Below are 114,963 nucleotides of genomic sequence, written 5' to 3'. Positions count from 1 at the left end.
CGGCACCGGCCTGCATTTCCGCGCGGCGCATACGCAAAAATATTACCGCGAGCGCTTCCCGACGCTGTCATTGCCGAACACGGAATGGAACAGCGCGCGCATTTGTTCACTCCCGCTGTTCCCGGATATGACCGATGACGACGTCACCCGCGTTATCTCCGCTCTGCACCAGCTGTCAGGACGTTAATATGTTTACTTATCCTCCCGTGAAGAAGGTCTCGGTGGTTATCCCTGTTTATAACGAGCAGGAGAGCCTGCCAGAGCTCATTCGCCGCACGGATAGCGCCTGCGCCACCCTTGGGCGTGAATATGAAATCCTGCTGGTCGACGACGGCAGCAGCGATGACTCCGCCCGCATGCTGACGGCGGCGGCCGAAGCTGAAGGCAGCCACGTCGTGGCGGTGCTGCTGAACCGCAACTACGGCCAGCACTCGGCGATTATGGCGGGCTTTAGCCACGTCACCGGCGATCTGATCATTACCCTCGATGCCGACCTGCAAAACCCGCCGGAGGAGATCCCGCGGCTGGTGGAGAAAGCGGACGAGGGCTATGACGTGGTCGGAACCGTGCGTCAGAACCGCCAGGATACCTTCTTCCGTAAAACCGCGTCGAAGATGATCAACCGCCTGATCCAGCGCACCACCGGCAAAGCGATGGGCGATTACGGCTGCATGCTGCGGGCCTATCGCCGCCATATCATCGACGCGATGCTCAACTGCCACGAGCGCAGCACCTTTATCCCGATCCTCGCGAATACCTTTGCCCGCCGGGCGGTGGAGATCCCGGTGATGCACGCCGAGCGTGAGTTCGGTGATTCCAAATACAGCTTTATGCGCCTGATTAACCTGATGTACGACCTGGTGACCTGCCTGACCACCACGCCGCTGCGCCTGCTCAGCGTTTTCGGCAGCGTGATCGCCCTGCTGGGCTTTGCCTTCTCGATCCTGCTGATTGTGCTGCGCCTGGTACTGGGTCCGCAGTGGGCGGCCGAAGGGGTGTTCGTGCTCTTTGCCGTGCTGTTTATGTTTATCGGCGCCCAGTTTGTCGGCATGGGCCTGCTCGGGGAGTATATCGGCCGCATCTATAACGATGTTCGCGCCCGTCCCCGCTACTTTATTCAACGTGTTGTTCGTCAGCCGGAAACGGCATCTCAAGAGGAAGATCGTTCATGAAAGCCGTAGTCTTCGCTTATCACGATATGGGTTGCGCAGGTATTCAGTCCCTGCTGGACGCCGGGTATGACATCGCCGCTATTTTCACCCATCCGGATAACCCCGGCGAAAACCATTTCTTTGGTTCGGTGGCGCGTCTCGCTGCGGAACAGGGTATCCCGGTGTGGGCGCCAGAAGATGTGAATCACCCGCTGTGGATTGAACGTATCCGTGAAATAAAGCCGGACGTGCTGTTCTCCTTCTACTACCGGAACCTGCTGAGCGATGAGCTCCTCAATCTTGCGCCGCGCGGTGCCTTTAACCTGCACGGCTCCCTGCTGCCGAAGTATCGCGGCCGCGCGCCGCTGAACTGGGTGCTGGTCAACGGAGAGAGCGAAACGGGCGTTACCCTGCACCGCATGGTCAGCCGCGCCGATGCCGGCGATATCGTCGCCCAGCAGTCGGTGGCCATTGGGGCCGATGACGTGGCGCTGACCCTGCACCGCAGGCTGTGCACGGCGGCGTCCGAGCTGCTGGGCCAGGCGCTGCCGGCGATCCGTGAAGGCAAAATTGACGCGCGCGCGCAGGATGAGAGCCAGGCGACCTACGTCGGCCGCCGTACGCCGGAAGATGGCCGTCTTGACTGGGAGCAGCCCGCGCAGGCCCTGCATAACCTGGTCCGCGCCGTCTCCGATCCGTGGCCGGGCGCGTTTGGCTATACCGGCGCCAGCAAATTTATCGTCTGGAAATCGCGCGTCCGTCACGACCTGCCGGCAGCGAAGGCAGGGACGGTGATCTCCACCGCGCCGCTGGTGGTCGCCTGCCAGGACGGAGCGCTGGAAATCGTCACCGGTCAGACCGATCGCGGCGTCTATATTCAGGGCACGCAGCTGGCGCAGGCCCTGGGCCTGGTCTCTGGCGCCGTGCTGAGCAGCAAGCCGGTGGTGGCGATTAAGCGTCGCACCCGCGTGCTGATCCTCGGCGTTAACGGGTTTATCGGCAACCATCTGACCGAGCGCCTGCTGCAGGACGATAATTACGAAATCTACGGTCTGGATATCGGCTCCGATGCCATCAGCCGCTTCCTTGAGAATCCGCGCTTCCACTTCGTCGAAGGGGATATCAGCATTCACTCCGAATGGATTGAGTATCACATTAAGAAATGCGACGTGGTTCTGCCGCTGGTGGCGATCGCCACGCCGATTGAGTACACCCGTAACCCGCTGCGCGTGTTCGAGCTGGACTTCGAAGAGAACCTGAAGATTATCCGCGACTGCGTGAAGTACGATAAGCGCATTATCTTCCCGTCGACCTCTGAAGTGTACGGTATGTGCACCGATAAAAACTTCGATGAAGACAGCTCGAACCTGGTGGTGGGGCCGATCAACAAGCAGCGCTGGATTTATTCGGTATCGAAGCAGCTGCTCGACCGCGTGATCTGGGCCTATGGCGATAAAGCCGCGCTGCGCTTCACCCTGTTCCGTCCGTTTAACTGGATGGGGCCGCGTCTGGATAACCTCAACGCCGCGCGTATCGGCAGCTCCCGCGCCATTACCCAGCTGATCCTCAACCTGGTTGAGGGCTCGCCGATTAAGCTTATCGAAGGCGGTAAGCAGAAGCGCTGCTTCACCGATATCAGCGACGGTATTGAAGCGCTGTTCCGCATTATCGAGAACAAAGACGGCCGCTGCGACGGGCAGATTATCAACATCGGTAACCCGGGCAACGAAGCCAGTATTAAAGAGCTGGCGGAGATGCTGCTGGAGTGCTTCGAGCGCCATCCGCTGCGCGGCAACTTCCCGCCGTTCGCCGGCTTCCGCGATGTCGAAAGCAGCGATTACTACGGTAAAGGTTATCAGGACGTCGAGCACCGTAAGCCGAGCATCCGCAACGCGAAGCGCTGCCTGAGCTGGACGCCGACGGTACCGATGGAAGAGACCGTCGAGCATACCCTCGACTTCTTCCTGCGCACCGTTGAACTGGCGGATGATAAGAGATCATGAAACAGGTCGGCTTACGCATAGATGTTGATACCTTTCGCGGCACGCGGGACGGGGTTCCGCGGCTGCTGAGCCTTCTGGCCCAGAACGGGATTCAGGCAAGCTTCTTTTTTAGCGTTGGGCCGGACAATATGGGGCGCCATTTATGGCGCCTGATAAAACCGAAGTTTTTGTGGAAGATGCTGCGCTCAAAGGCGGCCTCGCTGTACGGCTGGGATATCCTGCTGGCCGGTACCGCCTGGCCCGGACGGCGCATCGGCGCGGGCAATGAAGAGGTGCTGCGCGCGACGGCGCAGGCCCATGAGGTGGGCCTGCACGCCTGGGATCACTACAGCTGGCAGGCGTGGAGCGGCGTCTGGCCGCAGGAGCGCCTGACCCTGGAGGTTGAGCGCGGGCTGCTGGAGCTGGAGCGGATTATTGGCCAGCCGGTGACCTGCTCCGCCGTCGCCGGCTGGCGCGCCGACCAGCGGGTTATCAAAGCCAAAGAGTCCTTCGATTTTCTCTACAACAGCGACTGCCGCGGCAGCCGCCCCTTCCGGCCGCAGCTCGGCAACGAGACGCTGGGCACCGTGCAGATCCCGGTCACGCTTCCCACCTGGGATGAGGTGGTCGGCAGCGCGGTGGATACCGGCGGCTTTAACCGCTATCTGCTGGACTGTATTCATCGCGACCCGGGCGTCCCGGTCTATACCATTCATGCCGAAGTGGAAGGGATTGCGTTTGCGCAGCAGTTTGATGAGCTGCTGACCATGGCGGCGCAGGAAGAGATTCAGTTTTGCCCGCTGAGCCAGCTGCTGCCCGCTGATTTTAGCGAGCTGCCGGTGGGCAAGGTGGTCCGCGGTGAACTGGCCGGCCGGGAAGGCTGGCTTGGGCGTGAACAATTATTGAGTCAGGACGTATGAAAAGCATTCGTTATGGTATCTCCCTGCTGGCGCTGTTTGCCCTGTATTACGTACTGCCGCTGAATTTCCGCCTGCTCTGGCAGCCTGACGAGACGCGCTACGCGGAGATTAGCCGCGAAATGCTGGCCTCCGGCGACTGGGTGGTGCCGCATTTCCTCGGGCTGCGCTACTTTGAAAAACCGATTGCCGGCTACTGGATTAACAGCATCGGGCAGTGGCTGTTTGGCCACAACAATTTCGGCGTGCGCTTTGGCTCGGTCTTCTCCATCAGCGTGACCGCGCTGCTGGTTGCCTGGCTGGCGTGGCGGATCTGGCGGGATAAACGGCTGGCGATCCTCTCCGGCGTGATGTTCCTCACCGCGCTGCTGGTCTACGGTATCGGTACCTATGCGGTGCTGGACCCGATGATCGCCATGTGGATGGCCCTCGCCATGTGCAGCTTCTGGGGCGCCGCTCAGGCGCAGACCCGGAAGGGCAAAATGGCCGGCTATCTCCTGCTGGGCGTGGCCTGCGGGATGGGGGTGATGACCAAAGGCTTCCTCGCGCTGGCGGTGCCGGTGGTGGGCGTACTGCCGTGGGTGATTGCGCGCAAGCGCTGGCGCGAAGTGCTGACCTGGGGCTGGCTGTCGGTGGTTGTCTGCGCGCTGGTGGTGCTGCCGTGGGGGCTGGCTATTGCCCAGCGCGAGCCGGACTTCTGGCGCTACTTCTTCTGGGTGGAGCATATTCAGCGCTTTGCCGAGAAAGACGCCCAGCATAAGGCGCCGTTCTGGTACTACATTCCGTTCCTGATTGCCGGAAGCCTGCCGTGGCTGGCGCTGCTGCCCGGGGCGCTGAAGCGCGGCTGGACCGAACGCGACGACGCCCGCGGCGCGCTGTATCTGCTGGGCTGGGTGGTGATGCCGCTGCTGTTCTTTAGCATCGCCAAGGGCAAGCTGCCGACCTACATCCTGCCGTGCTTTGGGCCGCTGGCGATCCTGATGGCCCGCTATGCGCTGAATGCGGCGAAAGCGGGGGCGAAGGCGCTGCGCATCAACGCGATGATCAACATCGGCTTCGGCCTGGCTGGCCTGCTGGCGGTGCTGGCGGTCTCGCCGTGGAGCTTTATGCACAAGCCGGTGTGGTCGCAGATTGAGCTGTATAAGTGCCTGCTGGCGGCCCTGATATTTGCGGCCTGGGCGCTGGTGGGCTGGCTGACGATGAAGGACAGCGCCCGGCGCTGGCCGCTTGCCGCCTGCTGTCCGCTGGGACTGGCGCTGCTGGTGGGTTTCGCCATTCCTGACCGGGTGATTGATAGCAAGCAGCCGCAGTTTATGATTGATATCGTCGGCGAGTCGCTGGCGCCAAGCCGCTACGTGCTGACCAATAACGTCGGTATTGCCGGCGGCCTGTCGTGGGAGCTCAGGCGCAGCGATATCATTCTGTTCGATAAGCAGGGTGAGCTAAAATACGGTCTCGACTGGCCGGATGCGCGGGGCCGCTTCGTCAGCGAGGGCGACTTTGCCAGCTGGCTGGCAACGCATCGTCAGCAGGGGCCGGTATCGCTGGTTCTGCTGATGGACAAAGGGGAGAGCATGAACGATCTGCCGCTACCAAAACCCGATAGCTCCTATGAGTTAGGGCGGGTTGTGTTTATCCAGTATCTGCCGCAATGAGTATCTGGATCTGCCTGGCGCTCGCCAGCCTGCTGAGCTGCGTCGGACAGCTGTGCCAGAAACAGGCCACCCGCCCGTCCAAATCCGGACGGCGCGGACGGCATATTCTCGGCTGGCTGGGCCTGGCGCTGCTGGCGCTCGGCGGCGGTATGCTGCTGTGGCTGAGCGTGCTGCAGGCGATCCCGGTGAGCATTGCCTACCCGATGCTGAGCCTCAACTTCGTCTGGGTCACCCTCGCGGCGTGGGGCGTCTGGCACGAGCCGGTGGCGCGCCGCCACTGGGTGGGGGTCGGCTTGATTGTCGTGGGTATCGTCATTCTCGGGAGTAGCGTCTGATGGGCTTAATCTGGGCGCTGCTTAGCGTCGGGCTGGTCAGCGCCGCGCAGCTGCTGCTGCGCGGGGCGATGGTCGAGCTGCCGCCGCTGACCGACCTGGTCACGTTTATCGGCCATCTTGTCCATCTCCGGGCCGGCACCTTCGGCCTGGCGCTGGGGCTGGGCGGCTATCTGCTGTCAATGGTGTGCTGGTACTTTGCGCTGCACCGTCTGCCGCTCGCCAAAGCCTATGCCCTGCTGAGCCTGAGCTACATTGTGGTGTGGGCCGCCGCTATCTGGCTGCCCGGATGGCACGAGGCTTTCCGCTGGTGCTCGCTGCTGGGCGTGCTGATTATCGTCGCCGGCGTGCTGACCATCTTCTGGCCGCTGAAGCGTAAAGGATAGCTTAGCCCAGCCGTTCGACCTTGAGCTCGAACGGCGTCGGCGTGCACACCGCCAGGCTGAGGGCGCCAAGCTGGAGCTGGCTGACCGACAGCCGGGAGCGGAAGCAGCTGTCGACGCTGGCAATCTGCCAGGCGCTGCCGCCACGCTGCTTAACGATTGCCTCTTTACGCGTCCAGATGCGCCAGAACGCCGCCAGCTGTTGCTCCGGCCGTTCGGCCTCCACCTGCGCATGCTCGCCAGAGCTAAATACCGCATTGGCGATCCGACGCCAGTTTTCTCGCGGGCGAATGACCTCAATATCGCAACCGACTTCCCCCTCGTCGCTGAGCAGCAGCGCGATATCGTCGCCGCTGTGGCTGAGGTTAAACCACAGCGGCGTCCCGTCAGCAAACCCCGGCTTGCCCTGTTCGGCGTAGATAATCTCGGGCAGCGGCGTCACCGCCTGGGAGAGCAGCGCGCGGCCCGCCAGCCAGCCGGCGCGGCGCGCGCCCTGCGGCGCGAGGGCGGAGATCGCCGGCGGCAGCGCCCGCGTGCTTAAGGTCGAAATTTTCCCCAGCAAAAGCCGATACATATCAAGACCAACGTTTAATGATGATGGAGGTGTTGATGCCGCCAAAGGCGAAGTTATTGCTCTGCAGATACTCGCAGTCGATCCTGCGCGCTTCCCCCATGATGTAGTCGAGCTCGCCGCACTGGGGGTCCGGCTGACGCAGGTTGAGCGTCGGGGCGAACCAGCCTTCACGCATCATCTGCAGGCTCATCCAGGCTTCCAGCGCCCCGCAGGCGCCCAGCGTATGGCCAAAGTAGCTTTTCAACGAAGAGATCGGCACGCGACTGCCGAAGAGGGCGGCGCTGGCCCGGCTTTCGGCAATATCGCCGCGATCGGTCGCCGTACCGTGGGCCGAGATATAGCCGATATCTTCGGCGCGTAAACCGGCCATGCTGAGCGCCTGCGCCATGCAAATTTGCATCGTTTCCTGCTGCGGCTGGGTGATATGCGCGGCGTCGCAGTTGGTGGCAAAGCCGACGATTTCGCCGTAGATCGTCGCGCCGCGCGCTTTGGCGTGCTCCAGCTCTTCGAGGATCAGCGTACCGGCGCCTTCGCCTATCACCAGGCCATCGCGACGTGCGTCGAACGGCGACGGGGTGGTTTTCGGCTCATCGTTGCGCTGGCTGGTGGCGAAGAGGGTATCAAAGATCGCCGCTTCGGACGGGCAGAGCTCTTCGGCACCGCCGGCCACCATCACCGTTTGATAGCCATGGCGAATGGCTTCCCAGGCGTAGCCGATAGCCTGGCTGCCGGAGGTGCAGGCGCTGGAGGTGGGAATAACCCGCCCGCGCAGGCCGAAGAAGAGGCCGGTGTTGACCGCGGTGGTGTGCGGCATCATCTGTACGTAGGTGGTGCCGGTAATGTTGTTGGTATGCTTTTCCGTCAGCATGGTGGCAAACTCGCTCACCGGGCCGGTGCTGCCGGTCGAAGAGCCGTAGGCAATACCGGTTTCGCCGTTCGTCAGCACCGCTTCGCCAATCAGGCCGGCCTGCTCCAGCGCCAGCTCGCTGGCGCGGGTGGACATCAGCGATACCCGGCCCATGGCGCGGATACGCTTGCGGGTATAGTGCTCCGGCAGGGTGAAATCGTCGATCGGCGCGCCGAGCAGGGTATGCAGGCCGTCGTAGATTTGCCACTCCGGCATCTTGCGCACGGCGTTCTCGTAAGCGAGCAGCCTGGCGGAAACGTCCTGCCAGTTTTCCCCAAAGGCGGTGACGCCGCCCATCCCTGTAATCACGACACGGCGTGTCATAACATACCTCCATTGATGGAAATAACCTGGCGGGTGACGTAACCCGCAATGTCGGACATTAAATAGCTGGCCAGCCCGGCCACTTCATCCGCCTGGCCCATACGTTTCATCGGGATCATTGACATCGCCTCTTTCTGCGCGGCCTCTTCCATCTCGATCATCCCGGTATCAATCAGCCCCGGCGCAATGCAGTTGACGGTGATTTTGCGTTTCGCCAGCTCGATAGCCAGCGCCTTGGTGGCGCCGATAATGCCCGCCTTCGCCGCGCTGTAGTTGACCTGACCCCGGTTGCCCATCACCCCGGAAACGGATGACAGGGTAATAATCCGCCCGCCCTGACGGGCGCCGATCATCGGCATAATGCACGGCTGAATAACGTTGTAAAAGCTGTCGAGGTTGGTGTGGATAACGCAATCCCAGTCGTCGTCGCTGAGCGCCGGAAAGGCGCCGTCGCGGGCGATCCCGGCGTTGCTTACCACGCCGTACCACGGGCCGTGGGCGGCGATCTCCTGCTCCAGCACCTCGCGGCACTGCTCACGGTTGGCGACGTCAAAGCTCAGCACCCGTCCGGCGCCGCCGGCGGCCTGCAGGGTCTCGAGGGTTTCCCGCGCGCCCTCGGCGTCGCGATGGTAATGAACGCCGACGGTAAAACCGTCCGCCGCCAGCTGGCAGGCGATGGCGCGGCCGATGCCCTTGCTGGCACCGGTAACTAATACTGAACGACTCATGGTTTCTCTCCCTGATTAAAAAGCGTCGTTAACTCTTCGGCGGTAGGCTGGAAGGTATTCACCCTGCCGGTTGCCAGCGCCTCATCCCCGGCGCTGATGGCGCACTCGAAGCTGCCAAAACGCGCGTCCTGCATTAACAGATTAACGCTGATGGTCAGCGTCCGGCCGGCGGGCAGCACCCCCGCGGCGCAGATCAGCTCCCTGGCGCCGAGCACCATGCCGAGCGCAATAGTGCTTTGCCCCTGCCGGCGGCGATGCCAGCCTGACCAGACGCCGACGGTCTGCGCCATCAGCTCCAGCGCAAACCAGCCGGGCAGGTTGCCGTCGGCGTCAAGAAACGGCGCCAGCACGCCGCGGCCGGTGACGGCAATGCGGCAAACGGCGGTTTCGTCAGTGACCTCCAGCACCTCTTCCAGCAGCAGCATCGGCGCGTCGTGCGGCAGGTAGTCGCCGGGCGATAAATAGTGGTTCATAAAACTCTCCCGAGCAGAATGCTGGCGTTATTGCCGCCAAAGGCGAACGAGTTGGACAGGATCGTCGGCCGGGCGAGCGGCTGCGCTTTCTCGATAATGCCGCAGGCGGGCAGCGCCGGGTCGCGCGGCGAAAGGCTGAAATCCTGGGCGGGCAGCGGCAGGCTGCGCTGGAGGATCAGCATGGCGATTGCCGCCTCGGTGATCCCCGCCGCGCCCAGCGTATGGCCGGTCAGATGCTTGGTGGAGCTGCACGGCACCTGCTCGCCAAACAGCGCGCTCACCACCTGCGATTCCACCTGGTCGTTAAGCGGCGTGGCGGTACCGTGGAGGTTGATGTAGCCCACCGCGTCGGCGGCGATACCGGCATCGTCGAGCGCCTGGCGAATGGCGCGGATGGCCCCTTCGCCCTGCGGATGGGGAGCCGAAATATGGTGCGCATCGCTGGACTCGCCCACCCCGAGCAGGGCGATGGGCTGCGGCTCCCGGGTCAGCAGCATCAGCGCCGCGCCTTCGCCGATGGTAATTCCGCTCCGGTCGCGGCCGAAGGGCTGGCACAGCGTCGGGGAGAGGGACTCCAGGCTGTGGAAGCCGTTCACCGGCATCCGGCTGAGGGAGTCGGCGCCGCCGACAATCGCCACGTCCGCGAGGCCGGCCTCGATCAGCCGCCGCCCGCTGATTATCGCGCGGGCGCTGGAGGAGCAGGCGGTGGAGAGGGTAAAGGCCGGACCGTCGAGCTCCAGCCAGCGGCTGAGAAAGCGCGACGGATCGCCCAGCTCCTGCTGCGGGTAGTGCCAGGCCGCGCTCGCCTTCGCGTTGAGGGTTAAGTCCACGTGCCTGTCGCCCTCATCGAGCCCGGAGGTGCTGGTGCCGAGCACCACCGCCACCCGATCGCGGCCGTAGCGGGCGATAGCGTCGTCCACCTGCGGCTGAATCTGCGCCAGCGCCGCCAGCAGCAGCTGATTGTTGCGCGAGCGGTGGGCGGCAAACGCGTCGCCGATGGCGGGCAGCTCGCCGTCAACGCCGCCGAGTATCGCCTGCGGTTGTCCCTGCAGCCAGCCGGCGCGCGGGCGCATACCGGGGGCGATACCGCGCGTCAGGTTGCAGGCGATCTCGTCGAGGCTGTTGCCCAGCGCGTTGATCATGCCGACAGCGGAAATGTAGATCATCTCAGTCACCCAGGTATTGAATGGTGATGTGGTAGCCGAAGGCGTGCTGCTGAATGCTGATGGGCTCACGGCGGCCTTTGCGGTTCAGGTAGGTGATTTCCGTCACCAGCCTGCCGCGGGCGTTGCGCAGCTCGCGCCTGTCGCCGGCGTCGGTCAGCGTCCAGCCTTTCGGCAGCTGCGGCTGCCAGGCCGCGATCGGCCAGTGGCTGAGCATCACATCGGCCAGCACCTGGCTGGCGGGCGGCATCTGCGGCACCACGATCGACTGTTCGGTATGCACGCCTTTTTCGTCATAGGTGACGAGAAACAGACGGATGCCCACCGACGAGAGCCCGGCCAGCGTCACCCTGTGCGCGTCGGCGTTGAGCATAACCAGCAGCGACTGGGTCTGGCCGTTAAAGCTGCCGGTCAGCAGCTGCTGTGAGCTGAGCGTCGGCGAGATCCCCGGCGCCGGGAGCGTCACGCGGGCGCCCGGCTCCAGCCACGCCTGCGGGCGGCCCTGCTGCGCCTTCTGCGAATGGCCGCAGCCGGCAAGGGCTAAGGTGGCAATCAGCGCGAGGGCGCGGCCAAATCTGAACGTCATCATCGTCTTTGTTTCCCTTTTTTGCCGGGCATCGCCAGGGGCGATAGCAGGAAGGCGGTGAAAATCCCGCTGACCAGCACGATGCCAAAGCTGGCGATCGCCTGGGTTGAGCTAAATACCAGCATGCCGAGGGTCAGCAGCGTGGTCATCATGGCCAGGGTGACGGCCAGCAGCGAGGTCAGCGGCGTGCCGCGCGGATTGCTGAAAAACAGCGTGTAGTTGATGCCAATCCCCAGCACCAGCACCAGCGCCAGCAGCGAAAACAGATTGAGCGTATGGCCGCTGAGGGAGAGCGCCGCGAGGCCGCAGCCTAAGGAGAGTACCGAAGGCACGAGGCTGATAAGCCCTTTACGCCAGCCGAGGCGCAGAACCGCCCCGCAGGCGATGGTGGCCAGGGCGATACCCAGCAGTCCGGTGAGCAAATGGCGATAGAGGGCGAAGAGCTCGTCGAAGGCGCTTTTCCTGTCGACCCACGCCACGCCGCTGTATTTTGCGCCGAGGGCCTTCAGCGCCGGGCTTTCATTCACGCCGTCAACCGGCACCAGCACGCCGCTCTCGCCGTTCTGCAGGGTTATCCATAGCAGACGCCAGCCTTCGCTGGCCGGGCTGGCAAGCCAGGCCTCCACGGTGACCGGCATGGGACTGAGATCCGCATTGATCGCCTGCAGCCCGGCGCTTTGCAGCACGCGGCTGACCGCCGGGGAGGCCGCTTTCAGCAGCGTCAGATCCTGGCGCTGACGGGCCAGCGAGTTCAGCGGGATCGTTCGGTAGCCGTTAAGCTGACCCTGATTTTTCGCCTGTTCCAGCGCCGGCACAAAGGCTTCCAGCCGCTCCAGCGTTTGCTGCGGCGTCCGCCCGTAGACCACGAACCACTTCTGATCGACGCCCTGGCCGGTTAAGGCCGCGATCGTCTTTTCCTGCGCCAGCAGGGGCTGCGGCAGCGCCTGCAGCTGTGAAATATCGTCATCGACGCGCAGGGTGGCTATCCCCGCCAGCGAGAACAGCGCCAGGGCGACCGGCAGGCCGATGGTGAGCTTTTTATTGCGTCGCCATGCCGCCAGCCAGCGCAGCATCAGGACCATCGCCGGCACCGGACGCACCGGCAGGCCGCGGGAGAGCAGCGGATGCCAGAATATGACCGTCAGGCAGGAGGCGCTGAGCCCGGCGGCGGCGAATACCGACATCTGGCGAATGCCGGGGAAAGGCGCGAGCATCATGATCAGATAGGCTACGACCACCGTCAGCAGCGCCAGCAGCAGCGCGTTGCGTACCTTGGCGAGGCTTTGCCACGGCGTGACCTCGTTGCCGTGCACCATCCGCTCGGTCAGATAGTAGAGCGTGTAGTCGGCGGAAATACCGATAATGCTCATGCTCATCACCAGCGTCATCAGGTGCAGCTCGCCGAACAGCAGCAGCGTGGCGACGGTGCCCGCCAGCGCGCCGATGCCGATGGAGATCAGGCTCAGGAGCAGCGGACGCAGCGAGCGAAAGACCGCGACGATGAGCAGAATAACGCCCAGGATGGTGGCCACGCCGAGGGTTGAGATATCCCGCTTTGCCTGCTGGCTGGCGTAGTCGCTGTAAAATACCGTGCCGCGCGAGAGCAGCTGAGCCTGCGGATAGCGGGCCTTGAGCTCCGTTTGCAGGGCGGAGAGGGTGGTCACCAGACGATGCGTTTGCTGCATATCAAACGAGGAGCCCGCCAGCTCGCCGTGCAGCAGATACCACTGGTTGCCCTGCCGATCCTCGGTCACCAGCCAGCCATCCTTCAGCTGCATACGCTGGCCGTTTTTCGCCATCGCCAGCTGCGAGCCGCGCATCAGCATCAGCGGGTCGTTTTGCAGCTCTTTGCCGCTGACGCCGGAAAAAGCGGAGTAGAGCTGGGAGAGGACCCACTGCGCCTGGGCTTCGCCGCCGTTTTGCAGGCGGGCGCGGGTGGCATCGTCAATCAGCCCGTTGCGGTGCTGCCAGAAAAACGTGCCCCAGGCTTGCTGGCTGGCGGCATCCATCGGGCCCTTCACCGTCGCCAGCGCGTGGGAGTTCTGCAGCAGCCTGAGCCACTCGCGGGCCACCTGCGGGTCGGCCTGCTTGCCGGGGCTGACCAGCCACACCAGCTGCCGGTCAAGGCGCTGCATAAAGCCCTCATTGAGGCTCGGAGGAAAGGCGCCAAGGGCCTGTTTCGGCAGCATCGCCAGCACGCTGCTGTTCATCCGCGACTGCGGCAGCAGCGTCAGCAGCACGCCCAGCATTACCAGGCAGGCGAGTCCCCACAGCAGCGCGAAGCTCCTGCGGTTACCGTGCAGCAAATCGTTGGCGTTCGTCATCGGTCAGTTGCGCTGGCGTAAGTTGATGTTGAGAAAGGGTGATATCGGTGCGGTCGCCCTGCTTATCGTTTAGCTGAATACGTTCCAGGTAGGCCTGCCCGCCGAGATCGATGGTGGCGAAGATTTTATCCAGCGGCGTGGCTATCGGCGTCAGGCGCAGCGTCCAGCGGCCTGCGCCCGCATCGGTGAATTCAACGCGGAAGTTCTGCTCCAGCACCCGGCGATCGGCCTGGAACAGCGCCCGCAGCAGATGGTTGAACTGGAACATCTGCGGGTTGCTGTCGGCGGTGATGGTCTGCGGCGGCTGGCCGTTAATCGCCTGCACCATTCGCCTGTCGTCGAGCAGCAGCTGCATCGGGAACGGCCGGGTTTGATCCCACAGCAGGCCCTTATCGCGGGCGATCAGCATCGTCCCCTGGGATCGCAGCGGCTGCGGCAGATCCTTGATGGTGCGGGTTTGATCGAAGTGGGCGCGGATAACCGGCTGCTCGGTGAAGCGCTGCTGCAGATCGTCGAGCGTCAGCGCGCTGACCAGCGGGCTGATGAGCAGCGCCAGCAGGGGCCAGAGTTTCATGGCGTGACCCCCATGCGTTCAAACAGAATATCCGGGCTGACGAAGCTCATTTCCCGGCTTTTCTCCTCTACCGCGACCTGAATGGTGTAGCCGGTGGTGGTCCGTTTTCCGCTGGCCGCGTCAACGATCTCATAGCCAATGCGCAGCCGGTTCTCATACTCTTCGAGGCGGGCGCGCACGCGAAAGCGCTGTTCAAAGGTCAGCACGTCGCGGTACTTAACGCGGGTGTCGACGACCGGCCACAGGTAGCCGGACTCCTTCATCTGCCGGTAGCCGTAGTTGAACTGATTGAGCAGCGCCTCGCGGGCGATCTCGAAGTAGCGGAAGTAGTTGCCGTGCCACACCACGCCCATCATATCGACGTCGTGAAACGGGACGGTCAGCTCTACTTCGGCAGTAAAACGGGGATCGTTAAGCACCCTTTACTCCTTCTCTTTGGCGTCTGGCAGCTGCCAGAAATCGAAAAAATTAAACCAGTCCAGCGGCGAGCGCAGGGCGTAGTGCTCGAGGCGGCTGGCGTAGCGATCGACCGCGTTTTGGATTGCCTCCTCGCGCCCGGCGCGCGGCAGGATCAGCGGGTCGGCGAAGGGTTCACAGTGAATGTGCAGCTTGTCCTGCTGGCGGAGGGCGAAAATGAGCTGCACCGGGCAGCGCAGAACCGATGCCAGAATAAACGGCCCCTGCGGGAACGGTGCGGGCTGGCCCATAAACTCGCTCCAGCAGACGCGCCACGTACCGCCGCGCTGGGGCGTCACCGCAATGCGGTCGCCGACGATCGCAATCCATTCACCGCGCTCCAGCTTCTCTTTCAGCAGGATGGCGGTATCCGGGCCGATATCGGTTACCGGTATCAGGTTCAGCCCGGCCTGCGGCGCCATCTCCTGCATGATTTGCTTAAAGCGGCGGGCGTTGTCGCTAAACACCAGCGCATTGATGGTTTTGGTGCCCTGGAGCTGCGCCAGCGCCCGGCAGGCTTCGACGTCGCCAAGATGCGAGGCCAGCAGCAGCTTGCCGCCGGGGGCGCTGCGGTGCAGCGTTTCCTCGGCGCCGGGCGCGAAAACCACATCGCGATCGAAGCGCAGCTCGCCGCGCCAGCCGGCGATTTTATCGAGCATCGCATGGCCAAAGCGCAGAAAGTGGCGATAGCTGTTCAGCGCAGGCAGCGGCTGCCGCCGGGCGCTAAGCTGCGCCCGCACGCGGGAGAGCCACTCCCGGGAGGCCCGGCGGGCGCGGTGCGCGCTGAGCCAGTAGACCGCAACCACCGGATAGAGCAGCAGCGAAAACGCCTTGCGCCCCAGCAGACGCCACACCAGCAGCATCAGGCGCATGCCCCACAGCCCTTTGACCTCCTCCTGCTGCGCCCAGTGTACGGGGGAGCGGCGCAGCAGCAGGGAGGGGATGCGCGGCAGCATGCCGAGGAACAGCCGCGTGTGCATCCACGAGATGCGGCAGTTGTCCTTAAAGGCGTCAAAGTGAGAAAGCCCGTCCGGCGGATAGGTGACGCGCGTCGGCACAAAATAGCTGGGGTTGCCCTGCCAGTAGAGGCGGACCATCACTTCGGTATCAAAATCCATGCGCTGGCCGAGGGCGATGCGCTGCGTCAGGCGCAGCGTTGGCGCTATCGGGTAGACGCGGAACCCGCACATGCTGTCTTTCAGCTGCAGCGACAGGGTTTCGATCCACACCCAAACGTGGGTTATCCAGCGTCCGTACAGGCGCGAACGGGGAATGGAGTCGTCGTAAATCGGTTGGCCGGAAATCAGCGCCGCCGGATGGCTGCGGGCCAGCTCGAGCAGCTGCGGAATATCTTCGATGGCGTGCTGGCCGTCGGCGTCGACCTGCACGGCGTGGCTATAGCCGGCTTCGGCGGCGGCCTGCAGCCCGCGGATCACCGCCACCCCCTTGCCGGCGTTCTCGGCCAGCCGAATCAGCGTCAGGTTTGGCTCCCGCGCCGCCAGCTCGCTCAGCTGGAGACGCGTCTCCTCGCTGCTGCCGTCGTCCACCACGATGCAGGGCAGGTCGAACGGCTGCAGCCGGGCCAGCACGCGCGCCATCATTGCCCCGTGGTTGTAGCAGGGGATCACCACGCAGGGGCGGAAGGTTAGCGACACAGGCGAATCTTCCCGCTGCTGGCGGTATGGCGCGCATCGCCGTCGTGGCGCTGATAGCTAAAGGTCAGTATCTGACGCGCTTCCTGCCAGCTCAGGGCCAGCGTGACGGTGGTCTCCGGCAGCAGCGGCGCCTGGAATTTGACGTTCTGAATGCTGTGAAAGCGCCAGCCCGGCGCCAGCAGCGTGGTGGCGTAGTGCATCACCCAGTCGAGCTGCGCGACGCCGGGCAGCAGCGGCTGTACGGCAAAATGGCCGCCGAACCAGAAGAGGTTAGGGTCGAGGTGCAGGACGATTTCAACCTGCTGCGGCTGTGCCTGATGGCGCTCTATTTCATGGGGTATCATGAAAAAATTCCTGTAGTTGCGCATAGACACGCTTGTTCATACTGTTGACCGGGATGTCATCAACCACGCGCCAGTAGCGGGGGATCGCCACCGGTTCCAGCGTCGGGCGCAGCGCCTGGCGCCACTGGCGCTCAAGGGTTTTGCCCTCGCGCTGCCAGCGCTGACGGGTCTGCGCATCCAGCACCAGCAGCGCGCCAATCCCCTGGCGATCGCCGCGGGTGACCGGCAGAGCCACCGCGTCGCGGATCCCCGGCAGGTTCTGGAGCCTGAGCTCTATTTCGCTGAGCGAAACCCGCTTCTCTTCGATTTTGACCACCCGCCCACGCCGTCCGGTCAGGCGAAACTGGCCGTTGGCGGTAAATTCCAGGGTATCGTCGATTAACAGCCCGTCTTCATCGGCGATAAGCGGTGAAAACAGGCGGAAAGTCTCCCCCTGCTGCAGCAGCCTGATGCCGGCAAAGGGCTGCCAGGCCGCCTCTTCCTGACGCCGCGAGCGCCAGGCGATCACGCCGGTTTCGGTGCTGCCGTAAATTTCGTCCGTCCAGACCTTCAGCCAGGCCGCCGCCCGGGCGACATCTTCCGAGGGAAGCTGGCCGCCGGCGGAGAGGATGAGCTCTACCGGCGGCGGCGTCAGATGGGGATCGAGGCGTTTCAAAAACGCCGGGCTGCTGATAAACGCATAGCGGTGCTGCTGGCCCAGGGCGCTGAGCTGCTCGGCGTAAAAGAGCATCGCCGCGTGGAGCGGCAGGCCGAGGGCCATCGGCAGAAAGATGCGAAAGGTGAGCCCGTAGAGGTGCTGAGGCACCACCGAGGCGACGATGCGGCAGCCCTCAAGGCGGGTGGCGAAGCGCGCGGCCAGCAGCTCGGCCTCGCGGTCAAGATGGGCGATCGGTTTGATAACCCGCTTCGGCTTCCCGGTTGAGCCTGAGGTAAACAGCTCTACGCAGGCGTCGCCGGCGATGCGGCAAAACGCGCCGGGCTCCGCCATCGCGCGCCGCGCGCTGCCGATGACCAGCGAGGGTCCGTGCCAGCCGAGGGGCCCGTCGCTGAGGACGCCGTCAAACAGCGCCCGCTGTTCATTCAGCAGCGAGCCGCGGCTATGTCCAGGGATCACCGGGATTTTATGCGCGTGCAGCGTCGCCAGCAGCGCGACGAGAAACAGGTAGCTGTCCTCAAAGCACAGCGCCCAGCGTTCGGCATCGTGCCGTTGCAGCCGTTCGACCCACTGCGCCACGTCGTAGCGCAAATGGCCGAGGGTCCAGGTTTGCTCATCCAGCCAGGCGATCGGCGTGTCCGACGGGCGCGAAACGTCCAGCCAGCGCGCCAGGGAGAGAGGCGCAATCATGACGATTCTCGCTTTATCATCCGCCGGCGCACCAGCCACTCTGCGGCCATCAGCGTGCCGATCAGCAGATAGGCGATCATGCCGTTCCACGCCGTCCATAGCGCCATATCGCCATACAGCGCGGTAAAGAGCGCCATGCCGCCGTTAAGAATAAAAAGGCCGCACCAGATTTGCGTCACCCGACGGGTGTAGCGTACGCCGGCCGCGGAAAGCTGCGGGTCGCGCAGGCGCGCCAGCCGTTCAACAACCGGCATCGCGGACCACAGCGAGCCGCCGAAAACGGCGAGCATGACGGCGTTGACCACCAGCGGATAAAACAGCAGCAGCTGATGCGTTTTGAGCAGGTAGCTGGCGGTACAGAGTGCAATACCCGCCAGCGCCACCAGCCGGGTAACGGCGTGCAGCGGTCCCGCCTGTCGCCGGGTCTGGCGAAGGCGTAATAGCAGAATCAGCGCCATCAAGGGGAGCAGCCAGTGCAGGCTGTTGTGCGCGAGGCCCAGCCAGATTAAAAATGGCCAGGCCAGCAGGAGCAGGCTCGTTAGCAGCTGTATACCCTTAGATGAAGGGGCTTTCGACATGCGGGTCAGGCTTCGCGGGACAAGCGTTCAACCGCATCAACCACGTCCTGTACGGTACGCACGGCCTTAAACTCTTCCGGCTTAATTTTCTTGCTGGTCTTCTTTTGCAGATGGACGATCATATCGACGGCGTCAATGCTGTCCAGCTCGAGGTCTTCGTACAGACGCGCTTCCGGGCGGATCTCCTGCGGGTCGATTTCAAACAGCTTAACCAGAAGCGCCGAGACTTCGGCATAAATATCATGTGATTCAGTCATGGGTGGTGCCTCAGGTACGTTGAGCGTGGATGAACGCGGCCAGGGTCGCGACGGAGTAGAAGTGCTGGCGCATCTCGTCGCTTTCGGCGGAAAGCACCACGCCGTAGCGGTTTTTCACCGCCAGCCCCAGTTCCAGGGCGTCAATGGAGTCGAGGCCGAGACCGTCGCCAAAGAGCGCCGCGTCGGCGTCGATGTCGTCAGCCGACAGCTCTTCCAGATTCAGCGTGTTGATGATGAGATTTTTCAGTTCAAGATAGAGCGCTTGCATCATTAATTCCTGAAGGAGGCGTAGTACCTGATTGTAATTGAAGCAAAATATGCCGATTTAGCTGTCTTGCTGCCAGCGACGGTTCTTGTGAGTTTTCGTCGTAAAACTGGGCGATCTGCACCCGCTCGCCTACCTCGATGGTAAACAGGGGCCGGGTCGCCGGCGCATCGTACCATTTACTGTTTTTGCCCAGCATATGTTCGCTGCAGCGAATGACCACTACGCGTAAATCGCTGGCGCAGCGCACGGCAATATTGGCCGCGCCGCGCTGAAGGACCATGGGTTCGCCAGGCAGGGTGCGGGTTCCCTCCGGGAAAATTAAGATGGTATCGCCCTGCTGCAGGCGCTGCCGGCTGGCGGGCAGTAGCGCATCGGCCTGATCGTTAATTAAGTAGTCCGCCGCGCGGATCACGCCGCTGACGAACGGGTTTTTCAGCAGGGCGCTTTTTACCAGGCAGTCGGTCTCGGGCATGATCGAAGCCAGCATCACGTAGTCGATAAGGCTGGGATGGTTAGCCACCACCAGGCATCCGCGCTCCTGGCGCAGGAGCTCGGCGCCCACGATCCGGTAATCCAGCACCCCGACGGCTTTGACCACCGTTAAGAAGAGGCGAAAGCTGGCCGAGATGCTGCGTCGCGCCAGGCGACGGCGGCGAGATTTATCTCTGACCGCCACCAGCAGCAGGTTAAACCAGACTAAGGACAGCAGCAGCCCGCCAAGGCCGAACAGCGCGAAGCAGACGCCGGTCATCAGCCCGCGCCAGGCGCGATTTATGCGTGACGGAAGGCCGTTCATGAGCGGCTCCACTGCCACTGCAGGCGCTCGCCGGCGATAGTAAAGGCCGGGCTCTCCTGCAGGTAGTGGCGTAAAAACTGCAGGCTCTGCGGCAGCTCCGCCTCTTCGCCCGGCGCGGCGCGCTGCGTCGTGCAGCGCCACTCTTCGCCCGCTTCGATAACCAACGCGAGCGCGTAGGGCCAGGTCGGCATCGCGGGGGGAAGATAGGGGTGATAAAACTCCGGGAGATGGCCGTCGAAATCGACCATCAGCACGCGCTGATAGCCCGCCTGCAGCAGGCATATCGCTTCGCACAGCCCCTGCTGGAAGGTATCTTGCCCGGCGGAGAGGGAAGAGGAGACGATCGGCCTTTGGGCGGCAATGGTCAGGTTACCGACCGCTGAATTATGCACGGAGAGCGCGAAGTCGGTCGGGGAGAGCGCCTGTTCCGTCGCCAGCGCGTGCAGGATGCGGTAGTTGCGTTCAAGCTCGCCGTGGCGGCTGGTGTACAGTACGGCATCGATACGATGGCGGCGCAGCATCGCCAGCCCGCACTCAACGGCCAGCCGGCTGCCGGAGCTGAGTCGTCTGGCGGTCATCATCGGTAATTCGCTCAGCTTTGCCTGAGGCGCCGCCGGATCGATGGCGTGCGAAAGCCGTGACCACTGCTGCCACTGCGTCGTTTCGCTTAGTCCTGGGGCTCTGCCCTGCCAGTCAATTATGTTTAGTGCAAATTTCATCAACGCGAGTCCGCGGTAAATCGGTGATTCTGGTAGCGTTTTTTAACGCCACCTTGTTATTTTTCTGCTGGCCTGCCAATACGGTATGACCGACGCCAGGTTATCGGGCGCGCCGCAGCCCGCATTATTTGCCGATCGGTTTCGCGTATTTTCGATATTTTTGCGCATCAGTGCAATTTATTGTGGCAAATCTAAGAGCACGAGCCGAATATTTTCATCGTTCCGGCTGCGGCCGGACGCGCATTTTCTGCAGCGACCACCACATATCATACAGGGCGGCCTGCGAATACATAGGATAATGCCGAATCAAATCGCGGTTCGGCATATCCCGCGGGCCTTCAGGCGATTGCCGGCCGGCGTTAGCGGGATGATGCCGATATAGCGCCGGGCGCTATATTCCTCTTTAGGGGTAAGAAAACGTCCTGCCCCTAATCACTTCGCACCGGAGCGCGGAGAGCGAACGCTTACAGCGCGCTTCCCGCAGCCAAATTAACCTGGATGTCTTTATCCAAATTATGTACCCAGCGGTTATAGTTTTTATGGATTTCACCGCCGGAGGCCATCAGATTGAGGCTGCTGACGTAACGAATAGAATAACCGGCCGCGGAATAGTTAATTTGCACTTCAGCAACGTGATCGCGCGCCTGCTGGCGGGCTTTGATAATACCCGGCGCCGTTTCTGACATTATCCACTGGCGCTGTACGCCGGCTCGGAAAATAGCGTTTTTTACCTGAGCATCGGTATGGCCAGCGCTGACCGTTGTCTGAATTTGTTCGATGGGCGCCGTACGGGCGCAGCCTGCCAATGTCCCGATAACGGCAATAGCCGCCAGCCACTTAACAACCTTTTTCATGAACGCTTCCTGTCGAATTATGGGTATATGATGAGATGCCCAATGCTAAGAATAATTAATATCAGTCTCACCGGGCCGGAATTATGTCTCAGGTAAATATCTCGCACGTTTTCCGTTTTGACGTCAGGCGAGAAGGGTTTTCATCATAAAGCATAGATCGCGAGGTCACCAGCGGCAATGCGTAATGATGATGGATTTCAGACGGTTAAAATTTACGTTGATAGCCTAAAATTCACAAAAATTATACAATCCTCGCTATTCTTCACCATCAAATTAATCAGTCGGCTTATTCAGTCATATCATTCTCATCATTTAATAATAAGCAAATTATTACCCGGCTACATAATGGGGATATTATATCCCCGGCCGCCGGGTGCCGCGGGAATTCTGTTTTATTTCGCCGATTTAAGCCGCAAATGACGTAAATCAATATTCAGTTCTGGTAGCTGTTTTTCAGCGGACGACGTGGTAATGGGGAAAAACCGAGGAGGCAGACTCGCTGAACCTGAATAGCGCAGCCGGCGGGCCGGCGGCAAAAAAAATGGCCCCCGGTGGCGACACCGGAGGCCATAACCTCTGACCGTGAGTTACTGAATGGTCAGGGTATTGATAATGTTTTCCGCCGCAGTTTGCGCCTGCTGCTGGTTGTCCGCCGGCAGCGTGATCTGCAGGGTCAGCAATTTATCATCCACCTTGCCGAGCAGAACCGAAGACCAGGCGGTCTGTCCTTTGGCGGAGATGATGCTGTCCAGCTGCTGCAGCGTGTGGCCTTTGATCTCAACGGATTTATTGGTCACGACCTGCAGCTGCGGATCGCGGCTGCGCTGCTGCTCTTCCAGACGCTGGGCCAGTACGGACAGCTCTTCAGTGGTGCTGTCGCCCACAATCACGATCACCGCTTTCTGACCTGTGACATCAGAATAGACGTGCATGTTGTTGGCCTGAGTGCCCAGCTTCCCGCTCTGGTCGGTCATCCCTGCGGGCAGGGAGAAGCTCAGCTTGCCGTCCAGCAGGCTCACGGTTTGTCCGCTGGCGTTACTTTCAGCCGCAGCCCCTTCGGTTGGCGCTTTTGAATCGCTGTTATCACAGGCCGCAAGGCCCACAACCAGCAGGCCAATACCGACATATTTAACCAAATTGCGCATTGACATCTTCCTTTCGATAAACGGCCATTAACGGCTCATTCGCTTATCTTATCACATCAGTCTGCGAGTACTCTTAACCTGGCTGCAATGCTGACAAATCAGATTTATCCGCCATTTTTTTCAGCAGCATATTCAACAACATGCCGTACATCGGCAGGAAGAATACGATGCTAATCAGCACCTTGAAGCAGTAGTCAACGATGGCGATTTCTCCCCAGTGGGCCGCCATAAACGGGTCCGGGCTGCGCCAGAAGGCGATAAAGAAAAAGGCCAGCGTGTCGCTGACGTTGCCAAACAGCGTCGAGGCGGTGGGCGCCAGCCACCAGCGGCGATTTTGCCGCAGGCGGTTAAAGACGTGGACGTCGAGGATCTGCCCCAGCGCATAGGCCATAAAGCTGGCGGCCGCGATACGCGCCACGAACAGGTTGAAGTGCGTCAGTGCGGCAAAGCCCTGCCATTCGCCCATATAAAACAGCGCGGAGACGCCGTAGGAGATCAGCAGCGCCGGGACCATCACCGCGAGGATGATGCGTCGCGCCAGCGGTGCGCCAAAAATGCGTACCGTCAGATCGGTGGCGAGGAAGATAAACGGAAAGCTGAACGCGCCCCAGGTGGTATGGAAACCAAAAATGGAGATCGGTAGCTGCACCAGATAGTTGCTGGAGGTGATCACCAGCAAATGGAATAGCGATAGCCAGACCAGCGCTTTTTTACGCTGTACGGTAGTAAAGGGATTCATATTGTGACCTTTTTATGCCCGTTATCCTTCAGGCTGCAGAGGCGTTGCCGCTTTTCTACAACATGAATGAGTGAGGGACTGAAATTTGGGGTGAGGGAACCCAATTAAAAACGGCTGCATGATACTGCGTTGAGAGCGTAATGCAACGGTTGTTTTTCGCGCAAACGTTAACCTGGCTTGCGTCGCGTGCGGGTGGGGGTAAACTAGGGCCGTTTTGTAGACGTGAGATGAAAATGAGCGAACTTTTTTCCAGTCCTGACCACACTTTGGATGCACAGGGGCTGCGCTGCCCCGAGCCGGTAATGATGGTGCGCAAGGCCGTGCGTACGATGCCGGTGGGCGAGACGCTGCTGATTATCGCCGACGATCCGGCGACAACCCGCGATATTCCCGGCTTTTGTCGCTTTATGGAGCACGAGCTGGTGGCCCAGGAGATTAGCGCCCTGCCGTACCGCTATTTGATTCGTAAAAACCACTAGGCTCCCCGCTGAGCGCAGCGCCAGCGGGGAGCGCGCCCGCTACTTCTGGCGCAGCAGCCGCAGGGCGTTGACGGTGACCAGCACCGTGGCGCCGGTATCCGCCAGCACCGCCAGCCAAAGTCCGGTCAGGCCGAGCAGCGTGGTTATCAGGAACATCCCCTTCAGCCCCAGCGCAATCGCAATGTTCTGCCGGATGTTGGCATGGGTGGCGCGAGCCAGCGAAATCATCTGCGCCAGGCCGGTTAAGCGGTTATGGGTTAACGCCGCGTCGGCGGTCTCCAGCGCCACGTCGGTGCCGCTGCCCATCGCAATGCCGATGGTGGCCGCCTTCATGGCCGGCGCGTCGTTGATGCCGTCGCCGACCATCGCCAGCGGCGCTTCTGCGTTGAGCGCCATCACCGCCGTGACCTTATCGGCAGGCAGCAGCCCGGCGCGGAACGCCAGCCCCAGCTCGTCGGCGATGGCCGCCGCCGCGCGCGGGTTATCGCCGGTCAGGATCACCCCCTGCACGCCGAGCTGACGCAGATCTTCAACCGCCTGGCGGGCATCGTCGCGCAGGGTATCGCGCAGCGCCAGAATTCCGAGCAGGATATCCTCACGCAGCACCAGTACCACCGTTTGGCCGGCGCTCTCCAGCCGCTGGATCTGCTCTTCGTACGCCGCCGCCGCCCCTTTACCTGCCGCGCAAATCAGCACCCGGCGGCCGGCAACGTCGGCTTCGATGCCGGAACCGGCCAGCGCGCGCTGGGCGCTGGCGGCGGGGATATTCAGCCCCCGCTGCTGCGCTTCGCGGACGATGGCCTGGGCCAGCGGATGGCTGGAGCCTTGCTCCACCGCGGCGGCCAGCGCCAGCAGGTCGTTCTCATCGATGTCGGCGGTGACGATCGCTGCGCTCACGCGCGGCTGGCCGACGGTCAGGGTGCCGGTTTTATCAAAGGCGACCTGGCGAACCTGGCCCAGCTGTTCAAGCGCGGCGCCGCCTTTAATCAGCGCCCCGCGACGGGCCGCGACCGCCAGCCCGGAGGTGATCGCCGCCGGGGTGGAGATCACCAGCGCGCACGGGCAGCCGATCAGCAGCAGCGTCAGCCCCTTGTAGATCCACGGCAGCCAGGCGCCGGCAAAAAGCAGCGGTGGTACGACGGCCACCAGCAGGGCGACGAGCATAATGGCCGGGGTATAAATACGGCTAAAGCGATCGATAAAGCGCTCGATGGGCGCCCGGCGCTCTTCGGCCTCCTCAATCAGCTTCAGAATACGGTCGATAGCGCTGTCGCCGGGTTCGGAGATAACCTTCAGCTGCACCAGACGGTCGACGCTGGTTGCGCCTGCCGCCACGCGCTGGCCGGCGCTGCGTTCCACCGGGACGGATTCGCCGGTTAACGCGCTCTCATCGAAGCTGGCAAACGGCGTCATCAGCTGACCATCGGCGGGGAGGCGTCCGCCGGCGGCGACCTCAATCAGATCCCCGGGGCGCAGGTCGCGCTGGGCGACGGTTTCCCGCACGCCGTCGCGGATCCGCGTGGCGGTGTCGGGCTTGAGGGCCATGAGCGCGCTGACGCCCTGGCGGGCGCGGCTGGCGGCCCAGCCCTCAAGGCGTTCGCCGATCAGAAACAGCAGCAGCACCATCGCGGCTTCGGCGGTGGCGCCGATAAACAGCGCTCCGATGGCGGCGACGCTCATTAGCGTTTCAATGGCAAACCAGCTGCCGCTTCTCATCAAACGCACGGCCTGGCGCGCGACCGGCCACAGGCCTACGAGGGTGGTGGCAACGAAGGCCAGCTCGCCGAAAGGATGGTTAAACTGCTCCAGCCCCCAGCTCAGCGCCATCATTAGCACCAGGGTTATCAGCGGCAGATTCTCCCGCAGCCGGGAGGTTTCCTGCTGCGGAGTATCTTCATCGCGCAGGGTATAGCCCGCCGAGCGCACCGCGCTTTCCACCTGCGGGCGGATATCGCTCCCGGCGTTCACCAGCAGTTTTTCCGTGGCAAACAGCACCTGTACCTGGCTGACGCCCGGCACCTGGCGCACGGCATTTTCAACCTTGCGGGCACAGGCGGCGCAGTCCATGCCGTCGACCAGCCAGCTGTAGCGCGCGGTTTCCAGGGGTTCTTCGCGGGCCTGCGCCGCGCAGGAGGAGTCCGTACAGCAGCTGTCAGGCTGTGCGGCAGCGGGCTTTAATTTGAATGACGAGAACTGTGGGACTTTTTTATCCTGAGCTTCTGGAGTCGACATGGGACCCTCCGGGTAATGATAATTTTCTCATTGCCCAGAGGATACACTCTGGAGTCGACTCCAGAGTCAAGCGCTAAATTAGAGGTACAGTGCGCGCACGATCAGGAAGTGCCCGGCGAAGTAGAAGGCGGCGGCAATCGCGTTATCGGCGCGGAAGCGACGGCGATAGTGGCTGACCAGCCAGACAATATTACCCAGCAGCAGGAAGGCGGCGCCGGTAAAGCCGGAGAGGGCGGTATCGGTCGGGCGCACGAACCACAGCTCGCCCGCCAGCCAGACCATCACCAGCGTCATGCCGATAAAGGTGAATACCGGCAGGCGCATCTCTTCCAGCCGGGTCCAGATAACCGCCAGCAGCAGCGCGCCAACGACCAGCAGCACCAGCGGCAGCGGCCAGAAAAATGACAGCGTCATCTGGCTGGCAAACCAGATGGTATAGAGCAGATGCGAAAGGAAAAAGGCGCCGACGGCGTACATCACCCGCTGGCGCGGCAGCAGCGTCAGCGCGTCGCCGACCAGCGAGGCGCACAGGCCGGCCAGCACCAGATAGCTGATGGCGTTGAACATCGGCGCCTGCCAGGCAAGCAGCAGCAGCAGAATGAGCGTGACGGGTTTAAACAACCAACGTTGCCACGTTGGCCCACGATAGGACGCATCGACGTAAAGCCATGCGGAAAAACAGACAGCAATAAACGACCAAAGCATAGTGAGTCCCTGTATCTGTTATCGCTATACCCGCCGCCTTACAGGCCGCAACCCGAGATGCATAGGGTATAAGTAGTTGTACTGACGGTACTAATGTTCAGTGTAGTGGCTCGGGAGGGCAGATGACAACGTTAATCAAGGCGCGGTATGCTGATTCCTGAGAATTCCTGGGGGTAAGATGAATGAGTAAGATCCCGCTGTTTTTTATTATCGTCGTGGCCATCATTGTGGTGGCGGCATCGGTTCGCTATGCGCAGCAGCGGCGGGAAAGCAGGGACAACGACGCCGCGCCGCTGCTGCAAAGACAGGTGGTGGTGAGCAACAAGCGGGAAAGAGTGATTAACGATCGCCGCTCGCGCCAGCAAACCGTCGCTCCGGCCGGCAGCGAGATGCGCTATGACGTCAGCTTCAGGCCGCAAACCGGCGGGCTCGAAGTCAGCTTTCGTCTCGAAGAGGCGCAGTATCATGCGCTTAGCGTGGGTGACAGGGGAATGCTGAGCTACAGAGGCTCAAGGTTCGTCGCGTTTACGCCAGATCCTTGAGCCTGCTGCGTCCGGCTATGCTACGCGCCGGGCGCCATCACTTCTTACGCAGCGTGGCCTTGAGCTTTTTCTGCCAGGCAACCAGCTCGAATACGCCGAAGACAAAAATACGCACCTGCTCGAAGCGGCCCAGCGGCGGCGCATCTTTCGGCTGAGTGGCCTTCAGCAGCGTCAGCTGCAGGCCGTGCATCAGGATCATAAAGATAAGCGCAACGTTGACGAAGATGTTCAGCGGCTTAGGGAAAGGCTGAAACAGGTTTAAGAGCAAAAAGGCCCATACGCACAGCATCAGTACCCGGCCCAGATTAATCAGCATTCTTTTCTCCTTGTGCCTCTCGTTGATAGAGGCGGTAGGCGACCTGTCCGGCCACTTTCTCACGATACAGGTGCCAGCCGGCCGGTACCGGCGGTAGCCCATTTTCGACTTCACTTTCGACGTAGATCAGCGCCTCGTCGGCAAGCCAGCCGTTACTCTCCAGCAGCCGCAGCGTCTCTTCCAGCAGCCCTTTACGGAACGGCGGGTCGACGAACGCTATCTGGTGCGGCGTGCCGGGCTGATTAAGCCAGGTCAGGGTATTGGTGTTGACCACCGTGCCGTTGCTGGCTTTGAGGGTCGCCAGGTTTTTCTGCAGCTTCTGGGCAACGCCGCGCTCCATCTCCAGCAGCGTGGTGCTGCCCGCGTAGCGGGAGAGCGCCTCCAGGCCCAGCGCGCCGCTGCCGGCAAAGCAGTCCAGGCAGCGCGCGTCGACCATAGACGGTGCCAGCCAGTTAAAAAGGGTTTCACGGACCCGGTCGGTGGTCGGGCGCAGGCCCGGGCTCTCCGGCACCGGTAATTTTCGGCCCCGCCACTGTCCGCCGATAATGCGGATCTGGCCGCTGCCTGCGTGGTTTGGTTTCTTCATCTCTCTGCTCAAGTCTCAACTTCCAGCCTGCTATTCTAGCGATCGAAGGCGGATGACGAAACCTTAATCCGGGGGCGGTGATGCGCGTTAAGTTAAGTGATAGACTATCCGACTAATTTCATTATTTTTCAGCTTCCGCGACAGATATGCCGAAGCTGTGCCATGAATAATCAGCGAGGAGTGTAGTCGCAAATGGCGAAAGAGAAAAAACGTGGCTTCTTTTCCTGGCTGGGCTTTGGACAAAAAGAGCAGGCGCAGGAAACAGAAGTTGAACAAAAAGTAGAAGGGCTGCAGGACGCGGCGGAGCAGGCTCCTGCCGAACAAGCGCCGGCTGAGACCGCCGTGGCGCCTGAAGCCGAAGCGGAGCGCGCCCCGGAGCCGGAGAAAGCGGACCCGGAGGCCTTTGCCGCAGACGTCGTTGAGGTCACCGAACAGGTTGTCGAAAGCGAGCAGCCGCATCCGGTCGCAGAAACCATCGTGGAAGAGGCGGTTCAGCCGGCGGCCGCGATAGACGCTGCGCCGACCGTTGACGAAGTGGCAGACGAACCTGTCGTCGAGCCGCAAGCGCTACCGGCCGTCGTCGAAGAAGAGCCGGTGGAAGAGCCGCTGGTTGAAGAGGTGATTGCCGAGCCGGCGGTCGCCGAAGCGCTTGCTGAACAAGAGCCGGAAGAGACTATCGCCCAGCCGCAGGCTGCCGTCGCGGAAGATGCGCTGATTGAGGACGAGCCCGCGCTGTCCGACGATGAGCTGGAAGCCCAGGCGCTGGCGGCGGAAGCTGAGGACGAGGTCGAGCCGCAGGAAGCCGCTCAGATCGAGCAGGAGAAGCCGACGAAAGAGGGCTTCTTCGCCCGACTCAAGCGCAGCCTGGTTAAAACCAAACAGAACCTCGGTTCCGGATTTATCAGTCTGTTCCGCGGCAAAAAAATAGATGATGATCTCTTCGACGAGCTGGAAGAACAGCTGCTGATCGCCGACGTCGGCGTGGAAACGACGCGTAAGATTATTACCCATCTTACCGACGTCGCCAGCCGCAAGCAGCTCCGCGATGCCGAAGCGCTGTATGGCCTGCTGAAAGAGGAGATGGGCGATATTCTGGCTAAGGTTGACCAGCCGCTGAACGTTGAAGGGAAAACGCCGTTTGTTATTCTGATGGTTGGCGTCAACGGCGTGGGTAAAACCACGACCATCGGCAAGCTGGCGCGTCAGTTTGAGCAGCAGGGCAAGTCGGTCATGCTGGCCGCGGGGGATACCTTCCGCGCCGCCGCGGTAGAGCAGCTGCAGGTTTGGGGTCAGCGGAATAATATCCCGGTGATTGCGCAGCATACCGGCGCGGATTCGGCTTCGGTTATTTTCGACGCCATTCAGGCCGCTAAGGCGCGCAACGTTGACGTCCTGATTGCCGATACCGCGGGTCGTCTGCAGAATAAATCGCACCTGATGGAAGAGCTGAAGAAAATTGTCCGCGTGATGAAGAAGCTCGACGAAGATGCCCCGCATGAAGTGATGCTGACAATTGATGCCAGCACCGGGCAGAACGCGATTAGCCAGGCCAAACTGTTCCATGAGGCCGTTGGCCTGACCGGCATCACGCTGACTAAGCTGGACGGTACCGCGAAAGGTGGGGTTATCTTCTCGGTTGCTGACCAGTTCAGTATTCCGATTCGCTATATTGGCGTTGGTGAACGTATTGAGGATCTGCGTCCGTTTAACGCGGGCGACTTTATTGAGGCACTTTTTGCCCGAGAGGATTAATCATGATTCGCTTTGAACAAGTCAGCAAAGCCTATCTCGGTGGGAGACAAGCGCTGCAGGGGGTGAACTTCCACCTGCAGTCGGGCGAGATGGCGTTCCTGACCGGCCACTCCGGCGCGGGGAAAAGTACCCTGCTCAAGCTTATCTGCGGCATCGAGCGGCCGAGCGCCGGCAAAATTTTGTTCGGCGGCCACGATATTAGCCGCCTGAAGAGCCGTGAGGTGCCGTTTTTGCGCCGCCAGATCGGCATGATTTTCCAGGACCACCATCTGCTGATGGATCGCACCGTGTTTGATAACGTGGCGATCCCGCTGATTATTGCCGGCGCCAGCGGGGATGATATCCGCCGCCGGGTGTCGGCGGCGCTGGATAAAGTCGGGCTGCTGGACAAAGCGAAAAATCTTCCGATCCAACTCTCCGGCGGTGAGCAGCAGCGCGTGGGCATCGCCCGCGCGGTGGTGAACAAGCCGGCGGTGCTGCTGGCGGATGAACCGACCGGTAACCTCGATGAGGCGCTCTCGGAGGGGATTTTACGACTGTTTGAAGAGTTTAACCGCGTAGGGGTTACGGTTCTGATGGCGACGCACGACCTGGGGCTGATCTCCAGTCGTTCGTATCGCATGCTGACCCTGAGCGACGGGCATATGCACGGAGGCCACTGGGGTGAATAAGCGCGACGCAATAAACCACATTCGCCAGTTTGGCAGCCGATTTGACCGCATCCGCAATGCCGCAGGGGCCGGCGGCGGGCGCAATGCGCCGAAGCGGTCAAAAGCGGCGCCGAATCCGGCTTCTCGTAAAAGCAACGTTTTCAATGAGCAGGTGCGCTACGCCTGGCACGGCGCGGTTCAGGATCTGAAAAGCACGCCGCTGGCCACTTTCCTGACCATTATGGTCATCGCCATTTCGCTGACGCTGCCGAGCGTGTGCTACATGGTGTACAAAAACGTTAACAGCGCGGCGTCGCAGTACTATCCATCGCCGCAGATCACCGTCTACCTGGAGAAGACGCTGGACGATGACGCCGCGGCGCGGGTGGTTGGGCAGCTGCAGGCGGAGCAGGGCGTAGAGAAGGTCAACTATCTGTCGCGGGATGAAGCTTTAGGCGAGTTCCGTAACTGGTCCGGCTTTGGCGGCGCGCTGGATATGCTGGAAGAGAACCCGCTGCCGGCGGTGGCGATTGTCGTGCCGAAGCTGGATTTCCAGGGGACCGACTCGCTCAACACCCTGCGCGATCGGATTAAGCATATTCAGGGCATCGATGAAGTCCGCATGGATGACAGCTGGTTTGCGCGCCTCTCTTCGCTGACCGGGCTGGTTGGCCGCGTCTCGGCGCTGATCGGCGTGCTGATGGTGGCCGCCGTGTTCCTGGTGATCGGCAACAGCGTGCGCCTGAGCATCTTTGCCCGCCGCGATACCATCAACGTGCAGAAGCTGATTGGTGCAACGGACGGTTTTATCCTGCGTCCGTTCCTCTACGGCGGCGCGCTGCTGGGCTTCTGCGGTGCGTTTTTATCGCTGATCCTGTCGGAGATTATGGTGATGCGCCTGTCATCGGCGGTAACGGAAGTGGCGAAGGTATTCGGGACTCAGTTTGAGCTCAGCGGTCTGGGCTTCGACGAGTGTCTGCTGATGCTGATCGTCTGCTCGATGATCGGCTGGGTTGCGGCCTGGCTGGCGACGGTGCAACATTTACGTCACTTTACTCCCGATTAAAAATTTTCTGGTATAATCTTTCCCTGCACTGACTGAATGTCTCTCTGCAGGGAAAGAGTCCCTGTTGTCTCTTCCCTACGCTTCATCTCCATGTCACATTTTGTGCGTAATGTATTCACACCGTTGCATGGAACTTGTGGATAAAATCACTGTCTGATACTAATGTGGGTGATATTCTCGTTGCTCATAAACGCTGGCATGATTGTTGCCCGGCTGTCTAAGCGGGAACTGTCGAGCCAGACGATATCGATTGAGAGGATTTGAATGACCAAAGATATGCAAACTTTAGCCTTAGCCCCCGTTGGTAACCTGGAATCCTACATCCGGGCTGCGAACACATGGCCGATGTTATCGGCCGATGAAGAGCGGGAGCTTGCTGAAAAGCTGCATTACCAGGGCGATCTGGAAGCAGCGAAAAGGCTGATCCTGTCTCACCTGCGCTTTGTTGTTCATATTGCTCGTAACTACTCGGGCTATGGCCTGCCGCAGGCGGACCTGATTCAGGAAGGCAACATTGGCCTGATGAAAGCCGTGCGCCGTTTTAATCCGGAAGTCGGCGTGCGTTTGGTCTCCTTTGCCGTGCACTGGATTAAGGCCGAAATTCACGAATACGTTCTGCGTAACTGGCGTATTGTGAAGGTCGCGACCACCAAAGCCCAGCGTAAGCTGTTCTTTAACCTGCGTAAAACCAAGCAGCGTCTGGGCTGGTTTAACCAGGATGAAGTCGAAATGGTTGCCCGCGAGCTGGGCGTATCAAGCAAAGACGTGCGCGAGATGGAATCGCGTATGGCGGCGCAGGATATGACCTTCGACATGTCGTCGGACGACGAGTCCGATAGCCAGCCGATGGCTCCGGTGCTCTATCTGCAGGATAAAACGTCTAACTTTGCCGACGGTATTGAAGATGATAACTGGGAAGAGCAGGCGGCAAACAAGCTGACCGACGCGATGCAGGGCCTCGACGAGCGTAGCCAGGATATCATCCGCGCCCGCTGGCTGGACGAAGACAACAAGTCCACGCTGCAGGAGCTGGCGGATCGCTACGGCGTTTCGGCTGAGCGCGTGCGCCAGCTTGAAAAGAACGCCATGAAGAAACTGCGTACCGCTATCGAAGCGTAAGTCTGTTCCCGGCATTAAAAGAAGCCCCCGCTGTCTCAGCGGGGGCTTTTTGTTTTTTATCCCTCCAGGCTTCAACCATATTAATTTCTTCTTCCGCTGGGCTTGAATGCCGGGCAGGCGCTATTGTTTTTAGACAGGCATGACTTACTAAATTCATATAGGGAGAAGGCGGGTGAAAAATAACGATCTTAATCAGCGTCGACAGCAGGCGACGCCGCGTGGCGTGGGCGTCATGTGCGACTTCTACGCGCAAAAGGCCGAGAACGCGACGCTGTGGGATATTGAAGGCCGGGAGTTTATCGATTTTGCGGCGGGGATTGCGGTGCTCAACACCGGGCATCGACACCCCAAAGTTGTCGCCGCGGTGGCCTCGCAGCTGGAGGCTTTTACCCATACGGCCTATCAGATTGTCCCCTACGCCAGCTACGTCACGCTGGCCGAACGCATTAACGCTTTGGTGCCTGTCTCCGGCGCCGTCAAAACGGCCTTCTTCTCCACCGGCGCGGAAGCGGTAGAGAATGCGGTCAAAATTGCCCGCGCCTGGACCCGTCGTCCGGGAATCATCACCTTTGGCGGCGCTTTCCACGGCCGAACCTACATGACGATGGCGCTGACCGGCAAGGTGGCTCCCTATAAAATCGGCTTCGGCCCGTTCCCGGGCTCCGTTTTCCACGCTCAGTATCCCAATGCGCTGCACGGCGTCAGCAGCGAAGAGGCGATAAAAAGCCTCGAGCGCCTCTTTAAGGCCGATATCGCAGCGGATCAGGTGGCGGCCATCGTCATTGAGCCGGTACAGGGCGAGGGCGGGTTCAACGCAGCGCCTGCCGGATTTATGCAGGCGCTGCGTGCGATCTGTGATACCCACGGCATCCTGCTGATTGCGGATGAGGTGCAGTCTGGCTTTGGGCGAACCGGCAAGCTGTTTGCGATGGAGCACTATAGCGTGCAGCCCGACCTGATAACGATGGCGAAAAGCCTGGCGGGCGGGATGCCGCTTTCGGCGGTGGCCGGGCGGGCGGAGGTGATGGATGCTCCCGCGCCGGGCGGCCTTGGCGGCACCTACGCCGGGAACCCGCTGGCGATTGCCGCCGCGCACGCGGTGCTGGATGTGATTGCCGAAGAGCAGCTTTGCCAGCGGGCAAATGAGCTTGGCCACCATCTGGTTGAGGTCCTCAACCAGGCCAAAGCGTCGTGCCCGCAGATTGCCGAGGTGCGGGCCCAGGGGTCGATGGTGGCGGTCGAGTTTTTTGATCCGCAAACCGGCGAGCCGTCGAGCGCGTTCACCCAGGCCGTCCAGCAGCGCGCGCTGGCCGAAGGGCTGCTGCTGCTGACCTGCGGCGTTTACGGCAACGTCATCCGCTTCCTCTATCCGCTCACCATCCCCGATGCACAATTCCGCCAGGCGCTGGCGATTATTCAGCGCGCGCTGGCCGCATAGCCCCACATCTCGCCACTCTGCGGAGTGGCGTTCTGCTTCAGTCACATAACTGTTACATAACCTAAAAAAATGTTGTTTCAAATTCTGAAAAATGGGATATGTTCTAGCATAGTGTGCTGCAAAGGCGCGAGCGGCAGACCTTAATCTAGCTATCATATGCTTTTCTTATGTGATTGATTAGAATAATGCGCTAAAAAACAACATCACAACAAATGCAAAAAACCATAATAGTGGGGAGCTTCAGGATGAATATGAAGGGTAAAGCGTTACTGGCAGGATGTATCGCCTTGGTAATGAGCAATGCAGCGCTGGCTGAAGATATCAAAATTGCCGTGGTTGGCGCGATGTCTGGCCCGGTGGCGCAGTATGGCGATCAGGAGTTTACCGGCGCTGAGCAGGCGGTTGCCGATATTAACGCGAAGGGCGGTATCAAAGGCAATAAGCTGCAAATCGTAAAATATGATGATGCCTGCGACCCGAAACAGGCGGTAGCGGTGGCTAACAAAGTCGTTAATGACGGCATTAAGTACGTTATCGGCCACTTATGCTCCTCTTCTACTCAGCCGGCGTCCGATATCTATGAAGACGAAGGCATTCTGATGATCACCCCGGCCGCAACGGCGCCGGAGCTGACCGCGCGCGGATATAAAATGATTCTGCGCACCACCGGCCTGGATTCTGACCAGGGCCCGACGGCGGCTAAATACATCATTGATAAGGTGAAACCGAAGCGTATCGCTATCGTTCACGATAAGCAGCAGTACGGTGAAGGTCTGGCGCGCGCGGTGCAGGATGGCCTGAAAAAAGGCGGCGCTAACGTCGTGTTCTTTGACGGCATCACCGCCGGTGAGAAAGATTTCTCCACGCTGGTGGCGCGTCTGAAGAAAGAAAATATCGACTTCGTTTACTACGGCGGCTATCACCCGGAAATGGGGCAGATTCTGCGGCAATCGCGCGCGGCCGGCCTGAAAACGCAGTTTATGGGACCGGAAGGCGTAGCGAACGTTTCCCTGTCTAACATTGCCGGTCAGTCCGCTGAAGGCATGCTGGTCACCAAGCCGAAGAACTATGACCAGGTTCCGGCGAACAAACCGATCGTTGACGCCATCAAGGCGAAAAAACAGGATCCGAGCGGCGCGTTTGTCTGGACTACCTATGCGGCTATCCAGTCGCTGCAGGCGGGCCTGAACCAGTCTGAAGACCCGGCAGCCATTGCGAAATACCTGAAGGCAAACTCTGTTGATACCGTGATGGGGCCGCTGTCATGGGATGCGAAGGGCGACCTGAAAGGCTTCGAGTTCGGCGTGTTTACGTGGCATGCCGATGGCACCGCGACCGACGCCAAATAATTTAACCTTCGCCTTTCACGCTACAGGTGCGTTGGCTGCGCTCTTCAACCCCGGTCACTTACTCATGTAAGCTCCCGGGGATTTCAGAGCTTGCCGCCTGCCTGTAGCGCGAAATTCTCGGTTAAATAAATGGCCTCTTTTAGGCCGGGAAAAGCAGGGGATTATTGGTTAAATGCGGCGTGATTGTGGTCGGAGAAAGCGGTCGTTCTCGGCTAAATAAATGTCATGCTGGACAAACTGAAGTTACCGTCGCCCGGATAAGGCGTGATATGCCGCTATCCGGGATTCTCCCGCTGCGTTTTTAATACTTTTGCCAACCGCCGTCATGGGCGCTGAAGCCCAGAGCCTGCATAAACGCGGACATGACGCGGTGGTCTTCAATACCGGTATCCGCCATCCGCCAGCGACCGATTTCTGGATTTCTTTGCAGCACTTCTTCCACCAGATACTGCCCGACGCCGCGACGGCGGGTGACTTCGCGCACGCACAGCGCGCTCAGCTCGCCCTCTGCGCCGTCTAAGGTCACACAAACGGCGGCCAGCAGGCGCTCGTTAAAGCGGGCGGCGTAAATAGCGTGGCTTTCATCCATTGGGATCCCGGCCAGATCGCGTGACGGCCAGATTTTCCCTAAATCGATGCGATCCTGATCGCTGAAGTGCGTTAAACGAATAATGGTCAGTTTCATGCGCGGCAAGTCCAGTCAAAACGGATGCGTCAGTGTACCTAAAATGACTGCCCGGCGGAGCGCTGTTTTTTGCGCATTCATCAGGCGATTCGTTTTCCTGGCGAATGCAGGGTAGCGCAATGCGTTATGGATCGAAAAATAAGCAGAGTTTTAACCTAAAGTGCAGCGTTTTATTCCGCCATAAGTATCGTTATTTTATGCTGAAAACGGGACTTTTTTTGTTTATCTTCGCGTGAATACAGAATATTATCTTTGCTTAATCGCCTGAAAAATAGAGATTTTAATCTGGTTTCCGGCAAAAAACTGCGCTAAACCATTAAAGATCATGGTAAAAGTAGCGTTGTTTAATAAAAGCACAGAATGCTTTTTAACCATAAAAATACAAAATATTTACACCACATTACGAACGGGGTTCTGAAGCATGAAAAGGAACGCGAAAACAATCATTGCGGGATTAGTCGCACTGACCATGTCGCACGCGGTTATCGCCAAAGAGATAAAAGTCGCCGTCGTGGGGGCGATGTCCGGTCCGGTAGCGCAATGGGGCGATATGGAGTTCAACGGTGCGCGTCAGGCAATTAAAGATATTAACGCGCAGGGCGGGATTAAGGGCGATAAGCTGGTTGGCGTGGAGTATGACGACGCCTGCGACCCTAAACAGGCCGTCGCGGTGGCGAACAAAATCGTTAACGAAGGGATTAAATACGTTATCGGCCACCTCTGCTCCTCCTCAACCCAGCCGGCCTCCGATATCTACGAAGATGAAGGCATTCTGATGATCTCTCCGGGGGCCACTAACCCCGAGCTGACCCAGCGCGGCTATCAGTACATCATGCGTACCGCCGGCCTCGACTCCTCGCAGGGGCCGACCGCCGCAAAATATATTCTGGAAAAGGTTAAACCGCAGCGTATTGCTATCATTCATGACAAGCAGCAGTACGGTGAAGGCCTGGCGCGTTCGGTCCAGGAGAGCCTGAAAAAAGGTAACGCCAACATCGTCTTCTTCGACGGGATCACCGCCGGTGAGAAAGACTTCTCCGCGCTGCTGTCTCGCCTGCAGAAAGAGAATATTGATTTCGTTTACTACGGTGGCTATTACCCGGAAATGGGGCAGATGCTGCGCCAGGCGCGGGCTAACGGCCTGAAAACCGTCTTTATGGGTCCTGAGGGCGTGGGCAATGCTTCGCTGTCCAATATCGCAGGCGCCGCGGCAGAAGGCATGCTGGTGACAATGCCGAAACGCTATGACCAGGATCCGGCAAACAGCGCTATCGTAGACGCGCTGAAAGCGGAGAAAAAAGATCCGAGCGGGCCGTACGTCTGGATTACCTATGCCGCCGTGCAGTCCTTAGCGCAGGCGATGGACAGAAGCAGCAGCCAGGAGCCGCTGGACTTAATCAAAGATCTGAAAGCTCACGGCGCGAAAACCGTGATTGGGCCGCTGAATTGGGACGAAAAAGGCGATTTGAAGGGATTTGAGTTTGGTGTCTTCCAGTGGCACGCGGATGGGTCATCCTCGGCCGCAAAATAAGACAACCCCTCGTCATGGTTCGAGCCGCAGATGCGTCGACGACGTTTCCGCTCCGGGGCTTCCGGGAAGGGAACGGTTTGCCGTCCGTCCGCCGCTCGAATCGTTGAGAGTGGGATTCAACATCCCGCCTTGCCGGGTTTAGAAAGGTTACCTTATGTCCGAGCAGTTTCTCTACTTTCTGCAGCAGATGTTTAACGGCGTCACGCTGGGCAGTACCTATGCGCTGATCGCCATCGGTTACACGATGGTATACGGCATTATTGGCATGATTAACTTCGCCCACGGCGAGGTGTATATGATAGGGAGCTACGTCTCCTTCATGATCATTGCCGCGCTGATGATGATGGGTATCGACACCAGCTGGCTGCTGGTCGCCGCCGGATTCGTTGGGGCGATCATTATTGCCAGCGCCTATGGCTGGAGTATTGAACGCGTGGCCTATCGGCCGGTACGCAGCTCCAAGCGCCTGATTGCGCTGATTTCCGCCATCGGGATGTCAATCTTCCTGCAAAACTACGTCAGCCTGACGGAAGGGTCGCGCGACGTGGCGCTGCCGAGCCTGTTTAACGGCCAGTGGACGGTGGGCAGCAGCGAAAACTTCTCCGCCACGATCACCACCATGCAGCTGGTGATTTGGATTGTCACCTTTGTGGCGATGCTGGCGCTGACGCTGTTTATCCGCTATTCGCGCATGGGGCGCGCCTGCCGCGCCTGTGCGGAAGACCTGAAAATGGCCAGCCTGCTGGGAATTAACACCGATCGCGTTATTGCCCTGACCTTTGTTATCGGCGCCGCTATGGCCGCGGTCGCCGGGGTGCTCCTCGGTCAGTTCTACGGCGTTATCAACCCCTATATCGGCTTTATGGCCGGGATGAAAGCATTTACCGCCGCGGTACTGGGCGGCATCGGCAGTATTCCTGGCGCGATGATCGGTGGTCTGATTTTGGGTATCGCCGAAGCGCTCTCCTCCGCCTATCTCAGCACCGAATATAAAGACGTGGTCTCCTTTGCGCTGCTGATTCTGGTGCTGTTAGTGATGCCTACCGGTATCCTCGGTCGCCCGGAGGTTGAGAAAGTATGAAACCGATGCATATTGCAATGGCGCTGCTCTCCGCGGTGATGTTCTTTATTCTGGCCGGCGTCTTTATGGGCGTGCAGCTGGAGCTGGACGGCACCAAACTGGTGGTGGATACCGCGGCGGATATCCGCTGGCAGTGGATCTTCATCGGCACGGCGGTGGTCTTCCTCTTCCAGCTGATGCGCCCGCTGTTCCAGAAAACCCTGAAAAACGTCTCCGGGCCGAAGTTTATTCTGCCGGCCATCGACGGGTCGACGGTAAAGCAGAAGCTGTTCCTGGTGGCGCTGCTGGTTATCGCCGTCGCGTGGCCGTTTATGGTGTCGCGCGGCACGGTGGATATCGCCACCCTGACCATGATTTACATCATTCTCGGCCTGGGGCTGAACGTGGTGGTGGGGCTGTCCGGCCTGCTGGTACTGGGCTACGGCGGCTTCTACGCTATCGGCGCCTACACCTTCGCGCTGCTGAACCACTATTACGGCCTCGGCTTCTGGACCTGCCTGCCGCTGGCGGGGCTGGTCTCGGCCGCTGCGGGCTTCCTGCTGGGCTTCCCGGTGCTGCGCCTGCGCGGTGACTATCTGGCGATTGTGACCCTCGGCTTCGGCGAAATTGTGCGTATTTTGCTGCTCAATAACACCGAAGTGACCGGCGGCCCGAACGGCATCAGCCAGATCCCTAAGCCGACGCTGTTTGGCCTCGAGTTTAGCCGCAGCGCCCGCGAAGGCGGATGGGATACCTTCAGCAACTTCTTTGGCGTCAAATACGACCCCAGCGATAGGGTGATTTTCCTCTACCTGGTGGCGCTGCTGCTGGTGGTCTTCTCGCTGTTCGTGATTAACCGCCTGCTGCGCATGCCGCTGGGCCGCGCGTGGGAAGCGCTGCGTGAAGATGAGATTGCCTGTCGTTCTCTGGGCCTCAATCCGACGCGCATCAAGCTCACCGCCTTTACCATCAGCGCCGCGTTTGCCGGCTTTGCCGGGACGCTGTTTGCCGCCCGCCAGGGCTTCGTTAGCCCGGAATCCTTTACCTTCGCCGAGTCGGCCTTCGTGCTGGCCATCGTCGTGCTGGGCGGGATGGGCTCGCAGTTTGCGGTGATTCTGGCCGCTATTTTGCTGGTGGTCTCACGCGAGCTGATGCGTGATTTCAACGAATACAGCATGCTGATGCTGGGTGGCCTGATGGTACTGATGATGATCTGGCGTCCGCAGGGTCTGCTGCCGATGACGCGCCCGCAGCTTAAGCTGAAAAAAGGTCAGGCTAAAGGAGAGCAGGCATGAGTCAGCCATTATTATCCGTAAGCGGCCTGATGATGCGCTTTGGCGGCCTGCTGGCGGTCAACAACGTGTCGCTGGAGCTGCGTCCGCAGGAAATTGTTTCGCTGATCGGCCCTAACGGCGCCGGGAAGACCACGGTTTTTAACTGCCTCACCGGTTTCTATAAGCCGACCGGCGGTTCGATTATGCTGCGTGACCAGCACCTGGAAGGGCTGCCGGGTCAGCAGATTGCCCGCATGGGCGTCGTGCGTACCTTCCAGCACGTGCGCCTGTTCCGCGAAATGACGGTGATTGAAAACCTGCTGGTAGCGCAGCATCAGCAGCTGAAAACCGGCGTCTTCTCCGGGCTGCTGAAAACGCCGACCTTCCGCCGTGCGCAGAGCGAAGCGCTGGATCGCGCCGCCGCCTGGCTTGAGCGTATCGGCCTGCTGGAGCAGGCTAACCGCCAGGCCAGCAACCTCGCCTACGGCGACCAGCGGCGTCTGGAGATCGCTCGCTGCATGGTGACGCAGCCGGAAATCCTGATGCTGGACGAACCGGCGGCGGGCCTGAACCCCAAAGAGACCAAGGAGCTCGACGAGCTGATCGCCGAGCTGCGCAGTCATCACAACACCACCATCCTGCTGATTGAACACGATATGAAGCTGGTGATGGGCATTTCCGATCGCATTTACGTGGTAAACCAGGGCACGCCGCTGGCCAACGGAACGCCGGAAGAGATCCGCAACAACCCGGACGTGATCCGCGCATACCTTGGTGAGGCATAAGCATGGAAAAAGTGATGTTATCTTTTGACAACGTAAGCGCCCACTACGGCAAGATTCAGGCGCTGCATAACGTCAGCCTGCATATCAATCAGGGCGAGATTGTGACCCTGATTGGCGCCAACGGCGCGGGTAAAACCACGCTGCTCGGCACCCTGTGCGGCGACCCGCGCGCCAGCAGCGGAAAGGTGGTGTTTGACGGTAAGGATATTACCGACTGGCAGACCGCGAAAATCATGCGCGAAGCGGTGGCGATTGTTCCGGAAGGGCGTCGCGTCTTCTCGCGGATGACGGTCGAAGAGAACCTCGCGATGGGCGGCTTTTTTGCCGACCGTGACCAGTTCCAGACCCGCATTAAGTGGGTATACGAACTGTTCCCGCGTCTGCTTGAGCGCCGCATTCAGCGCGCGGGCACCATGTCCGGCGGCGAACAGCAGATGCTGGCAATTGGCCGTGCGCTGATGAGCCAGCCGCGCCTGCTGCTGCTGGATGAACCTTCTCTGGGCCTGGCGCCGATTATCATCCAGCAGATTTTCAACACCATCGAACAGCTGCGCGAGCAGGGGATGACCATTTTCCTTGTGGAGCAGAACGCCAACCAGGCGCTGAAGCTTGCCGATCGCGGCTACGTGCTCGAGAACGGCCACGTGGTGCTTGAGGATACCGGCGACGCGCTGCTGGCTAACGAAGCGGTGCGTAGCGCCTACCTGGGAGGCTAATCTCCTCGCTCTTATTCCCGGCCGCCCGGCCGGGATATTCCTCAACCAGAGTGCCGCCGGCCGGCAATCATCCCCTTGACGTGTCGCAGCTCCCACTTTCCTGTCTCCGATCTTTCATCGTCTTGCCATCTCCCTGACGTCTTACTATCTTTTTTTTGTAATAAAAGAGTTATTTTTCTGTAATTCGAGCATGTCATGTTACCCCCGCGAACATCAAACGCGTGAAATCGCGCATCTGGAACAACAAGAGAGATAACCGATGATATCGTTACGACATACGGCTTTAGGACTGGCGCTTAGCCTGGCATTTGCCGGCCAGGCCCTCGCAGTAACTACCATCCCGTTCTGGCACTCAATGGAAGGGGAGCTGGGTAAAGAAGTTGATTCTCTGGCGCAGCGTTTCAACGCGGCCAATCCGGATTACAAAATTACGCCGGTCTACAAAGGTAACTATGAGCAGAGCCTGAGCGCCGGTATCGCCGCGTTTCGTACCGGCAACGCCCCGGCGCTGCTGCAGGTTTATGAAGTCGGCACCGCGACGATGATGGCGTCAAAAGCCATCAAGCCGGTGTATCAGGTCTTCACCGATGCGGGCATTAAGTTTGATGAATCGCAGTTCGTGCCGACCGTTTCCGGCTACTACACCGACTCTAAAACTGGCCACCTCCTCTCCCAGCCTTTTAACAGCTCCACCCCGGTGCTGTACTACAACAAAGACGCCTTCAAAAAAGCCGGCTTAGATCCGGAGCAGCCGCCGAAAACCTGGCAGGACCTGGCCGCCTATACCGCGAAGCTGAAGGCCGCCGGAATGAAGTGCGGCTACGCCAGCGGCTGGCAGGGCTGGATTCAGATTGAGAACTTCAGCGCCTGGCACGGCCTGCCGGTCGCCACCAAAAACAACGGCTTCGACGGCACCGATGCGGTTCTGGAGTTCAACAAGCCGGAGCAGGTGAAGCATATCGCCATGCTGGAAGCGATGAACAAGAAGGGCGACTTCAGCTACTTCGGGCGTAAAGATGAGTCCACCGAGAAGTTCTACAACGGTGACTGCGCGATTACCACCGCCTCCTCCGGCTCGCTTGCCGATATCCGCCAGTACGCCAAATTCAACTATGGCGTCGGGATGATGCCGTACGATGCCGACGTTAAGGGCGCGCCGCAGAACGCCATTATCGGCGGGGCGAGCCTGTGGGTGATGCAGGGTAAAGATAAAGAGACCTACACCGGAGTGGCGAAATTCCTCGAGTTCCTGACAAAACCGGAAATCGCTGCGGAATGGCACCAGAAAACCGGCTATCTGCCGATCACTACCGCCGCCTACGATCTGACCCGTCAGCAGGGCTTCTATGACAAGAATCCCGGCGCCGATATCGCCACTCGTCAGATGCTGAACAAGCCGCCGCTGCCGTTCACCAAAGGCCTGCGCCTGGGCAATATGCCGCAGATCCGTACCGTAGTGGACGAAGAGCTGGAAAGCGTTTGGACCGGCAAGAAAACCCCGCAGCAGGCGCTGGATTCAGCGGTTGAGCGCGGTAACCAGCTGCTGCGTCGTTTCGAGCAGTCGACTAAGTCGTAACGTATTGATGCCGATAGATTCAGGGCAGTAGGTCGAACGGAGGTTCCCTGGTAGCGCCGCGCTTACCGGGGGACATCCGCCTTTGGCGATCGCCGGTAGCAGTGAATCGGTAGGCATCATCGAGCAAAAGAGTAACCTCATGTCATCAACCCGTCCGGTATTCCGCTCGCGCTGGCTGCCCTATCTGCTGGTTGCGCCGCAGCTGATTATCACCATTATTTTCTTTATCTGGCCCGCGGGCGAGGCGCTGTGGTATTCGCTGCAGAGCGTCGACCCGTTTGGCCTCTCCAGCCAGTTCGTCGGCATGGATAACTTCGTTACCCTGTTCCACGACCCGTACTATCTGGACTCATTCTGGACCACCATCAAGTTCAGCTCGATGGTGACGTTCAGCGGCCTGATCGTCTCGCTGTTTTTCGCCGCGCTGGTCGACTACGTGGTGCGCGGCAGCCGCTTCTATCAAACGCTGATGCTGCTGCCCTACGCCGTCGCGCCCGCGGTCGCCGCAGTGCTGTGGATTTTCCTCTTTAACCCAGGACGCGGGCTGATTACCCATTTTCTCGCCGAGATGGGCTACGACTGGAACCACGCGCAGAACAGCGGCCAGGCGATGTTCCTCGTGGTGTTTGCTTCGGTATGGAAGCAGATTAGCTACAACTTCCTGTTCTTCTTCGCCGCGCTGCAGTCGATCCCGCGCTCGCTGGTGGAGGCCGCGGCGATTGACGGGGCCGGCCCTGTCCGCCGCTTTTTCAAGCTGGCGCTGCCGCTGATTGCGCCGGTGAGCTTCTTCCTGCTGGTCGTCAACCTGGTTTACGCCTTCTTCGATACCTTCCCGGTTATCGATGCTGCCACCGCCGGCGGCCCGGTCCAGGCGACGACGACGCTGATTTATAAGATCTATCGTGAAGGCTTTGCCGGGCTCGATCTCTCCGCTTCCGCCGCGCAGTCGGTGGTGCTGATGATGCTGGTGATTGTGCTGACGGTGGTTCAGTTCCGCTATGTTGAACGTAAGGTGCGCTACCAATGATTGAGAACCGTCCCGGGCTGACGATTTTCAGCCACACCATGCTGATTGCGGGAATTGCCGTCATTCTGTTTCCGCTGTACGTCGCCTTCGTCGCGGCCACGCTGGACAACAAGGCGGTCTTTGAGACGCCGATGACGCTGATCCCCGGCGGCCACCTTTTGGAAAATATGGCTACCATCTGGCAGCAGGGCGTGGGGGCCAACAGCGCGCCGTTCTGGCTGATGATGCTCAACAGCTTCATCATGGCGTTCAGCATTACGGTGGGCAAAATCGTGGTGTCGATGCTGTCGGCGTTTGCCATCGTCTGGTTCCGCTTCCCGCTGCGTAACCTGTTCTTCTGGATGATTTTTATCACCCTGATGCTGCCGGTTGAGGTGCGAATTTTCCCGACGGTAGAGGTGATTGCCAACCTGAAGATGCTCGATAGCTACGCCGGCCTGACGCTGCCGCTGATGGCCTCGGCAACCGCCACCTTCCTGTTCCGCCAGTTCTTTATGACCCTGCCGGATGAGCTGATTGAAGCGGCGCGCATCGACGGCGCCTCGCCGATGCGCTTTTTCCGCGACATCGTGCTGCCGCTGTCGAAAACCAATCTCGCGGCGCTGTTCGTTATCACCTTTATCTACGGCTGGAACCAGTACCTGTGGCCGCTGCTGATTATTCAGGATATCAATCTCGGCACCGCGGTGGCGGGTATCAAAGGCATGATCGCCACCGGCGAGGGTACCACGCAGTGGAATCAGGTGATGGCGGCGATGCTGCTGACGCTGATTCCCCCGGTTGTTATCGTTTTAGCCATGCAGCGCGCGTTTGTGCGCGGTTTAGTGGACAGTGAGAAATAAAATGTCAGGTTTGAAACTACAGGCAGTAACCAAAAGCTGGGATGGCAAAACCCAGGTGATTCAGCCGCTGACGCTCGACGTGGCGGACGGGGAGTTTATCGTAATGGTCGGGCCTTCCGGCTGCGGCAAATCGACGCTGCTGCGGATGGTGGCCGGGCTTGAGCGGGTGACCAGCGGCGATATCTGGATTAATCGCCAGCGCGTCACCGAGATGGAGCCGAAGGATCGCGGCATCGCGATGGTGTTCCAGAACTACGCCCTCTACCCGCATATGAGCGTGGAAGAGAACATGGCCTGGGGGCTGAAAATTCGCGGGATGGGCAAAAGCCTGATTGACGAGCGGGTGCAGGAAGCGGCGCGCATTCTGGAGCTTGATGGCCTGCTCAAGCGCCGCCCGCGCGAGCTCTCCGGTGGCCAGCGCCAGCGCGTGGCGATGGGCCGCGCCATCGTTCGCGATCCGGCGGTATTCCTGTTTGATGAACCCCTGTCGAACCTTGACGCCAAGCTGCGCGTGCAGATGCGTCTGGAGCTCCAGCAGCTGCACCGTCGGCTGAAAACCACCTCGCTGTACGTTACCCACGACCAGGTTGAGGCGATGACCCTCGCCCAGCGGGTGATGGTGATGAATAAAGGCGTCGCCGAGCAGATTGGCACGCCGGTAGAGGTTTACGAAAAGCCGGCCAGCCGCTTTGTGGCGAGCTTTATCGGCAGCCCGGCGATGAACCTGCTGGACGGGCGCATCAGCGACGACGGCAGCCGTTTTGAACTGGAAGGCGGCCTGCGTCTGCCGATCAATAGCGAGCATCGTCGCCACGCCGGGCGTAAGATGACCCTCGGCATCCGTCCGGAACATTTTGCCGCAGGCCCCGAGACGGAAGGCGGCGTACCGCTGGTGATGGATACGCTGGAAATTTTAGGTGCCGATAACCTCGCCCACGGGCGCTGGGGCGCGCAGAAGCTGGTCGTCAGGCTGCCGCATCAGCAGCGTCCGGCGGCGGGCAGCACGCTGTGGCTGCATCTGCCGCAGGATCATCTGCACCTCTTTGATGGTGAAACAGGACAACGCGCATGAGTTACTGGCCTTACCCCCATATCGTCGCCCATCGCGGCGGCGGAAAGCTGGCGCCGGAGAATACCCTCGCCGCTATTGATACCGGCGCTCGCTTTGGTCATACCATGATCGAGTTTGACGCCAAGCTGTCGAAGGATGGACAGATCTTTTTGCTGCATGACGATAATCTCGAGCGCACCAGCAACGGCTGGGGCGTGGCGGGCGAGCTGGCGTGGCATGAGCTGCTGAACGTTGATGCGGGAAGCTGGTACGGCCGCGAATTTAAAGGCGAGCCGCTGCCGCTGCTCTCCGCCGTGGCGGAGCGCTGCCGGCAGCTGAACATGATGGCCAATATCGAAATTAAGCCAACCACCGGCACCGGCCCGTTGACCGGCAAGGTGGTGGCCTTAGCGGCCCGCGAGCTGTGGCACGGCATGACCGCGCCGCTGCTGTCATCGTTTGAAATTGACGCCCTGGAAGCGGCGCAGCAGGCGGCGCCCGAGCTGCCCCGCGGGCTGCTACTGGACGAGTGGCGTGAGGACTGGCGCGAGCTGACCGCCCGGCTGGGCTGCGTGTCGATTCACCTGAACCATAAGCTGCTTGATGAGGCGCGGGTGGCGAGCCTGAAGGCCGCAGGTCTGCATATTCTGGTGTATACCGTCAATAAACCCCAGCGTGCCGCCGAGCTGCTGCGCTGGGGCGTCGACAGCATCTGTACCGATGCGATAGACGTCATCGGCCCCAACTTCCAGCCCTAATCTGCCGACGGGCGGCCTTTACGGGGTCGTCTGTCGCGGCAACATGCCACCGTTACTATTCGGCAGCACCTGCTGCTGCGAATTCACATTCCCGCTCTGCAATACGCGCTGCTGGTTGTTGTTCAGCTGCGTTTGAAGATGCTGCTGCTGAGCGCGCGTCTGGTTCTGCATATCCTGCTTCAGCATGTTCTGGTGCTGCTGCTGCTGGACCTGCATCTGGTTTTGCATCCGCTGCTGGCTGGGGACGACGTACCCCGGCTGGTTGGGATTATTGGTGGTATTAAGCGGCTGTGCGAGGGTGGTCAACGGCATCAGCGCTGCCAGAAATAGTATTGCCTTCATTGTTCTCTCCTCCCGTGCGTGGGATCGCTTAAGTGTACCTCCTTTTCGGCATAACAATGATTTTTTAGGACTTATAAACCAGGCTTATGCAGGGACAAAAACAGATTCAGGAGTATGGCAATGATAACAACACTATTCTGGCGTCAGGCGGTCATCGCTTTGCTGCTGGCGGGCGGGAGCTTTACCGTCGCCGCCAGCCCCGCCCCGCCTCCCGTATCCTACGGGGTTGAAGAGGATGTCTTTCACCCGGTTCGCGCCCAGCAGGGGATGGTGGCGTCGGTTGATGCCCTGGCCACCCGCGTCGGCGTGGATATTTTGCGCCAGGGTGGAAACGCCATCGATGCGGCGGTGGCCGTGGGCTATGCGCTGGCGGTCACGCACCCGCAGGCGGGCAATATTGGCGGCGGCGGCTTTATGATGCTGCGCACCAAAGACGGTAAAACGACGGCCATTGATTTTCGCGAAATGGCGCCGGAGCAGGCAACCCGGGATATGTTCCTCGATGACCAGGGCAACCCGGACAGTAAAAAGTCTCTGACCTCGCATCTCGCCTCCGGCACGCCGGGCAGCGTGGCCGGCTTCTCGCTGGCGCTGGAAAAATATGGCACCATGCCGCTGAACAAGGTGATTCGTCCGGCCATCAAGCTGGCTGAAGAGGGCTTCACGGTCAACGATGCGCTGGCGGACGACCTGAAAACCTACGGCAGCGAGGTGATCCCGAATCACGCCAACAGCCGGGCTATCTTCTGGAAAAACGGTGAGCCGCTGAAAAAGGGCGACAAGCTGGTGCAAAAGCAGCTGGGAAAAAGCCTGGAGCTGATCGCCGAGCACGGCCCGGACGCGTTTTATAAAGGGGCGATTGCCGACCAGATCGCCGATGAGATGCAAAAAAACGGCGGGCTGATCACCAAAGCGGACCTGGCGAACTACCGGGCGGTGGAGCGCACGCCGATAAGCGGCGACTATCGCGGCTACCAGGTGTTCTCAATGCCGCCGCCTTCCTCCGGGGGGATCCACATCGTGCAGATCCTCAATATCCTCGAAAACTTCGATATGCATAAGTTCGGCTTCGGCAGCGCGGACGCCATGCAGGTGATGGCGGAAGCGGAGAAGCACGCCTATGCCGATCGTTCTGAGTACCTTGGCGATCCGGATTTCGTTAAGGTTCCGTGGCAGGCGCTCACCAGCAAGGCCTACGCCAAATCGATAGCCGAGCAGATCGATATCAACAAGGCGAAACCCTCCAGCCAGATCCGCCCGGGCAAGCTGGCGCCTTACGAGAGCAACCAGACTACCCACTTCTCGGTGGTGGATAAGGACGGCAACGCGGTGGCGGTGACCTACACGCTGAACACCACTTTTGGTACCGGCATTGTGGCGGGGAACTCCGGTATCTTAATGAACAATCAGATGGATGATTTCTCGGCGAAGCCCGGCGTGCCCAACGTTTACGGGCTGGTAGGCGGTGACGCCAACGCCGTCGGACCGAAAAAACGCCCGCTGTCGTCAATGTCGCCGACGATTGTGGTCAAGGACGGTAAAACCTGGCTGGTTACCGGCAGCCCGGGCGGCAGCCGGATTATCACGACCGTGCTGCAAATGGTGGTGAACTCCATCGATTTTGGGATGAACGTAGCGGAAGCCACCAACGCGCCGCGCTTCCATCATCAGTGGCTGCCCGATGAGCTGCGGGTGGAGAAGGGCTTTAGCCCGGATACCCTGAAGCTGCTGACGGAAAGAGGGCAGAAGGTAGCGGTGAAAGAGGCGATGGGCAGCACGCAAAGTATTATGGTCGGCCCGGACGGCACGCTGTACGGCGCGTCTGACCCGCGTTCACCGGGGGATTTAACCGCCGGATACTAGGCTATTTCCAACCCTCTCCCCGAGCGGGAGAGGGTTGCGAAGGGCTACTCTTTCAGGCGGGCCATAAAGAGGGCATCGACGTATTCACCGTTGCGCAGCGCAAACTTACGCCCGGTTCCCTCAACGCTAAAGCCGTATTTGCGATAGACGGCAACGGCGGAGGCGTTATCAGCGAAGACCGTTAATTCAATGCGTTCGACGCGCAGCCAGTTATCACACAGGTTTATCATCTCGCGCATCAGGGCGCTGCCGACGCCGCGTCCGTGAAAGGGCGCCGCCACGCTCATCCCGAAGGTCGCGACGTGGCTGCGGCGCGGGCGGGATTCAACGCTCAGCATCAGGTGGCCGACGACCTGCTCATCAATGCTGGCGACCAGATGGTGGCCGTTGGGCCGGGGCTGTAGCCGCTCCTGCCACATTTCCATTGCCGGATGGGGAAGCTGTAGCGTGTCGTGATAGACCTCCGGGTGTGCAGTCAGCTGACGTAACGGTTCTGCATCGCGCGGTTCGGCGTGGCGTATCACTATCTCACTCATTCCTCTTCTCCTTAGCGCCTGCATATCAGGCTTAATCTGCTCGTTGAGTCCCTTTCAACATCCCTGACTTTAAAAAAGGCGTCAACGGCTAATTTTTGCAAAAAGAAGTAGACAAGTGCGAATGAGAATGATTATTATTGTCCTGCATTCAGGGAGACCCTTGCGGAAAGCCTGAAAGCACGACATTGCTCACATTGCTTCCAGTATTACTTTAGCCAGCCAGGTGCTGGCTTTTTTTTTGCTTTTTTTTGCCGGTCATTTTCCGCCATCGTCAGTGGGTTAAGGGTTAAGTTCGTCGCCGGGGGGCGCTATGGTTAGCAGCAGAAACCTCAACTAAGGACTGCGTTATGACTCTGCACTGCGCGTTTATTGGATTCGGCAAAAGCACCACCCGCTACCATCTTCCTTACGTCCTGCACCGCAAAGACCGCTGGCACGTGGCGCATATCTACCGCCGCAGCGCGAAGCCGGAAGAGCAGGCCCCGCAGTACTCGCATATCCACTTCACCAGCGATCTCGATGAAGTACTTAACGATCCTCAGGTCAGGCTGGTGATTGTCTGCACCCACGCCGACAGCCACTTTGACTACGCGAAGCGCGCGCTGGAAGCGGGCAAGAACGTGCTGGTGGAAAAACCCTTCACCCCGACGCTGGCGGAAGCGAAAGCGCTGTTTGCGCTGGCAAAAAGCAAGGGGCTGACGGTAACGCCGTACCAGAACCGCCGCTTTGACTCCTGCTTCCTGACCGCTAAGAAGGCGATTGAAAGCGGTAAGCTGGGCGAGATCGTTGAAATTGAAAGCCACTTCGACCTCTATCGCCCGACGGCGGAAACGCAGCCCGGACTGGCGCAGGATGGCGCTTTTTACGGCCTCGGCGTGCATACGCTGGATCAGATAATCTCCCTGTTCGGCCGCCCGGATCGCGTGGCGTACGACATCCGCAGCCTGCGTAATAAGGCCAACCCGGATGATACCTTTGAAGCCCAGCTGTTCTACGGCGACCTGAAGGCGATTGTTAAAACCAGCTATCTGGTGAAGCTGGCGTATCCGAAATTTATCGTTCACGGTCATAAAGGGTCGTTTATCAAATACGGCATCGACCAGCAGGAAACCAGCCTGAAGGCGAATATCATGCCGGGCGAGCCGGGCTTTGCGGCAGATGAGAGCATCGGCCTGCTGGAGTACGTGGATGATAGCGGCGCGAGCGTGCGGGAAGAGCTGCGGGTGGAGCCCGGCGACTACGGGCGGGTGTATGATTCGCTCTACGAGACCCTGGTGAACGGGGCGGAGAATTACGTCAAGGAATCTGACGTTCTCACCAATATGGAGATCCTCGAACGCGGCTTCAGACAGCCATCTCCAGCCACGATAACCTTCGATAAATAAGCTTCCTGAGCTCCTCTGCTCTTATTCATATTTTTTGAACAGAGGAGTCAATTTTCACCCTCTATGATCGTTAGCGGAATGGGTCCACACTTATTCCATCGAAAACATACGGGGGTGCAACATGATCTACTTACGCAAAGCTAACGAACGCGGTCACGCTAATCATGGCTGGCTCGATTCCTGGCATACTTTCTCTTTCGCCAACTATTACGACGCCAATTTTATGGGCTTTTCCGCTCTGCGCGTGATTAACGATGACGTGATTGACGCCGGCCAGGGCTTCGGGACCCACCCGCATAAAGATATGGAAATTCTGACCTACGTGCTGGAAGGGGTGGTTGAACACCAGGACAGCATGGGTAACAAAGAGCAGGTTCCTGCGGGGGAATTCCAGATCATGAGCGCCGGTACCGGGGTGCGCCACTCTGAATACAACCCGAGCAGCACCGAACGTCTGCACCTGTATCAAATCTGGATTATGCCGGAAGAGAACGGCATCGCTCCGCGCTATGAGCAGCGCCGGTTTGATGCGCTGCAGGGCAAACAGCTGGTGCTGTCGCCGGACGCTCGCGAAGGCTCGCTGAAAGTGCATCAGGATATGGAGCTGTACCGCTGGGCGCTGCTGAAAGACGAGCAGTCGGTCCATCAGATTGCCGCGGAACGTCGCGTGTGGATTCAGGTCGTCAAAGGTGAAGTGACCATCAACGGCACCAAAGCGACCACCAGCGATGGCCTGGCGATTTGGGATGAGCAGGCTATCTCGGTTCATGCCGATAGCGACAGCGAAATCCTGCTGTTCGATCTGCCGCCGGTCTAATACTCAGTCCTGCTTTTGTCGCTCACCCGGTCGCCAGCGCGGCCGGGGATTTTTGGCGCAGCGGCCGCAGCGCCGCTCGCATGATTGCGGCCATTAACGCTAAATAAAGTCGTTAGCGCGCGTTTCTCCGGGAAGGTTGCGCTTTGTCCGTGATAAACTGAGAGAATCTCTCCCATTTATTACAGTCAGGACGATGAAAAAGAAAAGACCCGTACTTCAGGATGTAGCCGATCTTGTCGGCGTGACCAAAATGACGGTCAGTCGCTTTTTACGTAACCCGGAACAGGTTTCCGAGGCTCTGCGTGGCAAGATTGCCGTTGCTCTCGATGAACTGGGTTATATCCCCAATCGTGCCCCTGATATTCTCTCCAACGCGACCAGCCGCGCCATCGGCGTGCTCCTGCCCTCGTTAACCAACCAGGTCTTTTCTGAAGTGCTGCGCGGTATTGAAAGCGTCACCGATGCTTTTGGCTATCAGACCATGCTGGCGCACTACGGCTATAAGCCTGAAATGGAAGAAAAACGCCTGGAATCGATGCTCTCGTGGAACATCGACGGCCTGATCCTCACCGAACGTACCCACACGCCGCGGACGCTGAAAATGATCGAAGTCGCCGGGATCCCGGTGGTCGAGCTGATGGACAGCCGATCGCCGTGCCTCGATATCGCCGTCGGTTTTGATAACTTCGACGCCGCACGCCAGATGACCGCCGCCATTATTGCCCGCGGCCATCGCCACGTGGCCTATCTTGGCGCACGTCTTGATGAACGTACTATCATCAAGCAGAAGGGGTACGAGCAGGCGATGCACGACGCGGGCATGACGCCGTACAGCGTGATGGTTGAACAATCTTCTTCCTACTCGTCAGGGATTGAGCTGATGCGCCAGGCGCGTCGCGAATATCCGCAGCTTGACGGGATCTTCTGCACCAACGATGACCTCGCGGTCGGCGCGGCCTTTGAGTGCCAGCGTCTGGGATTACGCATTCCGGATGATATGGCGATTGCCGGCTTCCACGGCCACGATATTGGCCAGGTTATGGAGCCGCGTCTTGCCAGCGTGCTGACGCCGCGTGAGCGGATGGGGCGCATCGGCGCCGAGCGCCTGCTGGCGCGTATTCGTGGTGAGACGGTTACCCCTAAGATGTTAGATTTAGGTTTCACATTGTCACCGGGTGGATCAATTTAAACTGACAAGTTTGAAGTAGATCACACATATTCACTTCTGGCACGAATGGTGATTGCTTCTCCCTAAATCCGGCATGACAATGTTACCGATAACAGTTACCCGTAACAATTAACCTGTGCGCGCGCCCGTTCACCCCCGAATCCAAACGGCCTGAAGGACGACGCGTATGTGTCCAGTGGGAGGAAGCTTTGAGCACGACTAACCATGATCACCACGTCTATGTCCTGATGGGCGTTTCCGGCAGTGGAAAATCCGCCGTCGCCAGCGAAGTGGCGCATCAGATGCATGCCGCGTTTCTCGACGGCGACTTTCTGCATCCGCGTAGCAATATCAACAAGATGGCTTCCGGCGAGCCGCTGAATGATGACGACCGCACGCCGTGGCTTCAGGCGCTGAACGACGCCGCCTTCGCCATGCAGCGGACCAATAAAGTGTCGCTTATCGTCTGCTCGGCGCTGAAAAAAAGCTATCGCGACATTCTGCGCAAAGGCAACCCGAACCTCTCCTTCGTCTACCTGAAAGGTGATTTCGACCTGATCGAAAGCCGCCTGAAGGCGCGCAAGGGCCACTTCTTCAAAACCCAGATGCTGGTAACGCAGTTTGAAACTCTGCAGGAGCCCGGCGCGGACGAAGGCGATGTGTTAATCGTCGATATTGATCAATCGCTGGAAGGCGTGGTCGCGAGCACCATTGAGGTGATCAACAAAGGCAGTAACTAGTGAGTACATTAACGCTTGTTTTAACAGCAGTCGGCTCCGTTTTGCTGCTGCTGTTTTTAGTCATGAAGGCGCGTATGCATGCCTTCGTGGCCTTGATGGTGGTTTCTATTGGTGCAGGTCTCTTTTCCGGGATGCCGCTGGATAAAATTGCGGCAACCATGGAAAAAGGGATGGGGGGGACGCTCGGCTTTCTGGCGATCGTCGTGGCGCTGGGGGCGATGTTCGGTAAGATCCTTCATGAAACCGGCGCCGTCGACCAGATAGCCGTTAAGATGCTGAAATCTTTCGGCCACAGTCGGGCGCATTACGCCATTGGCCTGGCCGGCCTTATCTGCGCGCTGCCGCTGTTTTTCGAAGTGGCCATCGTGCTGCTGATTAGCGTCGCCTTCTCGATGGCGCGCCATACCGGCACCAACCTGGTGAAGCTGGTCATTCCGCTGTTTGCCGGCGTAGCCGCCGCTGCGGCATTTCTGCTGCCGGGGCCCGCGCCTATGCTGCTGGCGTCGCAAATGCACGCCGATTTTGGCTGGATGATCCTGATTGGCCTCTGCGCCGCGATCCCGGGGATGCTTATCGCCGGGCCGCTGTGGGGCAACTTTATCAGCCGCTATGTCGAACTGCATATTCCTGACGACATCAGCGAGCCGAGCCTCGGTGAAGGCAAGATGCCGTCGTTCGCCTTTAGCCTGTCGCTGATCCTGCTGCCGCTGGTGCTGGTGGGGCTGAAAACGGTCGCCGCGCGCTTTGTCCCGGTTGGCTCGGGCACCTATGAATGGTTCGAATTTATCGGCCATCCGTTCACCGCGATTCTGGTGGCGTGCCTGGTGGCGATTTATGGCCTGGCGGTACGTCAGGGGATGGCGAAAGATCGGGTGATGGAGATCTGCGGCCACGCGCTGCAGCCGGCGGGGATTATCCTGCTGGTCATCGGTGCCGGCGGCGTCTTTAAGCAGGTGCTGGTGGATTCCGGCGTCGGCCCGGCGCTCGGTGAAGCGCTGACCGGTATGGGTCTGCCGATTGCGATTACCTGCTTCGTGCTGGCGGCCGCGGTGCGCATTATCCAGGGCTCTGCGACGGTCGCCTGCTTAACGGCGGTTGGTCTGGTGATGCCGGTTATCGAGCAGCTGAACTACAGCGGTGCGCAAATGGCGGCCCTGTCGATTTGTATCGCCGGCGGTTCAATCGTCGTGAGCCACGTCAACGACGCGGGCTTCTGGCTGTTCGGTAAGTTTACCGGCGCAACGGAAGCCCAGACGCTGAAGACCTGGACCATGATGGAAACCATTCTCGGCACCACCGGCGCCATCGTCGGTATGATTGCGTTTTCGCTGCTCAGCTAAACGTTAAATAAGAGAGCCCGGCGCAGCGCTGCCGGGCTCTTTTCGCCTGACGGCAGACGCCGTTTTTATCCTCGCTTCCTGCCCGCATCCATGCCCCCTTTTTCGCCTGACTCCGCGCCATAATGAGCGCTACGACAAAAGCCTGACGCCTCAGCAGCCCAGGCACCGCAAGGGTTTGTCGGGTTTCGCCGCGCTGCCGCTAGCGACCCATTTTCCGCGTAAATCCATAATCCAGATCAATAAAAACGCGGCGGAAATTATTCCCTTTTCGCCACGCTTTCCCCGATAATCTTTAAGGTTTTCCTGAATGCCGATGGCTGCGGATGCTGCATAAGATAAGTTGCTTTACTGATTGCCGGGCAATCATTGATTAATTTCACTTGCGACTTTAGCTGCATTTTGTAATGTGAGGGATGATCCAGTAGGAAACTGGCTTGGCACAAACAGCACACATCTTCCCGGGAAATACGTTATGAAAAATGTTGGTTTTATCGGCTGGCGCGGAATGGTCGGCTCTGTACTCATGCAACGCATGGTTGAAGAGCGCGATTTCGACGCCATTCGCCCTGTTTTTTTCTCCACCTCCCAGCTGGGGCAACCAGCTCCATCATTCGGTGGCAGCACCGGCGGTACGCTTCAGGATGCATTTGACCTGGAAGCACTGAAGGCGCTGGATATTATCGTGACATGCCAGGGCGGCGATTATACCAACGACGTATATCCGAAGCTGCGTGAAAGCGGCTGGCAGGGTTACTGGATTGACGCGGCGTCTTCGCTGCGCATGAAGGACGACGCCATCATTATTCTTGACCCGGTTAACCAGGACGTGATTACCGCCGGTCTGAATAATGGCGTCAAGACCTTCGTTGGCGGCAACTGTACCGTCAGCCTGATGCTGATGTCCCTCGGCGGCCTGTTTGCACAGGATTTAGTCGAGTGGGTCAGCGTCGCGACTTACCAGGCGGCCTCCGGCGGCGGCGCGCGCCACATGCGTGAACTGCTGACCCAGATGGGCCAGCTGCACGGCCACGTTGCGACGGAGCTGGCCAATCCGGCTTCCGCTATTCTGGAGATTGAGCGCAAGGTCACTTCGCTCACCCGCAGCGGCGATCTGGCGGTAGATAACTTTGGCGTACCGCTGGCCGGTAGCCTGATCCCGTGGATCGACAAGCAGCTGGATAACGGCCAGAGCCGCGAAGAGTGGAAGGGCCAGGCGGAGACCAATAAAATCCTCGCCACCTCAGCGGCCATTCCGGTTGACGGCCTGTGCGTGCGCGTTGGCGCGCTGCGCTGCCACAGCCAGGCGTTCACCATCAAGCTGAAAAAAGACGTTTCTATCCCGACCGTTGAGGAGCTGCTGGCGGCGCACAACTCGTGGGCGAAAGTGGTACCTAACGATCGTGATATTACCATGCGCGAGCTGACTCCGGCTGCCGTCACCGGCACCCTGACGACGCCGGTTGGTCGCCTGCGTAAGCTGAATATGGGGCCGGAGTATCTCTCGGCCTTCACCGTCGGCGACCAGCTGCTATGGGGCGCAGCCGAGCCGCTGCGCCGGATGCTGCGGCAGCTGGCGTAATCACAGGATGAATAAAAAGGGGGTGTCTGACACCCCCTTTTTTTGCGTAATACAAGGAGTAAACGCGGATGTTTGATTTTTCTCAACGGGGGTAAGAAAGCCTTGGCTATGCTTTAGTAAGGAACGACGTTTCCTTACCTGAAGGTGGGACGGAGCAGAAGGATGCACAGTGTGCTGCACCGTTCAGGTCAAAAAAAGTCGCCAGATACAGGAAAGGGCGGCACTTACAACAGGATGAAACCATGTCTAATCATATTGATAGAGACGTGATTAACGCGCTAATTGCCGGTCATTTTGCGGACCCTTTTTCCGTGCTGGGCATGCACGCCACCGATGCCGGGCTGGAAGTACGCGCGTTGTTACCCGATGCCACCGACGTGTGGGTCATTGAACCGAAAACCGGACGCAAAGTCGGCAGGCTCGAATGCCTCGACTCGCGCGGTTTCTTTAGCGGCGTTCTGCCGCGTCGAAAAAATGCTTTTCGCTATCAGCTGGCCGTTACCTGGCACGGTCAGCTCAATCTGATTGATGACCCTTACCGCTTTGGCCCGCTGCTGCAGGATCTGGACGTCTGGCTGCTCTCCGAAGGCACCCACCTGCGGCCGTACGAAACCCTCGGCGCCCACGCCGATACGATGGACGGCATTACCGGCACGCGCTTCTCGGTGTGGGCGCCGAACGCCCGCCGGGTTTCCGTGGTCGGCCAGTTCAACTACTGGGACGGCCGCCGCCACCCGATGCGCCTGCGCAAAGAGTCGGGGATTTGGGAGCTGTTTGTCCCCGGGGCGCAGAACGGCCAGCTGTATAAATTTGAGATGATCGACGCGCACGGCCACCTGCGGGTGAAGTCCGACCCTTACGCCTTTGAGGCGCAGATGCGCCCGGACACCGCCTCGCTGATCTGCGGCCTGCCGGAAAAAATTACCCAGCCGCCGGCGCGCAGGCAGGCGAACCAGTTCGATGCGCCGATTTCGATTTATGAGGTTCACCTGGGCTCCTGGCGTCGCCACACCGATAACAACTTCTGGCTGAGCTATCGCGAGCTGGCGGACCAGCTGGTGCCCTATGCCAAATGGATGGGCTTTACCCATCTGGAGCTGCTGCCGGTGAACGAGCACCCGTTTGACGGCAGCTGGGGCTATCAGCCCACCGGGCTGTACGCGCCGACCCGACGCTTTGGCACCCGCGAAGACTTCCGCTACTTCATTCACGCCGCGCACGCCGCGGGCCTCAACGTGATCCTCGACTGGGTGCCGGGGCATTTTCCCTCGGATGATTTTGCTCTCGCGGCGTTTGACGGGACCTCGCTGTACGAACACAGCGACCCGCGCGAAGGCTATCACCAGGACTGGAATACCCTGATCTACAACTACGGCCGCCGGGAGGTCAGCAACTTCCTCGTGGGCAACGCGCTGTACTGGATTGAGCGCTTCGGCATTGACGCCCTGCGCGTCGATGCGGTGGCCTCGATGATCTACCGCGACTACAGCCGTAAAGAGGGCGAGTGGGTGCCGAATGAGTACGGCGGGCGGGAAAACCTGGAAGCGATTGAGTTCCTGCGTAATACCAACCGCGTGCTCGGCGAGCAGACCCCCGGCGCGGTCACCATGGCGGAAGAGTCCACCGACTTTGCCGGCGTGTCGCGTCCCGCCTCGACGGGCGGGCTCGGCTTCTGGTTCAAATGGAACCTCGGCTGGATGCACGACACCCTCGACTACATGAAGCTCGATCCGGTTCACCGCCGTCATCACCACGACAAGATGACCTTCGGCATGCTCTACAACTACACCGAGAACTTCGTTCTGCCGCTCTCCCACGACGAAGTGGTCCACGGCAAAAAGTCGATCCTCGACCGCATGCCCGGCGATGCGTGGCAGAAGTTTGCCAACCTGCGCGCCTACTACGGCTGGCTGTTTGCCTTCCCCGGTAAAAAGCTGCTGTTTATGGGCAACGAGTTTGCCCAGGGGCGGGAGTGGAACCACGACGCCAGCCTCGACTGGCATCTGCTGGAAGGCGGCGACAACTGGCACCACGGCGTCCAGCGTCTGGTTCGCGACCTGAACCATACCTATCGTCGTCACAGGGCGCTGCACGAGCTTGATTTTGACCGCTACGGCTTCGAATGGCTGGTCGTGGACGACCACGAGCGCTCGGTGTTTGTCTTCGTCCGTCGCGATAAGGCGGGGAATGAGATCATCGTTGCCAGCAACTTCACGCCGGTGCCGCGCCACGGCTATCGCTTCGGGATTAACCAGCCTGGGCGCTGGCGGGAGGAGCTGAATACCGACTCGATGCACTACCACGGCAGCAATACCGGCAACGGCGGGGTAGTGGCAAGCGAGGCGATCGCCAGCCACGGCCGCGAGCATTCGCTGTCGATTACCCTGCCGCCGCTGGCAACCGTCTGGCTGGTACGGGAGGCGGAATGACGACGCTCTCGCCAGGAAAGCCCGCTCCGCTGGGCGCCAGCTATGACGGAAAGGGGGTGAACTTCACCCTCTTTTCCGCCCATGCCGAGCGGGTAGAGCTATGCCTGTTCGATGAGCAGGGGAACGAACGACGTGTTGATCTTCCCGCGCGCAGCGGCGACGTCTGGCACGGCTGGCTGGCCGGCGTTGGCCCTGGTTTGCGCTACGGCTATCGCGTCCACGGCCCGTGGGAACCCGAGCAGGGGCATCGCTTTAACCCGGCGAAGCTGCTGCTCGATCCCTGCTGCCACCGGGTGGATGGCGCGCTGCCTGACGATGAGCGTCTTCACGGCGGCGACCGGCAGCCCGATAACCGCGATAGCGCGGCAATCGCGCCGAAGTCGCGGGTCGTTGACCTGCATTACGACTGGCTGGGCGACAAGCCGCCGCGCACGCCCTGGGGTCAGACGGTCATTTATGAAGCCCACGTCAAAGGGCTGACGTACCTGCATCCCGGGCTGCCTGAGGAGATTCGCGGCACCTACCGGGCGCTGGGTCATCCGGTGATGATCGACTATTTCAACACGCTGGGTATTACCGCGCTGGAGCTGATGCCGGTAGCGCAGTTTGCCAGCGAACCGCGCCTGCAGCGGATGGGGTTGAGCAACTACTGGGGCTACAACCCGCTGGCGATTTTCGCCCTCGACCCGCGCTATGCCAGCGAGCCCGAGCGCGCGCTCGACGAATTTCGCGACGCGGTGAAGGCGCTTCACGCCGCGGGCATCGAGGTGATCCTCGACGTGGTGCTGAACCACAGCGCTGAAATCGATCTTGAAGGGCCGACCTTCTCCCTGCGCGGAATCGATAACCGTAGCTATTATTGGATAAGAGAAGACGGCGACTATCACAACTGGACCGGCTGCGGGAACACCATCAACCTCAGCCATCCTGGGGTCGTGGAGTACGCCCGCCGGTGCCTGCGTTTCTGGGTGGATGAGTGTCACGTTGACGGCTTCCGCTTCGATCTGGCCTCGGTTATGGGACGGACGCCGGAATTTCGTCAGGATGCGCCGCTGTTCGAGGCGATCCGCCGCGATCCGCAGCTGGCAGAGGTGAAGCTGATTGCTGAGCCCTGGGATATCGGCGCTGGCGGCTATCAGGTGGGCAATTTCCCGCCGCTGTTTGCCGAGTGGAACGATCATTTCCGCGATGTTTCGCGCCGTTTCTGGCTGCAGCAAAACGCCTCGTTGGGGGAGTTCGCCCAGCGCTTTGCCGCATCCAGCGATCTCTTCCAGCGCAGCGGGCGGCAGCCTGCGGCGGCGGTGAATCTGATTACCGCCCATGATGGCTTCACCCTGCGTGACTGCGTCTGTTTCAATCAGAAACATAATGAGGCGAACGGTGAAGAGAATCGCGATGGGACTAACAATAACTACAGCAGCAATCATGGTATAGAGGGCTTAGAGGCTACGCTCGACGTGATTGAAAGGCGGCGGGACAGCGTTCACGCCCTGCTGGTGACGCTCCTGCTGTCGCAGGGAACGCCGATGCTGCTGGCGGGTGATGAACACGGCCATAGCCAGCATGGCAACAATAACGCGTACTGTCAGGATAACGCGCTGACCTGGCTCGACTGGGACAAGGCGAACCGCGGGCTGACCGCGTTCACCGCGGCGCTTATTCATCTACGCCGCCGTATCCCCGCCTTAACCGGCAACCGCTGGTGGCAGGAGGGAGACGGCAGCGTTCGCTGGCTAAATCAACACGCTCAGCCGCTGAGCGCTGATGAGTGGCAGCACGGCGTGATGCGTTTGCAGATCCAGCTATCCGAACGCTGGCTGATAACGCTGAACGCCACCCCAGAAGTCACAAATATGGAATTACCAGCGGGGGAATGGCACGCCGTTCTTCCGTTCGCCGGAGAGAACAATCCGGTCATCATGGATGTCTGGCATGGGCCCGCGCACGGAGTGTGCGTATTTCAAAGGTCGTAAGCCCTGAGGCTTCCGGTAAGTTTCGCGGCGGCAACGCGGCGGGAAGGGCAGGAAGGCTGGGATGTAAAAAGGAGTTAATCATGGTTAGGCTAGAAAAGAACGATCCGTTGATGCTGGCGCGTCAGCTGCCCATCAAAACCGTTGCGTTGATTCTCGCGGGTGGTCGCGGTACCCGACTGAAAGATTTAACGATTAAGCGCGCAAAACCGGCCGTCCATTTTGGCGGTAAGTTTCGCATTATCGATTTCGCATTATCTAACTGCATTAACTCAGGTATTCGCCGCATTGGCGTTATCACCCAGTATCAATCGCACACGCTGGTACAGCATATCCAGCGCGGCTGGTCGTTCTTTAGCGAAGAGATGAACGAGTTCGTCGATTTGCTTCCGGCACAGCAGCGCGTGCATGGTGAAAACTGGTATCGCGGCACCGCGGATGCGGTAACCCAGAACCTCGATATTATTCGCCGCTACAAGGCGGAGTACGTGGTGATCCTCGCCGGGGATCATATCTATAAGCAAGACTACTCGCGCATGCTTATCGATCACGTCGAAAAAGGGGCACGCTGCACCGTGGCCTGTATGCCGGTGCCCATCGAAGAGGCATCCGCTTTCGGCGTGATGGCGGTTGATGAGAGCGACAAGATCATTGAGTTTGTCGAAAAGCCTGCCGTGCCGCCCGCCATGCCGAGCGATGCCAGCAAATCGCTGGCCAGCATGGGTATCTATGTCTTTGATGCCGATTATCTTTATGAGCTGCTGGCGGAAGATGATAACGATGAAAACTCCAGCCACGACTTCGGCAAAGATATCATTCCGAAGATAACCGAAGCTGGCATGGCTTATGCACATCCTTTCCCACTCTCCTGCGTACAGTCGGATCCCGAGGCGGAACCCTACTGGCGCGACGTGGGGACGCTCGAGGCCTACTGGAAAGCCAACCTCGACCTGGCATCGGTGACGCCGGAGCTGGATATGTACGATCAGAACTGGCCGATTCGCACCCACATGGAATCGCTGCCGCCGGCTAAATTCGTTCAGGATCGCTCCGGTAGCCACGGTATGACGCTGAACTCGCTGGTCTCCGGCGGCTGCATTATCTCCGGTTCGGTGGTGGTGCAGTCGGTGCTGTTCCCGCGCGTGCGGGTGAACTCATTCTGTAACATTGATTCGGCAGTCTTATTGCCAGAAGTTTGGGTCGGACGCTCGTGCCGCCTGCGCCGCTGCGTGATCGACCGCGCCTGCGTGATTCCGGAAGGCATGGTGATTGGTGAACACGCGGAAGAAGATGCGCGTCGGTTCTACCGCTCAGAGGAAGGTATTGTGCTGGTCACCCGGGATATGCTGCGGAAGTTGGGGCACTCACAGGAGCGATAATGCAGGTCTTACACGTATGTTCAGAGATGTTCCCGCTGTTAAAAACCGGCGGTCTGGCGGATGTCATCGGCGCGCTGCCTGCGGCACAAATTGCAGAAGGTATCGATACGCGCGTGCTGCTGCCCGCGTTTCCTGATATTCGTCGCGGGATAACCGATGCGCAGGTGGTGACGCGCAGAGACACCTTTGCCGGCCGCATCACGCTGCTATTTGGCCATTTTAACGGCGTGGGCATCTATCTTATTGATGCACCACATCTTTACGATCGCCCGGGGAGCCCTTACCACGACACCAACCAGCATGCCTACACCGATAACGTGCTGCGCTTTGCGCTGCTTGGCTGGGTAGGCAGCGAAATGGCCTGTGGGCTGGATCCCTTCTGGCGCCCTGACGTTGTGCACGCCCACGACTGGCATGCGGGCCTGACGCCGGCCTATCTCGCGGCGCGGGGCCACCCGGCGAAATCGGTTTTCACGGTGCACAACCTGGCCTATCAGGGGATGTTCTACTCCTGGCATATGAATGAGATCGAGCTGCCCTGGTCGTTCTATAACATGCACGGCCTCGAGTTCAACGGCCAGCTCTCGTTCCTGAAAGCGGGCCTCTATTATGCCGACCATATTACGGCGGTCAGCCCAACCTACGCCCGTGAGATAACCGAACCGCAGTTCGCTTACGGCATGGAGGGGCTGCTGCGCCAGCGGCAGCACGAGGGGCGCCTGTCGGGCATCCTTAACGGCGTAGATTCAAACATCTGGAATCCACAAAACGATCTGCTGCTGGCCGCGCGATACGACCGCGATAGTCTCGAAGATAAAGCGGAGAACAAGCGCCAGCTGCAAATTGCGATGGGGCTGAAGGTGGACGACAAGGCGCCGCTGTTTGCCGTGGTCAGCCGCCTGACCAGCCAGAAGGGGCTGGACCTGGTGCTTGAAGCGCTGCCGGGCCTGCTGGAGCAGGGCGGGCAGCTGGCGCTGCTGGGCGCCGGCGATCCGGTGCTGCAGGAGGGCTTCCTGGCCGCGGCGGCCGAGCATCCGGGCAAAGTGGGCGTGCAGATTGGCTACCATGAGGCCTTCTCGCACCGCATTATGGGCGGCGCCGACGTCATCCTGGTTCCCAGCCGCTTTGAACCTTGCGGCCTGACGCAGCTGTATGGCCTCAAGTACGGCACGCTGCCGCTGGTACGGCGTACCGGCGGCCTGGCGGATACCGTCACCGACAGTTCCCTGGAAAACCTGGCCGATGGCCTGGCCAGCGGGTTTGTCTTTGAAGACAGCAATGCCTTGTCGCTACTGCGAGCAATTCGGCGCGCATTCGTTCTGTGGTCGCGCCCTTCGCTCTGGCGTTACGTGCAGCGTCAGGCGATGAATATGGATTTTAGCTGGCAGGTCGCAGCGAACTCTTATCGCGAACTTTATCAACGCTTGATGTAACCACAGGAGTCATTGCGATGAATGTACCCTTTAGCTACGCATCACCCACGCTGAGCGTTGAGGCACTGAAGCACTCTATCGCCTATAAGCTGATGTTCATCATCGGCAAGGATCCGGCGATCGCCAACAAGCATGAATGGCTTAACGCCACGCTGTTCGCCGTGCGTGACCGAATGGTGGAGCGCTGGCTGCGCTCTAACCGCGCCCAGCTTTCGCAGGAAGTTCGTCAGGTCTACTATCTGTCGATGGAGTTTTTGATTGGTCGCACTCTCTCTAACGCGCTGCTGTCGCTGGGCATCTATGAAGATGTGAACAACGCGCTGGAAGAGATGGGGCTCAACCTTGAAGAGCTGATCGACGAGGAGAATGACCCGGGGCTGGGCAACGGCGGGCTCGGGCGCCTGGCGGCCTGCTTCCTCGACTCTCTGGCGGCTCTCGGCCTGCCGGGTCGCGGCTACGGCATTCGCTATGACTACGGGATGTTTAAGCAGAATATCGTCGACGGTCGGCAAAAGGAGTCGCCGGACTACTGGCTGGAATACGGCAACCCGTGGGAGTTTGAGCGCCATAACACGCGCTACAAAGTGCGCTTTGGCGGCCGAATTCAGCAGGAGGGGAAAAACTCCCGCTGGGTGGAAACCGAAGAGATCCTCGCGGAAGCCTACGATCAGATTATCCCGGGCTTCGATACCGATGCCACCAATACCCTGCGGCTGTGGAGCGCTCAGGCCAGCAGCGAAATCAATCTCGGTAAATTCAACCAGGGCGACTACTTCGCGGCGGTAGAAGATAAAAACCACTCCGAAAACGTATCCCGCGTGCTCTATCCGGATGACTCCACCTATTCCGGGCGCGAGCTGCGCCTGCGCCAGGAATATTTCCTCGTCTCCGCGACGGTGCAGGATATCCTTAGCCGCCACTATCAGCTGCATAAAACCTACGCCAACCTGGCCGACAAAATTGCTATCCACCTCAACGACACCCATCCGGTGCTGTCGATCCCGGAGCTGATGCGTCTGCTGATTGACGAGCATAAGTTTAGCTGGGATGAGGCGTTCGAGGTGACCTGCCAGGTCTTCTCCTACACCAACCATACCCTGATGAGCGAAGCGCTGGAGACCTGGCCCGTTGATATGCTGGGTAAAATTCTGCCGCGCCATCTGCAGATTATCTTTGAGATTAACGACTACTTCCTCAAGACGCTGCAGGAGCAGTATCCCAACGATACCGCGCTGCTGAGCCGGACCTCGATTATCGATGAGTCCAACGGCCGCCGGGTGCGGATGGCCTGGCTGGCGGTGGTCATTAGCCATAAGGTGAACGGCGTTTCCGAGCTGCACTCGAGGCTGATGGTGGAGTCGCTGTTCGCCGAGTTTGCGCGGATTTTCCCGATGCGCTTCACCAACGTGACCAACGGCGTGACCCCGCGCCGCTGGCTGGCGCTGGCGAACCCGCCGCTGTCGAAGGTGTTGGATGACAATATCGGCCGCACCTGGCGCACCGATCTCAGCCAGCTCAAGGAGCTGGAGCAGCATATTGATTATCCGACGGTGAACCAGGCGGTGCGCCAGGCGAAGCTGGAGAACAAGCAGCGGCTGGCAAACTATATCGGCCAGCAGCTTAACGTGGTGGTGAACCCGAAGGCGCTGTTTGATGTGCAGATCAAGCGCATCCACGAGTACAAGCGGCAGCTGATGAACGTGCTGCACGTGATTGCGCGCTATAACCGCATCAAGGCCGATCCCGACGCCGAGTGGGTGCCGCGGGTCAATATCTTCGCCGGAAAAGCCGCTTCGGCCTACTACATGGCCAAGCACATTATTCATCTCATTAACGACGTGGCGGCGGTGGTCAACAACGATCCGCAGATCGGCGATAAGCTGAAGATCGTGTTTATCCCTAACTACAGCGTCAGCCTGGCCCAGCTGATTATTCCGGCGGCGGATCTCTCCGAGCAGATCTCGCTGGCGGGAACGGAAGCCTCCGGGACCAGTAACATGAAGTTTGCGCTCAACGGCGCGCTGACCATTGGTACCCTCGACGGGGCTAACGTTGAAATGCTGGAGCACGTGGGCGAGGAGAATATCTTCATCTTCGGCAATACCGCGGAGGAGGTTGAGGCGCTGCGGGCCAGCGGCTACAAACCGCGCGACTACTACGAGCAGGACCCGGAGCTGCACCAGACGCTGACCCAGATCGGTACCGGCCTGTTCAGCCCGTCGGAGCCGGGCCGCTATCGCGACCTGCTGGATTCGCTGATTAACTTTGGCGACCACTATCAGGTGCTGGCGGATTACCGCAGCTACGTCGATTGTCAGGATAAGGTGGACGAGCTCTACCGTCACCCGGAAGAGTGGGCCAACAAAGCGATGCTCAACATCGCCAATATGGGCTACTTCTCTTCTGACCGTACGATTCAGGAGTACGCCGACCATATCTGGCATATCGATCCGGTGCGGCTGTAACCACCGCGATACCACAAAAAACGGGGCCGTCAGGCCCCGTTTTTTTATCCTTCTTATCCTCTCAGGCCGCGCTTTTCGGCCAGCGAGAAACCCCGCCGGGGCGCCTACGAGGCCAGAGAGAGCTCAGACTTTCCCACGTGCTGCGCCAGCCATTCGCTAATGCGCGCCTGCTGCACGGGGCTGAGCCACATGCCCTGTTTGGTTCGACGCCAGATGGCGTCATCGAGGCTGCGAACCCACTCATGCTCCACGAGGTATTTCAGCTCGGCTTCATAGAACTCGTGGCCAAAATCTTCGCCCAGATCGGCAAGCGATGTTGCCTCGCCGAGCACCCACTCGCTGTTGCTGCCGTAGGTGCGGGCGTAGTGACGCGCCATTGATTCGCTGATAAACGCGAAGCGGCGGCGCAGTTTGGCGGCGTAATCGTCGCGATCGCCGTCGATCTCGCCCCCGGGCAGAACGGCGGTTTTGGTCCACGCCGGGCCGATACCTTTATAGTACGGGGTCAGCTTTTCCAGCGCGTGCTCTGCCAGCTTGCGATAGGTTGTAAGCTTGCCGCCAAAGACCGACAACAGCGGCGCCTGGCCGTTTTCGTCATGAATATCGAGCGTATAGTCGCGGGTAATCGCCTGCGGTGAATCAGATTCATCGTCGCACAGCGGGCGGACGCCGGAATAGGTCCAGACGATATCGTCGCGGGACAGCGTCTTTTTAAAGTGCGCGTTGTAGGCGTTGAGCAGGTAGCTAATCTCTTTCTCATCGATCGCCACCTTCTGCGGATCGCCGTTGTACTCCACGTCGGTGGTGCCGATTATCGAGAACTCGTCCATCCACGGGATCACGAACACAATTCGCTTGTCTTCGTTTTGCAGAATGTAGGCCTGCTTCTGGGTATGCACGCGCGGCACCACGATGTGGCTGCCCTTAATCAGGCGGATGCCGTAAGGGGAGCGCAGGTGCATCCCTTCATCAAAGAAGTGTTTGACCCACGGGCCGGTGGCGTTCACCAGGCCCCGCGCCTGCCAGGTAAACTTCTCGCCGCTGTCGATATCTTCCGCCTCAACAATCCACAGCCCGTTTTCACGCCGGGCGGAGACGGCACGGGTGCGGGTACGAACCTCGCCGCCCTTGCGCACCACCATCTGCGCGTTCGCCAGCACCAGCCGCGCATCGTCTACCCAGCAGTCGGAATATTCGAAACCGCGCACGATTTCAGGTTTAAGTACCGATTCTGCGCCAAATCGCAAGCCGGTTGAGCTGGGTAAGCTGGTGCGTTTTCCCAGGTGATCGTACATAAACAGACCAATACGGATCATCCACGCCGGGCGCAGATGCGGGCGGTGCGGCAGGCGGAAACGCATCGGGAACGCGAGGTGCGGCGCCATTTTTAGCAGCACTTCACGCTCGGCCAGCGCTTCGCTGACCAGGCGGAATTCGTAGTGTTCAAGGTAGCGCAGCCCGCCGTGAATTAGCTTTGAGCTGGCGCTGGAGGTGGCGCAGGCGAGATCGCGCGCTTCCAGCATCAGTACGGATAAACCACGCCCGGCGGCGTCTGCCGCGATACCGGCACCGTTGATGCCTCCGCCTATCACAATCAGATCTTTGGTTTCCACGTTCGCTACCTCTTGCACTTTCGTTTAAGCTCACAAATGTTCGATATCGCTCAATATAGCAAACAAACGCGCTATTGGTAACATCAAAAAAACATTTCAGAGTGATGCATGTAACATATTGGCGTTTATTTCCCGTCTGACGGTAAACTAGGCAGTAGAATCATGGCCGGCAATCAGCCCGCTATATCACCCCGCAATAAAGAGACAAGAGCACATGGATCACTTTGAATGTATCAACGTAGAAGAGGCGCATCAGAAGCTGCAGCAGGCCATGGCGGTACTGGTGGACATCCGCGACCCGCAAAGCTATGCGATGGGCCACACTCCGGGTGCGTTTCATCTGACCAACGATACGCTGGGCGCGTTTATGCGTGATAACGACTTTGAGACGGCGGTGATGGTGATGTGCTACCACGGCAATAGCAGTAAGGGCGCCGCGCAGTATCTGCTGCAGCAGGGCTATGACAAGGTCTACAGCGTGGACGGCGGATTTGATGCCTGGCATCGCCACTTCCCGGCGGAAGTGGCTCACGGGACGCTCTGACCCGTTATCGTATACGTTTTAGGGTTCAAACGGCCTCCGTGCCGGGCAGCGAGGCTCGTTCGCGGCTGCCGTCGCCACGCACCTTGAATGATTTTGCGTATATACTGTCCCCCTTTGTGTGGAATAAGCGATCCGCTGCATGTTAATGATTACCTCTTTTGCCAACCCGCGCGTGGCCCAGGCGTTTGTCGACTATATGGCGACCCAGGGCGTTATCCTGACTATTCAGCAGCACAGCCAGAGCGACGTCTGGCTGGCGGACGAGAGCCAGGCCGCGCGGGTTCAGGCCGAACTGACTCGCTTTCTCGAAAACCCCGCCGACCCGCGCTACCTCGCGGCAAGCTGGCAATCGGGGCAAACTAACAGCGGGCTGCACTACCAGCGCTTCCCCTTCTTCGCGACCCTGCGCCACAACGCCGGGCCCGTTACGTGGTCGATTCTGACGCTCTGCGTGCTGGTCTTTGTGCTGCAAAATGTCCTTGGCGACCAGCCGGTTATGCTGCTGCTGGCCTGGCCGTACGACCCCTCGCTGAAGTTTGAGGTCTGGCGCTACTTTAGCCATGCGCTGATGCACTTCTCGCTGATGCACATTCTGTTTAACCTGCTATGGTGGTGGTACCTCGGCGGTGCGGTTGAGAAACGGATTGGCAGCGGCAAGCTGGTGGTGATCGCCGTCATTAGCGCGTTGCTGAGCGGGTTTGTTCAACATCAGTTTAGCGGCCCCTGGTTTGGTGGCTTATCCGGCGTGGTGTATGCGCTGATGGGCTACGTCTGGCTGCGGGGAGAGCGCGATCCGCAGAGCGGCGTTTATTTACAGCGCGGCTTGATACTCTTCTCCTTAGTATGGTTAATTGCTGGATGGTTTGATGTTTTTGGCATGTCGATTGCGAACGGCGCGCACGTAGCCGGCCTGGTGACCGGACTGGCGATGGCGTTTGTAGATACTCAGCATGTGCGAAAACGAACATAGAGACTCCCCCGTCATCCATGATAAGCGAGTCAAATTTTCCCAGGGATATTGCATGAAACAAACACAACGTCATGACGCTATTATCGAGCTGGTAAAAAAACAGGGATATGTCAGTACGGAGGAGCTGGTTGAGCAGTTTGCCGTCAGCCCGCAGACCATTCGTCGTGACCTGAACGATCTCGCCGAACAAAAAATGATCCTGCGCCATCACGGCGGCGCCGCGCTACCGTCCAGCTCGGTTAACACCTCCTGGCACGACAGGAAGGCGACCCAGACCCAGGAAAAAGAGCGTATTGCCCGCAAGGTTGCCAGCCAGATCCCCGACGGGGCGACGCTGTTTATTGATATCGGCACGACGCCAGAAGCGGTGGCGCACGCGCTGCTGGAGCACAACGATCTGCGCATCGTCACCAACAACCTCAACGTTGCGAATACGCTAATGGTGAAGGACGACTTCCGCATTATTCTGGCGGGCGGCGAGCTGCGCAGCCGCGACGGCGGGATTATCGGCGAAGCGACGCTGGATTTTATCTCCCAGTTCCGCCTTGATTTTGGCATTCTCGGCATCAGCGGCGTCGATAGCGACGGCTCGCTGCTGGAGTTTGACTATCATGAGGTCCGCACCAAGCGCGCGATTATTGAAAACTCGCGCCACGTGATGCTGGTGGTGGACCATTCGAAATTCGGCCGTAACGCGATGGTGAATATGGGCAGCATCAGCATGGTTGATGCGGTTTATACTGACGTGATGCCGCCGGCGGGCGTACTGAAGGTTATTAAGGACAATAACCTGCAGCTGGAGCTGTGCTAAACGGCGTCAGACGCCGTATCCCATCATTTTAAGCAACCGCTGGGCGTGCTGAACGGCATCCTGGCGGTGCGCGACCCCGAGCTTCTGATACAGATTGCGAATGTGCGTTTTAATGGTCGTTGCCGCGACGTCAAGCTCGCCGGCGATCTGCTCGTTGCTGTAGCCGGAATAGATCAGGCCGAGCACCTGCCATTCGCGCTGGGTCAGCGGGCTGGTGCGGATAAGCTCCGGGACTTCCGGGTGGTTGAGCAGCCGTTCGACAAAGCCCTCATCGAAGTGGGCAAACTTGTGGCGATGGTGCTGGTTGATATCGCGCAGAATGCGCTGAGCGCGATGCTGCTCCAGCTCCGGCAGCGTATTAAGCTGAATAAGCTGGCGCAGCTGCTGGGCCATGGCCTCGCCTTCGATAACAAAGTGATTGATAAATCCGGTGCGGTTGGCGAGCGTGAGCGCTTCCAGCAGGACTTTTTGCGCCTCGCTCTTACGTCCCGCCTGCCAGTAGAGCTGGTTGAGCAGCAGCAGGTTGCGGTTAATATCGCTCATCAGGCGCAGCGAACGCGCGTTTTCATTGAGCTCTTCCAGCACCATTTCGGCGGAATCGAAATCACCGAGCAGGATTTGCGCCCTGGCGATGTTGCGCCACTGGCTCTGCAGGAAGTGGTTATTGGCAAACTCGGGCTTCGGCGTCTGGCGCAGCCAGTTGGCCGCCGCGGCTTTATCGCCGATCATCTGCCAGTAGATCACCCGCACCTTGTCGGCATTTGACACCCAGTCGCTGTGATAGTGGCCGTTGCCGAGCAGGTTTTCCAGCCGGTTCAGGTGGCTGCGGGCATTATCTAAATCCCCGCGCGCCAGCGAGCACTGCACCATTAGCGCCAGGCACTGCAGCTGCTGCTGCGGTTGATAGGTTGAAAGGACGTCCATCCCGCCGCGCGCAGAGGCCTCGGCTTCATCCAGCCGCGCCCAGGCCCACAGCAGCTGCGCGCGAATGCGCAGCAGGAATTCGTGCATCGGCAGCTGCTCGAGATGCTGGTCGCGGATGAGCTGGAAGGCCTTCTCCTGAATTTCCCACGCCGCCTGCAGGAAGCCCTGGGCAAAGAGAATCTCGCTCTGCTGGATCATGCTCCACAGGGCGTAGTGCCAGATATCGTGGCGACGCGCCATCTGCTCGGTCTGCTGCATCACCGCCAGCGATTTGCTCAGCTGGCCCTTGCAGTGCAGCACTTCGCCGTGCACCGAGGTGGCGACGATGCGGCTGTAGTAGCTTGCCAGCGGCAGCTCTTCTAAGGCTACCATCGCCAGGCGTTCGGCTTCTTCCTGATCGCCGGCGTTAATGGCGACCTGCGCGCGCAGGGCGTTAAAGTCGCCGTGCATGGCGATATCCATCTCCGCGTCCATCTCCTGCTCGGCGCGGGCCAGCAGGGTGTTCACTTCGCTGTAGCGGTGCTGGCTCTGCATCAGCCAGGCCTGCAGCAGGATCAGCCGCGGGTTTTCCAGCAGGTTTGACCACGGCAGCGCCGCCAGCGACTGCTCGAGCAGCCCCAGCTCGCTGTGGTTGAACATGCCCCAGGCGTGATTCAGTAAAATGTCGCGCAGCATTTTGGCATCGCCGGCCGCCAGCGCGTGGTGGATCGCTTCGCTGGGGAAGCCCTGCGCCATCCAGCCTTCCGCCGCACAGCGGTGAATTTCGGGCAGCTCGGTCGCCAGCTCCCACTGACAGCGCTGGCGCAGGAAGTTGCCGAACAGCGGATGGTAGCGGAACCACTCGCCGGAATCGTCCATGCGCTGCATGAACAGCCCCTGGCGTTCGATCTCTTCCAGCTGCATCTGGCCGTTCTCTTCGCCGGTAACGCGAACGATGAGCGCATCGTTCATCGAGCGCAGCAGCGAGCTTTTTAGCAGCACGTTACGGGTGCGCGCGTCGACGTTGTCCAGCACCTCATCGACGAGGTAGTCGGAAAGGTGGCTGGCGTTAATGCCGGCGAGGCGGCGGGCGGAGTGCTGGGCGGAGGAGTTATTCTGGCGCGCGGAGAGGGCGATGAGCTGGAGGGCCGTTGCCCAGCCGGCGACGTCGTCACACAGCCTGCTGCTATCTTCGGCCTCAATCGGTGAGGCCAGGCGACAGTCGAAAAATTGTTTTGCTTCCTGGTGGGTAAAGGCCAGCTGCTGGCTGCCAATCTCCAGCAGCTGATCGCGCACGCGCAGGTTGGCAATGCCCAGCTGCGGCAGGTTACGCGACAGGACGACCAGCGTCAGGTTTTCCGGCTGGTGGCGCAGGAAGAAGCGCATGGCGTCGTGGATCACCGGGTTATTGATCAGATGATAATCGTCGATGACCAGGAATAGCGGACGCTGCCACTCGGCAAGCTCGATGAACAGCTGGGCAAACAGCGAGGGCAGGCTGGCATACTGGCGCTTTTGCACCATCGTTTCGCTGGCCACGCAGTGGCCCCCGGTCGCCTGTTGAATAGAGGCGATCAGATAGCTGGCAAAACGCTCCTGCTGGTTATCGCCTTCATCCAGCGAGAACCACCCGAGCTCATTTTTTCCTGCCGCCCACTGAGAAATGAGCGTGGTCTTGCCGTACCCGGCGGGGCTGGTGACCAGCGCGAGACGATAATTGTTCGCGCCGGAAAGTTTCGCCAGCAATCGTTCGCGAACCACGGTGTGTTCAAGGCGGACTGGGCGACTTAATTTAGACGGAATCAACATAGTTCAACATTTCGCTGTGCAAGAGAGGGGTGCGATTTTTTTTGCGCTTCGTAATTAATACCTAATAAGGTCGGCGATAATGAAAGTTATTGCAAGTTATGTCCGAATTTTATGCTCTTGAATTTGCACCGTGTCACAAATTCTCAATAAGATCGTCAGCATCCTAAAACCGGTACCAGTGTGCATGCCGTCTGGGTTTGCCTCACTTCCGCCTACCAGGAAATCACTTTTATTCCCATTTTTTGTAGTTGTTTGTTTTTATTAAGTTAATGTCAGTTAATTCTGATAAGTAATCTCTTTGACGTATTTACATCATCAAACATGTTTATTTTGCTGCAGGCCTAATTGTTATTTACAGATAATTAGCAGGGCCTTTTTTATTCATCCGTGCGGTATTGGCCTGTAACAAATCTGTTAGCACGGTAATTGAACGGTATATTGTTTCGAAGCGGTGAATTTTGCAGCATCTTTTTAGCGGGAGGCTAACGTTATAGTGGCCGCGATCACACTTTTCGCTCATCCCTGCTACTCCTCCCTGCCTAATCCCTGCCGGGATGAGGACGTTACCCCGGGAGGTCGGCACACTAACGCTAACGTTTTAGTAAAGGACCCGGATTTCTTATGTCACAGACTTCTTTTAACAAAGATCGGTTTCAGGCTGCACTGACGCGTCAGTGGCAGCATTTTGGCCTACAGTCCGCTTCTGAGATGACCCAGCGTCAGTGGTGGCGTGCCGTGAGCGGCGCGTTAGCCGAGCTGCTGGCGGCTCAGCCGGCGGCCATGCCTGCCGAAGGCCAGCGCCACGTTAACTACATTTCGATGGAGTTTTTAATCGGGCGTCTGACCGGCAACAACCTGCTTAACCTTGGCTGGTATCAAGGGGTGAGCGACGAGCTGAAGGCGCACGACGTTCACCTGACTGACCTGCTGGAAGAGGAGATCGATCCGGGCCTGGGTAACGGCGGTCTGGGTCGCCTGGCGGCGTGCTTCCTGGATTCGATGGCCACCGTCGGCCAGTCGGCAACCGGCTATGGCCTGAACTATCAGTACGGCCTGTTCCGTCAGTCTTTCGACGACGGCCAGCAGGCGGAAGCGCCGGATGACTGGGGACGCAGCAGCTATCCGTGGTTCCGCCACAACGAGCAGCTCGACGTGCAGGTAGGGTTAGGCGGCAAGGTCTCGAAAAACGGGCTTTGGCAGCCGGCGTTCGTGATTACCGGTGAAGCCTGGGATCTGCCGGTGCTGGGCTATCGCAACAACGTCGCGCAGCCGCTGCGCCTGTGGCAGGCTAAGCACGCGCATCCGTTCAACCTGACCAAATTTAACGACGGCGATTTCCTGCGCGCCGAGCAGCAGGGCATCGACGCGGAAAAGCTGACCAAGGTGCTCTATCCGAACGACAACCACCAGGCCGGGAAAAAGCTGCGCCTGATGCAGCAGTACTTCCAGTGCGCCTGCTCGGTTGCCGATATTCTGCGTCGCCATCACCTGGCGGGCCGTAAGCTGGCCGAGCTGGCGGATTATGAAGTTATTCAGCTGAACGATACCCACCCGACGATTGCGATCCCTGAACTGCTGCGGGTGCTGATCGACGAGCACCAGCTGAGCTGGGACGACGCGTGGGCAATCACCAGTAAAACCTTCGCCTACACCAACCACACGCTGATGCCTGAAGCGCTGGAGTGCTGGGACGAGAAGCTGGTCAAAGCGCTGCTGCCGCGCCATATGCAGATTATCAAAGAGATTAACGCCCGCTTTAAGACGCTGGTGGAGAAAACCTGGCCCGGCGACGAGCAGGTATGGGCTAAGCTGGCGGTGGTGCATGACAAGCAGGTTCGCATGGCGAACATGTGCGTGGTCAGCGGTTTTGCGGTAAACGGCGTGGCCGCGCTGCACTCCGAGCTGGTGGTGAAGGATCTGTTCCCGGAATATCACCAGCTGTGGCCGAACAAGTTCCACAACGTGACCAACGGCATCACGCCGCGCCGCTGGATCAAACAGTGCAACCCGGCCCTGGCCGCGCTGCTCGATAAATCGCTGAAAAAAGAGTGGGCGAACGATCTCGACCAGCTGATTAACCTGGAAAAGTACGCGGATGATGCGGCGTTCCGCCAGAGCTATCGCGAGATTAAGCAGGCCAACAAGGTTCGCCTCGCCGAGTTTGTGAAGGCGCGTACCGGGATCGACATTAACCCGCAGGCGATTTTTGATATCCAGATTAAGCGCCTGCATGAGTACAAACGTCAGCACCTCAACCTGCTGAATATCCTGGCGCAGTATAAAGAGATTCGCGAAAACCCGCAGGCCGACCGCGTACCGCGCGTGTTCCTGTTCGGCGCGAAGGCGGCACCGGGCTACTACCTGGCGAAGAATATCATTTTCGCTATCAACAAGGTGGCGCAGGCCGTCAACAGCGATCCGCTGGTTGGCGATAAGCTGAAGGTGGTCTTCCTGCCGGACTACTGCGTGTCGGCCGCGGAAATGCTGATCCCGGCGGCGGACATCTCTGAACAGATCTCGACGGCGGGGAAAGAAGCCTCCGGTACCGGCAACATGAAGCTGGCGCTGAACGGCGCGCTGACCGTCGGCACGCTGGACGGCGCGAACGTTGAAATCGCCGAGCAGGTGGGCGAGGAGAACATCTTTATCTTCGGTAATACCGTGGAAGAAGTTAAGGCGCTGAAGGCCAAAGGCTACGATCCGCTGAAATGGCGTAAGAAAGACAAGCTTCTGGACGCGGTGCTGAAAGAACTGGAAAGCGGTAAGTACAGCGGCGGCGATAAGCACGCGTTTGACCAGATGCTGCATAGCCTGCTCAAAGGCGGCGACCCGTACCTGGTGCTGGCTGACTTCGCGACCTATGTGGCCGCGCAGAAGCAGGTGGATGAGCTCTACCGTGACCAGGAAGCCTGGACCCGGGCAACGATCCTGAATACCGCCCGCTGCGGCATGTTCAGCTCCGATCGCTCAATTCGCGATTATCAGCAACGTATCTGGCAGGCAAAACGCTAAGGACAGGCCTATGGAGACGAAACGCCTTGATAACGCCGCGCTAGCGGCGGGGATCAGCCCGAGCTACATCAACGCGCACGGCAAGCCGCAGTCGATTGCCGCGGTGACCAAGCAGCGTCTGCTTGATGCGATGCATCGTACGACCACCGTCGCGAAGGCGGCGGTTAATCCGCTGCCGAACGTACAGGTTTTCACCCACGGCAAAAAAATGTCGCTGCCGGTGGCCGGACACGGTGAGTTTCACTGGATCCTGACCACCGAAGAAGGGAAGCAGTATCAGGGGCAGGTAAAAGGTGGCGACACGCTGTCGCTGCCGACCAAACTGCCGGAAGGCTACCATACCCTGACGCTCACCCGGAACGGTGATCGCTGGCACTGTCGGGCGATTGTCGCCCCGGTGCGCTGCTACGAGCCGCAGGCCCTGAAAGAGGGGCAGAAGCTGTGGGGCGCCTGCGTGCAGCTGTATACGCTGCGTTCGGAAAAAAACTGGGGGATTGGCGACTTCGGCGACCTGCGCGCGATGCTGCCGGAAATCGCTCAGCGAGGCGGGGCGTTTATTGGCCTCAACCCGATTCATGCGCTCTATCCGGCCAACCCGGAAAGCGCCAGCCCGTACAGCCCCTCCTCGCGCCGCTGGCTGAACGTTATCTATATCGACGTTAACGCGGTCGAAGATTTCCGCCTGAGCAAAGAGGCGCAGGCGTGGTGGCAGCTGCCGGCGACCCAGCAGGCTTTACGGGCGGCGCGGCAGACGGATGATGTTGACTACACCGCCGTCACGGCGTTGAAAATGACCGCGCTGCGCATGGCCTGGAAAGGCTTCTCTGCCCGCAGCGATGAGGCGATGACGGAGTTCCGTCAGTTCGTTCAGCGCGAAGGGGAAAGCCTCTACTGGCAGGCGGCGTTCGATGCGCTGCACGCGCGGCAGGTCCAGCAGGATCCGCTGCGCTGGGGCTGGCCGGCCTGGCCAAAGGCGTACCAGGATATCTCCAGCCCGGAGGTGAAAGCGTTCTGTTCTGAACACGCTGATGAGGTGGATTTTTACCTCTGGCTGCAGTGGCTGGCCTGTTCGCAGTTTGCCACCTGCTGGCACACCAGCCAGCGCGATGCGATGCCGATTGGCCTCTATCGCGATCTGGCGGTTGGCGTAGCGGAAGGCGGGTCTGAGACCTGGTGCGATCGCGAGCTTTACTGCCTGAAAGCCTCGGTAGGAGCTCCGCCGGATATTCTGGGCCCGCTCGGGCAAAACTGGGGCCTGCCGCCGATGGATCCGCACATCATCGTCGCCCGCGCCTACGAGCCGTTTATCGAGCTGCTGCGCGCCAACATGCAAAACTGCGGCGCTCTGCGTATCGACCACGTGATGTCGGTGCTGCGCCTGTGGTGGATCCCGTACGGCGAAACCGCCGATCACGGGGCCTACGTTCAGTATCCGGTAGACGATCTGCTGTCTATTCTGGCGCTGGAGAGTAAGCGCCATAGCTGCATGGTGATCGGTGAAGATCTGGGTACCGTGCCGGTGGAAATTGTCAGCAAGCTGCGTAAGAGCGGCGTCTACTCCTACAAAGTGCTCTATTTTGAAAATGACAATGAGAAAACGTTCCGTGCGCCGCAGACGTATCCGGAACAATCAATGGCTGTGGCAACAACGCATGACCTGCCAACGCTGCGCGGCTACTGGGAAAGCGGAGACCTGACGCTCGGCAAATCTCTGGGACTCTATCCGGATGAAGTGGTGCTGCGCGGGCTATATCAGGACCGGGAGCTGGCGAAGCAGGGGCTGCTGGATGCGCTGCATAAGTACGGCTGTCTGCCTAAGCGCGCCGGGCATAACGCGTCGCTGATGACGATGACCTCAACCCTCAACCGCGGGATGCAGCGCTACATCGCCGACAGCAACAGCGCGCTGCTGGGCCTGCAGCCGGAGGACTGGCTGGAGATGGCTGCGCCGGTTAACATTCCGGGTACCAGCACCGAGTATCCGAACTGGCGGCGCAAGCTGTCGACTTCGCTCGAGCAGATGTTTGCCGATGCGCAGGTCAATAAGCTGCTCAAGGATTTAGACAAGCGCCGCAGGGCGGCAGCAAAGAAGAAACCGTAATGAGCTAGCGCTTCCCCGGCGGCGGGGAAGCGGCCAAAACGATAAATAAAAAGGCCGGGTAGCATCACGCATACCCGGCCTTTTTTATGCTTAATTGATCCTTACACGACCATTCCCAGCAGCAGACAGCCGATCAGGCCGCAGACCGAGATAATCGTTTCCAGCATCGACCACGATCTAATGGTCTCGCCGATGGTCAGGTTGAAGTACTCCTTGAACAGCCAGAATCCCGGGTCGTTGACGTGAGAGAAAATCACGCTGCCGGAGCCCACGGCGATAACCATCAGCTCCGGGCTGACGCCGGTGGTAGCGATCAGCGGAGCCGCAATACCGCCCGCGGTAATTGCCGCAACGGTCGCCGAACCCAGCGCAATACGCAGAACCGCCGCAATTGACCACGCCATAAACAGCGGAGACATGCTGGAACCATGCATCATCGAGGCGATGTACTTATCCATGCCGCTATCAACCAGAACCTGCTTAAAGGCGCCGCCGCCGCCGATAATCAGCAGCATCATGGCGATGATTTTAATGGACGAGGTCAGCGTTTCGTTGATCTGTTCCATCGAGCGGCCGCGGTTGAGGCCAAAGGTAAACAGGGCAATCAGAACGGCGATCAGCGTTGCCATCACCGGGTCACCAAAGAACTCGGCGTATCTGAGGAACGCATGGCCTTTCGGCAGCAGCATTTCGGCAACGGCACGCATCGCCATCAGCACCACCGGCACCAGAGAGGTCCAGACGCTGACGCCAAAGCCCGGCATCTCTTCTTCAGTGAAGGTCTTCGGGTTGTGCAGGCCTTCTGGAATCGGCTTATCGATGTTTTTCAGGAAGCGGGCGAAGACCGGGCCGGCAAGAATTACGGTCGGGATTGCCAGCAGCGTACCGTACAGCAGGGTTTTACCCATATCGGCGTGGAAGATAGTGGCGATCGCCGTCGGGCCCGGGTGCGGCGGCAGGAAGCCGTGGGTCACGGAGAGCGCGGCCGCCATCGGCACGCCAACGTACAGCAGCGGGATGCGGGCAGATGCGGCGATGGTGAATACCAGCGGCAGCATAAGGACGAAGCCCACTTCATAGAACAGCGCGAAGCCGACGGTGAAGCCGGTCAGAACGACCGCCCACTGGATATGCTTTTTGCCAAATTTAGCGATAAGCGTGGTGGCAATTCGCTGCGCGCCGCCGCAGTCTGCCAGCAGCTTGCCGAGCATTGCGCCGAAGCCCATGATCAGCGCGAGGCTGCCGAGGGTGCCCCCGACGCCGTTTTTGATGGATACGATGACTTTATCCAGAGGCATGCCCTGCATAAGTCCGACGGCGAGCGCCACCAGAATCAAAGCGATGAAGCCGTTCATTTTGAAGCGGATCATCAGCAGTAATAACAGGGCGACCCCGATAGCAACGATGACTAATGGCATAATTTACCTGGCCTTTCATTTGTTATGGGTAACGTAAAACTTCAATCTTGTTCCGTTTGCTCCGGGCGGGGATACAAACTGTATGGCGCCATAAAATCGACTATCACTTCTTATAAGAAAGGATAGCTGGCTATTTTTATAGCAGCGGAGCCTGAGGGAGATGATACGGGTAACATATGAAGGTTGAGAATCACCCTGGCGGTGAATATTTTAAATATGAGACTTAAGTCATACTCTTTCCCGGGTTTTTTGCATGTGCGACTAGCGATAAAGCGGGCGGAGTAACATCAGGAGGGGGCGGCCCGGCAGCAAAAGTACGGCCGGGCTGGGGAGTGCGGTATGGCGGACGGCTTAGTAGTAGGAGTGCTCGCCGCGCTGATGCTCGGTCAGATCGCGCACGCCTTTCAGGTCCGGGAATTCGTTCAGCAGCTGCTTCTCGATCCCTTCCTTCAGGGTCACATCGACCATCGAGCAGCCGTTACAGCCGCCGCCGAATTGCAGAATCGCCAGGTTGTCTTCGGTGATTTCCATCAGCGTAACGCGACCACCGTGGCCTGCCAGCTGCGGGTTGATCTGCGACTGCAGCATATATTCAACGCGTTCCATCAGCGGCGCGTCGTCGGACACTTTACGCATCTTGGCGTTTGGCGCTTTCAGCGTCAGCTGGGAGCCAAGCTGATCGGTCACGAAGTCGATTTCAGCATCTTCCAGATACGGCGCGCTGAGTTCGTCGACGTACGCGGTCAGCTGCTCAAACTTCAGCGTCGTGTCGGTGTCTTCCACCGCATCCGGTGGGCAGTAGGATACGCCGCACTCAGCGTTTGGGGTGCCGGGATTAATCACAAATACGCGAATTTGTGTCCCTTCTTCCTGATTTACCAGCAGTTTGGCAAAGTGCGCTTGTGCAGCATCGGAAATACGGATCATAGCGTTGGCCTAATAGTTGACTATTTCACTGGGTTATTATACGCCCATCAGCAGGGGTCTACAAGGTACGGCATATACACCATACCTGAACCGTCGCGGCACCGTTTCGCAAAAGCAGGCGGGATATCTCGGCGACGGTGCTTCCGGTTGTGACGACATCATCCACAATGGCGATATGGTGACCCCGAACCGATAATTCAAGCTGAAACGCATTTTTCAGGTTCCGCTTGCGCAGCCTCGCGGTGAGCTGATGCTGAGTTGCAGTAGGACGGCTGCGCCGCAGCGCGTCGCTGCGCCAGGCGGCGCGCGTCCAGCGGGCCAGAGGGCGGCACAGCAGATCGCTGTGGTTAAAACCTCGCCGCCATTGCCGCCGCTGCCACAACGGGACGCCGACAATCCTGTCCGCAGGGGGCAGGCCTTCGCTCTGGCGGATACGCAGCAGCAGCAGGCGAGCCAGCGCCGGGGCCAGCTCCGGGCGGCGGGTAAATTTCAACTGGTGGATCAGGCCGCTGAGCGGCGGAAGGTAGTCGCTGACGGCCACCAGCCGCTGCCACGGCGGAGGATCCTGGATGCAGCGACCGCAGGGGACGGTGCCGGTGCCGGCGGGCAGTCCGCAGCGCGGGCATCGGGGCTGACGGGTGGCAAGCGATGCGCTGCAGCGGGAGCAGAATCCCCAGCTGGCTATGGCCAGCGGCATTTGGCATAGCCAGCATAAGCCGTGTGCTGTTAGCATATTTCCCCCTGATATCTGGTGAAAAGAGAACAATAGCTGATGAACGACATCTGGTGGCAAACCGTGGGCGAAGGGAAGTGTCATCTTGTGCTGCTGCACGGATGGGGGCTGAATGCCGGGGTGTGGGATTGCATTACGCCGCAGCTGGCTTCGCACTTCACGCTGCACGTGGTTGACCTGCCGGGCTATGGTCGCAGCAGCGGCTTCGGCGCGCTGTCGCTGGAGGAGATGGCGCAGCAGGTGCTGGCAAAAGCCCCCGAGCAGGCCATCTGGCTGGGCTGGAGCCTGGGGGGCCTGGTGGCAAGCCAGATAGCCTTACGGCATCCTCAGCGCGTGCTGGCGCTGGTTACCGTCGCCTCTTCCCCGAGCTTCAGCGCGCACGACGACTGGCCGGGTATTAAGCCGGAAGTGCTGAGCGGTTTTCAGCAGCAGCTCAGCGATGATTTTCAGCGCACCGTCGAGCGTTTTCTGGCCCTGCAAACGATGGGAACCGAAAGCGCGCGCCAGGATGCCCGGGCGCTGAAAAGCACCGTCCTGTCGCTACCGATGCCGTCGATAGCGGTTCTGAACGGCGGGCTCGAAATCCTGAAAACTGCCGATTTGCGCCAGCCGCTGGCGGCGCTGCCGATGCCGTTCCTGCGGCTGTACGGTCGCCTGGACGGCCTGGTGCCGCGCAAAATCGTCCCCCTTCTTGATACAATGTGGGAAAAGAGTGAATCCATCGTCTTCGACAAGGCGGCCCATGCGCCGTTTATCTCGCATCCACACGACTTCTGCCAGCCGCTGCTGGCGTTAAAAAACCGGCTGAGGAATTATTTTTAGCAGAACGTGGTAAAAATCCGGGGCATAGCAATACTTAGATTGTTGCGGCAGATGATTATTTCATTTCATCTCGGCGGCCTAAAAAAACAACCTAATGGAGAGTAGAGGCTATGAAACTTATTACGGGTATTTTGACATCTCTGGTGATTGGCAGTCTGTCGTTTGGCGCGTTCGCAGCGAAAGAAATTCAGAAAGATGAGGTCGCGACGATGAATCTGACCAAAGTCGGCAGCATCACCACCTCTAAAACGACCTCGCCGATGGATGCGAAGCGCGATCTGTCGAAAAAGGCGGATGAGCTCGGCGGTAAATACTTCGTGGTGATTGCCGGTAACAAAAACGAAAAAACGGTTCACGCTAACGCAGACGTCTACAAATAATTCGCCTGGCGGGTCCGAGGACCCGCTTCTCCCCGCCGACGGCGGCCCGTGCTTACTCTGTACACACCGTCAACGCAGCGACCACCATTCCGTTAAGCAGGCCTTTCCTTCCGGGCAGCTTTTGCAGCTGCCGGAGAGGCATCCCTCTGGGTCCTGGGCTACCCGCTGAACCTTGCCCATGGCTTCGAGCCGGCCCAGCATCGCGTCAACCAGCGGCTGCGGCGCGTGCAGGCGGGCGCTGAGCTGCGCGGCCTCCATCCGCCCCTGCAGTGCCAGCATATCGCGTACTTCAATTAACGACGCCATCATCGCTCCTTAGTGGCAATCGCCGGCCGGGCTCTGGCAGCATGACGACGGCGTTTTACGCGTTGCCAGCAGCGAGATGTCGACCCGGCTGCGCGCGCGACGGAGCAGGCCAAAGAGCACGACGTTGAACAGCACGACGGCGAGGATGCACACCAGGCTGTAGCGCGGGTGCTGGCTAAAGCTCACGGTTTGATAGTAGAGCGTGGAGAGTGAGAAGGCGATATTCAGCCCCCACAGGATGGAGAACGACATCCAGCCGCGGCTTGATTCGCGAGCGACGGCGCCCATCACCGAGATACACGGAATATAGAGCAGGACGAAAATCAGATAGCTGTACGCCGCGGCGGTGCTGCCAAATTTGCTGCTCATCACGCCCATGGCGCCGGTTGCCATTTCGCCATCGCCCTTGCTGGCTTCAATCGGGTTCGCCAGCACGCTGAGGCTGAAGGTGTCTTTCAGGCTCTGCCAGGTTTCATCCGCCGCCGCCAGCAGCTCGTCGCCGAGGTGGAATTCCTGAGGATTAAAGGCTTCATTCTGAATGTTTTCGGCGGTGTAAAGCGTGTTTAACGTGCCGACGACCACCTCTTTGGCCATTGCGCCGGTAAACAGCCCGACGGTCGCCTGCCAGTTGTCTTCATGAATGCCAATCGGCTTAAACAGCGGGGTGATGACCCGGCTGACCGACGCCAGCGCCGAGTCGTTAATGTTATCCACCAGCCTGCCGTTGAGCGAGAAGCTGTTCAGCGCGCTGAGGAAGATGCTGACGATCACGATGACTTTACCCGCCCGCAGGACGAAGCCTTTCAGGCGCTGCCAGGTCTGGATGACCAGGCTTTTGATATGCGGTACGTGATATACCGGCAGCTCCATCACGAACGGCGAGGCTTCACCGCGCATAATGGTGTGCTTGAGCATCAGGCCGGTGAGGATTGCCATCACGATGCCGAGCAGGTACAGCGAGAAGACCGCCAGCGCGCCGTTTTGCCCGAAGAAGGCTGCGGCGAATACGGCAAAGATAGCCAGCCGCGCGCCGCAGGACATAAACGGCGCCATCATGATAGTCATCAGGCGCTCGCGGGGTGCATCCAGCGTACGCGCGCCCATCACCGACGGCACGTTGCAGCCGAAGCCGACAATCAGCGGCACGAAGGATTTCCCAGGCAGGCCCAGCGCCTGCATCAGGCGGTCCATTACGAACGCCGCGCGCGCCATATAGCCGGAGTCTTCGAGAAAGGAGAGGAACAGGTACATCATGCCGATTTGCGGCACCAGCGGCAGCACGGTGTTAATACCGCCGCCGATCCCCTGAGCGAGGAACACGGTCAGCCACTCCGGGAGATGCAGGGTATAGCCCAGCCACTGAATGCCGTGGATAAAGATAGCCACCGATCCGGCGTCGAATATCGGCTGCAGCGCGCCGCCGATGTTGATGGCCAGTAAAAACATCAGATACATGACGAACAGGAAAATGGGCAAGCCAAGCACCCGGTTGAGGATAATTTTATCCATCGCGGCGGTGAATCGGCTCGGCTCGGCGGTCAGCGTGTTGCTGACCGCATCGCAGATGGCGGCAATGCTCTGGTAGCGGGCATCGGCAATATGCAGCGCCGGATCGTCAATCTCTTTGCTCAGGTTCGCAAGGGCGGCATCGAGCCTATCGGCGGCGTTGCCGGCGTAGGCGCGGCTGTAGATATCGCCTTCCAGCATCTGCAGGCCGAGCCAGCAGCGCTGGCGCTGCGGAATGTCGCGGGACATGGCCTGCGCCAGTTTTTCCGCCTCGCGCAGCAGCGGCTGCGGATAGTGCACCAGCTCAATCGCGCTGTTTTCCTGATGACGATCGATAGCCATTTTCAAGGCTTCGATACCGCGGCCGCGGGTCGACACCAGCGGGATAACCGGGCAGCCAAGGCGCGCGGAGAGGGCGTCGACGTCGATGCGAATTTTCTGCTTCTCGGCGATATCCAGCATGTTCAGGGCAACGACGCAGGGGATCCCCAGCTCCAGCAGCTGGAGCGTCAGGTAGAGGTTGCGCTCAAGGTTTGACGCATCCACGACGTTAATCAGCAGGTCTGCGTCGCCGCTGAGAATATAGTGGCAGGCAATCTGCTCATCCAGCGAGGTTTGCGAGGAGATGGTGGTCAGCGAATAGGTACCGGGCAGATCAACCAGCGTGACCTGATTATCCGTGGTGGTAAAGGCTCCCTCTTTACGCTCAACGGTTACGCCGGCCCAGTTCCCCACGCGCTGGCGGGCGCCGGTGAGCTGATTAAATAACGTGGTCTTGCCGGAGTTAGGATTACCAATTAAACCAATGGTTAATTTTTTCATATTTCAGACTCTTGTTGCCGGGCCGGGCGTTATTGTGCAACCGCTTCCAGTTCTATTAGGTCGAGATCTTTTTTACGTAATACCAGGCTCACGCGTCGGGTTTCGATATGCACAGGATCGCCAAGCGGCGCCACGCGTACCACGTTAAAAGAGGAGCCAGGCAACATGCCAAGGGATAACAGTTTCTGCCGATAAGCCGGGCTTATATCGCGAGAGAAACCGGTAATTTTCCAAGCGCTATCAGGAGTGAATTGCATAGGGCCTACTTGTATATCGCTAACTGAACGAGAGTTTACCGTGCGCGCTGGGCGGCACCGGGGAGCATAGCCAACGAAGAAGAATAGATACTGCAAATAATGATAATGAGAATAGTTTTTATCATCAATACATAACGGGCGAAATAATAGACTTTGCGCGGAAATTCGCTGTTTTATTGATATGACTCAAGGTCTGTGCGATAGGAGTAAATAAATAAAATATTACATTCTGACATTACTGTTTAATTGAGGTTTCATTGGTTAATGAAATGAATATTTAATAAATAGACTTGCGCTCGCCTTTATTAACAGATTATTGGAATTTATCGTGAAGCGTTTACGCAATATTGCTGCTTTGTCGGCGGGAGATTGCCCCCCGAAGCGGGGGGCGAAGAGGGGCTAGCGTTTTTTACCCATTGCTGCTGCCAGCGCGTCCATCATCGCGCTATTGCCGTTCGACTGGGCTTCACGGCCGCGCGGCTTCGCCGCTTTTGCCGGCGGACGATTACCCTGCGGGCGCTCGCCGCCGCCGCGGCGCGAGTTGCTCTCGCCTGGCTGCTCATCCAGGCGCATCGTCAGAGCAATACGCTTACGCTGCAGGTCAACTTCCATCACCTTAACCTGGACGATATCACCCGCTTTGACCACGGTATGCGGGTCTTCAACGAACTTGTTCGATAGCGATGATATGTGCACCAGGCCATCCTGGTGCACGCCGATATCGACAAACGCGCCAAAGTTGGTGACGTTGGTGACCGCCCCTTCCAGCACCATGCCCGGCAGCAGATCGTTCATGGTTTCTACGCCATCAGCGAACTTCGCGGTTTTGAATTCCGGACGCGGATCGCGGCCCGGTTTTTCCAGCTCTTTGATGATGTCGGTCACCGTCGGCACGCCGAATTTCTCATCGGTGAACTCGCTGGCCCTGAGGTTGCGTAGCTCGCTGCTGTTACCCATCAGCTCTTGTAGCGCCTGCTGAGTGGCGGCCAGAATCCGCTCAACGATCGGATAGGCTTCCGGGTGAACGGTGGAGGCATCCAGCGGGTTATCGCCGTGGTTGATGCGCAGGAAACCCGCGCACTGCTCAAAGGCTTTTGGACCGAGGCGGCTCACCTTCAGCAACTGCTGGCGGTTCTGGAACTGACCGTTTTCATCGCGCCAGGCGACGATGTTCTGCGCCATCATGCGGGTCAGCCCGGCGACGCGGGTGAGCAGCGGCACGGAGGCGGTATTCAGGTCAACGCCGACGGCGTTTACGCAGTCCTCAACTACCGCATCCAGCTTGCGCGCCAGCTGGGACTGGCTAACATCGTGCTGGTACTGGCCGACGCCGATAGACTTTGGATCGATCTTCACCAGCTCGGCCAGCGGATCCTGCAGGCGGCGGGCGATAGAGACGGCGCCGCGCAGGGAAACGTCAAGGTCCGGGAACTCCAGCGCCGCCAGCTCGGAGGCCGAATAAACCGACGCCCCCGCTTCGCTGACGATCACCTTCTGCGCGGTGACCTTCGGGAACTGCTGCTGCACGTCGAGGAAGAAGCGTTCGGTTTCGCGCGATGCGGTGCCGTTACCGATAGCGACCAGCTCAACGTTGTGCTTTTGACAGAGCCCGGCGACCGCCACCGCGGCTTTAGCCGCCTGGCCGGTATGCGGATAGATGGTGTCGGTGGCGACCAGCTTGCCGGTCCCGTCAACGACCGCCACCTTCACGCCGGTACGCAGGCCAGGATCGAGGCCCATCGTCGCGCGCAGTCCCGCAGGCGCCGCCATCAGCAGGTCGTGCAGGTTGCGGGCAAAGACGTTAATGGCTTCATCTTCCGCGCGTTCGCGTACGGTGCCCATCAGCTCGGTTTCGAGATGCATCAGGACCTTGATGCGCCAGGTCCAGCTCACCACCCCTTTCCGCCAGCTATCGGCCGGCGCGCCGTTCAGGCGCAGGCCGAGATGGCTGATAATAATCTGCTCGCAGTGGCTCTCTTTCGGCGGCTCGTCGAACTGCGGATCGGCGTTCAGGGCCAGCTGCAGGATGCCTTCGTTGCGGCCGCGGAACATCGCCAGCGCGCGGTGAGAAGGCACGGTTGAAATCGGTTCGTGATGATCGAAGTAGTCGCGGAACTTCGCGCCTTCCTCTTCTTTCCCGCTGACCACGGTCGCGACCAGATGCGCGTTCTTCCACAGATAGTCGCGCACCTTTGCCAGCAGCCCGGCATCTTCAGCGAAGCGCTCCATCAGGATATAGCGTGCGCCGTCGAGGGCGGCCTTGGTATCCGCCACGCCGCCGTCGGCATTGATAAATTTGCCGGCTTCGGCTTCCGGATCGTGGGACGGCTCGTTCCACAGCAGATCCGCCAGCGGCTCCAGCCCGGCTTCGATCGCGATTTGCCCGCGGGTGCGGCGCTTTGGCTTATACGGCAGGTAGAGATCTTCGAGCTCGGTTTTGCTCAGGGTGGTGGTGATGGCTTTTTCCAGCGCATCGGTCAGTTTACCCTGCTCGCCGATCGATTTGAGGATCGACTGGCGGCGGTCTTCCAGTTCGCGCAGGTAGCCGAGGCGGGTTTCCAGATTACGCAGCTGCGTGTCATCCAGACCGCCGGTGACTTCTTTACGATAACGTGCAATAAACGGCACGGTGTTCCCTTCATCAAGCAGGCGAACGGCAGCTTCTACCTGTTCAGTCCTGGCCTGAAGTTCACCCGCAATAATGCGGCAGAGCGAATCATTCATCATGGCTTGGCTTCATCTACTGGATCAAAAAATCAGGGGATAGTTATACGGACTGGCACCGCAAAACGCCAGTCGCGGCGGAGGTCTCTCGGAATCTTCCGGGCAGAGATCCGCGAGCAAAGCGGCAAATAGAATCGCCTGATGGCACAAGGACCTATTTGACGTATTCAATGTCGTTAACGTACCAGCTGGCTTCGCCGGCGGGCGTCTGGACGGTAGCCAGGTCGCCGACCTCTTTTTTCAGCAGGGCGCGGGCCATGGGCGAGTCGATCGAGATATAGTCTTTGCGGCCGAAGATTTCATCGTAGCCGACGATGCGAAAGCGCTTGCTGTCGCCGCTGTCGTTTTCAATCTCGACCCACGCGCCGAAGAACACCTTGCCCTCCTGCTGCGGGGAGTAATCAACGATCTTCAGATGCTCAAGACATTTGCTCAAATAGCGTACCCGGCGGTCAATTTCGCGCAGGCGTTTTTTATTATACTGATAGTCGGCGTTTTCACTGCGGTCGCCGAGACTTGCCGCCCAGGTGACTTTTTTGGTGACTTCAGGACGCTCTTCGCGCCACAGGTAGTCCATCTCTTTTTTAAGTTTTTCATACCCTTCACGGGTGATCAGCGGCGTTTTCATTAATCGTTCTACCTTCTGACTGTCTGGTATTGCGCAGGGTTCTGTGCGGCTGCGCACAATTCGTAGCGCGTAATAATACCGACAGGATAAATAATGTGTCTTATGATTAAATGTATACTTAAGCTGCTGTTAAATATGCTTTGTAACAATTTAGCCTGGAATATATACCAGATTTAGCTGGTGGCCGGCACGGGCTTTTTTGAGAATACGCACTGACAATTGCAGTGAACCTTTGGGAGTATAAACAATGCAAGAGAATTATAAGATTCTGGTTGTCGATGACGACATGCGCCTGCGCGCGCTGCTCGAGCGTTATCTGACCGAGCAGGGCTTCCAGGTTCGAAGCGTAGCCAACGCTGAACAGATGGATCGCCTGTTGACCCGCGAGTCCTTCCACCTGATGGTGCTGGATTTAATGCTGCCTGGCGAAGATGGTCTGTCCATCTGCCGTCGCCTGCGTAGCCAGAGCAACCCGATGCCGATCATTATGGTGACGGCGAAAGGGGAAGAAGTTGACCGCATCGTGGGCCTCGAGATCGGCGCCGACGACTACATTCCCAAACCCTTCAACCCGCGCGAGCTGCTGGCGCGTATCCGCGCCGTGCTGCGCCGTCAGGCGAATGAGCTGCCGGGCGCTCCCTCGCAGGAAGAGGCGGTTATCGCTTTTGGTAAATTCAAGCTTAACCTCGGCACCCGCGAGATGTTCCGTGAAGATGAGCCTATGCCGCTGACCAGCGGTGAGTTTGCGGTGCTGAAGGCGCTGGTGAGCCACCCGCGCGAGCCGCTCTCCCGCGATAAGCTGATGAACCTTGCCCGCGGCCGCGAATACTCGGCGATGGAGCGCTCCATCGATGTGCAAATCTCCCGCCTGCGCCGCATGGTGGAAGAGGACCCGGCACATCCGCGCTATATCCAGACCGTGTGGGGCCTTGGCTACGTCTTCGTACCGGACGGCTCTAAGGCATGAAACGCGTGCGCTTTTCGCCGCGAAGTTCGTTTGCTCGCACCCTGTTGCTGATTGTCACCCTGCTGTTCGTCAGCCTGGTGACGACCTATCTGGTGGTGCTGAATTTCGCGATCCTGCCGAGTCTGCAGCAGTTTAATAAGGTTCTGGCCTACGAAGTCCGTATGCTGATGACCGATAAGCTGCAGCTCGAGGATGGCACCCAGCTGGTGGTGCCTCCGGCCTTTCGTCGCGAGATTTATCGGGAGCTGGGCATTTCGCTTTACTCCAACGAAGCGGCGGAAGATGCGGGTCTGCGCTGGGCGCAGCACTATGAGTTTTTAAGCCAGCAGATGGCGCACCAGCTCGGCGGGCCAACCGAAGTGCGGGTTGAGGTCAACAAAAGCTCGCCGGTGGTGTGGCTGAAAACCTGGCTCTCTCCGAATATCTGGGTGCGCGTCCCGCTGACGGAAATCCATCAGGGCGATTTCTCGCCGCTGTTTCGCTATACCCTGGCGATTATGCTGCTGGCGATTGGCGGCGCCTGGCTCTTTATCCGTATTCAGAACCGGCCGCTGGTTGATCTTGAACATGCGGCGCTGCAGGTTGGGCGGGGCATTATTCCGCCGCCGCTGCGGGAGTACGGGGCGTCCGAGGTTCGCTCGGTGACCCGCGCCTTCAACCATATGGCCGCGGGCGTGAAGCAGCTGGCTGACGACCGCACGCTGCTGATGGCCGGAGTTAGCCACGATCTGCGCACGCCGCTGACCCGCATTCGTCTGGCGACGGAGATGATGGCGGCAGAAGACGGTTACCTCGCCGAGTCGATCAATAAAGATATCGAAGAGTGTAACGCCATCATCGAGCAGTTTATTGACTATCTGCGTACCGGTCAGGAGATGCCGATGGAGCTGGCGGACCTGAACTCGGTGCTGGGTGAGGTTATCGCGGCGGAAAGCGGCTATGAGCGCGAAATTGCCACCGACCTGCAGGCCGGGGAGATCCCGCTGCGCATCCATCCTCTGTCCATCAAGCGCGCGCTGGCCAATATGGTGGTGAACGCCGCGCGCTACGGCAACGGCTGGATTAAGGTCAGCAGCGGAAGTGAAGCAAGCAGCGCGTGGTTCCAGGTCGAGGACGATGGCCCTGGCATCAAGCCGGAGCAGCGCGAGCACCTGTTCCAGCCGTTTGTGCGCGGCGATAGCGCCCGCAGCACCAGCGGTACCGGCCTGGGGCTGGCCATCGTGCAGCGTATTATCGATAACCATAACGGTCGGCTGGAGATAGGTTCCAGCGAGCGGGGTGGGCTGTTGATTCGCGCATGGCTGCCGATCCCCGTCCACCGCGCCCTCGCGCCGGCGAGACAGAACAAAGAGAGCTGATAGCGCGCTACGTCAGGCTGTCAGCCCGCGAAGCCGGGCAACGAGGCATAAAGATGAGGCATAAAAAAAGCCGGGCAAAGCCCGGCTTTTTCTTAACCCGCGTTCACGCTTAGCGCTTCGGCCCTGCGGCAACCAGCGCCGCGCCCGCCGGCGTATCGGTATATTTCTCGAAGTTTTCCACAAACAGCTTCGCCAGCTGCTCGGCCTTTTCCTGCCACTGCTCCGGCGAACCGTAGGTGTTGCGCGGATCGAGGATATGGGTATCCACGCCCGGCAGCTCGGTCGGGATCTGCAGGTCGAACATCGGCAGCGTAAAGGTTTCCGCGTCATCCAGCGAGCCGTTAAGGATCGCATCGATGATCGCGCGGGTATCTTTAATCGAAATACGCTTGCCGGTGCCGTTCCAGCCGGTGTTCACCAGGTAAGCCTGCGCGCCGGATGCCTGCATACGCTTGACCAGAACCTCCGCGTACTGCGTCGGGTGCAGCGACAGGAAGGCGGCACCGAAGCAGGCGGAGAAGGTCGGCGTCGGTTCCGTCACGCCGCGCTCGGTTCCCGCGAGCTTGGCGGTAAAGCCGGAGAGGAAGTGGTACTGCGTCTGATCGGCGGTCAGGCGCGATACCGGCGGCAGTACGCCAAAGGCATCGGCCGTCAGGAAGATAACCTTGGTGGCGTGGCCCGCTTTCGATACCGGCTTAACAATATTTTCGATGTGATTGATCGGGTAGGAGACGCGGGTGTTCTCGGTCTTTGAGCCGTCATCAAAATCAATGGTGCCGTCCGGGCGAACGACGACGTTTTCCAGCAGCGCGTCGCGGCGAATGGCGTGGTAGATATCAGGCTCAGCGGCTTCGGAAAGCTTAATGGTCTTCGCGTAGCAGCCGCCTTCGAAGTTAAACACCCCGTCGTCGTCCCAGCCGTGTTCGTCATCGCCGATCAGGCGGCGCTTTGGATCGGTGGAAAGGGTGGTTTTACCGGTGCCGGAGAGGCCGAAGAAGACGGCGACATCGCCTTTTTCACCGACGTTGGCCGAGCAGTGCATTGACGCGATGCCCTGCAGCGGCAGCAGGTAGTTCATGATCGAGAACATCCCTTTTTTCATTTCGCCGCCGTACCAGGTCCCGCCGATCAGCTGGATACGCTCGGTCAGGTTGAAGGCGACAAAGTTCTCTGAGTTCAGCCCCTGCTCCTGCCACTGCGGGTTGGTGCATTTCGCGCCGTTCATCACGATGAAATCCGGCTCAAATACCGCCAGCTCTTCATCCGTCGGGCGGATAAACATATTTTTGACGAAGTGCGCCTGCCAGGCCACCTCGGTAATAAAGCGTACGCTCAGGCGGGTGTCGGCATTGGCGCCGCAGAAGGCGTCAACGATAAACAGACGCTTGCCGGAGAGTTGATGGGTAACCAGTCCCTTCAGGTGCTGCCAGGTCTCCTGTGAGAGCGGCTTGTTGTCATTCTTGCCCTTACCCTTATCAGACCACCAGACGGTGTCACGGGTCGTATCGTCACGAACGATATATTTATCTTTCGGCGAACGGCCGGTGAAAATACCGGTATCGACAGCGATAGCACCAAGATTGGTTAATACGCCACGCTCATACCCTTCCAGATTGGGGTCGAGCTCCTCCTGATACAATGTGTCGTAGTCGGGATTGTGGACGATATCCTGGACGTCGTTGATACCATAAGCCTTGAGATCCTGCGGGGTTAAACCATTATTAACGCGCATGTCACTGCTCCTTAGCCAATATATACTGCTTTAAATTGTAGGGGTTATTGAGGGGTATAGACCGCGACCAGGCTCATAGATTTACGTATCTCGACAAACGCCTTGCTGACGGAAAACACGGTGACTCCTGTCACGAAACGGGTGGATTATCTCAGGAAATTGGCTATTGGTGGGGATAGATGTTTCTTAATGGTTAAAAAGTAATTAAAAAAACTGCCGAACTGTGAATGTAATCGCTTTCCTGAAAGAAAATTACGTAACCCTTTCAGTGGGAATCGATTCATCTCGCGCGTAAAAAACTTGACGCCAGGAGCGGCGGGGGTGAAAACCCCCGGCGAAGCGCCTGGCGGAGGGGACGATTAGTGAAGCTGGGGATCGGCCGGGGAAGCGTTATTGCGGATTTCAGCAATATCCATGGCGTTGAAGAGATAGTGATTGCCGCAGTAATCGCAGTGCATATCAATTTCGCCCTCGTCGGCCAGGATGCTATCAATTTCTTCATCCGGCAGGGTCTTCAGCGCGCCCGCACAGCGTTCGCGGGAGCAGGTACATTTGAACTCCACGTTCTGCGGATCGTAAACCGTGACCTCTTCTTCATGATACAGGCGCCACAGGACATCGTTAGCCGGCAGGGTGAAAAGCTCCTCGGCCTTGATGGTCTCCGTCAGGGTCGCCAGGTGCTCGAAATCTGCGGCCTGAGCGTCCTGCGCCGGCATCACCTGCAGCAGCATGCCGCCGGCCATTGGTTTTCCGTCATGTTCACCGGTGCGGATGATCAGGCGGGTCGGCAGCTGCTCCGAGCGCTGGAAGTAATCTTCCAGGCAGGCGGCCAGGGTTTCGCCTTCCAGACCGACGACGCCCTGATAGCGCTCGCCCTCATCCGGGGAGATGGTAATGACCAGGTAACCGTTACCCACCAGCGTTTTCAGATCGGCATCTTCCGGGATCTCGCCCTGGATGCGCGCGACGCCGCGCAGCTGCTGCTGGTTAGTGCCGTTAATCACCGCCAGAGAGAGGGGACCGTCGCCCTGTAGCTGCACGGTAATATCGCCGGCAAACTTCAGCGTTGCGGTCAGCAGGCTGGTAGCCACCAGCAGCTCCGCCAGCACGGTTTTGACCGGCTGCGGGTAGCTATGGTTAGCCAGAATTTGTTCCAGCGTTTCTGAAACGGTAACCAGCTCGCCGCGCACGGCATAGTTTTCAAACAGGTAACGATGTAATTGATCGTGTTGAGTCATAATAGTCTCTCTTGCTGGCAACAGCGCTGCCTGGAGTTCAGGCCGTTATTCACTATCGCCGTGTTTAAATCTCATCAGGTCGCGGCGCTCTTTCTTGTCCGGACGTCTGTCGGGATGCGGCATGGTTAGCGCGTTCATTTTGCGCGCCAGCGCCATTTTTTCGCGTTTCTCGATGCTCTCTACCGTCTCTTCGTACAGCGCGACGGCTTCGCTGGCGGGCCGGCGCTGTTCAGTCATGCCTTTTACGACGACGGTGCGTTCGTCGTTGCCCTGGCGTAGCGTCAGGGTGGCGTCCAGCTCGACGATTTTTCCAGGCTTGCTGCGCTGTCCGTTATAGTGCACCTTGCCGCCTTCAATCATCTCGCGCGCCAGCGCACGGGTTTTATAGATGCGGGCTGCCCAAAGCCATTTGTCCAGCCTGATGGCGACGACGGGCTTCTCTTTCATGGCCTCTCCTTATTGCGTCAGCGAGGGGATCAGGCGCCGGTAATCATTCATGCCAGGATGGCGGGCGTAGCGCTTTTCCGCCAGCCCGGAATCAGGATTGGTCACCCCAAGACAGTAGCGAATGCCATACTGCGCTGCCGCATCGAGGATCGCCTCGTTGTCATCAACAAACAGCGTTTTATGCGCATCGAAGCCGGTTTCCTCAGCCACCGCACGCCACAGGCGCTGATCCTCTTTCGGATAACCAAATGTGTGGGTGGAAAGCAATAAATCAAGGTGTGCATCAAGACCGGTGTGCTTGAGCTTGACCGCCAGGTTGTGCGGATGGGCGTTGGTCAGCAGGATCCGCCGCTTGCCGCTGGCTTTGAGAGCGTCAAGGAACGGCACGGTATCTTCGCGCAGGGCGGCCTTCGGCCCCTGCTCGCTGGTCATCGCACGAATATCCAAATTCAGGCGCTCGCTCCAGTAGTCAAGACAGTACCAGTTTAGCGTATGCTGCACCGCGTGATACTCCTGGTGCATCGCTTCTCTGGCCTCCTGCAGGTTAAGGCCGCGGGCGGCGCCCCAGGTTTCCGGAACCAGCTTTTGCCAGAAATAGTTGTCGAAGGCGAGGTCGAGCAGGGTGCCATCCATATCCAGCAGAACGGTATCAACCTCCTGCCAGGCGATATCAAAGTGCATGGTGAGTCTCCAGCGAGGGGAAATGCGCGACAGGTTAACACACCCCGTCGCGCAAAGGATTACTCGTGATGTTCCGGCGAGGAGATGAGTACCGGGTTCAGGCAGCTTTCATAATACTTCTCAATTTCTTCCATCCGCTGGCGATGGCGCTGGTAGCGGCGGATCGCCAGCACGCCGTGCCAGGACATGCAGCCGAGCATCGCCAGCAGCAGCAGCGTCGTGCCGAGATAGCGCCACAGCCCTGAGCGATCGGGAATGCGGTGCAGATTGATATGCTGCGTGCCGTTGGCATCGGTATAGAGATTGGTGACGATGCCCTCGGCGTGGAAAGGGGTATGCATCAGCATTCCGGCCAGCCGCTGCAGCTCGCCCCACTGATCGTGGGCAGGGTAATCATACAGGCTGACGGTTGGCCACGGCTGGCTGACCAGATCGCTGCCCTCATCGCTGGCGATTAAAAAACCGCCGGGAGCCGGGCTGTTCAGCGCCTGCGCCGCGCGCGAGGTTTCGCGGATCACGAACGGCGCCGTGGAGGTGGTCACCAGGTTTTCCAGCGACTCGGCGCTGACCGGGCGTAGCAGCACGTTGATGCCGTCCAGTTTGCCCGAGCTGGCGCGTTTGGTCAGGGCATCCCAGCTGCGCGTATTGCCAAGGTTGACCAGCGCATTCTTCAGGCGCGTGCAGTCATCTTGCGCCGAGCACAGGCTATTGGTTTTGATAACGATATCGCCAAAATCATCCAGCAGCACCATTCCTGATTTCTGAATGGCCGAGCGCAGCGCCGGGCTAACGCGTGAATCATCGTCCGGGTCAGGATGCAGCTGGCGCTGGACGGACTGCATCAGCGCGGTGGCTTTGCCGACGATGTCGGACTCCGGCAGCGGCAGGGGAGGGGCATCGTTCCAGACGATTTGCGAGCAGTCAAACGGCATAAACGGCGAGTTCTCTTTTTTTGCCGTCCAGGTATCCGGAGTGTGGATATTGCACATGCCGGTGCCCTTCAGCCGCAGGGTATCGCCGATGCGGACCTGCGATTTCTCTAGCTGAGCAACGGTCGTCGCTTCGATGGTCTGCGCGCCCTTGAGCCACGAAAGCGTGAATTTAAACGGCATATTCAGCGGCACGCTGGCCCACAGCATCACCACCACCAGCAGGGCGCCGGCGGCGATAATGGCGCTGCGTAGCCAGTACTGGAGCGGGAAGTGCCTGACCTCATCGTGTAGCGACAGGAAGCGTCCCTGGCGCGCGACGTGACGGCTGAGGTAGATATCGACATCCGTTTGCTGGCCGAGATCCTGGGCAATCCAGGGCTGCCAGTGGCGGGGATAGATAAGGTCGATGATCCCCAGGGAGATATTATTGATGTGCTCCTGATCGTTTTCACCAAACAGACCCCAGCGTTTTGGCATTCCGCGCAGGCAGTGGATCTCCCGCAGGGAGTTTTTACGCGGCGGAGCGTACATCCCCCACAGGCCAGCGAACAGCAGCAGGAGCCCGCCGCCGAGCAGCCAGGGAGTGAAAACGTAGGGGCTGATCAGGCTGAAGTAAAACAGCAGGAACGCGGCGACTATCAGCACCGCCTCGCGCAGACCGTCGGGGCGGCTAAGCGCATGCTCTTCGGCGGTCTCCTGGCGAATATTCAGCAGCTCTACCTGCTCACTCTCTTCACCGCGGATGGAGGCCTGGGTAGCCGACGCCCTTTCAAGCGCGTAGCCGCGGGCCTCCTGCGGGTAGTCGCTGAGCGCGTGGCCGTTGAGGGCAATAACCAGCGGCAGGCTGTCGGTTGGGATCAGGTCGACGCTATTTTCGTCGTTGATGTGCTGTTCCCAAAACGGCGGCAGGTGAACCTCCACCGAATCAAGGAAGTAGCGCCATTTGTTCGGATCGTCGGTGGTGATGCCGTAGCGGGTGATGGCCCGGGTTACCGTAATAACGGTCTCGCTCTGCGCGTTCAGCGTCAGAGAGACCGGCGCAACGCTGGCACCGGTAGCCGGTATCTTCTGCGCCTGGCTGAGCCCCTCGAGATACTTTTCTACCGCCCGGCGCTCCTCGGCGGAGAGCTTGCGCGTAGCGGCATCGCTGAAGGCGTGCAGTAAAGGGAGGCGACGACGTCTGGCATGCGCGCGATACCACCACCCGATCAGCAGTGCGCAGAGCAGCAGTGCCGTGAAGAAAATCAGAAAGGTGCCCATGCCCATCCCATCATAGTTATTCTTTTCTTAGCGGTATCGTTGGCTGCCATTAACACTCAAAAGCCATCCTTCAGGATTATGTTACCTGCGATTATGGGCCTGGGAAGAGCGCGAAATCCTCGGGTACGCTGGGTACGCTTCGGTTTCTGCGCGCTATCCGCTCAGACTGCCGGCGACACTTACGCCCGACGGGAGAGGCTCGTCGCGTGAGCCTGCAGTTTGCTACCGGCAGATATTGTGTAAGTAAGGGAAAATTTATTGTGCGTTACAGCAGCATACAAGCTTATCAAAAACGTTAAAATGCAGGAATCGGTAAATTCTCAAATACATTTCAACCTATTGACTTTTTTATCTTTATGATTCTCTCATTGAGCGCTGATACGTTGCAACTATGTAAATTAGTGGCGAATTGAATTGCCGAAAGCGTGCTCCATATCGCACAATGACCTCTGTAATCACAGCATAGACCGATGACGATGAGCAAATCATTACAAAAACCCACCATTCTCAATGTTGAAACGGTAGCGCGTTCGCGTCTTTTTAACGTTGAAAGCGTGGATCTGGAATTCAGCAACGGCGTGCGCCGCGTTTATGAACGCATGCGGCCTTCTACGCGTGAAGCCGTGATGATTGTGCCGATTGTCGATGACCATATTATTCTGATTCGCGAATATGCGGTAGGAACGGAGTCCTACGAGTTAGGTTTCTCGAAAGGGCTGATCGATCCGGGTGAAAGCGTGCTGGAAGCGGCCAACCGCGAGCTGAAAGAAGAGGTTGGCTTCGGCGCGCAGAAGCTGACGTTTCTGAAAAAGCTGAGCATGGCGCCGTCCTACTTTTCCAGCAAAATGAATATCCTGGTTGCCGAAGATCTCTATCCTGAGTCGCTGCCGGGCGATGAGCCGGAACCTTTACCGCAGGTGCGCTGGCCGCTTTCCGAGCTAATGACGCTGCTGGACGAAGAAGATTTTAACGAAGCGCGCAACGTCAGCGCGCTGTTCCTGCTGCGCGAATGGCTGCAGGCGCAAGGGCGGCTGTAGTCCGAAGCGCGCCTCGAGGCGACGCGGGGCATCGCCCGTACGAATGGATGAAAAAGAAAAAGCGCCCGCAGGCGCTTTTTTTGTCAGAACAGCTCGTGGGTCTCTCCCCCACCGTCGGTGAGGGTCGTCCCCACTTCATGCACCGCCTGCTGGGTGGGCTGCGTGCCGTCGATAAAGTACTCCGCACGACTATTACCGCCGCTGGCCAGCTGGCCGGTGCTGCGATCGATATTCACCGTGACGATGCCAGACGGCGGCGTTAGCGGCTCTTCCGGCACGCCTTCAAGCACTCTCTTCATAAAGTCATCCCACGCCGGCTGGGCGCTTTTTGCCCCGCCTTCGTAACCGGAGATCTGCTCTTTAATGGCGCCGGAAGCGGTTGTACGGCCCAGATCGCGTCGGTGGTCGTCAAAGCCAATCCATACTGACGTCACGACGCCTGGGCCATAGCCTGAGAACCACGCATCTTTCGAGCTGTTGGTGGTCCCCGTTTTGCCGCCGATATCGTGGCGCTGTAGATCGCGGCCGGCGCGCCAGCCGGTTCCCATCCAGCCCGGTTCGCCGAAGATGTTGCTGTTCAGCGCGCTTTTAATCAGGAAGGCCAGCGGCGTATTAATCACGTGCGGCGCGTACTCCGGCGCTCCGCTCTGGGCCACCAGGGCCTGGTTCGCCTGCTCAAGCTGCGGCTGCGGCGGCACCGCCGGGTTTTGCGGATCTTCAGAGGTCGCGACCTCTTCGACGTCTTTATTCTCCAGAACGTTGGACTTCGGCGTATCGCCGTAAATCACCGGGGAGTTGCACTGTGGGCAGGCAACTTTTGGCCGCTCTTCGAAGATGACGCCGCCCTGATCGTTTTCTATCTTGCTGATAAAGAACGGCGTAATCAGGAAACCGCCGTTAGCCATCACCGAGTAGCCGCGGGCAACCTGCAGCGGCGTAAACGAGGCAGAGCCCAGCGCCAGCGATTCGGTGTGCACGATATTCTGCGCCGGGAAGCCGAAGCGCTGCAGATATTCCGCCGCGTAATCAACGCCCATCGCGCGCATCGCGCGAACCATCACTACGTTTTTCGACTGTCCCAGCCCCTGACGCAGACGAATAGGGCCCGCGTACTGCGGCGGGGAGTTTTTCGGCTGCCAGTCAGAACCCGCGCCGGCATCCCAGCGGGAAATGGGTACATCGTTGAGCATGCTCGCCAGGGTTAGGCCTTTATCCATTGCCGCGGTGTAGAGGAACGGCTTAATGTTCGACCCCACCTGACGCAAGGCCTGAGTGGCGCGGTTAAACTTGCTCTGGTTAAAGTCGAAGCCGCCGACCAGCGCGATAATGGCGCCATTTTGCGGGTTAATGGAGACCAGCGCCGAGTTCACGTCCGGCACCTGCGACAGCCACCAGCTGCTGCCCACCTGGCGGACCCAGATCTGTTGTCCCGTCTGCACTACGTCGGTCACTTTGCGCGGCGTCGCGCCCTGCTGAGTATCGGAGATAAAGCGCCGGGCCCAGCGAACGCCCTCCATATTGAGCATCACCGAGGTGCCGTCGCCGAGCAGCGCAACGGCTTCCTGCGGGTTGGCCGACGTCACGACCGCCGGAGAGAGCGGCCCGGAGCCGGGCTGATTTTTCAACGTGGCGATGATTTTCTTGCTGTCCCACGGGGTTTCGCCCACTTTCCACAGCACCGCTGACGGCCCGCGGTAGCCGTGGCGCATATCGTAGTCCAGCACGTTATTGCGTACCGCCTGCTGGGCGGACTGCTGGTTTTTACGGGTGATTGTGGTGTAGACGCGATAGCCGTCTTCATAGGCCTTTTCACCGTAGCGGTTAACCATCTCCTGGCGCACCATCTCGCTGAGGTACGGCGAGGAGAAGGCGATTTCCGGCGCATGGTATCGGGCATCGATCGCTTCCCCGCGCGCCTGGTCGTACTGAGGCTGCGTGATATAGCCTTCGCTCAGCATACGCGCCAGCACCACGTTGCGGCGGGCGGTCGCGCGGTCCAGCGAGTACAGCGGGTTAAAGGTCGACGGCGCCTTCGGCAGGCCGGCGATGACGGCCATTTCGCTCAGGCTGAGCTGCTCGACCGATTTACCAAAATAGACCTGCGCCGCGGCGCCAACGCCGTAGGCGCGATAGCCGAGGTAGATTTTATTGACGTACAGCTCAAGGATTTCATCTTTGCTCAGCAGCTGCTCGATGCGGATCGCGAGGAATGCCTCTTTGATCTTACGCATCAGCGTCTTCTCCGGGCTCAGGAAGAAGTTACGCGCCAGCTGCTGGGTGATGGTGCTGGCGCCCTGCGACGCATGGCCGGAGAACATGGCGATGCTGGCCGCACGGAAAATACCGACCGGGTCGACGCCATGATGCTCGTAAAAACGGCTGTCTTCGGTGGCAATAAACGCTTTGAGCAGCTCAGGCGGCATTTGTTGCAGGGTTACGGGAATACGGCGCTTCTCGCCATATTGCGCAATAAGCTCGCCATCCGCGCTGTAGACCTGCATCGGGATCTGCAGGCGCACATCCTTCAGGGTCGCGACGTCGGGGAGCTGTGGCTCAATATATTTATAAAGGCCAAAAATCGAGCCTGCACCCAGCAGAACGCAACAGACTGCAAGGATGAATAGATACTTTACGAACTTCACCGGAGATTTCCCATTTAGTTTTATTTGGGCAGTTTATAAACAAACGCGCGGTAGTATAAAGGCAAGCCTGGTGCATTGATAGAGCTCAACCGTAACGGCGGATAAGGAGATATCACCATGGCTTTCAGGAACTGGCGAATAGGGATGCACATCCAGCAGGATAAGATAGCGATCGTGGCGCTGCGGTTTGAGCGCTCCCGCTGGGCGCTGTGCCGCTGGTGGCATATCGCGCTGGCACCCGGCATCGTCCGGAATGGACAGGTGGCTGACGGCATGGCGCTGGCCGAGCGGCTGCGCGGCTGGCGACGAGAGCTGCCGCTACAGCATCAGGTGAGTATCGCGTTTCCGGCCAGCCGAACGCTGCAAAAAAGAGTCCCGTCACCCCAGCTCTCTCTGCGTGAAAGCGAGCAGGCGATGTGGGCGGCCAGCGCCATGGCGCAGCAGCTGGAAATGCCCGTATCCTCGTTATGCGTCGATTATAGCGCATCCCCGGACGCCAGCGAGTGGCAGGTCACCGCCGCTCAGCGACTCGATATCGACGCGCTGCGCCAGCTTGCCGCCCGGCTAAAGCTCAGGGTGAGCGCAATTGTCCCCGATGCCAGCGCGCTGAGCGCCTTTTTCCCCTGGCTACCGGCGGAACTATCAGGCCTTGCGTGGCACGATGAAATGCACTGGATATGGGCTTTGCCGGATAGCTGGGGCAGCTGTCCGCGGGCTGAAGTCGCCGCATTTGCTCAGCTCTCGGCACGATTAAACGCCCGGCAGCTCGGGCTTTGTTCGACCCGGCCTGCCGACGAATGTCGCTTTGACCCGTGGAGCGTGATACATCGCCTGCAGCCTCCTCTCCCCTCCTGCGGCGACAGCTTCGCCGTGGCGCTGGGCCTCGCGCTGGGAGTGCACTGAGCGTGGCGCAGGCTATCAACCTTCTTCCCTGGCGAGCCGCGCGTCGGCGGCAGCGGCTGCGACTTTGGCTACTCTCCGCCGGCGGGCTGCTGCTGGGCCTGCTGCTGGCGCTGTCGGTTTCCCGGACGTCGCGCGAGGCTGACGACAGGCTCGAAGCGGTGAGATTAGCCGCCGAAAATCAGCTTTATGCGGCACTCCAGCAGCGTGAACGCCTGATGCAGGAGCAGCTCCAGCAGCATGAAAAGCAGCGCTTGCGCCACCAGCGGCGGGAGCTGACCCGAGCCTGGCAGCCGCGGCTGGGCAGGATTGCGTCGCTGATGCCGGAACAGGCCTGGCTGACCCGGCTGGAGTATCAGCAAAACACCCTGACCCTCAGCGGCCTGACCCTACGCCTGAACGCCCTATCGGCGCTGGAAACCGCGCTGACGACGGTCGATGGATTTCGGCCGGCCAGAACCGGTGAAACCCGGCGCGATACCGGTGGCCGCTGGCTGTTTAGTTTTTCCCTTGCAGGAGAAGGCCTTTATGCGGGCACTTATTGAGCGCGGGAAGGCATCACTTTTCCCTCTGCGCGGCGGCTGGCTAACGCTGGCGATCGCCTTGCCGCTTACTCTCACCGCCGGTTTGTGGCTGATATCTCCGCCGCCGGCGCAGGAAAGCGTTCGCTCGGATCGTCTGCGCCAGCAGTGGCTGAAGCTGCTCCCGCTGCGGGTAGCCCTTGCCCGGGAAGCGGTCGCCGGGCCCGCGAGGCGGGTTTTTTCCCCGCTTCATCTGCCGGTCGATGGGGCGGCGCTAATTGCCTGGAAACCCGCAGGAAAAGGCGGGGAGATGGTGCTTGAGCTGCGCTGGCCGTCGGTACCGGCGCTGTTTTCCTGGCTGGCAGACTGCGGGATGCGGGTTGCAGCGTTTTCGCTACAGCCGCAGAAGCAGGTGCTGCGGCTGAGCCTGCAGCTGGAGGCCGAAGATGCGGAGTAAAGGGTGGCGCCTGGCGCTGCTGCTGTCTGTGCCTCTGCCGCTGGTCGGCGAGGCGCGTGACCCCTTCCAGCCGGCGGAAGATCGCTGTCAGGTGGCGGCGCTGACCCAGTGGCGCTACGGCGGGGCGATAGGCTCCCCGCAGCTGTGGATCGGTATCCTGCAGGACAGCGCGGGAAAGTGGCGTCGGGTGAGGATAAACGACACCCTCGCGGCCGGCTGGAAGATTAGCCTGCTGACGGCGGAAAAAATCGAAATAACGACGGGGCCGGGATGCGATCCTCTGCACTGGCGCTGGCTGCGTGAGGAGAAAAAAGATGCGATGGATAAGCCTGTTATTTCTGCTGCCGCTGGCGGCAGCGGCGGCCAAAAAAGAGCCGCCGATCTCTCTGGTGGTCGATGAGGCCCCGGTGGTTCAGGTGCTACAAACGCTGGCGGCGCTGCGACAGCAGAATCTGGTGGTCGCTTCCGACGTGAGCGGGACGCTCTCGCTGCACCTGCACAACGTTCCCTGGCAGCAGGCGCTGAGGTCAGTCGTCGATAGCGCCGGGCTGGCGTTCAGCCAGCAGGGAACGATTCTGTACGTGCATACTTTGGCGTGGAAAAAAGCGCAGCAGGCGCAGCTTGAATCCGATCGCGCAAAGCGAAGACAGAATCTCCCCCTGCAGCGGCATAGCATCGTGCTGCGCTATGCCGATGCGGGCGAGCTGGCGAAGGACGGCGACAGGCTGCTCAGCCCGCGCGGTAGCCTGACCGTCGACAGGCGCACCAACCGGCTGCTGATTCGGGACGACGCTGAGCATCTGGCCGCGCTCAAGAGCTGGGCTCTGGAGATGGATCTCCCCGTCGGTCAGGTAGAGCTGGCGGCGCATATTGTCTCAATGAGTGAAACCAGCCTGCGCGAGCTGGGGGTTAAATGGAGCCTGGCTGAAGCCAGCAGTATGCCAGGTTCAGGCCAGTTTACTGGGCTGGGCAGCCAGCTGGCGGTAGGCGATGCCAGTACGCGCACGGGCTTTAATATCGGGCGCATCAACGGTCGCCTGCTGGCGCTAGAGCTGTCGGCGCTGGAGCGAAAGCAGCAGGTCGACATCATCGCCAGCCCGCGGCTGCTGGCTTCCCATATGCAGCCCGCCAGCATCAAGCAGGGGAGCGAAATACCCTATCAGGTTTCCCGCGGAGAGAACGGCGCAACGTCGGTCGAGTTCAAAGAGGCGGTGTTGGGAATGGAGGTGACGCCAACGGTGCTGCAGCAGAACCGCGTGCGCCTGAAGCTGCGAATCAGTGAAAATACGCCGGGTCAGGTGCTGCAGCAGGAAAATGGCGAGGTGCTGGCGATCGATAAGCAGGAAATTGAAACCCAGGTTGAGGTGAACAGCGGTGAAACCCTGGCGCTGGGAGGGATTTTTTCACAAAAAAACAAATCTGCCCGCGACAGTATTCCGCTACTCGGCGATATCCCTCTGCTCGGTCAGCTGTTTCGCCGGGACGGGAAAGATAATGAGCGACGCGAACTGGTTGTCTTCATTACCCCACGGATTCTGGCAGTGCATTAGGCGTTTTTCTTGCTAAACACGTTTCAGGTGTTTGACGTGAGGACGGATTTAGCATACAAGGGGTACCGATTTGAGAGTCGGGTTCGGCATCAATCCTCCCTTTTTGTCCGGTGATTTATTCTCATAATCGTTCAAGACGTATTGAGGCGGTAAGCAAGTTCACCCCCAGAAACATAGCTAGCTATGCACCTGGAGGCGAATAAGTGCAGCCAACGGTGAGGTAGTTTGAATAATGAAGCGTATATTCAGTTGCCAAACCTGCCGGAGTATTGAGATAATTTTTAGTCTGACTCTCGCTCTATTGCATATGAGGTTTCAGTTCATGTCCTGCCGCGCTGGGTATTCGCGAAGCGGGTTTATCATTAACGAATAGTCTTAGTAGTACCGAAAAAATGGCAGAGAAACGCAATATCTTTCTGGTTGGGCCTATGGGTGCCGGCAAAAGCACTATTGGGCGCCAGTTAGCCCAACAGCTCAACATGGAATTTTACGATTCCGATCAAGAGATTGAGAAACGCACCGGCGCTGACGTTGGCTGGGTCTTCGATGTTGAAGGCGAAGACGGCTTCCGCGATCGTGAAGAAAAAATCATCAATGAATTGACGGAAAAACAGGGAATTGTGCTGGCAACAGGCGGCGGCTCTGTAAAATCCCGTGAAACGCGTAACCGTCTCTCCGCCCGCGGCGTGGTGGTCTACCTGGAAACAACGATCGAAAAACAGCTTGCCCGTACGCAGCGCGATAAAAAGCGTCCTCTATTACAGGTTGAAGCGCCGCCTCGCGAAGTGCTTGAAGCGTTGGCAGACGAGCGCAACCCGCTGTATGAAGAGATTGCTGACGTCACTATTCGTACTGACGATCAGAGTGCGAAAGTGGTGGCAAACCAGATTATTCATATGCTGGAAAGCAATTGATTCTGGCTTAATAAAGTGCGTCAGAGTAAAAGCAACTGAGGTGGACGTCGCGTTATGGAGAGGCTTACTGTAACTCTCGGGGAACGTAGTTACCCGATTACCATCGCGGCTGGTTTGTTTAACGATCCAGCTTCCTTTCAGCCACTGCAATCAGGCGACCAGGTTATGCTGGTCACCAATGAAACGCTGGCGCCGCTTTATCTGGATAACGTTCGTTCCGTGCTGGAGCAGGCGGGTGTCAAGGTAGACAGTGTTATTTTGCCCGACGGCGAGCAGTACAAAAGCCTGACGGTGATGGATACGGTCTTCACCGCTTTGTTGCAAAAACCGCACGGCCGTGACACCACACTGGTAGCACTCGGCGGCGGCGTGGTCGGTGATTTAACCGGCTTTGCTGCGGCTAGCTATCAGCGCGGTGTGCGTTTTATTCAGGTTCCAACCACCCTGCTGTCGCAGGTGGATTCTTCGGTCGGTGGTAAAACTGCCGTCAATCATCCTCTCGGTAAAAATATGATTGGTGCCTTCTGGCAGCCAGTTTCTGTCGTTGTCGATCTCAACTGTCTTAAGACGTTGCCGGCGCGCGAACTGTCTTCCGGCCTGGCTGAAGTCATTAAATACGGCGTCATCCTTGACGGTGAATTCTTCGACTGGCTGGAAAACAACATCGATGCGCTGATGGCGCTGGATGAAAAAGCAATGGCGTACTGTATTCGCCGCTGCTGTGAGCTGAAAGCCGAAGTTGTTGCCGCCGACGAGCGTGAAACCGGGTTACGTGCTTTACTGAATCTTGGACATACTTTTGGTCATGCTATCGAGGCCGAAATGGGCTACGGTAACTGGCTGCACGGCGAGGCTGTCGCTGCCGGCATGGTCATGGCTGCGCGTACGTCCGAACGATTAGGGCAGTTCAGCGCACAGGATACGCAGCGTCTTATTACGCTGCTGCAGCGTGCGGGTCTGCCGGTCAGTGGGCCGCAGGAGATGACCGCGCAGGCGTATCTGCCCCACATGATGCGTGATAAAAAGGTGCTGGCAGGCGAAATGCGGCTGGTGCTACCGCTCGCTATAGGGAAAAGCGAAGTTCGCGGCGGAGTGTCGCACGATGTAGTTCTTGGCGCGATTGCTGATACTGAGCAGGCGCAACAATAAGAAGGTCTAGCCGCGTCCGCGCGGCGTTATCATTTCAGGTGACATGCAATAGTCGTGAGCATAAGCCTTTTAGTGGGGTGTTAAATGGATGAATTAAAACCAGAAGACGATTTGAAAGCCGATCGCAACGATCGTCGTGCTGGTCGTTCCCGTCAGTCTTCCGAGCGCGATAGCGATCCGCAGATCAATTTTGATGATGTCGATCTTGATGCGGACGAGAGCCGTCCGACGCGCGCCAGTAAAGCACGCCGTGAGCGCGATGAAGAAGAGTATGAAGAAGACCTGGAGTCTGAAGAAGACGAGGTCGAAGAGCAGCAGGTTGAGCGCCGTCCGCGTAAGCGTAAGAAAGCGCCAGCGAAGCCTGCCTCTCGCCAGTACATTATGATGGGGGTGGGGATCCTCGTGCTGCTGCTGCTGATTGTCGGCATCGGTTCTGCACTGAAGTCGCCATCTTCCTCGAACGAACAAGCGGCGACAGGTGAGAAGAGTATCAATCTGTCAGACGCGCAGGACAATAGCGCTCAGCCTGCCGCGCAGGACCAGACCGCGGGTAACGCCCAGCAGCAGGACGTTTCTCTGCCGCCAATTGCGTCTAACCCAACCCAGGGCCAGACTACCGCTGAGCCGCAGGGACAGCAGCGCGTCGAGGTTCAGGGCGATCTGAACAACGCGCTGACTCAGCAGCAGGGCCAGATTGACAGCGCCGTGGCAAGCTCGACGTTACCGACCGAACCTGCAACCGTCGCCCCGATGCGCAACGGTACGGCTCCGCGTCAGGCAACCACCGAGCGCCAGACGCAGACCGCCGCCGCACCGCGTCCGGCCGAGCGTAAGCACACGGTTATTGAGCCGAAGCCGATGGCTACCGCGAAAGCACCGGTTGAGTCGAAGCCGGCACAGCAGAAGCGTGTTGAAAGCACCGCCGCTGCGGCACCGGTGAAAACGCCTGCCGTCGCGCCAGCGAAGCCTGCCGCTACTGCCCAGGCTAAGCCGACTCCGGCCGCCGCGCCTGCTACAACCGCTACTGCTGCAGCGACCGCTGCTCCGGCGGCGACAGCGGCCGCTTCTGCTGGCAAAACTGCCGGTGACGTGAGCTCGATGAAAGCCGCTCCGTCCGGCAACTACACCCTGCAGCTCAGCTCTTCCTCCAACTACAACAATCTGAGTAGCTGGGCGAAGAAAGAGAAGCTGGATAAGTACGTCGTCTATGAGACTACCCGTAACGGTCAGCCCTGGTACGTGCTGGTCAGCGGCATTTATGCTTCGAAAGATGAAGCTAAACGCGCTGTAGCGACTCTGCCAGCGGACGTGCAGGCGAAAAACCCGTGGGCAAAACCGCTGCATCAGGTCCAGGCTGACCTGAAGTAAGCTGCGGCGTAGTCTTAAGCGCAGGGTGCTGTCGGAGCTTTCTCCACAGCCGGAGAATGTGTAATTATTTAGGCAGCATGAAAAAGAATCGCGCTTTTCTGAAATGGGCGGGGGGGAAATACCCCCTGCTTGACGATATAAAAAAACATTTGCCGCAGGGCGACTGTCTGATTGAGCCCTTTGTGGGCGCCGGGTCGGTATTTCTTAATACCGACTTTTCTCGTTATATCCTCGCGGACATCAACAGCGATCTGATTAGCCTTTACAACATCGTCAAATCGCAGACGGATGATTATGTTGCCGCGGCGCAGGAGATGTTTACGCCCGAGAATAACGTGGCGGAGAGATACTACCAGTTCCGTGCTGAATTCAATCAAAGCCAGGACCCGCTTCGTCGTGCGGTGCTGTTCCTGTATCTGAATCGCCATGGCTACAACGGTCTGTGTCGTTACAATCTGCGCGGTGAGTTCAACGTGCCTTTTGGCCGCTATAAGAAGCCCTATTTCCCCGAAGATGAACTGTATCATTTTGCGCAGAAGGCGCAGAATGCCTACTTCTACTGCGAATCGTACGCCGACAGCATGGCGCGGGCCGACGGGACATCTGTGGTCTACTGCGACCCGCCGTACGCGCCTTTGTCTGCTACCGCGAACTTTACGGCGTACCATACGAGCAGCTTTAATTCCGAACAGCAGGCCCATCTGGCGCAGCTGGCGGAGAATCTGTTCGAGCAGCGGGTTCCGGTTCTGATTTCTAACCACGATACCGCGCTTACCCGCGAATGGTATCGTCTGGCTAAACTGCACGTCGTCAAAGTTCGACGCAGTATCAGCAGCAACGGTGGTACCCGAAAGAAGGTGGACGAGCTTCTTGCTCTTTACCGTCCGCCGAAGACTAAATAATTTTCAAGGAGATGCGGATGAAGCAGTATTTGATTGCCCCTTCGATTCTGTCGGCTGATTTTGCCCGTTTGGGTGAAGATACCGCCAAAGCGTTGGCTGCAGGTGCAGACGTTGTGCACTTTGACGTGATGGACAACCACTACGTGCCGAATCTGACTATCGGCCCAATGGTGCTGAAAGCGCTGCGCGGCTATGGCATCACCGCGCCTATCGACGTGCACCTGATGGTTAAGCCGGTCGACCGCATCATTCCTGATTTCGCCGCCGCGGGCGCCAGCATCATCACCTTCCATCCGGAAGCGTCAGAGCACGTCGATCGCAGCCTGCAGCTCATCAAAGAGCACGGCTGTAAGGCCGGCCTGGTATTCAACCCGGCAACCCCGCTGAGCTACCTTGATTACGTGATGGATAAGCTGGACGTGATCCTGCTGATGTCCGTCAACCCGGGATTCGGCGGCCAGTCTTTCATTCCGCAGACCCTCGACAAACTCCGTGAAGTTCGCCAGCGCATCGATGCCTCCGGCTACGATATTCGCCTCGAAGTCGACGGCGGCGTAAAAGTTAGCAATATCGCGGATATTGCGGCCGCAGGGGCGGATATGTTCGTGGCCGGCTCGGCCATTTTCGACCAGCCGGACTATAAAACAGTCATCGATCAAATGCGCAGTGAATTAGCGAAGGTTAGTCATGGATAAGTTACAGGCTATTCGCGGTATCGCGTTTGACCTCGACGGCACGCTGGTGGACAGCGCGCCGGGTCTGACGGCGGCCGTTGATAGCGCGCTTTACGCTTTAGAACTCCCGATGGCGGGAGAGGATCGCGTTGTCACCTGGATTGGCAACGGCGCGGACGTGCTGATGGAGCGCGCCCTTACCTGGGCACGCCAGGAGCGCGCGACGCTGCGCGCGGCCGGGGGGAAACCTTCCGCCGATCGCGACGATATCCCGCAGGCCGAGCAGCTGGCGCTGCTGCGCAAGCTGTTTGACCGCTACTATGCTGAAGCCGCGGAAGAGGGCAGCTTCTTGTTCCCGGCGGTTGCCGATACGCTGGGCGCTCTGCACGCTAAAGGGCTGCCGCTGGCGCTGGTCACCAACAAGCCGACGCCGTTCGTTGCGCCGATGCTGGCCGCGCTGGATATCGCTAAATATTTTAGCGTGGTTATCGGCGGCGACGATGTACAGAACAAGAAGCCGCATCCTGAACCGCTGCTGCTGGTTGCGGAAAAGCTGGGGCTGGCTCCCGCTGAGCTGCTGTTTGTCGGCGATTCGCGTAACGATATCATGGCGGCGAAAGCGGCCGGCTTTGGCTCGGTTGGCCTGACCTACGGCTACAACTACGGCGAGCCCATCGCGCTCAGCGAGCCGGATTACATCTTTGACCAATTTAACGAACTCTTACCCGCTCTCGGGTTACCGTCCAGTGAAACTCAGGAATTAAAAAATGACTAAGCCCATCGTTTTTAGTGGCGCACAGCCCTCAGGTGAATTGACCATTGGCAACTACATGGGTGCGCTGCGTCAGTGGGTGGGCATGCAGGATGATTTTCACTGCATCTACTGCATCGTGGATTTGCACGCCATCACCGCGCGTCAGGATCCTGAGAAACTGCGTAAGGCCACGCTGGATACGTTGGCGCTTTACCTGGCATGCGGTATCGATCCGGCGAAAAGCACCATCTTCGTTCAGTCGCACGTGCCGGAGCATGCGCAGCTGGGCTGGGCGCTGAACTGCTACACCTATTTCGGTGAGCTGAGCCGCATGACCCAGTTCAAGGACAAGTCCGCGCGCTACTCGGAAAACATTAACGCCGGCCTGTTTGATTATCCGGTGCTGATGGCGGCCGACATCCTGCTTTATCAGACCAACCAGGTGCCGGTGGGCGAAGACCAGAAGCAGCACCTGGAGCTGAGCCGCGATATCGCGCAGCGCTTCAACGCAATCTACGGCGAAGTGTTCAAGGTTCCTGAGCCGTTTATTCCGAAATCCGGCGCGCGCGTCATGTCGCTGCTTGAGCCGACGAAAAAGATGTCCAAGTCGGACGACAACCGCAACAACGTGATTGGCCTGCTGGAAGACCCGAAATCGGTCGTCAAAAAGATCAAGCGTGCGGTAACGGATTCCGACGAGCCGCCGGTAGTGCGCTACGACCAGCAGAACAAAGCCGGCGTATCTAACCTGCTGGATATTCTCTCCGGCGTGACCGGCCAGAGCATTGCGGAGCTGGAGCAGCACTTCGACGGGAAAATGTACGGTCATCTGAAGGGCGAAGTAGCCGATGCGGTGTCCGGCATGCTGGTTGAGCTGCAGGAGCGCTATAACCGCTTCCGTAACGATGAAGCCTTCCTGAACCAGGTGATGAGAGACGGGGCGGATAAAGCCAGCGCTCGCGCTTCACAAACGCTGAAAGCGGTATACGAAGCGATTGGTTTTGTTGCGAAGCCGTAAGCGGCGGCGATAAATGCCTCGCGCACAAAGCCGAAAAAAAGGGCGGGTTAATCCCGCCCTTTTGCTTTTTTTACCGTTGTCGCTACTCGCCCGTTCAGCACGATGCGGGCAGAGGCGCGGCGAATCTTAGTGGTTAGAGAACCAGTTGAGCCTGTCGCGCAGGCTCACCACGCGGCCGACGATAATCAGCGCCGGGCTCGCCATCTGCTGCGCCAGCACGTCCAGCCGATCCAGGGTGCCGGTCACCACCTTCTGGCTGACCGCCGTACCGTTTTCAACAATAGCCGCCGGCATATCTGCCGCCATGCCGTGGGCAATAAGCTTCTCTCTGATCGCTGACGCCTGGTTTAAGCCCATATAAAACACCAGCGTCTGCTTTTCTACCGCCAGGTTTTGCCAGTCCAGCTCGGCCCCGGTTTTCAGATGCCCGGTGACCAGACGTACTCCCTGCGCGAAGTCGCGGTGGGTCAGCGGAATACCGGAATAGGCGGAGCAGCCGGAGGCGGCGGTGATCCCCGGAACCACCGAGAAGGGAATACCGGCATTACACAGGGTTTCGAGCTCTTCGCCACCGCGGCCGAAAATAAACGGATCGCCGCCCTTCAGACGCACGACGCGGCGGCCGTTCTGCGCTTCCCGCAGCAGGATCTGGTTAATCTCATCCTGCGGTACGCAGTGGTAGCCCGCCCGCTTGCCGACGAATACCCGGTCGGCGTCGCGGCGAACCAGATTCATAATATCGTCTGAGACCAGCCGATCGTAAACCACGACGTCCGCCTGCTGGATCTGCTGCAGCCCTTTCAGGGTCAGCAGACCGGCATCACCCGGTCCGGCACCCACCAGCACGACTTCACCGCGGTGATCCAGCGGTTCGGTCAGCAGCTGCTCGGTGGTATCGGCTACGGCCTGCCGGTCTTCGTTGGCTAACGACTGCGCCAGGCGGTCGTTCATAAACAGCTTTTCCCAGAAGCGTCGACGCTCGGCCACCGTGGCAAACTGTTTTTTAACCCGCGCCCGCAGCTGGCCGGCATAGTGCGCCAGCTGGCCTAAATGCAGCGGCAGAACCGACTCCAGCTTTTCGCGCAGCAGCCGCGCCAGCACCGGCGACGTCCCGCCGGAGGAGACGGCGACCATCAGCGGCGAACGGTCGATAATCGAGGGCATAATAAAGCTGGCCTGCTGCGGCGAATCCACGACGTTGCAAAAGATGCGTCGCGCTTCCGCCGCCTGGCTGACCTGCTGGTTAACGTCGTTGTCGTCCGTCGCGGCGATCGCCAGCCAGCAGCAGTCGAGCAGTTCGGGATTAAAGCGGTCTTTTACCAGCGTCAGCATCTGCTCATCCGCCCACACCTGAAACTGTGGCGAGAATTCGAGGGCGTTAACCGTTAATTTGGCACCAGCATCGAGCAGCAGCCGCGCCTTGCGTTCGGCAACATCCCCGCCGCCGACCAGCAGACAGTCGCGATCGCGCAACTGGCAAAAAATGGGTAAGTGATCCACGGAATATCCTCGCAGCAGGGCAATGAGAGATGGTGACCCGTCGTAGCATAGCAGCGGAGGAGTGACAAAATATACGACTTTTCCGGTGCTTACCGCTTAGTGGGCATAAGCAGAATGTATGGTTCCCTCTGAGGACCAGAGGGAACCTCGGGGCGTCAGGCTTTAAGCTGAACCTTCCCGTCTTTTACCCGCGCGTCAAAATGGGCGATGGAGTGGCTCTCATCTTCCATACAAAAGCCGTCACGCAGACGGAAGCGCTGTTTTTTCAACGGGCTGGCAACCCACAGGTCGCCTTCGTGTTCGGCAATGATGCCGCGAGAAAGAACGCTGGCGTTGAAGAACGGATCGATGTTGCTGATCGCAAAAACCCGCTCGTCATGATAAGGGCGGAAGACGGCAACCTGCTGCTGGCCAAGCAGGGCGCAGACGCCGGTTGCCGGCAGGATTTCGTCAATCTTGCAGATGTTTATCCACTGGCTCATACGTTTTCCTCCACCAGAGTCACCGGGATACGCTCATACGGCGTAGCCGGGCGATGCTGTTCACGTTCCGGCACAACCTGAACGTTCGGGTCACGCTGGCTGCTGTTGATAAAGTGCCTGAAGCGGGTCTGCGCCGCCGGGCTGTTGACGGTTTCGGTCCACTCGCAGGCGAAGGCTGCACGCAGGCGGGCCAGCTCCTCTTCCAGGTGTTCGTTCAGACCAAGCTTATCGTCGATGATGACGCGCTTCAGATAATCGATCCCGCCTTCCATGTTATCCAGCCATGGCGCGGTACGCGTCAGCTTATCGGCGGTGCGGATGTAGAACATCATAAAGCGGTCGAGATACTTGAGCAGCGTTTCACGGTCAAGGTCGGCGGCCAGCAGATCCGCGTGGCGAGGCTTCATCCCGCCGTTGCCGCACACGTAGAGGTTCCAGCCTTTTTCGGTGGCGATGATGCCGACGTCTTTACCCTGCGCTTCCGCACATTCACGCGTGCAGCCGGAGACGCCAAACTTCATCTTATGCGGCGTACGGATGCCTTTATAGCGATTCTCCAGCTCGACGCCGAAGCCTACGCTGTCGCCCACGCCGTAGCGGCACCAGGTGCTGCCGACGCAGGTTTTGGCCATACGCAGGGCCTTGGCGTAGGCGTGGCCGGTTTCAAAGCCCGCTTCAATCAGCTGACGCCAGATTTCCGGCAGATCGTCTTTCTGAGCGCCAAACATGCCGATACGCTGCGAGCCGGTGATTTTGGTGTAGAGGTTATATTCGCGCGCGATGCGGCCGACTGCCACCAGCCCTTCCGGGGTGATTTCGCCGCCTGCGGAACGCGGGATAATCGAGTAGGTCCCGTCTTTCTGGATATTGGCGAGGAAGTTATCGTTGGTCTCCTGCAGCGGGGTATGCTGAGGCTTGAGGATGTACTCATTCCAGCAGGAGGCCAGCAGTGAGCCAACGGTAGGTTTACATACTTCGCAGCCGTAGCCCTTGCCGTGTTTTTCCAGCAGCTCATCGAAGGTTTTGATGCCTTCGACGCGGATCAGGTGGAACAGCTCCTGGCGCGAGTAGGCGAAGTGCTCGCACAGGTTATGGTTAACTTCGATACCCTGTTTTGCCAGCTCGGCGTTCAGTACCTGGGTCACCAGCGGAATACAGCCGCCGCAGCCGGTACCGGCTTTGGTTTCAGCTTTCAGCGCGGCAACGGTATGGCAGCCCTTATTGATGGCGGAGATCAGCATGCCTTTGGTCACGTCGAAGCAGGAGCAGATTTGCGCGCTGTCTGGCAGCTTATCGACGCCAATAGAAGGCTTGCCGCTGCCGGCATGGGACGGCAGGATCAGCGCGTCCGGGTTTTCCGGCAGTTCGATGGCGTTGAGCACCAGCTGCAGCAGGTTGCCGTAGTCGCTGGTATCGCCGACCAGCACCGCGCCGAGCAGGGTTTTGTTATCTGCGCTGACGATCAGGCGTTTGTAGACTTCTTTGCTCTCATCGAGATAGACGTAGCTGCGTGCGCCAGGCGTGCGGCCGTGCGCATCGCCGATGCCGCCAACGTCAACGCCGAGCAGCTTCAGCTTGGCGCTGAGGTCGGCGCCGGTGAAGGCGTTGTCCGTACCGAGGATATGGTCGACGGTCACCTGGGCCATTTTGTAGCCCGGCGCGACCAGACCATAGACGCGGTTGTTCCAGCTGGCGCATTCGCCGATGGCGTAGATATCCGGATCGGAGGTCTGGCAGGTATCATTCACGACGATACCGCCGCGCTGTGCCACCGCCAGACCGCATTGGGTCGCAAGCTTGTCGCGCGGTCGGATACCGGTGGAGAACACGATGAAATCGACCTGCAGCTCGCTACCGTCGGCGAATTGCATGGTTTTCCGCGCTTCGGTGCCCTGCTGGACGATTTCTTTGGTATTTTTGCTGGTATGAACCTTCACGCCCATACTTTCGATTTTGCGCTTCAGCTGCTCGCCGCCCATA

At 59.3% G+C, this 114,963-nt stretch carries 105 protein-coding genes (2 of these 105 running past the window's edge); 59 read left to right on the top strand and 46 right to left on the bottom strand.

All coding sequences use genetic code 11. The features are described 5' to 3' along the window. The 7 genes in view from arnB to arnF are tightly spaced (at most 1 nt apart) and all read left to right on the top strand, a layout consistent with a single transcriptional unit that may run on beyond the window. A protein-coding gene (gene arnB, locus EDF75_RS15770; RefSeq protein WP_133600094.1) for a UDP-4-amino-4-deoxy-L-arabinose aminotransferase crosses the window boundary here: on the top strand, positions 1–187 show its 3' end. Its footprint begins 953 nt before the window's first position; the window shows 187 of its 1,140 coding nt (coding positions 954–1,140); the start codon falls outside the window, past its left edge; it ends in the stop codon at positions 185–187. Between the two features lies 1 nt (position 188). Further along, complete coding sequence (gene arnC, locus EDF75_RS15765) at positions 189–1,172, top strand: undecaprenyl-phosphate 4-deoxy-4-formamido-L-arabinose transferase (RefSeq protein ID WP_095102880.1); 984 nt, start codon at positions 189–191, stop codon at positions 1,170–1,172. Beyond that, a complete protein-coding gene (gene arnA / locus EDF75_RS15760) occupies positions 1,169–3,154 on the top strand; it encodes a bifunctional UDP-4-amino-4-deoxy-L-arabinose formyltransferase/UDP-glucuronic acid oxidase ArnA (protein WP_133600093.1) in 1,986 nt (661 codons plus the stop codon). Before arnC ends, arnA begins: the two co-directional genes overlap by 4 nt. Then, positions 3,151–4,053 (top strand): 4-deoxy-4-formamido-L-arabinose-phosphoundecaprenol deformylase, encoded by a 903-nt coding sequence (gene arnD / locus EDF75_RS15755; RefSeq protein ID WP_133600092.1) that lies wholly within the window; start codon positions 3,151–3,153, stop codon positions 4,051–4,053. The genes arnA and arnD overlap by 4 nt, the downstream gene beginning before the upstream one ends. After that, on the top strand, positions 4,050–5,705 hold the full coding sequence (arnT, locus tag EDF75_RS15750; protein ID WP_133600091.1) for a lipid IV(A) 4-amino-4-deoxy-L-arabinosyltransferase: 1,656 nt from the start codon (positions 4,050–4,052) through the stop codon (positions 5,703–5,705). The genes arnD and arnT overlap by 4 nt, the downstream gene beginning before the upstream one ends. Beyond that, positions 5,702–6,040, top strand: coding sequence for a 4-amino-4-deoxy-L-arabinose-phosphoundecaprenol flippase subunit ArnE (arnE, locus tag EDF75_RS15745; protein ID WP_133600090.1), 339 nt, complete (start codon positions 5,702–5,704; stop codon positions 6,038–6,040). Before arnT ends, arnE begins: the two co-directional genes overlap by 4 nt. Beyond that, positions 6,040–6,423 carry a 4-amino-4-deoxy-L-arabinose-phosphoundecaprenol flippase subunit ArnF gene (gene arnF / locus EDF75_RS15740; RefSeq protein ID WP_133600089.1) on the top strand — a complete coding sequence of 128 codons (384 nt, stop codon included), beginning with the start codon at positions 6,040–6,042 and terminating at the stop codon, positions 6,421–6,423. Before arnE ends, arnF begins: the two co-directional genes overlap by 1 nt. 1 nt (position 6,424) lies before the next feature. On the opposite strand, the gene acpT is transcribed toward arnF, so the two are convergent. The 20 genes from acpT to EDF75_RS15640 form a co-directional block, all read right to left on the bottom strand. Beyond that, the gene (gene acpT, locus EDF75_RS15735; RefSeq protein WP_133600088.1) at positions 6,425–6,994 is read right to left on the bottom strand and encodes a 4'-phosphopantetheinyl transferase AcpT; all 570 of its coding nucleotides are present in this window, start codon (positions 6,992–6,994) and stop codon (positions 6,425–6,427) included. Position 6,995: 1 nt separating this feature from the next. Continuing rightward, on the bottom strand, positions 6,996–8,225 hold the full coding sequence (locus EDF75_RS15730) for a beta-ketoacyl-ACP synthase (protein ID WP_133600087.1): 1,230 nt from the start codon (positions 8,223–8,225) through the stop codon (positions 6,996–6,998). After that, positions 8,222–8,953, bottom strand: coding sequence for a 3-ketoacyl-ACP reductase FabG2 (locus tag EDF75_RS15725; protein WP_133600086.1), 732 nt, complete (start codon positions 8,951–8,953; stop codon positions 8,222–8,224). The genes EDF75_RS15730 and EDF75_RS15725 overlap by 4 nt, the downstream gene beginning before the upstream one ends. Continuing rightward, entirely contained in the window at positions 8,950–9,426 is a 477-nt protein-coding gene (locus EDF75_RS15720; RefSeq protein ID WP_133600085.1) for a hotdog family protein, read from the bottom strand. Before EDF75_RS15720 ends, EDF75_RS15725 begins: the two co-directional genes overlap by 4 nt. Continuing rightward, the gene (locus EDF75_RS15715; RefSeq protein WP_133600084.1) at positions 9,423–10,592 is read right to left on the bottom strand and encodes a beta-ketoacyl-[acyl-carrier-protein] synthase family protein; all 1,170 of its coding nucleotides are present in this window, start codon (positions 10,590–10,592) and stop codon (positions 9,423–9,425) included. The genes EDF75_RS15720 and EDF75_RS15715 overlap by 4 nt, the downstream gene beginning before the upstream one ends. A 1-nt stretch (position 10,593) precedes the next feature. Continuing rightward, complete coding sequence (locus tag EDF75_RS15710; RefSeq protein WP_133600083.1) at positions 10,594–11,178, bottom strand: DUF3261 domain-containing protein; 585 nt, start codon at positions 11,176–11,178, stop codon at positions 10,594–10,596. Beyond that, complete coding sequence (locus tag EDF75_RS15705) at positions 11,175–13,499, bottom strand: MMPL family transporter (RefSeq protein ID WP_133600082.1); 2,325 nt, start codon at positions 13,497–13,499, stop codon at positions 11,175–11,177. The genes EDF75_RS15710 and EDF75_RS15705 overlap by 4 nt, the downstream gene beginning before the upstream one ends. Further along, positions 13,468–14,073 (bottom strand): outer membrane lipoprotein carrier protein LolA, encoded by a 606-nt coding sequence (locus EDF75_RS15700; protein ID WP_133600081.1) that lies wholly within the window; start codon positions 14,071–14,073, stop codon positions 13,468–13,470. Before EDF75_RS15700 ends, EDF75_RS15705 begins: the two co-directional genes overlap by 32 nt. Then, on the bottom strand, positions 14,070–14,492 hold the full coding sequence (locus tag EDF75_RS15695; RefSeq protein ID WP_041143075.1) for an acyl-CoA thioesterase: 423 nt from the start codon (positions 14,490–14,492) through the stop codon (positions 14,070–14,072). Before EDF75_RS15695 ends, EDF75_RS15700 begins: the two co-directional genes overlap by 4 nt. A gap of 3 nt (positions 14,493–14,495) precedes the next feature. Continuing rightward, complete coding sequence (locus tag EDF75_RS15690) at positions 14,496–16,184, bottom strand: glycosyltransferase family 2 protein (protein ID WP_133600080.1); 1,689 nt, start codon at positions 16,182–16,184, stop codon at positions 14,496–14,498. Next, on the bottom strand, positions 16,175–16,528 hold the full coding sequence (locus EDF75_RS15685) for a 3-hydroxyacyl-ACP dehydratase FabZ family protein (protein WP_123709691.1): 354 nt from the start codon (positions 16,526–16,528) through the stop codon (positions 16,175–16,177). Before EDF75_RS15685 ends, EDF75_RS15690 begins: the two co-directional genes overlap by 10 nt. Further along, entirely contained in the window at positions 16,515–17,873 is a 1,359-nt protein-coding gene (locus EDF75_RS15680) for an AMP-binding protein (RefSeq protein ID WP_133600079.1), read from the bottom strand. Before EDF75_RS15680 ends, EDF75_RS15685 begins: the two co-directional genes overlap by 14 nt. After that, positions 17,870–18,451, bottom strand: coding sequence for a COG4648 family protein (locus EDF75_RS15675; protein ID WP_133600078.1), 582 nt, complete (start codon positions 18,449–18,451; stop codon positions 17,870–17,872). The genes EDF75_RS15680 and EDF75_RS15675 overlap by 4 nt, the downstream gene beginning before the upstream one ends. 5 nt (positions 18,452–18,456) lie before the next feature. Then, positions 18,457–18,708, bottom strand: coding sequence for an acyl carrier protein (locus EDF75_RS15670; protein ID WP_045853985.1), 252 nt, complete (start codon positions 18,706–18,708; stop codon positions 18,457–18,459). A gap of 10 nt (positions 18,709–18,718) precedes the next feature. Continuing rightward, complete coding sequence (locus EDF75_RS15665; RefSeq protein ID WP_041143069.1) at positions 18,719–18,976, bottom strand: phosphopantetheine-binding protein; 258 nt, start codon at positions 18,974–18,976, stop codon at positions 18,719–18,721. Further along, a complete protein-coding gene (locus EDF75_RS15660) occupies positions 18,957–19,772 on the bottom strand; it encodes a lysophospholipid acyltransferase family protein (protein ID WP_133600077.1) in 816 nt (271 codons plus the stop codon). Before EDF75_RS15660 ends, EDF75_RS15665 begins: the two co-directional genes overlap by 20 nt. Further along, positions 19,769–20,491: a beta-ketoacyl synthase chain length factor gene (locus EDF75_RS15655; protein ID WP_133600076.1), complete on the bottom strand. Its 723-nt coding sequence runs from the start codon at positions 20,489–20,491 to the stop codon at positions 19,769–19,771. The genes EDF75_RS15660 and EDF75_RS15655 overlap by 4 nt, the downstream gene beginning before the upstream one ends. A gap of 464 nt (positions 20,492–20,955) precedes the next feature. Next, entirely contained in the window at positions 20,956–21,345 is a 390-nt protein-coding gene (locus tag EDF75_RS15650; RefSeq protein ID WP_076946174.1) for an LptM family lipoprotein, read from the bottom strand. 587 nt (positions 21,346–21,932) lie between these two features. Further along, positions 21,933–22,490 carry a DcrB family lipoprotein gene (locus EDF75_RS15645; RefSeq protein ID WP_076946173.1) on the bottom strand — a complete coding sequence of 186 codons (558 nt, stop codon included), beginning with the start codon at positions 22,488–22,490 and terminating at the stop codon, positions 21,933–21,935. A 73-nt stretch (positions 22,491–22,563) separates the two neighbouring features. Beyond that, positions 22,564–23,229 (bottom strand): 7-cyano-7-deazaguanine/7-aminomethyl-7-deazaguanine transporter, encoded by a 666-nt coding sequence (locus EDF75_RS15640; protein WP_041143064.1) that lies wholly within the window; start codon positions 23,227–23,229, stop codon positions 22,564–22,566. Positions 23,230–23,462: 233 nt separating this feature from the next. Here EDF75_RS15640 and tusA point away from each other — a divergent pair, with 233 nt between their 5' ends. Continuing rightward, the gene (gene tusA / locus EDF75_RS15635) at positions 23,463–23,708 is read left to right on the top strand and encodes a sulfurtransferase TusA (protein ID WP_041147480.1); all 246 of its coding nucleotides are present in this window, start codon (positions 23,463–23,465) and stop codon (positions 23,706–23,708) included. 39 nt (positions 23,709–23,747) lie between these two features. Here the strand turns inward: tusA and zntA are convergent, their stop codons facing one another. Together zntA and EDF75_RS15625 are read right to left on the bottom strand one after the other, a co-directional pair. Further along, positions 23,748–25,940, bottom strand: a complete 2,193-nt coding sequence (gene zntA, locus EDF75_RS15630; RefSeq protein ID WP_133600075.1) for a Zn(II)/Cd(II)/Pb(II) translocating P-type ATPase ZntA — start codon at positions 25,938–25,940, stop codon at positions 23,748–23,750. A gap of 78 nt (positions 25,941–26,018) precedes the next feature. Beyond that, positions 26,019–26,645 carry a lysoplasmalogenase gene (locus EDF75_RS15625; protein WP_045853992.1) on the bottom strand — a complete coding sequence of 209 codons (627 nt, stop codon included), beginning with the start codon at positions 26,643–26,645 and terminating at the stop codon, positions 26,019–26,021. Between the two features lie 191 nt (positions 26,646–26,836). Here EDF75_RS15625 and EDF75_RS15620 point away from each other — a divergent pair, with 191 nt between their 5' ends. Then, positions 26,837–27,187, top strand: coding sequence for a DUF2500 domain-containing protein (locus tag EDF75_RS15620; RefSeq protein ID WP_166646200.1), 351 nt, complete (start codon positions 26,837–26,839; stop codon positions 27,185–27,187). 37 nt (positions 27,188–27,224) lie between these two features. Here the strand turns inward: EDF75_RS15620 and EDF75_RS15615 are convergent, their stop codons facing one another. Beyond that, positions 27,225–27,503, bottom strand: a complete 279-nt coding sequence (locus EDF75_RS15615; protein WP_041143060.1) for a DUF1145 family protein — start codon at positions 27,501–27,503, stop codon at positions 27,225–27,227. Then, a complete protein-coding gene (gene rsmD, locus EDF75_RS15610; protein ID WP_133600073.1) occupies positions 27,493–28,089 on the bottom strand; it encodes a 16S rRNA (guanine(966)-N(2))-methyltransferase in 597 nt (198 codons plus the stop codon). Before rsmD ends, EDF75_RS15615 begins: the two co-directional genes overlap by 11 nt. A gap of 192 nt (positions 28,090–28,281) precedes the next feature. Here rsmD and ftsY point away from each other — a divergent pair, with 192 nt between their 5' ends. The 6 genes from ftsY (at position 28,282) to livJ (ending at position 35,463) form a co-directional block, all read left to right on the top strand. Beyond that, positions 28,282–29,841 (top strand): signal recognition particle-docking protein FtsY, encoded by a 1,560-nt coding sequence (gene ftsY, locus EDF75_RS15605; RefSeq protein WP_133600072.1) that lies wholly within the window; start codon positions 28,282–28,284, stop codon positions 29,839–29,841. 2 nt (positions 29,842–29,843) lie between these two features. Next, complete coding sequence (gene ftsE, locus EDF75_RS15600) at positions 29,844–30,512, top strand: cell division ATP-binding protein FtsE (protein ID WP_004868565.1); 669 nt, start codon at positions 29,844–29,846, stop codon at positions 30,510–30,512. Further along, positions 30,505–31,557 carry a permease-like cell division protein FtsX gene (gene ftsX, locus EDF75_RS15595; RefSeq protein WP_133600071.1) on the top strand — a complete coding sequence of 351 codons (1,053 nt, stop codon included), beginning with the start codon at positions 30,505–30,507 and terminating at the stop codon, positions 31,555–31,557. Before ftsE ends, ftsX begins: the two co-directional genes overlap by 8 nt. Positions 31,558–31,821: 264 nt before the next feature. Further along, a complete protein-coding gene (gene rpoH, locus EDF75_RS15590) occupies positions 31,822–32,676 on the top strand; it encodes an RNA polymerase sigma factor RpoH (protein ID WP_041143056.1) in 855 nt (284 codons plus the stop codon). A 172-nt stretch (positions 32,677–32,848) separates the two neighbouring features. Further along, entirely contained in the window at positions 32,849–34,114 is a 1,266-nt protein-coding gene (locus tag EDF75_RS15585; protein ID WP_133600070.1) for a 4-aminobutyrate--2-oxoglutarate transaminase, read from the top strand. A 245-nt stretch (positions 34,115–34,359) separates the two neighbouring features. Continuing rightward, complete coding sequence (gene livJ, locus EDF75_RS15580; RefSeq protein WP_115191735.1) at positions 34,360–35,463, top strand: branched chain amino acid ABC transporter substrate-binding protein LivJ; 1,104 nt, start codon at positions 34,360–34,362, stop codon at positions 35,461–35,463. A gap of 301 nt (positions 35,464–35,764) precedes the next feature. Here livJ and panM read toward each other — a convergent pair whose 3' ends face one another. Next, positions 35,765–36,148, bottom strand: coding sequence for an aspartate 1-decarboxylase autocleavage activator PanM (panM, locus tag EDF75_RS15575; protein ID WP_133600069.1), 384 nt, complete (start codon positions 36,146–36,148; stop codon positions 35,765–35,767). A gap of 421 nt (positions 36,149–36,569) precedes the next feature. Between panM and livK the strand changes: the two genes are divergently transcribed. The 10 genes from livK (at position 36,570) to ugpQ (ending at position 46,768) form a co-directional block, all read left to right on the top strand. Beyond that, entirely contained in the window at positions 36,570–37,679 is a 1,110-nt protein-coding gene (livK, locus tag EDF75_RS15570) for a high-affinity branched-chain amino acid ABC transporter substrate-binding protein LivK (protein WP_133600068.1), read from the top strand. Between the two features lie 154 nt (positions 37,680–37,833). Further along, positions 37,834–38,760: a high-affinity branched-chain amino acid ABC transporter permease LivH gene (livH, locus tag EDF75_RS15565; protein WP_041143050.1), complete on the top strand. Its 927-nt coding sequence runs from the start codon at positions 37,834–37,836 to the stop codon at positions 38,758–38,760. Beyond that, entirely contained in the window at positions 38,757–40,034 is a 1,278-nt protein-coding gene (gene livM, locus EDF75_RS15560; protein ID WP_041143049.1) for a branched chain amino acid ABC transporter permease LivM, read from the top strand. Before livH ends, livM begins: the two co-directional genes overlap by 4 nt. After that, the gene (livG, locus tag EDF75_RS15555) at positions 40,031–40,798 is read left to right on the top strand and encodes a high-affinity branched-chain amino acid ABC transporter ATP-binding protein LivG (RefSeq protein ID WP_041143048.1); all 768 of its coding nucleotides are present in this window, start codon (positions 40,031–40,033) and stop codon (positions 40,796–40,798) included. Before livM ends, livG begins: the two co-directional genes overlap by 4 nt. Before the next feature lie 2 nt (positions 40,799–40,800). Further along, positions 40,801–41,514, top strand: coding sequence for a high-affinity branched-chain amino acid ABC transporter ATP-binding protein LivF (gene livF, locus EDF75_RS15550; RefSeq protein WP_004868545.1), 714 nt, complete (start codon positions 40,801–40,803; stop codon positions 41,512–41,514). A gap of 259 nt (positions 41,515–41,773) precedes the next feature. Continuing rightward, positions 41,774–43,090: a sn-glycerol-3-phosphate ABC transporter substrate-binding protein UgpB gene (gene ugpB / locus EDF75_RS15545; protein ID WP_041143047.1), complete on the top strand. Its 1,317-nt coding sequence runs from the start codon at positions 41,774–41,776 to the stop codon at positions 43,088–43,090. Positions 43,091–43,229: 139 nt separating this feature from the next. After that, on the top strand, positions 43,230–44,117 hold the full coding sequence (ugpA, locus tag EDF75_RS15540; protein ID WP_095102949.1) for a sn-glycerol-3-phosphate ABC transporter permease UgpA: 888 nt from the start codon (positions 43,230–43,232) through the stop codon (positions 44,115–44,117). Continuing rightward, positions 44,114–44,959, top strand: coding sequence for a sn-glycerol-3-phosphate ABC transporter permease UgpE (gene ugpE / locus EDF75_RS15535; RefSeq protein WP_133600067.1), 846 nt, complete (start codon positions 44,114–44,116; stop codon positions 44,957–44,959). The genes ugpA and ugpE overlap by 4 nt, the downstream gene beginning before the upstream one ends. A gap of 1 nt (position 44,960) precedes the next feature. Continuing rightward, positions 44,961–46,031 carry a sn-glycerol-3-phosphate import ATP-binding protein UgpC gene (locus tag EDF75_RS15530; RefSeq protein ID WP_133600066.1) on the top strand — a complete coding sequence of 357 codons (1,071 nt, stop codon included), beginning with the start codon at positions 44,961–44,963 and terminating at the stop codon, positions 46,029–46,031. Beyond that, positions 46,028–46,768, top strand: a complete 741-nt coding sequence (ugpQ, locus tag EDF75_RS15525; RefSeq protein WP_133600065.1) for a glycerophosphodiester phosphodiesterase — start codon at positions 46,028–46,030, stop codon at positions 46,766–46,768. The genes EDF75_RS15530 and ugpQ overlap by 4 nt, the downstream gene beginning before the upstream one ends. Positions 46,769–46,786: 18 nt before the next feature. Here the strand turns inward: ugpQ and EDF75_RS15520 are convergent, their stop codons facing one another. Continuing rightward, positions 46,787–47,110, bottom strand: coding sequence for a DUF2756 family protein (locus EDF75_RS15520; RefSeq protein WP_133600064.1), 324 nt, complete (start codon positions 47,108–47,110; stop codon positions 46,787–46,789). Between the two features lie 120 nt (positions 47,111–47,230). Here EDF75_RS15520 and ggt point away from each other — a divergent pair, with 120 nt between their 5' ends. Further along, positions 47,231–48,973 carry a gamma-glutamyltransferase gene (ggt, locus tag EDF75_RS15515; protein WP_133600063.1) on the top strand — a complete coding sequence of 581 codons (1,743 nt, stop codon included), beginning with the start codon at positions 47,231–47,233 and terminating at the stop codon, positions 48,971–48,973. Between the two features lie 44 nt (positions 48,974–49,017). Here ggt and yhhY read toward each other — a convergent pair whose 3' ends face one another. Further along, the gene (gene yhhY, locus EDF75_RS15510; RefSeq protein ID WP_166646199.1) at positions 49,018–49,497 is read right to left on the bottom strand and encodes an N-acetyltransferase; all 480 of its coding nucleotides are present in this window, start codon (positions 49,495–49,497) and stop codon (positions 49,018–49,020) included. Between the two features lie 359 nt (positions 49,498–49,856). Between yhhY and EDF75_RS15505 the strand changes: the two genes are divergently transcribed. The 11 genes from EDF75_RS15505 to glgP all read left to right on the top strand — a co-directional run bounded on the left by EDF75_RS15505 (position 49,857) and on the right by glgP (position 66,214). Beyond that, the gene (locus tag EDF75_RS15505; RefSeq protein ID WP_133600061.1) at positions 49,857–50,894 is read left to right on the top strand and encodes an oxidoreductase; all 1,038 of its coding nucleotides are present in this window, start codon (positions 49,857–49,859) and stop codon (positions 50,892–50,894) included. Positions 50,895–51,015: 121 nt separating this feature from the next. After that, complete coding sequence (gene yhhW / locus EDF75_RS15500) at positions 51,016–51,711, top strand: quercetin 2,3-dioxygenase (RefSeq protein WP_041143039.1); 696 nt, start codon at positions 51,016–51,018, stop codon at positions 51,709–51,711. A 193-nt stretch (positions 51,712–51,904) separates the two neighbouring features. After that, positions 51,905–52,900 (top strand): gluconate operon transcriptional repressor GntR, encoded by a 996-nt coding sequence (gntR, locus tag EDF75_RS15495; RefSeq protein WP_041143038.1) that lies wholly within the window; start codon positions 51,905–51,907, stop codon positions 52,898–52,900. A gap of 188 nt (positions 52,901–53,088) precedes the next feature. Beyond that, a complete protein-coding gene (gene gntK, locus EDF75_RS15490; protein WP_045854011.1) occupies positions 53,089–53,619 on the top strand; it encodes a gluconokinase in 531 nt (176 codons plus the stop codon). Continuing rightward, positions 53,619–54,959: a gluconate transporter gene (gene gntU / locus EDF75_RS15485; protein WP_133600060.1), complete on the top strand. Its 1,341-nt coding sequence runs from the start codon at positions 53,619–53,621 to the stop codon at positions 54,957–54,959. The genes gntK and gntU overlap by 1 nt, the downstream gene beginning before the upstream one ends. Positions 54,960–55,431: 472 nt before the next feature. After that, positions 55,432–56,538 (top strand): aspartate-semialdehyde dehydrogenase, encoded by a 1,107-nt coding sequence (gene asd, locus EDF75_RS15480; protein ID WP_133600059.1) that lies wholly within the window; start codon positions 55,432–55,434, stop codon positions 56,536–56,538. 242 nt (positions 56,539–56,780) lie between these two features. After that, the gene (gene glgB, locus EDF75_RS15475) at positions 56,781–58,967 is read left to right on the top strand and encodes a 1,4-alpha-glucan branching enzyme (RefSeq protein WP_133600058.1); all 2,187 of its coding nucleotides are present in this window, start codon (positions 56,781–56,783) and stop codon (positions 58,965–58,967) included. Then, entirely contained in the window at positions 58,964–60,940 is a 1,977-nt protein-coding gene (gene glgX, locus EDF75_RS15470) for a glycogen debranching protein GlgX (protein ID WP_133600057.1), read from the top strand. Before glgB ends, glgX begins: the two co-directional genes overlap by 4 nt. 80 nt (positions 60,941–61,020) lie before the next feature. Further along, the gene (gene glgC, locus EDF75_RS15465) at positions 61,021–62,316 is read left to right on the top strand and encodes a glucose-1-phosphate adenylyltransferase (RefSeq protein WP_041143033.1); all 1,296 of its coding nucleotides are present in this window, start codon (positions 61,021–61,023) and stop codon (positions 62,314–62,316) included. After that, positions 62,316–63,749 carry a glycogen synthase GlgA gene (gene glgA, locus EDF75_RS15460; protein WP_041143032.1) on the top strand — a complete coding sequence of 478 codons (1,434 nt, stop codon included), beginning with the start codon at positions 62,316–62,318 and terminating at the stop codon, positions 63,747–63,749. Before glgC ends, glgA begins: the two co-directional genes overlap by 1 nt. Positions 63,750–63,766: 17 nt before the next feature. Beyond that, positions 63,767–66,214: a glycogen phosphorylase gene (glgP, locus tag EDF75_RS15455; protein ID WP_133600056.1), complete on the top strand. Its 2,448-nt coding sequence runs from the start codon at positions 63,767–63,769 to the stop codon at positions 66,212–66,214. Between the two features lie 104 nt (positions 66,215–66,318). Here the strand turns inward: glgP and glpD are convergent, their stop codons facing one another. Then, positions 66,319–67,827, bottom strand: coding sequence for a glycerol-3-phosphate dehydrogenase (gene glpD, locus EDF75_RS15450; RefSeq protein WP_133600055.1), 1,509 nt, complete (start codon positions 67,825–67,827; stop codon positions 66,319–66,321). A gap of 214 nt (positions 67,828–68,041) precedes the next feature. On the opposite strand from glpD, the gene glpE reads away from it, so the two are divergent. From glpE to EDF75_RS15435, 3 genes are all read left to right on the top strand, one after another. After that, on the top strand, positions 68,042–68,371 hold the full coding sequence (gene glpE / locus EDF75_RS15445) for a thiosulfate sulfurtransferase GlpE (protein WP_041143029.1): 330 nt from the start codon (positions 68,042–68,044) through the stop codon (positions 68,369–68,371). Between the two features lie 139 nt (positions 68,372–68,510). Then, on the top strand, positions 68,511–69,341 hold the full coding sequence (gene glpG, locus EDF75_RS15440; RefSeq protein WP_133600054.1) for a rhomboid family intramembrane serine protease GlpG: 831 nt from the start codon (positions 68,511–68,513) through the stop codon (positions 69,339–69,341). Positions 69,342–69,393: 52 nt separating this feature from the next. Next, a complete protein-coding gene (locus tag EDF75_RS15435) occupies positions 69,394–70,152 on the top strand; it encodes a DeoR/GlpR family transcriptional regulator (RefSeq protein ID WP_045854019.1) in 759 nt (252 codons plus the stop codon). Between the two features lie 6 nt (positions 70,153–70,158). Here the strand turns inward: EDF75_RS15435 and malT are convergent, their stop codons facing one another. Next, positions 70,159–72,864: an HTH-type transcriptional regulator MalT gene (malT, locus tag EDF75_RS15430; protein ID WP_045854020.1), complete on the bottom strand. Its 2,706-nt coding sequence runs from the start codon at positions 72,862–72,864 to the stop codon at positions 70,159–70,161. 621 nt (positions 72,865–73,485) lie between these two features. On the opposite strand from malT, the gene malP reads away from it, so the two are divergent. Both malP and malQ read left to right on the top strand, forming a co-directional pair. Continuing rightward, positions 73,486–75,876, top strand: a complete 2,391-nt coding sequence (gene malP / locus EDF75_RS15425; protein WP_133600053.1) for a maltodextrin phosphorylase — start codon at positions 73,486–73,488, stop codon at positions 75,874–75,876. Positions 75,877–75,886: 10 nt separating this feature from the next. Next, positions 75,887–77,977: a 4-alpha-glucanotransferase gene (gene malQ / locus EDF75_RS15420; RefSeq protein WP_133600052.1), complete on the top strand. Its 2,091-nt coding sequence runs from the start codon at positions 75,887–75,889 to the stop codon at positions 77,975–77,977. Between the two features lie 101 nt (positions 77,978–78,078). Here malQ and gntT read toward each other — a convergent pair whose 3' ends face one another. From gntT to gntX, 3 genes are all read right to left on the bottom strand, one after another. After that, on the bottom strand, positions 78,079–79,395 hold the full coding sequence (gene gntT, locus EDF75_RS15415; RefSeq protein ID WP_133600051.1) for a gluconate transporter: 1,317 nt from the start codon (positions 79,393–79,395) through the stop codon (positions 78,079–78,081). A gap of 351 nt (positions 79,396–79,746) precedes the next feature. After that, positions 79,747–80,322, bottom strand: a complete 576-nt coding sequence (nfuA, locus tag EDF75_RS15410) for a Fe-S biogenesis protein NfuA (protein WP_045854024.1) — start codon at positions 80,320–80,322, stop codon at positions 79,747–79,749. Positions 80,323–80,380: 58 nt separating this feature from the next. Further along, the gene (gene gntX / locus EDF75_RS15405; RefSeq protein WP_133600050.1) at positions 80,381–81,055 is read right to left on the bottom strand and encodes a DNA utilization protein GntX; all 675 of its coding nucleotides are present in this window, start codon (positions 81,053–81,055) and stop codon (positions 80,381–80,383) included. 39 nt (positions 81,056–81,094) lie between these two features. On the opposite strand from gntX, the gene bioH reads away from it, so the two are divergent. Together bioH and EDF75_RS15395 are read left to right on the top strand one after the other, a co-directional pair. Next, entirely contained in the window at positions 81,095–81,877 is a 783-nt protein-coding gene (gene bioH, locus EDF75_RS15400; protein ID WP_133600049.1) for a pimeloyl-ACP methyl ester esterase BioH, read from the top strand. A 110-nt stretch (positions 81,878–81,987) separates the two neighbouring features. Then, positions 81,988–82,257, top strand: coding sequence for a YdgH/BhsA/McbA-like domain containing protein (locus tag EDF75_RS15395; RefSeq protein ID WP_041143019.1), 270 nt, complete (start codon positions 81,988–81,990; stop codon positions 82,255–82,257). A gap of 69 nt (positions 82,258–82,326) precedes the next feature. On the opposite strand, the gene feoC is transcribed toward EDF75_RS15395, so the two are convergent. The 5 genes from feoC to greB all read right to left on the bottom strand — a co-directional run bounded on the left by feoC (position 82,327) and on the right by greB (position 88,500). Continuing rightward, entirely contained in the window at positions 82,327–82,563 is a 237-nt protein-coding gene (gene feoC, locus EDF75_RS15390; protein ID WP_133600048.1) for a [Fe-S]-dependent transcriptional repressor FeoC, read from the bottom strand. Positions 82,564–82,572: 9 nt separating this feature from the next. Then, a complete protein-coding gene (gene feoB / locus EDF75_RS15385) occupies positions 82,573–84,891 on the bottom strand; it encodes a Fe(2+) transporter permease subunit FeoB (protein WP_133600047.1) in 2,319 nt (772 codons plus the stop codon). Between the two features lie 29 nt (positions 84,892–84,920). Next, positions 84,921–85,148, bottom strand: coding sequence for a ferrous iron transporter A (feoA, locus tag EDF75_RS15380; RefSeq protein WP_004868486.1), 228 nt, complete (start codon positions 85,146–85,148; stop codon positions 84,921–84,923). 399 nt (positions 85,149–85,547) lie between these two features. Beyond that, positions 85,548–87,875, bottom strand: coding sequence for a Tex family protein (locus EDF75_RS15375; RefSeq protein WP_133600046.1), 2,328 nt, complete (start codon positions 87,873–87,875; stop codon positions 85,548–85,550). Positions 87,876–88,026: 151 nt separating this feature from the next. Then, positions 88,027–88,500, bottom strand: a complete 474-nt coding sequence (gene greB / locus EDF75_RS15370; RefSeq protein ID WP_133600045.1) for a transcription elongation factor GreB — start codon at positions 88,498–88,500, stop codon at positions 88,027–88,029. Between the two features lie 247 nt (positions 88,501–88,747). On the opposite strand from greB, the gene ompR reads away from it, so the two are divergent. After that, positions 88,748–89,467: an osmolarity response regulator transcription factor OmpR gene (ompR, locus tag EDF75_RS15365; protein ID WP_001157751.1), complete on the top strand. Its 720-nt coding sequence runs from the start codon at positions 88,748–88,750 to the stop codon at positions 89,465–89,467. Then, positions 89,464–90,825: a two-component system sensor histidine kinase EnvZ gene (envZ, locus tag EDF75_RS15360; protein WP_041143014.1), complete on the top strand. Its 1,362-nt coding sequence runs from the start codon at positions 89,464–89,466 to the stop codon at positions 90,823–90,825. Before ompR ends, envZ begins: the two co-directional genes overlap by 4 nt. 109 nt (positions 90,826–90,934) lie before the next feature. Here the strand turns inward: envZ and pckA are convergent, their stop codons facing one another. The 5 genes from pckA to EDF75_RS15335 form a co-directional block, all read right to left on the bottom strand. Beyond that, a complete protein-coding gene (gene pckA, locus EDF75_RS15355; RefSeq protein WP_133600044.1) occupies positions 90,935–92,557 on the bottom strand; it encodes a phosphoenolpyruvate carboxykinase (ATP) in 1,623 nt (540 codons plus the stop codon). Positions 92,558–92,916: 359 nt separating this feature from the next. Beyond that, on the bottom strand, positions 92,917–93,795 hold the full coding sequence (gene hslO, locus EDF75_RS15350; RefSeq protein ID WP_095105292.1) for an Hsp33 family molecular chaperone HslO: 879 nt from the start codon (positions 93,793–93,795) through the stop codon (positions 92,917–92,919). Positions 93,796–93,840: 45 nt separating this feature from the next. Beyond that, positions 93,841–94,242 carry a ribosome-associated heat shock protein Hsp15 gene (hslR, locus tag EDF75_RS15345; protein ID WP_133600043.1) on the bottom strand — a complete coding sequence of 134 codons (402 nt, stop codon included), beginning with the start codon at positions 94,240–94,242 and terminating at the stop codon, positions 93,841–93,843. A gap of 9 nt (positions 94,243–94,251) precedes the next feature. Continuing rightward, positions 94,252–94,923: a GMP/IMP nucleotidase gene (gene yrfG / locus EDF75_RS15340; protein ID WP_076946148.1), complete on the bottom strand. Its 672-nt coding sequence runs from the start codon at positions 94,921–94,923 to the stop codon at positions 94,252–94,254. Between the two features lie 59 nt (positions 94,924–94,982). Beyond that, positions 94,983–97,115, bottom strand: coding sequence for an intracellular growth attenuator family protein (locus tag EDF75_RS15335; protein ID WP_133600042.1), 2,133 nt, complete (start codon positions 97,113–97,115; stop codon positions 94,983–94,985). A gap of 476 nt (positions 97,116–97,591) precedes the next feature. Between EDF75_RS15335 and nudE the strand changes: the two genes are divergently transcribed. Beyond that, complete coding sequence (gene nudE / locus EDF75_RS15330; protein ID WP_041147478.1) at positions 97,592–98,152, top strand: ADP compounds hydrolase NudE; 561 nt, start codon at positions 97,592–97,594, stop codon at positions 98,150–98,152. A gap of 83 nt (positions 98,153–98,235) precedes the next feature. On the opposite strand, the gene mrcA is transcribed toward nudE, so the two are convergent. Beyond that, positions 98,236–100,794 carry a peptidoglycan glycosyltransferase/peptidoglycan DD-transpeptidase MrcA gene (gene mrcA, locus EDF75_RS15325; RefSeq protein ID WP_133600041.1) on the bottom strand — a complete coding sequence of 853 codons (2,559 nt, stop codon included), beginning with the start codon at positions 100,792–100,794 and terminating at the stop codon, positions 98,236–98,238. Between the two features lie 117 nt (positions 100,795–100,911). On the opposite strand from mrcA, the gene EDF75_RS15320 reads away from it, so the two are divergent. The 12 genes from EDF75_RS15320 (at position 100,912) to trpS (ending at position 111,001) form a co-directional block, all read left to right on the top strand. Next, positions 100,912–101,697, top strand: coding sequence for a type IV pilus biogenesis protein PilM (locus EDF75_RS15320; protein ID WP_133600040.1), 786 nt, complete (start codon positions 100,912–100,914; stop codon positions 101,695–101,697). A 2-nt stretch (positions 101,698–101,699) separates the two neighbouring features. Continuing rightward, positions 101,700–102,239, top strand: coding sequence for a PilN domain-containing protein (locus EDF75_RS15315; RefSeq protein WP_133600039.1), 540 nt, complete (start codon positions 101,700–101,702; stop codon positions 102,237–102,239). Then, positions 102,223–102,672 (top strand): HofO family protein, encoded by a 450-nt coding sequence (locus EDF75_RS15310; protein ID WP_241722673.1) that lies wholly within the window; start codon positions 102,223–102,225, stop codon positions 102,670–102,672. The genes EDF75_RS15315 and EDF75_RS15310 overlap by 17 nt, the downstream gene beginning before the upstream one ends. After that, positions 102,662–103,072, top strand: a complete 411-nt coding sequence (locus tag EDF75_RS15305; protein ID WP_133600038.1) for a HofP DNA utilization family protein — start codon at positions 102,662–102,664, stop codon at positions 103,070–103,072. Before EDF75_RS15310 ends, EDF75_RS15305 begins: the two co-directional genes overlap by 11 nt. Next, entirely contained in the window at positions 102,987–104,222 is a 1,236-nt protein-coding gene (gene hofQ / locus EDF75_RS15300; protein ID WP_133600037.1) for a DNA uptake porin HofQ, read from the top strand. The genes EDF75_RS15305 and hofQ overlap by 86 nt, the downstream gene beginning before the upstream one ends. A gap of 392 nt (positions 104,223–104,614) precedes the next feature. After that, a complete protein-coding gene (gene aroK / locus EDF75_RS15285) occupies positions 104,615–105,136 on the top strand; it encodes a shikimate kinase AroK (protein ID WP_004868452.1) in 522 nt (173 codons plus the stop codon). 54 nt (positions 105,137–105,190) lie between these two features. Then, positions 105,191–106,285, top strand: coding sequence for a 3-dehydroquinate synthase (gene aroB, locus EDF75_RS15280; protein WP_041143002.1), 1,095 nt, complete (start codon positions 105,191–105,193; stop codon positions 106,283–106,285). 84 nt (positions 106,286–106,369) lie between these two features. Further along, positions 106,370–107,653, top strand: a complete 1,284-nt coding sequence (damX, locus tag EDF75_RS15275) for a cell division protein DamX (RefSeq protein WP_133600036.1) — start codon at positions 106,370–106,372, stop codon at positions 107,651–107,653. 77 nt (positions 107,654–107,730) lie between these two features. Next, positions 107,731–108,555, top strand: coding sequence for an adenine-specific DNA-methyltransferase (dam, locus tag EDF75_RS15270; protein WP_133600035.1), 825 nt, complete (start codon positions 107,731–107,733; stop codon positions 108,553–108,555). 17 nt (positions 108,556–108,572) lie between these two features. Continuing rightward, complete coding sequence (rpe, locus tag EDF75_RS15265) at positions 108,573–109,250, top strand: ribulose-phosphate 3-epimerase (RefSeq protein WP_041142999.1); 678 nt, start codon at positions 108,573–108,575, stop codon at positions 109,248–109,250. Further along, complete coding sequence (gene gph / locus EDF75_RS15260; RefSeq protein ID WP_133600034.1) at positions 109,243–110,004, top strand: phosphoglycolate phosphatase; 762 nt, start codon at positions 109,243–109,245, stop codon at positions 110,002–110,004. The genes rpe and gph overlap by 8 nt, the downstream gene beginning before the upstream one ends. Continuing rightward, positions 109,997–111,001: a tryptophan--tRNA ligase gene (gene trpS / locus EDF75_RS15255; RefSeq protein ID WP_045854046.1), complete on the top strand. Its 1,005-nt coding sequence runs from the start codon at positions 109,997–109,999 to the stop codon at positions 110,999–111,001. Before gph ends, trpS begins: the two co-directional genes overlap by 8 nt. A gap of 126 nt (positions 111,002–111,127) precedes the next feature. Here the strand turns inward: trpS and cysG are convergent, their stop codons facing one another. The 3 genes from cysG to nirB all read right to left on the bottom strand — a co-directional run. Further along, the gene (gene cysG / locus EDF75_RS15250) at positions 111,128–112,501 is read right to left on the bottom strand and encodes a siroheme synthase CysG (RefSeq protein ID WP_133600033.1); all 1,374 of its coding nucleotides are present in this window, start codon (positions 112,499–112,501) and stop codon (positions 111,128–111,130) included. 155 nt (positions 112,502–112,656) lie between these two features. Further along, complete coding sequence (gene nirD / locus EDF75_RS15245; protein WP_123709746.1) at positions 112,657–112,983, bottom strand: nitrite reductase small subunit NirD; 327 nt, start codon at positions 112,981–112,983, stop codon at positions 112,657–112,659. Then, positions 112,980–114,963, bottom strand: partial view of a nitrite reductase large subunit NirB gene (gene nirB, locus EDF75_RS15240; protein ID WP_133600032.1) — the 3' portion only. It continues 560 nt past the right edge of the window; 1,984 of the gene's 2,544 nt are visible here — the last part of the coding sequence; the start codon falls outside the window, past its right edge — the gene reads right to left on this strand; the stop codon is at positions 112,980–112,982. The genes nirD and nirB overlap by 4 nt, the downstream gene beginning before the upstream one ends.

Source organism: Klebsiella sp. BIGb0149 (assembly GCF_004362605.1).
Taxonomy (GTDB): domain Bacteria; phylum Pseudomonadota; class Gammaproteobacteria; order Enterobacterales; family Enterobacteriaceae; genus Klebsiella; species Klebsiella terrigena.
The sequence above is the reverse complement of the archived record's forward strand: the minus strand, read 5'-3'. Positions and strand labels throughout refer to the sequence as shown.

Bases quoted from the DNA above. Each gene is read 5' to 3' on its own strand.
- arnC (WP_095102880.1), top strand. From the start codon at position 189: ATGTTTACTTATCCTCCCGTGAAGAAGGTCTCGGTGGTTATCCCTGTT.
- arnA (WP_133600093.1), top strand. From the start codon at position 1,169: ATGAAAGCCGTAGTCTTCGCTTATCACGATATGGGTTGCGCAGGTATT.
- arnD (WP_133600092.1), top strand. From the start codon at position 3,151: ATGAAACAGGTCGGCTTACGCATAGATGTTGATACCTTTCGCGGCACG.
- arnT (WP_133600091.1), top strand. From the start codon at position 4,050: ATGAAAAGCATTCGTTATGGTATCTCCCTGCTGGCGCTGTTTGCCCTG.
- arnE (WP_133600090.1), top strand. From the start codon at position 5,702: ATGAGTATCTGGATCTGCCTGGCGCTCGCCAGCCTGCTGAGCTGCGTC.
- arnF (WP_133600089.1), top strand. From the start codon at position 6,040: ATGGGCTTAATCTGGGCGCTGCTTAGCGTCGGGCTGGTCAGCGCCGCG.
- acpT (WP_133600088.1), bottom strand. From the start codon at position 6,994: ATGTATCGGCTTTTGCTGGGGAAAATTTCGACCTTAAGCACGCGGGCG.
- EDF75_RS15730 (WP_133600087.1), bottom strand. From the start codon at position 8,225: ATGACACGCCGTGTCGTGATTACAGGGATGGGCGGCGTCACCGCCTTT.
- EDF75_RS15725 (WP_133600086.1), bottom strand. From the start codon at position 8,953: ATGAGTCGTTCAGTATTAGTTACCGGTGCCAGCAAGGGCATCGGCCGC.
- EDF75_RS15720 (WP_133600085.1), bottom strand. From the start codon at position 9,426: ATGAACCACTATTTATCGCCCGGCGACTACCTGCCGCACGACGCGCCG.
- EDF75_RS15715 (WP_133600084.1), bottom strand. From the start codon at position 10,592: ATGATCTACATTTCCGCTGTCGGCATGATCAACGCGCTGGGCAACAGC.
- EDF75_RS15710 (WP_133600083.1), bottom strand. From the start codon at position 11,178: ATGATGACGTTCAGATTTGGCCGCGCCCTCGCGCTGATTGCCACCTTA.
- EDF75_RS15705 (WP_133600082.1), bottom strand. From the start codon at position 13,499: ATGACGAACGCCAACGATTTGCTGCACGGTAACCGCAGGAGCTTCGCG.
- EDF75_RS15700 (WP_133600081.1), bottom strand. From the start codon at position 14,073: ATGAAACTCTGGCCCCTGCTGGCGCTGCTCATCAGCCCGCTGGTCAGC.
- EDF75_RS15685 (WP_123709691.1), bottom strand. From the start codon at position 16,528: ATGATACCCCATGAAATAGAGCGCCATCAGGCACAGCCGCAGCAGGTT.
- EDF75_RS15680 (WP_133600079.1), bottom strand. From the start codon at position 17,873: ATGATTGCGCCTCTCTCCCTGGCGCGCTGGCTGGACGTTTCGCGCCCG.
- EDF75_RS15675 (WP_133600078.1), bottom strand. From the start codon at position 18,451: ATGTCGAAAGCCCCTTCATCTAAGGGTATACAGCTGCTAACGAGCCTG.
- EDF75_RS15670 (WP_045853985.1), bottom strand. From the start codon at position 18,708: ATGACTGAATCACATGATATTTATGCCGAAGTCTCGGCGCTTCTGGTT.
- EDF75_RS15665 (WP_041143069.1), bottom strand. From the start codon at position 18,976: ATGCAAGCGCTCTATCTTGAACTGAAAAATCTCATCATCAACACGCTG.
- EDF75_RS15660 (WP_133600077.1), bottom strand. From the start codon at position 19,772: ATGAACGGCCTTCCGTCACGCATAAATCGCGCCTGGCGCGGGCTGATG.
- EDF75_RS15655 (WP_133600076.1), bottom strand. From the start codon at position 20,491: ATGAAATTTGCACTAAACATAATTGACTGGCAGGGCAGAGCCCCAGGA.
- EDF75_RS15650 (WP_076946174.1), bottom strand. From the start codon at position 21,345: ATGAAAAAGGTTGTTAAGTGGCTGGCGGCTATTGCCGTTATCGGGACA.
- EDF75_RS15645 (WP_076946173.1), bottom strand. From the start codon at position 22,490: ATGCGCAATTTGGTTAAATATGTCGGTATTGGCCTGCTGGTTGTGGGC.
- EDF75_RS15640 (WP_041143064.1), bottom strand. From the start codon at position 23,229: ATGAATCCCTTTACTACCGTACAGCGTAAAAAAGCGCTGGTCTGGCTA.
- tusA (WP_041147480.1), top strand. From the start codon at position 23,463: ATGAGCGAACTTTTTTCCAGTCCTGACCACACTTTGGATGCACAGGGG.
- zntA (WP_133600075.1), bottom strand. From the start codon at position 25,940: ATGTCGACTCCAGAAGCTCAGGATAAAAAAGTCCCACAGTTCTCGTCA.
- EDF75_RS15625 (WP_045853992.1), bottom strand. From the start codon at position 26,645: ATGCTTTGGTCGTTTATTGCTGTCTGTTTTTCCGCATGGCTTTACGTC.
- EDF75_RS15615 (WP_041143060.1), bottom strand. From the start codon at position 27,503: ATGCTGATTAATCTGGGCCGGGTACTGATGCTGTGCGTATGGGCCTTT.
- rsmD (WP_133600073.1), bottom strand. From the start codon at position 28,089: ATGAAGAAACCAAACCACGCAGGCAGCGGCCAGATCCGCATTATCGGC.
- ftsY (WP_133600072.1), top strand. From the start codon at position 28,282: ATGGCGAAAGAGAAAAAACGTGGCTTCTTTTCCTGGCTGGGCTTTGGA.
- ftsE (WP_004868565.1), top strand. From the start codon at position 29,844: ATGATTCGCTTTGAACAAGTCAGCAAAGCCTATCTCGGTGGGAGACAA.
- rpoH (WP_041143056.1), top strand. From the start codon at position 31,822: ATGACCAAAGATATGCAAACTTTAGCCTTAGCCCCCGTTGGTAACCTG.
- livJ (WP_115191735.1), top strand. From the start codon at position 34,360: ATGAATATGAAGGGTAAAGCGTTACTGGCAGGATGTATCGCCTTGGTA.
- panM (WP_133600069.1), bottom strand. From the start codon at position 36,148: ATGAAACTGACCATTATTCGTTTAACGCACTTCAGCGATCAGGATCGC.
- livK (WP_133600068.1), top strand. From the start codon at position 36,570: ATGAAAAGGAACGCGAAAACAATCATTGCGGGATTAGTCGCACTGACC.
- livH (WP_041143050.1), top strand. From the start codon at position 37,834: ATGTCCGAGCAGTTTCTCTACTTTCTGCAGCAGATGTTTAACGGCGTC.
- livM (WP_041143049.1), top strand. From the start codon at position 38,757: ATGAAACCGATGCATATTGCAATGGCGCTGCTCTCCGCGGTGATGTTC.
- livG (WP_041143048.1), top strand. From the start codon at position 40,031: ATGAGTCAGCCATTATTATCCGTAAGCGGCCTGATGATGCGCTTTGGC.
- livF (WP_004868545.1), top strand. From the start codon at position 40,801: ATGGAAAAAGTGATGTTATCTTTTGACAACGTAAGCGCCCACTACGGC.
- ugpB (WP_041143047.1), top strand. From the start codon at position 41,774: ATGATATCGTTACGACATACGGCTTTAGGACTGGCGCTTAGCCTGGCA.
- ugpA (WP_095102949.1), top strand. From the start codon at position 43,230: ATGTCATCAACCCGTCCGGTATTCCGCTCGCGCTGGCTGCCCTATCTG.
- ugpE (WP_133600067.1), top strand. From the start codon at position 44,114: ATGATTGAGAACCGTCCCGGGCTGACGATTTTCAGCCACACCATGCTG.
- EDF75_RS15530 (WP_133600066.1), top strand. From the start codon at position 44,961: ATGTCAGGTTTGAAACTACAGGCAGTAACCAAAAGCTGGGATGGCAAA.
- ugpQ (WP_133600065.1), top strand. From the start codon at position 46,028: ATGAGTTACTGGCCTTACCCCCATATCGTCGCCCATCGCGGCGGCGGA.
- EDF75_RS15520 (WP_133600064.1), bottom strand. From the start codon at position 47,110: ATGAAGGCAATACTATTTCTGGCAGCGCTGATGCCGTTGACCACCCTC.
- ggt (WP_133600063.1), top strand. From the start codon at position 47,231: ATGATAACAACACTATTCTGGCGTCAGGCGGTCATCGCTTTGCTGCTG.
- EDF75_RS15505 (WP_133600061.1), top strand. From the start codon at position 49,857: ATGACTCTGCACTGCGCGTTTATTGGATTCGGCAAAAGCACCACCCGC.
- yhhW (WP_041143039.1), top strand. From the start codon at position 51,016: ATGATCTACTTACGCAAAGCTAACGAACGCGGTCACGCTAATCATGGC.
- gntR (WP_041143038.1), top strand. From the start codon at position 51,905: ATGAAAAAGAAAAGACCCGTACTTCAGGATGTAGCCGATCTTGTCGGC.
- asd (WP_133600059.1), top strand. From the start codon at position 55,432: ATGAAAAATGTTGGTTTTATCGGCTGGCGCGGAATGGTCGGCTCTGTA.
- glgB (WP_133600058.1), top strand. From the start codon at position 56,781: ATGTCTAATCATATTGATAGAGACGTGATTAACGCGCTAATTGCCGGT.
- glgX (WP_133600057.1), top strand. From the start codon at position 58,964: ATGACGACGCTCTCGCCAGGAAAGCCCGCTCCGCTGGGCGCCAGCTAT.
- glgC (WP_041143033.1), top strand. From the start codon at position 61,021: ATGGTTAGGCTAGAAAAGAACGATCCGTTGATGCTGGCGCGTCAGCTG.
- glgA (WP_041143032.1), top strand. From the start codon at position 62,316: ATGCAGGTCTTACACGTATGTTCAGAGATGTTCCCGCTGTTAAAAACC.
- glgP (WP_133600056.1), top strand. From the start codon at position 63,767: ATGAATGTACCCTTTAGCTACGCATCACCCACGCTGAGCGTTGAGGCA.
- glpE (WP_041143029.1), top strand. From the start codon at position 68,042: ATGGATCACTTTGAATGTATCAACGTAGAAGAGGCGCATCAGAAGCTG.
- glpG (WP_133600054.1), top strand. From the start codon at position 68,511: ATGTTAATGATTACCTCTTTTGCCAACCCGCGCGTGGCCCAGGCGTTT.
- EDF75_RS15435 (WP_045854019.1), top strand. From the start codon at position 69,394: ATGAAACAAACACAACGTCATGACGCTATTATCGAGCTGGTAAAAAAA.
- malT (WP_045854020.1), bottom strand. From the start codon at position 72,864: ATGTTGATTCCGTCTAAATTAAGTCGCCCAGTCCGCCTTGAACACACC.
- malP (WP_133600053.1), top strand. From the start codon at position 73,486: ATGTCACAGACTTCTTTTAACAAAGATCGGTTTCAGGCTGCACTGACG.
- malQ (WP_133600052.1), top strand. From the start codon at position 75,887: ATGGAGACGAAACGCCTTGATAACGCCGCGCTAGCGGCGGGGATCAGC.
- gntT (WP_133600051.1), bottom strand. From the start codon at position 79,395: ATGCCATTAGTCATCGTTGCTATCGGGGTCGCCCTGTTATTACTGCTG.
- nfuA (WP_045854024.1), bottom strand. From the start codon at position 80,322: ATGATCCGTATTTCCGATGCTGCACAAGCGCACTTTGCCAAACTGCTG.
- gntX (WP_133600050.1), bottom strand. From the start codon at position 81,055: ATGCTAACAGCACACGGCTTATGCTGGCTATGCCAAATGCCGCTGGCC.
- bioH (WP_133600049.1), top strand. From the start codon at position 81,095: ATGAACGACATCTGGTGGCAAACCGTGGGCGAAGGGAAGTGTCATCTT.
- EDF75_RS15395 (WP_041143019.1), top strand. From the start codon at position 81,988: ATGAAACTTATTACGGGTATTTTGACATCTCTGGTGATTGGCAGTCTG.
- feoC (WP_133600048.1), bottom strand. From the start codon at position 82,563: ATGGCGTCGTTAATTGAAGTACGCGATATGCTGGCACTGCAGGGGCGG.
- feoB (WP_133600047.1), bottom strand. From the start codon at position 84,891: ATGAAAAAATTAACCATTGGTTTAATTGGTAATCCTAACTCCGGCAAG.
- feoA (WP_004868486.1), bottom strand. From the start codon at position 85,148: ATGCAATTCACTCCTGATAGCGCTTGGAAAATTACCGGTTTCTCTCGC.
- EDF75_RS15375 (WP_133600046.1), bottom strand. From the start codon at position 87,875: ATGATGAATGATTCGCTCTGCCGCATTATTGCGGGTGAACTTCAGGCC.
- greB (WP_133600045.1), bottom strand. From the start codon at position 88,500: ATGAAAACGCCGCTGATCACCCGTGAAGGGTATGAAAAACTTAAAAAA.
- ompR (WP_001157751.1), top strand. From the start codon at position 88,748: ATGCAAGAGAATTATAAGATTCTGGTTGTCGATGACGACATGCGCCTG.
- envZ (WP_041143014.1), top strand. From the start codon at position 89,464: ATGAAACGCGTGCGCTTTTCGCCGCGAAGTTCGTTTGCTCGCACCCTG.
- pckA (WP_133600044.1), bottom strand. From the start codon at position 92,557: ATGCGCGTTAATAATGGTTTAACCCCGCAGGATCTCAAGGCTTATGGT.
- hslO (WP_095105292.1), bottom strand. From the start codon at position 93,795: ATGACTCAACACGATCAATTACATCGTTACCTGTTTGAAAACTATGCC.
- hslR (WP_133600043.1), bottom strand. From the start codon at position 94,242: ATGAAAGAGAAGCCCGTCGTCGCCATCAGGCTGGACAAATGGCTTTGG.
- yrfG (WP_076946148.1), bottom strand. From the start codon at position 94,923: ATGCACTTTGATATCGCCTGGCAGGAGGTTGATACCGTTCTGCTGGAT.
- EDF75_RS15335 (WP_133600042.1), bottom strand. From the start codon at position 97,115: ATGGGCACCTTTCTGATTTTCTTCACGGCACTGCTGCTCTGCGCACTG.
- nudE (WP_041147478.1), top strand. From the start codon at position 97,592: ATGAGCAAATCATTACAAAAACCCACCATTCTCAATGTTGAAACGGTA.
- EDF75_RS15320 (WP_133600040.1), top strand. From the start codon at position 100,912: ATGGCTTTCAGGAACTGGCGAATAGGGATGCACATCCAGCAGGATAAG.
- EDF75_RS15310 (WP_241722673.1), top strand. From the start codon at position 102,223: ATGCGGGCACTTATTGAGCGCGGGAAGGCATCACTTTTCCCTCTGCGC.
- EDF75_RS15305 (WP_133600038.1), top strand. From the start codon at position 102,662: ATGCGGAGTAAAGGGTGGCGCCTGGCGCTGCTGCTGTCTGTGCCTCTG.
- hofQ (WP_133600037.1), top strand. From the start codon at position 102,987: ATGCGATGGATAAGCCTGTTATTTCTGCTGCCGCTGGCGGCAGCGGCG.
- aroK (WP_004868452.1), top strand. From the start codon at position 104,615: ATGGCAGAGAAACGCAATATCTTTCTGGTTGGGCCTATGGGTGCCGGC.
- aroB (WP_041143002.1), top strand. From the start codon at position 105,191: ATGGAGAGGCTTACTGTAACTCTCGGGGAACGTAGTTACCCGATTACC.
- damX (WP_133600036.1), top strand. From the start codon at position 106,370: ATGGATGAATTAAAACCAGAAGACGATTTGAAAGCCGATCGCAACGAT.
- dam (WP_133600035.1), top strand. From the start codon at position 107,731: ATGAAAAAGAATCGCGCTTTTCTGAAATGGGCGGGGGGGAAATACCCC.
- rpe (WP_041142999.1), top strand. From the start codon at position 108,573: ATGAAGCAGTATTTGATTGCCCCTTCGATTCTGTCGGCTGATTTTGCC.
- gph (WP_133600034.1), top strand. From the start codon at position 109,243: ATGGATAAGTTACAGGCTATTCGCGGTATCGCGTTTGACCTCGACGGC.
- trpS (WP_045854046.1), top strand. From the start codon at position 109,997: ATGACTAAGCCCATCGTTTTTAGTGGCGCACAGCCCTCAGGTGAATTG.
- nirD (WP_123709746.1), bottom strand. From the start codon at position 112,983: ATGAGCCAGTGGATAAACATCTGCAAGATTGACGAAATCCTGCCGGCA.